This is a genomic window from Paenarthrobacter sp. 10L420 (assembly GCF_056395385.1).
Genome location: NZ_JBFTJK010000015.1, coordinates 56,894 through 167,195 on the forward strand (window position 1 = coordinate 56,894; position 110,302 = coordinate 167,195).

118 protein-coding genes and 1 pseudogene (2 of these 119 cut by a window edge) are annotated in these 110,302 nt (G+C 61.2%); 40 read left to right on the forward strand and 79 right to left on the reverse strand.

The genetic code is table 11. The features are described 5' to 3' along the window. Together AC1DD5_RS18845 and AC1DD5_RS18850 are read right to left on the reverse strand one after the other, a co-directional pair. Nucleotides 1–379, reverse strand: partial view of a sugar ABC transporter ATP-binding protein gene (locus AC1DD5_RS18845; RefSeq protein WP_477520198.1) — the 5' portion only. It extends 1,127 nt beyond the left edge of the window; only the first 379 of its 1,506 coding nucleotides appear in the window; its start codon is at nt 377–379; its stop codon lies off the left edge, out of view. 173 nt (nt 380–552) lie between these two features. After that, nucleotides 553–1,341: an IclR family transcriptional regulator gene (locus AC1DD5_RS18850; RefSeq protein WP_442018656.1), complete on the reverse strand. Its 789-nt coding sequence runs from the start codon at nt 1,339–1,341 to the stop codon at nt 553–555. A gap of 170 nt (nt 1,342–1,511) precedes the next feature. Between AC1DD5_RS18850 and AC1DD5_RS18855 the strand changes: the two genes are divergently transcribed. Beyond that, nucleotides 1,512–2,480, forward strand: a complete 969-nt coding sequence (locus tag AC1DD5_RS18855) for a cyclase family protein (RefSeq protein ID WP_477520197.1) — start codon at nt 1,512–1,514, stop codon at nt 2,478–2,480. Beyond that, nucleotides 2,480–3,511 (forward strand): NAD(P)-dependent oxidoreductase, encoded by a 1,032-nt coding sequence (locus AC1DD5_RS18860; RefSeq protein ID WP_477520196.1) that lies wholly within the window; start codon nt 2,480–2,482, stop codon nt 3,509–3,511. The genes AC1DD5_RS18855 and AC1DD5_RS18860 overlap by 1 nt, the downstream gene beginning before the upstream one ends. On the opposite strand, the gene AC1DD5_RS18865 is transcribed toward AC1DD5_RS18860, so the two are convergent. Further along, on the reverse strand, nt 3,508–3,771 hold the full coding sequence (locus tag AC1DD5_RS18865) for a hypothetical protein (RefSeq protein ID WP_477522400.1): 264 nt from the start codon (nt 3,769–3,771) through the stop codon (nt 3,508–3,510). The genes AC1DD5_RS18860 and AC1DD5_RS18865 overlap by 4 nt on opposite strands. Before the next feature lie 47 nt (nt 3,772–3,818). Here AC1DD5_RS18865 and AC1DD5_RS18870 point away from each other — a divergent pair, with 47 nt between their 5' ends. Next, the gene (locus AC1DD5_RS18870) at nt 3,819–4,307 is read left to right on the forward strand and encodes a MarR family winged helix-turn-helix transcriptional regulator (RefSeq protein WP_477522401.1); all 489 of its coding nucleotides are present in this window, start codon (nt 3,819–3,821) and stop codon (nt 4,305–4,307) included. Nucleotides 4,308–4,363: 56 nt separating this feature from the next. On the opposite strand, the gene map is transcribed toward AC1DD5_RS18870, so the two are convergent. After that, a complete protein-coding gene (gene map / locus AC1DD5_RS18875; RefSeq protein ID WP_477522402.1) occupies nt 4,364–5,134 on the reverse strand; it encodes a type I methionyl aminopeptidase in 771 nt (256 codons plus the stop codon). Between the two features lie 65 nt (nt 5,135–5,199). On the opposite strand from map, the gene AC1DD5_RS18880 reads away from it, so the two are divergent. From AC1DD5_RS18880 to AC1DD5_RS18895, 4 genes are all read left to right on the forward strand, one after another. Beyond that, nucleotides 5,200–5,466 carry a helix-turn-helix domain-containing protein gene (locus AC1DD5_RS18880; protein WP_477520194.1) on the forward strand — a complete coding sequence of 89 codons (267 nt, stop codon included), beginning with the start codon at nt 5,200–5,202 and terminating at the stop codon, nt 5,464–5,466. 22 nt (nt 5,467–5,488) lie between these two features. Next, a complete protein-coding gene (locus AC1DD5_RS18885; protein WP_477522403.1) occupies nt 5,489–6,121 on the forward strand; it encodes an SSI family serine proteinase inhibitor in 633 nt (210 codons plus the stop codon). A gap of 34 nt (nt 6,122–6,155) precedes the next feature. Then, the gene (locus AC1DD5_RS18890) at nt 6,156–7,022 is read left to right on the forward strand and encodes a 3-methyladenine DNA glycosylase (RefSeq protein WP_477522486.1); all 867 of its coding nucleotides are present in this window, start codon (nt 6,156–6,158) and stop codon (nt 7,020–7,022) included. An 80-nt stretch (nt 7,023–7,102) separates the two neighbouring features. After that, nucleotides 7,103–7,492 (forward strand): serine protease inhibitor, encoded by a 390-nt coding sequence (locus AC1DD5_RS18895; RefSeq protein ID WP_477522404.1) that lies wholly within the window; start codon nt 7,103–7,105, stop codon nt 7,490–7,492. Nucleotides 7,493–7,563: 71 nt separating this feature from the next. Here the strand turns inward: AC1DD5_RS18895 and AC1DD5_RS18900 are convergent, their stop codons facing one another. Both AC1DD5_RS18900 and AC1DD5_RS18905 read right to left on the reverse strand, forming a co-directional pair. Continuing rightward, nucleotides 7,564–10,731 (reverse strand): S8 family serine peptidase, encoded by a 3,168-nt coding sequence (locus AC1DD5_RS18900; protein ID WP_477522405.1) that lies wholly within the window; start codon nt 10,729–10,731, stop codon nt 7,564–7,566. A gap of 261 nt (nt 10,732–10,992) precedes the next feature. After that, nucleotides 10,993–14,019 carry an exo-alpha-sialidase gene (locus tag AC1DD5_RS18905; RefSeq protein WP_477522406.1) on the reverse strand — a complete coding sequence of 1,009 codons (3,027 nt, stop codon included), beginning with the start codon at nt 14,017–14,019 and terminating at the stop codon, nt 10,993–10,995. Nucleotides 14,020–14,128: 109 nt separating this feature from the next. Here AC1DD5_RS18905 and AC1DD5_RS18910 point away from each other — a divergent pair, with 109 nt between their 5' ends. Then, nucleotides 14,129–15,067, forward strand: a complete 939-nt coding sequence (locus AC1DD5_RS18910) for a phosphoglycerate dehydrogenase (RefSeq protein ID WP_477522407.1) — start codon at nt 14,129–14,131, stop codon at nt 15,065–15,067. A 103-nt stretch (nt 15,068–15,170) separates the two neighbouring features. Here the strand turns inward: AC1DD5_RS18910 and AC1DD5_RS18915 are convergent, their stop codons facing one another. Both AC1DD5_RS18915 and AC1DD5_RS18920 read right to left on the reverse strand, forming a co-directional pair. Beyond that, nucleotides 15,171–15,461, reverse strand: coding sequence for a DUF1540 domain-containing protein (locus AC1DD5_RS18915; protein WP_442018646.1), 291 nt, complete (start codon nt 15,459–15,461; stop codon nt 15,171–15,173). A 125-nt stretch (nt 15,462–15,586) separates the two neighbouring features. Further along, on the reverse strand, nt 15,587–15,772 hold the full coding sequence (locus AC1DD5_RS18920) for a hypothetical protein (protein WP_442018645.1): 186 nt from the start codon (nt 15,770–15,772) through the stop codon (nt 15,587–15,589). 256 nt (nt 15,773–16,028) lie between these two features. Between AC1DD5_RS18920 and purS the strand changes: the two genes are divergently transcribed. Genes purS through purL form a run of 3 tightly spaced genes read left to right on the forward strand, consistent with a single transcriptional unit; the run spans nt 16,029 to nt 19,361 of the window. Continuing rightward, nucleotides 16,029–16,280, forward strand: coding sequence for a phosphoribosylformylglycinamidine synthase subunit PurS (purS, locus tag AC1DD5_RS18925; RefSeq protein WP_011773385.1), 252 nt, complete (start codon nt 16,029–16,031; stop codon nt 16,278–16,280). A 1-nt stretch (nt 16,281) separates the two neighbouring features. Next, nucleotides 16,282–17,055, forward strand: coding sequence for a phosphoribosylformylglycinamidine synthase subunit PurQ (gene purQ / locus AC1DD5_RS18930; protein WP_442004208.1), 774 nt, complete (start codon nt 16,282–16,284; stop codon nt 17,053–17,055). Continuing rightward, nucleotides 17,052–19,361 carry a phosphoribosylformylglycinamidine synthase subunit PurL gene (gene purL, locus AC1DD5_RS18935; RefSeq protein ID WP_442004207.1) on the forward strand — a complete coding sequence of 770 codons (2,310 nt, stop codon included), beginning with the start codon at nt 17,052–17,054 and terminating at the stop codon, nt 19,359–19,361. The genes purQ and purL overlap by 4 nt, the downstream gene beginning before the upstream one ends. An 84-nt stretch (nt 19,362–19,445) precedes the next feature. Here purL and AC1DD5_RS18940 read toward each other — a convergent pair whose 3' ends face one another. Genes AC1DD5_RS18940 through AC1DD5_RS18955 form a run of 4 tightly spaced genes read right to left on the reverse strand, consistent with a single transcriptional unit; the run spans nt 19,446 to nt 23,074 of the window. Beyond that, the gene (locus AC1DD5_RS18940; RefSeq protein ID WP_477522408.1) at nt 19,446–20,930 is read right to left on the reverse strand and encodes a putative bifunctional diguanylate cyclase/phosphodiesterase; all 1,485 of its coding nucleotides are present in this window, start codon (nt 20,928–20,930) and stop codon (nt 19,446–19,448) included. After that, nucleotides 20,927–21,430, reverse strand: a complete 504-nt coding sequence (locus AC1DD5_RS18945) for a hypothetical protein (protein WP_477522409.1) — start codon at nt 21,428–21,430, stop codon at nt 20,927–20,929. The genes AC1DD5_RS18940 and AC1DD5_RS18945 overlap by 4 nt, the downstream gene beginning before the upstream one ends. Next, complete coding sequence (locus tag AC1DD5_RS18950; protein WP_442004204.1) at nt 21,427–22,605, reverse strand: GGDEF domain-containing protein; 1,179 nt, start codon at nt 22,603–22,605, stop codon at nt 21,427–21,429. The genes AC1DD5_RS18945 and AC1DD5_RS18950 overlap by 4 nt, the downstream gene beginning before the upstream one ends. Nucleotides 22,606–22,639: 34 nt before the next feature. Beyond that, nucleotides 22,640–23,074, reverse strand: a complete 435-nt coding sequence (locus AC1DD5_RS18955) for a SipW-dependent-type signal peptide-containing protein (protein ID WP_477522410.1) — start codon at nt 23,072–23,074, stop codon at nt 22,640–22,642. Nucleotides 23,075–23,203: 129 nt separating this feature from the next. Here AC1DD5_RS18955 and AC1DD5_RS18960 point away from each other — a divergent pair, with 129 nt between their 5' ends. Further along, nucleotides 23,204–23,497 carry a DUF503 domain-containing protein gene (locus AC1DD5_RS18960; RefSeq protein ID WP_442004202.1) on the forward strand — a complete coding sequence of 98 codons (294 nt, stop codon included), beginning with the start codon at nt 23,204–23,206 and terminating at the stop codon, nt 23,495–23,497. A 51-nt stretch (nt 23,498–23,548) separates the two neighbouring features. Here the strand turns inward: AC1DD5_RS18960 and AC1DD5_RS18965 are convergent, their stop codons facing one another. Continuing rightward, nucleotides 23,549–24,190 carry a GntR family transcriptional regulator gene (locus AC1DD5_RS18965; protein WP_477522411.1) on the reverse strand — a complete coding sequence of 214 codons (642 nt, stop codon included), beginning with the start codon at nt 24,188–24,190 and terminating at the stop codon, nt 23,549–23,551. Between the two features lie 209 nt (nt 24,191–24,399). Here AC1DD5_RS18965 and AC1DD5_RS18970 point away from each other — a divergent pair, with 209 nt between their 5' ends. From AC1DD5_RS18970 to AC1DD5_RS18995, 6 genes are all read left to right on the forward strand, one after another. Then, a complete protein-coding gene (locus AC1DD5_RS18970; protein ID WP_477522412.1) occupies nt 24,400–25,743 on the forward strand; it encodes an MFS transporter in 1,344 nt (447 codons plus the stop codon). A 90-nt stretch (nt 25,744–25,833) separates the two neighbouring features. Further along, the gene (locus AC1DD5_RS18975) at nt 25,834–26,628 is read left to right on the forward strand and encodes a carbon-nitrogen family hydrolase (protein WP_477522413.1); all 795 of its coding nucleotides are present in this window, start codon (nt 25,834–25,836) and stop codon (nt 26,626–26,628) included. 71 nt (nt 26,629–26,699) lie between these two features. Beyond that, on the forward strand, nt 26,700–27,386 hold the full coding sequence (locus AC1DD5_RS18980) for a DUF2848 family protein (protein ID WP_477522414.1): 687 nt from the start codon (nt 26,700–26,702) through the stop codon (nt 27,384–27,386). Next, nucleotides 27,383–28,870, forward strand: a complete 1,488-nt coding sequence (locus AC1DD5_RS18985) for a 4-hydroxyphenylacetate 3-hydroxylase family protein (protein WP_477522415.1) — start codon at nt 27,383–27,385, stop codon at nt 28,868–28,870. The genes AC1DD5_RS18980 and AC1DD5_RS18985 overlap by 4 nt, the downstream gene beginning before the upstream one ends. A gap of 2 nt (nt 28,871–28,872) precedes the next feature. Next, nucleotides 28,873–29,244 (forward strand): cupin domain-containing protein, encoded by a 372-nt coding sequence (locus tag AC1DD5_RS18990; protein ID WP_477522416.1) that lies wholly within the window; start codon nt 28,873–28,875, stop codon nt 29,242–29,244. A 1-nt stretch (nt 29,245) separates the two neighbouring features. Beyond that, entirely contained in the window at nt 29,246–29,770 is a 525-nt protein-coding gene (locus AC1DD5_RS18995; RefSeq protein ID WP_442004196.1) for a flavin reductase family protein, read from the forward strand. A gap of 82 nt (nt 29,771–29,852) precedes the next feature. Here AC1DD5_RS18995 and AC1DD5_RS19000 read toward each other — a convergent pair whose 3' ends face one another. The 6 genes from AC1DD5_RS19000 to AC1DD5_RS19025 form a co-directional block, all read right to left on the reverse strand. Further along, nucleotides 29,853–30,746 carry a carbohydrate ABC transporter permease gene (locus AC1DD5_RS19000; RefSeq protein ID WP_442018634.1) on the reverse strand — a complete coding sequence of 298 codons (894 nt, stop codon included), beginning with the start codon at nt 30,744–30,746 and terminating at the stop codon, nt 29,853–29,855. Next, entirely contained in the window at nt 30,746–31,771 is a 1,026-nt protein-coding gene (locus AC1DD5_RS19005) for a carbohydrate ABC transporter permease (protein WP_442004194.1), read from the reverse strand. The genes AC1DD5_RS19000 and AC1DD5_RS19005 overlap by 1 nt, the downstream gene beginning before the upstream one ends. Further along, complete coding sequence (ngcE, locus tag AC1DD5_RS19010) at nt 31,768–33,177, reverse strand: N-acetylglucosamine/diacetylchitobiose ABC transporter substrate-binding protein (RefSeq protein WP_442004193.1); 1,410 nt, start codon at nt 33,175–33,177, stop codon at nt 31,768–31,770. The genes AC1DD5_RS19005 and ngcE overlap by 4 nt, the downstream gene beginning before the upstream one ends. Before the next feature lie 177 nt (nt 33,178–33,354). Beyond that, on the reverse strand, nt 33,355–33,981 hold the full coding sequence (locus tag AC1DD5_RS19015; protein ID WP_442018631.1) for a tetratricopeptide repeat protein: 627 nt from the start codon (nt 33,979–33,981) through the stop codon (nt 33,355–33,357). 116 nt (nt 33,982–34,097) lie between these two features. Beyond that, entirely contained in the window at nt 34,098–34,508 is a 411-nt protein-coding gene (locus AC1DD5_RS19020; protein ID WP_477522417.1) for an MmcQ/YjbR family DNA-binding protein, read from the reverse strand. A 126-nt stretch (nt 34,509–34,634) separates the two neighbouring features. Then, complete coding sequence (locus tag AC1DD5_RS19025; protein ID WP_477522418.1) at nt 34,635–35,207, reverse strand: polysaccharide deacetylase family protein; 573 nt, start codon at nt 35,205–35,207, stop codon at nt 34,635–34,637. Nucleotides 35,208–35,250: 43 nt separating this feature from the next. On the opposite strand from AC1DD5_RS19025, the gene AC1DD5_RS19030 reads away from it, so the two are divergent. Next, nucleotides 35,251–35,565 (forward strand): hypothetical protein, encoded by a 315-nt coding sequence (locus tag AC1DD5_RS19030; RefSeq protein ID WP_477522419.1) that lies wholly within the window; start codon nt 35,251–35,253, stop codon nt 35,563–35,565. 44 nt (nt 35,566–35,609) lie between these two features. Here AC1DD5_RS19030 and AC1DD5_RS19035 read toward each other — a convergent pair whose 3' ends face one another. The 6 genes from AC1DD5_RS19035 to AC1DD5_RS19060 form a co-directional block, all read right to left on the reverse strand. Beyond that, a complete protein-coding gene (locus tag AC1DD5_RS19035; RefSeq protein ID WP_477519329.1) occupies nt 35,610–36,035 on the reverse strand; it encodes a CoA-binding protein in 426 nt (141 codons plus the stop codon). A 9-nt stretch (nt 36,036–36,044) separates the two neighbouring features. Then, nucleotides 36,045–36,881, reverse strand: a complete 837-nt coding sequence (locus AC1DD5_RS19040) for a hypothetical protein (protein ID WP_477522420.1) — start codon at nt 36,879–36,881, stop codon at nt 36,045–36,047. After that, on the reverse strand, nt 36,878–37,432 hold the full coding sequence (locus AC1DD5_RS19045; RefSeq protein WP_477522421.1) for an RNA polymerase sigma factor: 555 nt from the start codon (nt 37,430–37,432) through the stop codon (nt 36,878–36,880). Before AC1DD5_RS19045 ends, AC1DD5_RS19040 begins: the two co-directional genes overlap by 4 nt. 312 nt (nt 37,433–37,744) lie before the next feature. Further along, nucleotides 37,745–38,002 (reverse strand): hypothetical protein, encoded by a 258-nt coding sequence (locus AC1DD5_RS19050; RefSeq protein ID WP_477522422.1) that lies wholly within the window; start codon nt 38,000–38,002, stop codon nt 37,745–37,747. Nucleotides 38,003–38,128: 126 nt separating this feature from the next. Next, nucleotides 38,129–38,557 (reverse strand): DUF6188 family protein, encoded by a 429-nt coding sequence (locus AC1DD5_RS19055; protein ID WP_477519325.1) that lies wholly within the window; start codon nt 38,555–38,557, stop codon nt 38,129–38,131. A gap of 282 nt (nt 38,558–38,839) precedes the next feature. After that, nucleotides 38,840–39,298, reverse strand: a complete 459-nt coding sequence (locus tag AC1DD5_RS19060) for a hypothetical protein (protein WP_477522423.1) — start codon at nt 39,296–39,298, stop codon at nt 38,840–38,842. A 190-nt stretch (nt 39,299–39,488) separates the two neighbouring features. Here AC1DD5_RS19060 and AC1DD5_RS19065 point away from each other — a divergent pair, with 190 nt between their 5' ends. Further along, a complete protein-coding gene (locus AC1DD5_RS19065; RefSeq protein ID WP_477522424.1) occupies nt 39,489–40,514 on the forward strand; it encodes a DUF695 domain-containing protein in 1,026 nt (341 codons plus the stop codon). Between the two features lie 169 nt (nt 40,515–40,683). On the opposite strand, the gene AC1DD5_RS19070 is transcribed toward AC1DD5_RS19065, so the two are convergent. Both AC1DD5_RS19070 and AC1DD5_RS19075 read right to left on the reverse strand, forming a co-directional pair. Continuing rightward, entirely contained in the window at nt 40,684–41,907 is a 1,224-nt protein-coding gene (locus tag AC1DD5_RS19070) for an MFS transporter (RefSeq protein ID WP_477522425.1), read from the reverse strand. 217 nt (nt 41,908–42,124) lie between these two features. Further along, nucleotides 42,125–42,682, reverse strand: a complete 558-nt coding sequence (locus AC1DD5_RS19075) for a suppressor of fused domain protein (RefSeq protein ID WP_477522426.1) — start codon at nt 42,680–42,682, stop codon at nt 42,125–42,127. 364 nt (nt 42,683–43,046) lie between these two features. Here AC1DD5_RS19075 and AC1DD5_RS19080 point away from each other — a divergent pair, with 364 nt between their 5' ends. From AC1DD5_RS19080 to AC1DD5_RS19095, 4 genes are all read left to right on the forward strand, one after another. Further along, complete coding sequence (locus AC1DD5_RS19080; protein ID WP_477522427.1) at nt 43,047–43,589, forward strand: hypothetical protein; 543 nt, start codon at nt 43,047–43,049, stop codon at nt 43,587–43,589. 941 nt (nt 43,590–44,530) lie between these two features. Next, nucleotides 44,531–45,067, forward strand: coding sequence for a hypothetical protein (locus AC1DD5_RS19085; protein ID WP_477522428.1), 537 nt, complete (start codon nt 44,531–44,533; stop codon nt 45,065–45,067). Nucleotides 45,068–45,175: 108 nt separating this feature from the next. Continuing rightward, nucleotides 45,176–45,487, forward strand: coding sequence for a hypothetical protein (locus AC1DD5_RS19090; protein ID WP_442004432.1), 312 nt, complete (start codon nt 45,176–45,178; stop codon nt 45,485–45,487). A 235-nt stretch (nt 45,488–45,722) separates the two neighbouring features. Then, nucleotides 45,723–46,028: a hypothetical protein gene (locus AC1DD5_RS19095; protein ID WP_477522429.1), complete on the forward strand. Its 306-nt coding sequence runs from the start codon at nt 45,723–45,725 to the stop codon at nt 46,026–46,028. A gap of 144 nt (nt 46,029–46,172) precedes the next feature. Here the strand turns inward: AC1DD5_RS19095 and AC1DD5_RS19100 are convergent, their stop codons facing one another. The 10 genes from AC1DD5_RS19100 to AC1DD5_RS19145 form a co-directional block, all read right to left on the reverse strand. Continuing rightward, a complete protein-coding gene (locus AC1DD5_RS19100) occupies nt 46,173–46,736 on the reverse strand; it encodes a hypothetical protein (RefSeq protein WP_477522430.1) in 564 nt (187 codons plus the stop codon). A gap of 43 nt (nt 46,737–46,779) precedes the next feature. After that, a complete protein-coding gene (locus AC1DD5_RS19105; RefSeq protein WP_477522487.1) occupies nt 46,780–47,028 on the reverse strand; it encodes a hypothetical protein in 249 nt (82 codons plus the stop codon). A 276-nt stretch (nt 47,029–47,304) separates the two neighbouring features. Continuing rightward, nucleotides 47,305–47,742 (reverse strand): T6SS immunity protein Tdi1 domain-containing protein, encoded by a 438-nt coding sequence (locus AC1DD5_RS19110; protein ID WP_477522431.1) that lies wholly within the window; start codon nt 47,740–47,742, stop codon nt 47,305–47,307. A gap of 230 nt (nt 47,743–47,972) precedes the next feature. After that, the gene (locus tag AC1DD5_RS19115) at nt 47,973–48,455 is read right to left on the reverse strand and encodes a hypothetical protein (protein WP_477522432.1); all 483 of its coding nucleotides are present in this window, start codon (nt 48,453–48,455) and stop codon (nt 47,973–47,975) included. A 96-nt stretch (nt 48,456–48,551) separates the two neighbouring features. Next, nucleotides 48,552–49,085, reverse strand: a complete 534-nt coding sequence (locus tag AC1DD5_RS19120; RefSeq protein ID WP_477522433.1) for an ankyrin repeat domain-containing protein — start codon at nt 49,083–49,085, stop codon at nt 48,552–48,554. 179 nt (nt 49,086–49,264) lie between these two features. Beyond that, a complete protein-coding gene (locus AC1DD5_RS19125; protein WP_477519311.1) occupies nt 49,265–49,432 on the reverse strand; it encodes a hypothetical protein in 168 nt (55 codons plus the stop codon). 237 nt (nt 49,433–49,669) lie between these two features. Continuing rightward, complete coding sequence (locus AC1DD5_RS19130; protein WP_477522434.1) at nt 49,670–50,107, reverse strand: hypothetical protein; 438 nt, start codon at nt 50,105–50,107, stop codon at nt 49,670–49,672. Nucleotides 50,108–50,268: 161 nt separating this feature from the next. After that, entirely contained in the window at nt 50,269–50,622 is a 354-nt protein-coding gene (locus AC1DD5_RS19135) for an immunity protein Imm33 domain-containing protein (protein ID WP_477522435.1), read from the reverse strand. Between the two features lie 227 nt (nt 50,623–50,849). Then, complete coding sequence (locus tag AC1DD5_RS19140; protein WP_477522436.1) at nt 50,850–52,130, reverse strand: RES family NAD+ phosphorylase; 1,281 nt, start codon at nt 52,128–52,130, stop codon at nt 50,850–50,852. Between the two features lie 187 nt (nt 52,131–52,317). Further along, nucleotides 52,318–53,052, reverse strand: coding sequence for a TIGR02391 family protein (locus tag AC1DD5_RS19145; protein WP_477522437.1), 735 nt, complete (start codon nt 53,050–53,052; stop codon nt 52,318–52,320). 277 nt (nt 53,053–53,329) lie between these two features. On the opposite strand from AC1DD5_RS19145, the pseudogene AC1DD5_RS19150 reads away from it, so the two are divergent. After that, nucleotides 53,330–53,666, forward strand: a pseudogene (locus AC1DD5_RS19150) (recombinase family protein); the annotation flags it as partial. Nucleotides 53,667–53,774: 108 nt separating this feature from the next. On the opposite strand, the gene AC1DD5_RS19155 reads toward AC1DD5_RS19150, so the two are convergent. Then, nucleotides 53,775–55,220, reverse strand: coding sequence for a M20/M25/M40 family metallo-hydrolase (locus AC1DD5_RS19155; RefSeq protein ID WP_477522438.1), 1,446 nt, complete (start codon nt 55,218–55,220; stop codon nt 53,775–53,777). 89 nt (nt 55,221–55,309) lie between these two features. Here AC1DD5_RS19155 and AC1DD5_RS19160 point away from each other — a divergent pair, with 89 nt between their 5' ends. Beyond that, nucleotides 55,310–56,782 (forward strand): aminotransferase class I/II-fold pyridoxal phosphate-dependent enzyme, encoded by a 1,473-nt coding sequence (locus AC1DD5_RS19160; protein WP_477522439.1) that lies wholly within the window; start codon nt 55,310–55,312, stop codon nt 56,780–56,782. Nucleotides 56,783–57,049: 267 nt separating this feature from the next. On the opposite strand, the gene AC1DD5_RS19165 is transcribed toward AC1DD5_RS19160, so the two are convergent. The 6 genes from AC1DD5_RS19165 to AC1DD5_RS19190 form a co-directional block, all read right to left on the reverse strand. After that, nucleotides 57,050–57,511: an iron chaperone gene (locus tag AC1DD5_RS19165; protein ID WP_477522440.1), complete on the reverse strand. Its 462-nt coding sequence runs from the start codon at nt 57,509–57,511 to the stop codon at nt 57,050–57,052. Between the two features lie 93 nt (nt 57,512–57,604). Then, nucleotides 57,605–58,717, reverse strand: coding sequence for an NAD(P)/FAD-dependent oxidoreductase (locus AC1DD5_RS19170; protein WP_477522441.1), 1,113 nt, complete (start codon nt 58,715–58,717; stop codon nt 57,605–57,607). A gap of 48 nt (nt 58,718–58,765) precedes the next feature. After that, nucleotides 58,766–59,809 (reverse strand): Gfo/Idh/MocA family protein, encoded by a 1,044-nt coding sequence (locus AC1DD5_RS19175; protein WP_477522442.1) that lies wholly within the window; start codon nt 59,807–59,809, stop codon nt 58,766–58,768. Next, on the reverse strand, nt 59,809–60,594 hold the full coding sequence (locus AC1DD5_RS19180; protein WP_477522488.1) for an amino acid ABC transporter ATP-binding protein: 786 nt from the start codon (nt 60,592–60,594) through the stop codon (nt 59,809–59,811). Before AC1DD5_RS19180 ends, AC1DD5_RS19175 begins: the two co-directional genes overlap by 1 nt. Before the next feature lie 47 nt (nt 60,595–60,641). Beyond that, a complete protein-coding gene (locus tag AC1DD5_RS19185; protein ID WP_223935683.1) occupies nt 60,642–61,430 on the reverse strand; it encodes an amino acid ABC transporter permease in 789 nt (262 codons plus the stop codon). Nucleotides 61,431–61,554: 124 nt separating this feature from the next. After that, nucleotides 61,555–62,421, reverse strand: coding sequence for an ABC transporter substrate-binding protein (locus tag AC1DD5_RS19190; protein WP_477522443.1), 867 nt, complete (start codon nt 62,419–62,421; stop codon nt 61,555–61,557). 181 nt (nt 62,422–62,602) lie between these two features. On the opposite strand from AC1DD5_RS19190, the gene AC1DD5_RS19195 reads away from it, so the two are divergent. The 3 genes from AC1DD5_RS19195 to AC1DD5_RS19205 all read left to right on the forward strand — a co-directional run bounded on the left by AC1DD5_RS19195 (nt 62,603) and on the right by AC1DD5_RS19205 (nt 64,661). Next, nucleotides 62,603–63,700, forward strand: coding sequence for a LacI family DNA-binding transcriptional regulator (locus AC1DD5_RS19195; protein WP_477519296.1), 1,098 nt, complete (start codon nt 62,603–62,605; stop codon nt 63,698–63,700). A 68-nt stretch (nt 63,701–63,768) separates the two neighbouring features. Continuing rightward, nucleotides 63,769–64,233 carry an SRPBCC family protein gene (locus AC1DD5_RS19200; protein ID WP_477519295.1) on the forward strand — a complete coding sequence of 155 codons (465 nt, stop codon included), beginning with the start codon at nt 63,769–63,771 and terminating at the stop codon, nt 64,231–64,233. Further along, nucleotides 64,230–64,661, forward strand: a complete 432-nt coding sequence (locus AC1DD5_RS19205) for an SRPBCC family protein (protein WP_477519294.1) — start codon at nt 64,230–64,232, stop codon at nt 64,659–64,661. The genes AC1DD5_RS19200 and AC1DD5_RS19205 overlap by 4 nt, the downstream gene beginning before the upstream one ends. A gap of 86 nt (nt 64,662–64,747) precedes the next feature. Here the strand turns inward: AC1DD5_RS19205 and AC1DD5_RS19210 are convergent, their stop codons facing one another. The 5 genes from AC1DD5_RS19210 to AC1DD5_RS19230 all read right to left on the reverse strand — a co-directional run bounded on the left by AC1DD5_RS19210 (nt 64,748) and on the right by AC1DD5_RS19230 (nt 69,400). After that, nucleotides 64,748–65,746 carry a helix-turn-helix domain-containing protein gene (locus AC1DD5_RS19210; protein ID WP_477519293.1) on the reverse strand — a complete coding sequence of 333 codons (999 nt, stop codon included), beginning with the start codon at nt 65,744–65,746 and terminating at the stop codon, nt 64,748–64,750. 91 nt (nt 65,747–65,837) lie between these two features. Next, complete coding sequence (locus AC1DD5_RS19215; RefSeq protein ID WP_477519292.1) at nt 65,838–66,806, reverse strand: alpha/beta hydrolase; 969 nt, start codon at nt 66,804–66,806, stop codon at nt 65,838–65,840. Nucleotides 66,807–66,952: 146 nt separating this feature from the next. Next, complete coding sequence (locus AC1DD5_RS19220) at nt 66,953–68,038, reverse strand: App1 family protein (RefSeq protein WP_477519291.1); 1,086 nt, start codon at nt 68,036–68,038, stop codon at nt 66,953–66,955. Between the two features lie 30 nt (nt 68,039–68,068). Further along, a complete protein-coding gene (locus tag AC1DD5_RS19225) occupies nt 68,069–68,362 on the reverse strand; it encodes a putative quinol monooxygenase (protein ID WP_477519290.1) in 294 nt (97 codons plus the stop codon). Nucleotides 68,363–68,401: 39 nt separating this feature from the next. Next, nucleotides 68,402–69,400, reverse strand: a complete 999-nt coding sequence (locus tag AC1DD5_RS19230) for a LacI family DNA-binding transcriptional regulator (protein WP_477519289.1) — start codon at nt 69,398–69,400, stop codon at nt 68,402–68,404. Nucleotides 69,401–69,577: 177 nt separating this feature from the next. On the opposite strand from AC1DD5_RS19230, the gene AC1DD5_RS19235 reads away from it, so the two are divergent. The 5 genes from AC1DD5_RS19235 to AC1DD5_RS19255 all read left to right on the forward strand — a co-directional run bounded on the left by AC1DD5_RS19235 (nt 69,578) and on the right by AC1DD5_RS19255 (nt 75,290). After that, a complete protein-coding gene (locus tag AC1DD5_RS19235; protein ID WP_442004170.1) occupies nt 69,578–70,690 on the forward strand; it encodes a substrate-binding domain-containing protein in 1,113 nt (370 codons plus the stop codon). A gap of 18 nt (nt 70,691–70,708) precedes the next feature. After that, on the forward strand, nt 70,709–71,755 hold the full coding sequence (locus AC1DD5_RS19240) for an ABC transporter permease (RefSeq protein ID WP_477519288.1): 1,047 nt from the start codon (nt 70,709–70,711) through the stop codon (nt 71,753–71,755). Beyond that, nucleotides 71,752–72,546 (forward strand): ATP-binding cassette domain-containing protein, encoded by a 795-nt coding sequence (locus AC1DD5_RS19245; RefSeq protein WP_442004168.1) that lies wholly within the window; start codon nt 71,752–71,754, stop codon nt 72,544–72,546. The genes AC1DD5_RS19240 and AC1DD5_RS19245 overlap by 4 nt, the downstream gene beginning before the upstream one ends. 113 nt (nt 72,547–72,659) lie before the next feature. Next, nucleotides 72,660–73,619, forward strand: coding sequence for a carbohydrate kinase family protein (locus AC1DD5_RS19250; protein ID WP_477519287.1), 960 nt, complete (start codon nt 72,660–72,662; stop codon nt 73,617–73,619). Between the two features lie 321 nt (nt 73,620–73,940). Further along, nucleotides 73,941–75,290, forward strand: a complete 1,350-nt coding sequence (locus AC1DD5_RS19255) for an MFS transporter (protein WP_477519286.1) — start codon at nt 73,941–73,943, stop codon at nt 75,288–75,290. Nucleotides 75,291–75,292: 2 nt separating this feature from the next. Here AC1DD5_RS19255 and AC1DD5_RS19260 read toward each other — a convergent pair whose 3' ends face one another. Beyond that, nucleotides 75,293–76,555, reverse strand: coding sequence for an MFS transporter (locus AC1DD5_RS19260; protein ID WP_477519285.1), 1,263 nt, complete (start codon nt 76,553–76,555; stop codon nt 75,293–75,295). Then, a complete protein-coding gene (locus AC1DD5_RS19265) occupies nt 76,552–76,926 on the reverse strand; it encodes a MarR family winged helix-turn-helix transcriptional regulator (protein WP_377654668.1) in 375 nt (124 codons plus the stop codon). The genes AC1DD5_RS19260 and AC1DD5_RS19265 overlap by 4 nt, the downstream gene beginning before the upstream one ends. 252 nt (nt 76,927–77,178) lie before the next feature. Between AC1DD5_RS19265 and AC1DD5_RS19270 the strand changes: the two genes are divergently transcribed. Next, a complete protein-coding gene (locus tag AC1DD5_RS19270; RefSeq protein ID WP_442018183.1) occupies nt 77,179–77,781 on the forward strand; it encodes a type IV toxin-antitoxin system AbiEi family antitoxin domain-containing protein in 603 nt (200 codons plus the stop codon). Continuing rightward, nucleotides 77,778–78,653: a nucleotidyl transferase AbiEii/AbiGii toxin family protein gene (locus tag AC1DD5_RS19275; protein WP_477519284.1), complete on the forward strand. Its 876-nt coding sequence runs from the start codon at nt 77,778–77,780 to the stop codon at nt 78,651–78,653. The genes AC1DD5_RS19270 and AC1DD5_RS19275 overlap by 4 nt, the downstream gene beginning before the upstream one ends. A 62-nt stretch (nt 78,654–78,715) precedes the next feature. On the opposite strand, the gene AC1DD5_RS19280 is transcribed toward AC1DD5_RS19275, so the two are convergent. Continuing rightward, nucleotides 78,716–79,645 carry an NADP-dependent oxidoreductase gene (locus AC1DD5_RS19280; protein WP_477519283.1) on the reverse strand — a complete coding sequence of 310 codons (930 nt, stop codon included), beginning with the start codon at nt 79,643–79,645 and terminating at the stop codon, nt 78,716–78,718. Between the two features lie 28 nt (nt 79,646–79,673). Beyond that, the gene (locus tag AC1DD5_RS19285) at nt 79,674–80,249 is read right to left on the reverse strand and encodes a TetR/AcrR family transcriptional regulator (RefSeq protein WP_477519282.1); all 576 of its coding nucleotides are present in this window, start codon (nt 80,247–80,249) and stop codon (nt 79,674–79,676) included. Nucleotides 80,250–80,347: 98 nt separating this feature from the next. On the opposite strand from AC1DD5_RS19285, the gene AC1DD5_RS19290 reads away from it, so the two are divergent. Beyond that, nucleotides 80,348–81,598 carry an MFS transporter gene (locus tag AC1DD5_RS19290; protein WP_477519281.1) on the forward strand — a complete coding sequence of 417 codons (1,251 nt, stop codon included), beginning with the start codon at nt 80,348–80,350 and terminating at the stop codon, nt 81,596–81,598. Nucleotides 81,599–81,688: 90 nt separating this feature from the next. Here the strand turns inward: AC1DD5_RS19290 and AC1DD5_RS19295 are convergent, their stop codons facing one another. The 7 genes from AC1DD5_RS19295 to AC1DD5_RS19325 all read right to left on the reverse strand — a co-directional run bounded on the left by AC1DD5_RS19295 (nt 81,689) and on the right by AC1DD5_RS19325 (nt 86,767). Beyond that, nucleotides 81,689–82,978 carry an adenylosuccinate synthase gene (locus AC1DD5_RS19295; protein WP_442004159.1) on the reverse strand — a complete coding sequence of 430 codons (1,290 nt, stop codon included), beginning with the start codon at nt 82,976–82,978 and terminating at the stop codon, nt 81,689–81,691. Nucleotides 82,979–83,203: 225 nt separating this feature from the next. Then, entirely contained in the window at nt 83,204–83,719 is a 516-nt protein-coding gene (locus tag AC1DD5_RS19300; RefSeq protein WP_477519280.1) for a hypothetical protein, read from the reverse strand. After that, a complete protein-coding gene (locus AC1DD5_RS19305) occupies nt 83,716–84,402 on the reverse strand; it encodes a hypothetical protein (protein ID WP_477519279.1) in 687 nt (228 codons plus the stop codon). Before AC1DD5_RS19305 ends, AC1DD5_RS19300 begins: the two co-directional genes overlap by 4 nt. After that, nucleotides 84,389–84,964 (reverse strand): signal peptidase I, encoded by a 576-nt coding sequence (locus tag AC1DD5_RS19310; protein WP_477519278.1) that lies wholly within the window; start codon nt 84,962–84,964, stop codon nt 84,389–84,391. Before AC1DD5_RS19310 ends, AC1DD5_RS19305 begins: the two co-directional genes overlap by 14 nt. Next, on the reverse strand, nt 84,961–85,620 hold the full coding sequence (locus AC1DD5_RS19315) for a SipW-dependent-type signal peptide-containing protein (RefSeq protein ID WP_477519277.1): 660 nt from the start codon (nt 85,618–85,620) through the stop codon (nt 84,961–84,963). Before AC1DD5_RS19315 ends, AC1DD5_RS19310 begins: the two co-directional genes overlap by 4 nt. 3 nt (nt 85,621–85,623) lie before the next feature. Further along, nucleotides 85,624–86,238: a SipW-dependent-type signal peptide-containing protein gene (locus AC1DD5_RS19320; RefSeq protein WP_477519276.1), complete on the reverse strand. Its 615-nt coding sequence runs from the start codon at nt 86,236–86,238 to the stop codon at nt 85,624–85,626. A gap of 190 nt (nt 86,239–86,428) precedes the next feature. Continuing rightward, nucleotides 86,429–86,767: a hypothetical protein gene (locus AC1DD5_RS19325; protein ID WP_477519275.1), complete on the reverse strand. Its 339-nt coding sequence runs from the start codon at nt 86,765–86,767 to the stop codon at nt 86,429–86,431. Nucleotides 86,768–86,991: 224 nt separating this feature from the next. Here AC1DD5_RS19325 and AC1DD5_RS19330 point away from each other — a divergent pair, with 224 nt between their 5' ends. Continuing rightward, on the forward strand, nt 86,992–87,624 hold the full coding sequence (locus AC1DD5_RS19330; RefSeq protein ID WP_431117920.1) for a uracil-DNA glycosylase family protein: 633 nt from the start codon (nt 86,992–86,994) through the stop codon (nt 87,622–87,624). A gap of 95 nt (nt 87,625–87,719) precedes the next feature. On the opposite strand, the gene AC1DD5_RS19335 is transcribed toward AC1DD5_RS19330, so the two are convergent. From AC1DD5_RS19335 to AC1DD5_RS19370, 8 genes are all read right to left on the reverse strand, one after another. Further along, entirely contained in the window at nt 87,720–88,142 is a 423-nt protein-coding gene (locus AC1DD5_RS19335; protein WP_216922107.1) for a DUF3151 domain-containing protein, read from the reverse strand. Next, entirely contained in the window at nt 88,142–89,161 is a 1,020-nt protein-coding gene (gene fbaA / locus AC1DD5_RS19340) for a class II fructose-bisphosphate aldolase (protein WP_431117919.1), read from the reverse strand. The genes AC1DD5_RS19335 and fbaA overlap by 1 nt, the downstream gene beginning before the upstream one ends. 178 nt (nt 89,162–89,339) lie before the next feature. Then, nucleotides 89,340–90,272, reverse strand: a complete 933-nt coding sequence (locus tag AC1DD5_RS19345; protein WP_477522444.1) for a hypothetical protein — start codon at nt 90,270–90,272, stop codon at nt 89,340–89,342. A gap of 134 nt (nt 90,273–90,406) precedes the next feature. After that, nucleotides 90,407–91,132 carry a TrmH family RNA methyltransferase gene (locus tag AC1DD5_RS19350; protein WP_477519273.1) on the reverse strand — a complete coding sequence of 242 codons (726 nt, stop codon included), beginning with the start codon at nt 91,130–91,132 and terminating at the stop codon, nt 90,407–90,409. Between the two features lie 46 nt (nt 91,133–91,178). Continuing rightward, entirely contained in the window at nt 91,179–92,450 is a 1,272-nt protein-coding gene (locus AC1DD5_RS19355) for a hypothetical protein (protein ID WP_477519272.1), read from the reverse strand. Nucleotides 92,451–92,707: 257 nt separating this feature from the next. Then, entirely contained in the window at nt 92,708–94,927 is a 2,220-nt protein-coding gene (locus AC1DD5_RS19360; RefSeq protein ID WP_477519271.1) for an FtsX-like permease family protein, read from the reverse strand. After that, the gene (locus tag AC1DD5_RS19365; RefSeq protein ID WP_477519270.1) at nt 94,924–95,628 is read right to left on the reverse strand and encodes an ABC transporter ATP-binding protein; all 705 of its coding nucleotides are present in this window, start codon (nt 95,626–95,628) and stop codon (nt 94,924–94,926) included. The genes AC1DD5_RS19360 and AC1DD5_RS19365 overlap by 4 nt, the downstream gene beginning before the upstream one ends. Next, a complete protein-coding gene (locus tag AC1DD5_RS19370) occupies nt 95,625–96,152 on the reverse strand; it encodes a PadR family transcriptional regulator (protein WP_477519269.1) in 528 nt (175 codons plus the stop codon). Before AC1DD5_RS19370 ends, AC1DD5_RS19365 begins: the two co-directional genes overlap by 4 nt. Before the next feature lie 116 nt (nt 96,153–96,268). Between AC1DD5_RS19370 and AC1DD5_RS19375 the strand changes: the two genes are divergently transcribed. Both AC1DD5_RS19375 and AC1DD5_RS19380 read left to right on the forward strand, forming a co-directional pair. Further along, nucleotides 96,269–97,099 (forward strand): HAD-IIA family hydrolase, encoded by an 831-nt coding sequence (locus tag AC1DD5_RS19375; protein WP_223935648.1) that lies wholly within the window; start codon nt 96,269–96,271, stop codon nt 97,097–97,099. 17 nt (nt 97,100–97,116) lie between these two features. After that, complete coding sequence (locus tag AC1DD5_RS19380) at nt 97,117–97,854, forward strand: tyrosine-protein phosphatase (protein WP_477519268.1); 738 nt, start codon at nt 97,117–97,119, stop codon at nt 97,852–97,854. Nucleotides 97,855–97,894: 40 nt separating this feature from the next. Here AC1DD5_RS19380 and AC1DD5_RS19385 read toward each other — a convergent pair whose 3' ends face one another. From AC1DD5_RS19385 to AC1DD5_RS19435, 11 genes are all read right to left on the reverse strand, one after another. Beyond that, entirely contained in the window at nt 97,895–99,031 is a 1,137-nt protein-coding gene (locus tag AC1DD5_RS19385) for an alpha/beta fold hydrolase (RefSeq protein WP_477519267.1), read from the reverse strand. 60 nt (nt 99,032–99,091) lie between these two features. Beyond that, the gene (gene pyrE / locus AC1DD5_RS19390; protein WP_442018201.1) at nt 99,092–99,676 is read right to left on the reverse strand and encodes an orotate phosphoribosyltransferase; all 585 of its coding nucleotides are present in this window, start codon (nt 99,674–99,676) and stop codon (nt 99,092–99,094) included. Between the two features lie 5 nt (nt 99,677–99,681). After that, nucleotides 99,682–100,707 carry a LacI family DNA-binding transcriptional regulator gene (locus tag AC1DD5_RS19395; RefSeq protein ID WP_477519266.1) on the reverse strand — a complete coding sequence of 342 codons (1,026 nt, stop codon included), beginning with the start codon at nt 100,705–100,707 and terminating at the stop codon, nt 99,682–99,684. 158 nt (nt 100,708–100,865) lie between these two features. Further along, entirely contained in the window at nt 100,866–102,149 is a 1,284-nt protein-coding gene (gene mmsB / locus AC1DD5_RS19400; RefSeq protein WP_477519265.1) for a multiple monosaccharide ABC transporter permease, read from the reverse strand. A 5-nt stretch (nt 102,150–102,154) separates the two neighbouring features. Then, complete coding sequence (gene mmsA, locus AC1DD5_RS19405; RefSeq protein WP_431117899.1) at nt 102,155–103,684, reverse strand: multiple monosaccharide ABC transporter ATP-binding protein; 1,530 nt, start codon at nt 103,682–103,684, stop codon at nt 102,155–102,157. A 114-nt stretch (nt 103,685–103,798) separates the two neighbouring features. Further along, complete coding sequence (gene chvE / locus AC1DD5_RS19410) at nt 103,799–104,923, reverse strand: multiple monosaccharide ABC transporter substrate-binding protein (protein ID WP_431117898.1); 1,125 nt, start codon at nt 104,921–104,923, stop codon at nt 103,799–103,801. A gap of 322 nt (nt 104,924–105,245) precedes the next feature. Next, a complete protein-coding gene (locus AC1DD5_RS19415; protein WP_477519264.1) occupies nt 105,246–105,776 on the reverse strand; it encodes a gluconokinase in 531 nt (176 codons plus the stop codon). Beyond that, nucleotides 105,766–106,995: a D-mannonate dehydratase ManD gene (manD, locus tag AC1DD5_RS19420; RefSeq protein ID WP_477519263.1), complete on the reverse strand. Its 1,230-nt coding sequence runs from the start codon at nt 106,993–106,995 to the stop codon at nt 105,766–105,768. The genes AC1DD5_RS19415 and manD overlap by 11 nt, the downstream gene beginning before the upstream one ends. A 137-nt stretch (nt 106,996–107,132) precedes the next feature. Continuing rightward, the gene (locus tag AC1DD5_RS19425) at nt 107,133–108,497 is read right to left on the reverse strand and encodes a mannitol dehydrogenase family protein (protein ID WP_477519262.1); all 1,365 of its coding nucleotides are present in this window, start codon (nt 108,495–108,497) and stop codon (nt 107,133–107,135) included. After that, nucleotides 108,494–109,900, reverse strand: coding sequence for a glucuronate isomerase (uxaC, locus tag AC1DD5_RS19430; protein WP_477519261.1), 1,407 nt, complete (start codon nt 109,898–109,900; stop codon nt 108,494–108,496). Before uxaC ends, AC1DD5_RS19425 begins: the two co-directional genes overlap by 4 nt. Before the next feature lie 93 nt (nt 109,901–109,993). Beyond that, nucleotides 109,994–110,302, reverse strand: partial view of a LacI family DNA-binding transcriptional regulator gene (locus tag AC1DD5_RS19435; protein ID WP_442004138.1) — the final stretch only. The gene runs 738 nt beyond the window's last position; 309 of the gene's 1,047 nt are visible here — the last part of the coding sequence; the start codon falls outside the window, past its right edge; the stop codon is at nt 109,994–109,996.

Consider the following 110,302-nt stretch of genomic DNA (forward strand, 5'->3'; position numbering starts at 1 on the left):
CTTCCGCAGCGCTTTCACGGACTTTGTGCCAGGAGATGAGTCCTCCCGTGCGTCCAAAACCCGTACCCAGCGCTATGTTCTCGGCGATGGTCATGGAATCAACGAGTCCAAGATCCTGGTGGATGAAGGCCATGCTTGCCGCTGCTTCCGGTGTGCCCAAGGCATGGCCATTGACGGTGATCCGTCCGCTGGTGGGCGAGTACAGCCCGGAAAGAATCTTGATGATGGTCGATTTGCCTGCGCCGTTCTGGCCCAGCAGCGCGTGGATACTCCCGGCCTCAAGCGTGAGGTCTACATCCTGCAGAGCCGCGTTGACGCCGAACCGCTTTGACAATTGGTCAATCTGAATCAGCGTTTTCGAGGGAGGGTTGAGTCCCATGGTCGCTCCTTGCAGCCCCAGTGCTGCCTAAAATTCTGGGTGGTCACCAATGACCTATTGACCAACATCTTGTCTGATAGCCAACCCTTTGGTCAATAGCATTTCGTGACCGATTTTTCACCCAAGCTGCACGAGCTGCCAGTACATGCAAGCGGGAGGACTCCCACGGAGCCCTAAAGCGAGTGCGCGCTAAGGGGGTTGGCCAAAGCACGGGCAATGACCTGCAATTCCTGCACAATTTCCGCGTGGTCGAGCTCATCAGCGCGGGCTTTGATCAGTGTGGCGCTGATCGCAAACTGGGCGGGGTCGCCAGGGATGTCCACCACAGGAACGGCGAAGCACACCACGCCGACGTTGGTCTCCTCGTCATCCATGAAGTACCCGCGGTGACGCGATTTCTCAAGGTCGGAAAGCAGCTCCGAAACGCTGGACAGGGAGCGGGCGGTGAAGGGAACAAAGGTCTTTCCCCGGTACCGGTCCTCCACAACGGCATCAGGAAGAGTCGAGAGGACGGCCTTTCCGGTAGCCGTTACATGGGCTGGAAAGCGATCGCCAATGTTCGCAGTGAGCCTGATGGGATTGGTTCCCTCATAACGGGCCAAATAAAGGACATCGGTACCGTCAAGCAAAGCCAACCGCGCCGCTTCCCGGGAAATCAACGGGGACCGCCGGCACAACGCATAAAACTCCGAGAGCTGATCGGCCGAGCGGAGGTAGTCGCCGGCCAGGGAAAGGATCCTCCTGCCCAGAATGAACCGTCCGTCCGAGCGACGAAGCATGCCCTCGCCTTCAAGCGCACCGCAGATGTTTGCCGTGGAGGACTTGGCAAGGTCCATCGATTTCGCAATTTCGGGCACGCTCAAGCCCGCCTGTCCCGCCGCCGCAATCAGATCAAGAATTGCCATCGCCCGAGTGATCGCCGGCACTGCACTCTGCCCAGCCGTGGTGATCTCTGTTGTCATTTTCCACCCTCCCCAATCAAAGTATTGACTCCTGACCAGTATATTGGCCTAGTATTGCTGTGTCACCCCTCCGGGCGCCACAGAGCCAGCTTCTTCAACCTGACGCCAAGGCTTTGCGCGAATTGTCACTCGACGCCGGAAACAGGGACACCAAAATCTAGGAGTACACCGTGTGCGCTGAACACACCAGGGCAAGCTCACTCTACCCAGCCCCGCCCGGCACGGACCCCACAGTGACCGGGAAACAGTTCGAGCAGATCTTCGAGCAGGTCAAGACCTGGGGCACTTACGCTGAACCATCCGCAGGTGCTTGGCAGAAGGCAACTGCTGAGGGAGTCATTGACGCCGCCTCGTTGGTCCGCAGCGGCCGTGTCGTGTCCACCGCATTGCCGTGGAACACCACGAGCGGGCCGTCCAATGCGAACCCCGCGCTGCACTATATGACTGACCTTGGAGTGCGTGAAGCGCCGGAACCGTCCTGCAATAAGGACTTCATCGGCGTCGACTACCACGGCAAGGCCGTCAGCCACCTGGATGCGCTGAGCCATATCGCCTACAAAGGCCTGCTCTACGACGGACAGGTTTCGAAAGAAGTTGTCACGGCCACGGGCGCGGATTTCGGTTCGGTCAGCGCCCTCGGCCCCCTTGTTGCCCCTTGCGTGTTGCTGGACTTTACCGTGTTGTTCGACGTTCCCTGGCTTGAACCAGGCACGGCCATACATGCAGCGGACATCCTGGCGGCAGAAGAGCGGCTCGGGATCAGCATTCAGGAGGGCGACGCCGTCCTGGTCCGCACCGGTCATTTCCGGCGCGCACGCGAAGTAGGTATCTGGGACTCATCGGACCTGAGTGCGGGGCTTCATGTTGACTGCATGCCCGTGCTCGCCGAACGGGGGATCGTCCTTCTGGGCGGTGACGGCGACTCCGATGTTCGCCCTTCACCGACACCCGGGATCCACTCCCCCATCCACATCCTTGCGATCACAGCCATGGGCCTGCCGCTCCTGGACAATCTCGATCTTGAAGAACTTGGAACGGCCTGCGCCGAAGAGGACCGCTACCGTTTCATGTTCATGGTCGCCCCACTCAACATTCCCCGTGGCACTGGCTCGCCCGTTAACCCTTTGGCGGTTTTCTAATGACATTCACCGTAGGCATCTCCCGCGACTTCCTAGATTCCAGCGGCAAGAACGTCTGGGGCGACATCGGCTTGGACGGTCTTGACGAGGCCGGTCTGGAATGGGAATACATGGCCGACAGCGCCGAAGAACTGACACCTGAACAGTTGGAGCGCTATGACGCAATTCTCTACGCTGCACCCGCGGTTACGGCCGCCTCTTTCGAAGGCGTCGCGAATCCCCCGCTCATACTTGCGCGCTTCGGGGTGGGATTCGATGCGGTTGACCTCGCCGCCTGCAGCCGTGCCGGCACAGTCGCGACCATAACCCCCGACGGCGCCCGTGGCCCGGTGGCAACGGCCACCCTATCCATGCTCCTGTCGGTCTTCCACAACACCGTCATGAAGGACCGCCTGGTCAGGGAAGAATCCTGGGACCTGCGCGAAAGCTTCATGGGGACCGGCCTGACCGGAAAAACCATTGGCTTCCTCGGCGTCGGGAACACCGGCGGCGAGCTGATCCGCCTGCTCCAACCGTTCAAGGTCCGATGCGTGGGTCACGACCCCTTCTGCCCTCCCGAACGCGCCAGCGAACTCGGCGTGGAGTTGATGCAACTCGAAGACGTAGCAGCGGCATGCGACGCCCTGATCGTCATGGCAGTCCTGACCGAGCAGACCCATCACATCATCAACGCAACCATCCTGGAGAAGATGAAGCCAACCGCTGTTGTCATCAACATGGCACGCGGACCCATCATCAACGAACAGGACCTTATTCATGCACTTTCACAGGGAGTTATCGCCGGCGCGGGGCTGGACGTCTTTGAACACGAGCCGGTGGCCAACGAACTACTGGGAATGGAAAACGTAACGCTCTCGCCGCATTGCCTTTCTTGGACGGACGAGATGTCCCTCGGAAACGGCAGCAGTTGCGTCCGCGCCATCGTCAACGTCGCCGCAGGCCGAGTCCCGGACTTTGTGATCAACCGAGACGTTCTCGAATCGTCAGCCTTTACCGACAGGCTCACCCTCCTTGCAGCGAGCGGCCTCTAACGCAGCGACTTATCGTCCGGATTACGGGGAACCACGTACGTGCTGCCATCGGGGCGACGAAGGGTTTCCCATTGCTGGGTCTCCGCTTCGCGTTGGGCCAGGAGCCTGCGGTTGGCCTCGGTCATTTCGTGATCAATGGAGCTGCTGTGTGCGGGGCCGAAGATGACCCTCAGCTTTCCCGTAGCGCGCATGAACTTCTGGGTAAAGGATTCCTTTGCCACGCCGATCGACTCCTCTTTTAGACGGCTCAACAAGTTCATAGTACGCTAACTGTTAGTGCACTAACTAATCGTGCGGGAAGGTAGCCATGACCCAGACCAGCGAGACAATCCAGAGCAATGAAACAAGCCAGGCCAGCGAAACTGACGACCTCCTTTTGGAACGCCAGCTGTGCTTCGCGCTGACCGTTGCCTCCAGGAGCGTCGTGGGCATCTACAAGCCCATCCTCGAACAGCTCGGGCTAACCCATCCGCAGTACCTTGTGATGCTTGCACTCTGGGAGCGGAGCCCCAGGACACTTAAGGACATTAGCGACAGCCTCCTCCACGAGCCCGCCACCTTATCCCCGCTCCTGCGCCGACTTGAGGAAGCACAGCTCATCACCCGCGAGCGCGTGCCCGGCAATGAGCGAGCTCTTGCCGTCAAGCTGACGGAAAAGGGAGCCGCGCTTCGGGATCAGGCGACGGCGGTTCCTGGTGCGATCCGGGAGCGCTTGCAGCTCAGTCGCGAGGAAGTGGCCGAACTCCACCAAGCTATGACCGGCCTCATCGCGGCGACCCAGCGGACGTCAAACTAGCGGACGGCCACCCAAGCCGACGACAACCGAACGCAACGGCCACTGAGCACCAGCGCTCAGCGCGCCAAGGTGAGAATCTCAGCCCCGTCGTCGGTGATGGCTATCGTGTGCTCACTGTGGGCTGTACGGCAACCCGTCGCACTTCTCAGCGTCCACCCGTCGTCATCGGTGACGAGCTCGGCGGTGTCCGCCATAACCCAAGGCTCCAGCGCCAGCAGTAGTCCCGGGCGCAATTTGTATCCACGGCCCGGCCGACCGGTATTGGCGATGTGCGGGTCTTGGTGCATGGTGGATCCGATGCCATGACCGCCGAACTGGGTATTGATGGGGTATCCCGCTTCACTGAGGACCGAGCCGATGGCGTGGGAGATATCGCCGATGCGGGCGCCGGGTCCGGCCACGGCTATCCCTGCGCTCAGGGCCCGCTCCGTTGCGTCGATCATTGCCAGGCTGTCCGAGGGCTTTGAATCGCCCACTGTGAAGCTGATGGCAGAGTCTGCAGCGACCCCGTTCTTGGAAACTGCGAGGTCCAGGGACACCAGGTCGCCGTCAGCAAGCGTGTAGTCATGAGGCAGTCCATGGAGTACGGCGTCGTTGACGGACGTGCAGATGTAGTGCCCAAAAGGACCGCGCCCAAAGGACGGCGAATAGTCGACGTAGCAGGATTGGGCCCCGGCATCGGCGATCATGGCCTGAGCCCACTGATCGATCTCCAGGAGGTTAACCCCCACCGCACTGCGGCCTTTCATCGTCTGAAGGATGTCGGCAACCAGAGCACCAGCCTCCTTTGCCCGATGCAGTTCGGTGCGGTTCAGAATCTCGATCATGCGGCGCCTTCCCATTCAACCAATAACTATCCCGGCCATATTATCCCGGTATTAGAATTGGAGCCATGGTCAGATTGCCACTCACAGCTGAAGAGGTCGAGCGCGGACAGCGTCTCGGCGCCATGTTGCGTCGCGCCCGGGGAGCGCGCTCGATGCTGGAGATCGCACTCGAGGCCCAGGTTTCACCGGAGACACTCCGCAAGATTGAGTCCGGACGTGTGGCAACCCCGGCTTTCCAGACCATCGCGGCGATAGCCGATGTCCTCGGGCTGTCCCTCGATGAGGTGTGGGCAGGGATCAGCCAGCCCGAAAGCATTGCCGCGCCGGCATAAAATGGCAGCCCAAGGAGAACCCATGCGCTCGCGCCTCGTCCGGGCCCTTGTAGGAGTCCGGCCCCTCATAGGAGTTCGGCCCCTCATAGCCGTCCTGGCCCTCGCTGCCCTGGCCGGCTGCTCGGGCGCCCCCGCGCCGGGTGGGTCGAGCAGCACTGCCTCAGCGCCGTCGTCGTCCGTCAGTCCAAGTGACAGCCCAAGCGACAGGCCTACGCCATCCAAACCAACGCCCACCCAGGTGCCCACAACCCTCGGCCCCGAAGACACAACACCGGACCCCAGCCTGCCGGGAGCGAAGCCCACTCCAGGACAGGGAAACGCTGAACTCTCCATCACGGTGCTGGAGTCCCCCGGGGCAGCATCGCAAAATTACACGCTCGTGTGCATCAACGGCGCCCCGGCAGCCGAAAGCAAACACCCCACCGCGAGCGCAGCCTGCACGGCACTGAAGAACAATCCGTCGCTGCTGAGCCCCGCACCCATCAAGAGCGACCAAGCGTGCACGCAACAGTTTGGCGGTCCGCAAACAGCCAAGGTGACCGGCGCAGTTGACGGCATGGAAGTCTCCGCTTCCTTCAGCCGCACCGACGGTTGCCAAATCGCTTTGTGGGACGCGGCCAGCGCCATCATCGGTTCCAGTGGTGGAGCAGCTTAGGCCCCAGCACCTCCCCCAAGAGCACTGGCTCGGGATGGAGGCCGCCCATCACGCACGCGTCGCCCGGTACGCCGACCCGTATCTGGCCCGCCGGTCAGCAGGAAAGAAACACCCCGTGGAGGACTTCCTCTTCACGTACTACACCCAAAAACCTGGCCAACTGCTGCGCTGGCATCCCGGCGATGGAGTGGTGCTCAGTGGCGCGCGTGCCCTTGAACGTGCCAGCTGGAAGTTTTACCGCGTGCTCGACGACGGTGACCTCGCCGCCGTCGGACTGCCGCCAGGTGCGCCCGCCGTCATCTTTGATCGCGACAGTTTCATGGCCCAACGCGCCGAGGCCGTGAGTTTCGCCGGCATTCTCCTCAACGGCACGGCGAAGCGCCCGGCCCAGTTCGGCTGCTTCGGCCTCCATGAGTGGGCCATGGTGTACCGGCAGGAGAAATTCGAGCTTCGGCATGAGTACTTGAAACTGCGGCTTGGCGGGGACGGCACTGACACCGTGGTGGAGCAGAACCGCATCCGCTGTTCCCACTTCGATGCCTTCCGCTTCTACACTCCGGACGCCATCCCGCTCAACGAGCTCACGCCCACCCGTGAGAACCAGCGCACCATGGAACAACCGGGTTGCCTGCACGCCAACATGGACCTGTACAAGTGGGCCTACAAACTGACTCCCGCGCTGCCCAGCGAGTTGGTGATGGACTGCTTCGAACTGTCGTGGCGGATCCGGACCATGGACATGCGGGCTTCCCCTTACGACCTCGAAGAATGGGGCTACCCGCCCATCAGGATCGAGACACCGCAGGGCAAGGCCGAGTACGTTGAGTACCAGCGGGCTTTTGCGGCCGAATCCCAGACGCTGCGGGCCCGCGTGCTTCAGGCAATCGAACCGCTTCTTTAAAGGAGTCTGATCGTCCCCCGGGACTCCTGCCATAAGCACCCGCCGCCGCAAGCACCCGCCGCCACCAGCGAAAGGTAACCATGGTTTCCCCCGACAACAGCGAGTACGACGTCGACCTCACCGTTGCGCTGACAGAGGCACCTGGCGCCGCGCCCACTGAGTTCTACCTGCGGTCCGCGAAAGGCATTCTGTCTCCGGAGCCGGATTCGATCGACTCGAACCTTCCGGACGCGACCGCGGCCCTTGCCGCCGTCGAGCAGTTTGGTGAGGAAGTGTTCTTCCCGGTTCCGCGACCCGACCGGATCTGCACGCAACAGTACGGGGGCCCGCAGGTGGCCCTGGTGACAGGTTGGTTCCGCGGACGGAAGATCCACAGCAAGCTCAGCCGGACCGATGGCTGCGAGATCGCACGTTGGCGCGCCATGGCACCACTCCTGGGCGGCGCGGGAGGATCTACCGGCGCCATCTGAGCCCGGGTGCAGCTGACGCCCTCAGGAGAGAGCCTCCTCAGGGCGTCAGCTGTACAAATTTCGTGAACGAGCTAGCTTGCGTTGTTGCTTTGCGTTGGCTCGTCTCCGCGGATCTTGTTGCCCTTCTTGTCTTTCTTCGGGTTTTCGGCATCCGGAACAACCGCGGCGCCGCCAGCAGTCACCACTACCGTGACGAAGCTGGGTTCACTGGTGCCCTCGAATGTCAGGCGTCCGATGTAGGAGCCCGGCGTCAGGTTGGTCCAGTTCAGCGAGATGGTCCCCACCTTGCCGTTGGCGAGGCGGATTGGGTTGGGCGTCACCGTGGCGTTGCCCTCGTTGGCCCCCAGGACCGCGGCATCAACTGTTGCCTTGGTGGGCTGGTTGTTGGGGCTCGCGTAAAGGTTGGCGAAAACGTAGTAGTCGCCCGGCTCGGGATTGGGCACCGTGACGGATTCGCTGGCGGAGGCCGTCGCGGACGGGAGCTGCTGCCCGGTGGGAGTCAGGACGAGCATGTCGAAGTCTGCGGCTTCGTCCGAGGATATGACCGAGAACTTGGCCAAGGCGCTGTTCTCCCCCACCGTCACCTTCTTGACGAAGTTCGAGGCGTCGGTCTCACCGGTAAAGGGACCCGGAACCAGTTCAATTTCTGACGAATCCGCCTTGGACAGGCCATCGATCGTGACTCCCACCGGTGCATTGGTGCCGGAGACGATGTTGATGGCTGCTGAGCCGTTGGGGCCAGTTCCCGTGAAGGCCATGGCCTTATCAGCGATCACAGACTGCGGACGGACGGCGATGGGAGAGGTGACGGTCTTGTTTGCGCCTTGCCAGCTCAGTGATCCCGTGGCGAACTTACCCAAGGCTGCATTGTTGTTCTCGAACTGCACCTTGAACGTCTTCTTTTCACCCGCAGCGCTAAAGTTCAGCACGGACGGGGTGACCTTGACGTTGACGCCGGGAACGTTGACGGAGGCGCGATACAGACCCGGCGTCAACGCGGTAACTGTCCGCGTGACCTCGATCTTGCCGGCCAGGTTGCCCAGCGCAAACGAGGGAACGTTCATATCGCGCGGCTGCGTCGAGCCCAGTCCCGCAATGCCGAGGTCCATGCCCGTGCCCTGAACGAATTTGAGGTAGTCCTCAGTTGTGGCGTCGTAGACCAAGCCGGGGCTCAGGACCTTTGCGGGATCAACCTGTCCTGCGCCGGTGGCGAAGACATCCTGGTTGATGGCCCCGTTGGCCAGTTTCACCGGGCCGGCCGTGGTCATCATTGCCGATTTCACGGTTGCCGGTGACCACTGTGGGTTCTTGGACAGGATCAGGGCGCCGAAACCGGCCACGTGTGGGGAAGCCATGGACGTTCCTGACAGGAAGCCAAAGTTGTCTCCGCCGGTTCCGATGGGCGAAACGCCTGCCAAGATAGCGACGCCGGGTGCTGATACGTCAGGCTTCAGCAGGTCTGAATCCGTTGCCAGCAACGGCCCGCGGGAGGAGAATCCGGCGATCTGCGGCTGCGCCTCGGCGGGCAGGCCGGTGGTGTCGTGGTTCACCAGGGACACAGTGATGGTGGGGTTGGCCGTCACCTTGTCCTTGATGGCCTGCGTGGCAGGGGGGTTCACGTGGACAGTGGGAACAGCGTGCTTGTCCGTGTCAAGCGACGATTCCGTCAGGTTCACCAGGATCATTCCGACGCCACCGCCTCGAAGGACCTCCGCGCTCTTCGCGGTGCGGTCAACCACGCCACGATCACAAACAACCACCTTGCCGGAAACCTTGGCCGGATCCAGCGAGCCGGGAGCACACAGCGCTGCGTTACCTTCACCGCTTGCAGCGTTGGTGGAAAGCACGACGCCGGCCCCGCTCACCTCGTGATTCATGATGCTCGCTCCGCGGAATTTGCTGCCATCGGAGAATTCAACTGTGCCCTGCAGTTCCTGCGAGAAGGAGGTGGCAGCGACTGTGGTCAGCCAGGGTGCTCCATGGTTCACTGTGCTGGCGGTTGGTCCGGAGTTTCCAGCGGACGTTGCCACGAAGATCCCAGCCGAAGCAGCGGAAAGGAAAGCAAGCGATACGGGATCGGTGGTGGACGTGGTGGAACCGGAGATGGAGTAGTTCAGCACATCCACACCGTCCAGGATGGCCTGTTCAACGGCGTCCACGGATGCGGAGCCGTAGCAGCCGCCGGTCGTCGGATCTGTGTCTTCCCAGCAGACCTTGTAGATGGAGAGCTTGGCGGCAGGAGCGATGCCGCTGGTGATGCCGAAGCTGCGGCCGTCCACTACGGCGTCGACGTTGCCGTTGCCTGCCGCAGTGCTTGCGGTGTGGGTGCCATGGCTGTCCACGTCAACGGGCGAGATGACCTCCTCAGGGGCACGGTTTTCCGGGGGGACACTTCCCAGGAAGCCGTCCGCGAAGTAGTGGGTGCTGAGGACCTTGGAGTTGCAGGCGCTGCCATCGTAGCTGGCGCCGGTGTCCGTGCCGGGCTGGCATTCGCCGATGAAGGTATCGCCATCTGCCTTCAGCATTGCGATTTTGCCGTCGGCGGTCCGGTAAGGGACGCCCACTTGGGGGTTGCCGACCAGCGGTCCGACGGGATCGCCTGCGAAAAATGGATTGGAGGGCGTGTATCCGGTGTCGATGACGCCAACAACGGTGCCCTTGCCGGCGTTCTCCTGGCCTCCATATTGCGTTGCCCAGGTGCCGTTGGGGCCGCTGAGTTTCAGGAAATCACTGGTGGAGTAGTCCGGTGCATACTGTGTGTCCGGCGCGACCATCAGGACCTTGGGGTCCTTGGCCAGGTTGATGGCCTGCTCTGCCGTCAGCTTGGCACTGAAGCCGTTGATGGCGGTGGTGAAGTCACGTTCAATGGTGACTTTTTCCTGCTGGGCAACGTCCTGCTGCGACCGTTGCAGGTGTTCCTGGTATTTCTTTACCTCGGCGCTGCCGGAGTCGAGCTTCTTGCCCTCTTCCGGCTTGGTGGGCGCAAGACCCGGCGTGCCGCCGTCGTAGGTAGCCGCAGGCTTTTCTGCCAGGACAACCATGTAGCGGCCGTCCTTGTAGGCGCTGGGGTCAAGGTTCTTCTTGGCCACGCCCGCCTGATTTCCGGCCACGGTCTCCGGTGAGGGAGCTGCTTGGGCCGGTATCGCCACGGAAGAGAGCAGCAACGGCAAGCCCACGGCGAGAGCCGCTGCCTTTCGAAGCCCCCCGCTTCTGACGAAGCTCTTTCCTTGTGATTTCACGAGTGATAGCACCTTTCACTGAGTGAGGCCCGGGCTCCATCGCCAAGGCCTGTCAACATGTGAATGGCTGCGTTCGTGACAGTTCTTGTCAAAAATGCGCAACCAGTCGAGTCACAGAGTACAGACTGAGAGCAAAATATGACATACAGCACATTTCAGTGAATTTGTCTTGTCTCCGCACCAAATTCCCGTCACATGACGACCAAACAGCGGACCGCAGGAAACATTCTGCGGTCCGCTGTTTTTACTCGAGCGCTGTCTTCAGCCCTTCGGCGTCACCTGCAGGCGATCGAACGAGACCTGCGCACCGTCCGTATCCAGGACCACAACATCGTCACGGCCATTCTTCACGTCCGAGGGAAGAATGAATTCCACGGTGTTATCCGTGGTGGGGAAGATCCATCCGAGCCGATAACTGTCCTTGTTTAGATACAGGTAGTACCACTGCCCGTATTCCAAGCCCTTCAAGGTCACTTTCTGGCCATTGCGATACTTCTCCCCCGTGCCCAGATCAAACGGCGGCGTTTGGCCATCGAAGTCCTGGACAGTTAGCGCGGGCTCGGTCTCCGGCTTGGCGGGCTGGACTTTGAGCGCCAACGCGCCGCCTTCGGCGGTGACGGCCACTTCTCTGGCGCCGTTGTGCGCCGTCGCCTCGAAGGTTACGGCGGCAAGGCTTCCCGCCGCGACGTCGGCAGCGGTCAACACACGCTTGCGGGTTGCCGTCGCCGTTTCTCCGGCGGGCACGGAGGCCTGGGAGATCCCGGCTTGTTCAGCTTCAAGCCCGGTCAAAGACACGTTTCCGGCATTGCCCACCGTGTAGGTATAGATGACGGGATCGCCTGCACTGGCGAACCGGTCGCCGTCGGCGTCTTTCCACTCCGCCGAAACAGTGGCTTCAAGTTTCGCTTCGCGGATCTTGAGGTCCACTTCTCCGCCATCCACTTGATAGCTCTTGGCGCTCTGGCCCGCAGCGCTGACTTCCCATGTGGTCTTGGGGACGAAGAAGCCCTGGTCGGCTTCCTCGGCAGTCACGGCGTGCCGCGGCGTAGTGCACTGGTAACTCTGGCCGGCCGGCAGCGACAGGTACCTGCAGTTGCCCGGACCCTCCGGAAGGAAGGGGCTGAAGTTGCCGGTGGTCGGGACTACCTTCTCCACCAACGGGCTCGTGTTCTTCACGGTGAACGTGTAGGGGACCAGGTCACCTGCCGCATAAGGCTGGGCCGCGAGGTCACGCCCGACGTCGGCACGCGCCCCGCTGATCTCGGCTGCCACCAAACCATCGCGCAAGGCGACTGCAGCGCCGTTGAACGGGACCGTCTTGGTGAGCGACGGCGTCGAACTGGCCGTGATGGTGAAGCTCGCCTCCGGCAGGAAGTAGCCGCGGTCCAAGTCAGCGGATGTCACAACATGCTTGGCGGTGGTGCAGTTGTAGCTGGCGCCGGCTGCCAGGTTGTTGAACCGGCAGTTGGGGGCCGACGGCGGCAGGAAACCGGAGTCGAACGTGCCGGAAACAGGTACAGCGTTGGCAGTGACGTTCGACGTGCTCTTCACGTTGAATGAATAGTTCAAGACGTCGCCCACCTGATAAGGACTGGCGCTCACATCACGCGCCGGTGCCGTACCGGTGATGGTGAGCCCCACCTGCGGTGCCGCCGGGACTGTTGCCGTGAAAGTGAATTGCGAAACCCTGCCATCCGCCGTCGTAAATGCTGCATTCAGACTCTGCGGCCCACTGGCGGTCGGTGGCGCGGTCAGCGCTACGTTGACAGTAGCGGAGGCGCCGGCGGCCACGTCCGGCACCGGCACCGTTGTGGCGGACCAGCCGCTCGGGGTGTACACCGTCGCGTTGGCTCCAGTGAGTGTGGCGGCCTCCTGGTTGGTGATGGTGACTGCAACCGGCTGGGTGGCGCCGGGTGCGGTAGTGACAGAGGGGACGGAGAGCGGGGCGCAGACGTAGTTCAGCCAGACGTCATCGAACTTCGCGAACGGCATGTTATCCGTGTAGTTGCCCTCGTAGAGAACGCCGAACTTGCCGTCGTCCAAGCGGGTCACACTGGAGTAGGCGGAGAAGCCGGACCGGATGGTGCGAATGCCGGGCCAAGTGGCACCGTCATCGCAGGAAACCCGGGCGGAGACGTTTTCGCGGCCGGTCTTGGAATTGGCGTTGGTGAAGATGAGCTTTTTGGCATCGGCCGAACCCTGGGCTGCGTCGGGGAACATCCGTGCAATGGCGCCGTTGTTTGCTGGATCCGGCAACTCTGTGTCCTGGGCCACCGGACCGTAACTAGCGCCACCATCGGTGGAGATGGCTACTTTGCGGTACCCCTGGTTGGCATTGTCACGGGAGTTGAGCAGGACCCTACCGTCGGAGAGTTCAACGGTTTTGTTCTCGTCCATCCTGTCGCCCACGTTGGCGCCCTTTTGCCACGTGGCGCCGTGGTCATCGGAGTAGACGCTGTACGACTGGATCTTGTTGGTGCCATCAGCCTGGCGGACGTCACCGGCGTACTGCTGGATGAGCCTGCCCTTGTGCGGACCGTACTTGAGCTGGATGCCTTCACCGGAAGAGGCGAAGTTCGAGCGGACATCGCCGGCCACGGGGTTGGTCTTACTGGTGCCGGGCTTGGTGACATTCGTGATGAGGCGGGGCTGGCTCCAGGTAACGCCCGCATCCGAGGACTCGATGACCGCTGACGAAATCACTGTCCTATCGGCGTCGTCGCTGCCGAACTGGCTGCCGCCGAAGCCTTGATCCTTCGAGTAGACGAAGAAGGCGAAGACCTTGCCAGCTTCGGCGTCATAAATGTATGAGGGGTCGCTGTAGCCGTACTTCGGGCCGCTTGTATCGGCCACATGCCCTGCGGCGATGACTTGGACCGGTCCCCACGTCTGGCCGCCGTCCGTGCTGCGGCGCTGGACGATCGAGTTCGGATTGGGAGCGTCTGCGGCTGAGCCCGGACGCCCATCCCAGGCAGCGAGCACCACGTTATTGCCCAGGTACGTCAGTGCCGGGATCCGATAAAAGAAGTTTGCGGCCGTCCGGTCAGCGGCGATGTTTGCTTCGGTGAAACTGCCAGGGGCGGCCGTGGGGTCGTTGGGCGGGATGGGGGCTGCTGTGGCAGGGAGGCCGAGTCCGGCCATGAGGCACAGGCTCAGAGCGCCTGTAACTACGGTGCGAATGAGCGATGGGGTGGCGCTTGAGGGTCTCAAATCGGGCGTCCTTTCATTGCTGCGGAAGGGAACGTTTGACGCTTGTGCTACGTGCGACGTCGAACGTCCTACAACCATAGAGTGCTCGCCCTCACATTGCTAGGGATGAAGTTGGAGCCGCGCCTTCGCGAGGAGAAAGACTAACCTCGTGCACATACCGGCAAATCTTTTCAACGATGGAGTTGCAGTGAAGATCCTCGTCCCCCACACCATCAATCTGGACCTCGCTGACTCGGGCGAGGACGTGTTCGCTTACCAGGCGGATGAGCCGGTTCCGGACGAGCACGTTGACGCGGAGGTCCTGGTGGTCTGGCAGAACACCACGGAGAATCTGGCCGACGCAGCCAGAAGGATGAGCCAGCTCAAACTCGTACAGACCCTGGCAGCCGGACCGGATTCGGTGCTGGCAGCGGGATTTGCGGCCAACGTGTCCATCGCCTCGGGTCGCTCACTCCACGACGGTCCAGTGGCCGAGCACGCCTTGGCTCTCACGCTCGCCGCCGTGCGGAGGCTGGACCTTCTGCTCGAAGCCCAAAAGTCCGCGTCTTGGGACCACGCCTACAACGCCGCTCAGGCCAGCCCGGACACGGAACAGCTTTACACGCTCGACGGCGCGAACGTCACCATTTGGGGGTTCGGTTCCATCGCGGGACGACTCGCTCCGATGTTGGCAGCACTGGGGGCAAACGTCGCCGGCGTAGCCAGCTCACGTGGGGAGCGCTATGGCTTTCCAGTCGCCGCGGCGGAGGAACTTCCCGAACTACTGCGAACCACGGATGTGCTGATCTCAATCCTCCCCGCCACGCCCGAGACCACTGACGCTTTGAACGATGAACTCCTGCGCGCACTTCCAGAGACCGCAATTTTCGTCAACGTTGGGCGCGGGGCAACCGTTGATGAAGAGGCGCTGGTTGCCGCTCTGGACGAGGGTCGCCTGCGCGCCGCAGCCTTGGATGTCACGAGGGAAGAGCCCCTGCCGACAGACTCCAAACTCTGGTCGGCACGAAATGTCATCATCACCCCGCACGTGGCGGGCAATCGCCCCAAGGGTTCAGCCAAGCTCGTCCTTGCCAACCTGTCTGCACTCCGCGAAGGCCGTGCATTGACCAACCAGGTTTCCGGCTAGCGCAGGTTTCCGGCTAGCTCGAAGCCAAGCGGCGCGAGCCGGAAAATGACAAAAAGTAGCCCGTCCGGAAGGACGGACCCACTTTCGCGAAAGACTAAAAAAGTCAGGCGTGCTCGTACGTCAAGCAGTCCGCAGCCTCGCGGCCAGGGCCGACCTTGACGTCGTGGGCTTCGCACATGAGGTTGTTGTTGTGAACGCATTCGGACCGCTGGCAAGCACCGACGTGGGCAAGGACCTTGGGAAGGCCGCCCATTGCGTTGGTGTCGATGAACGTGGCGCAGGAAGCGTGGTCCTGCGTTCCACCAATGGTGATTCCAAAAGCAGTGCATCCGTCGTGGTTGAAGCCGCAGCTGCCAACGCTACAGGCGGATACTTCGGCAATGTGTTCGGTCATTGTTCCTCCTGGTTGGATCCAGACTTAACGCAGGGCCTGGACCCCGCGTGTAGTCCCTAAACTACGCCGCCACAGCCGGATTTAACCCGAAGGAATAGCGCATTTGTACGTACGCTAATAGGCAGCTATTTGCCCGGGGTCCGGAGCGCGTCGCTGATCTTCGCGCGCGTTTCCTTATCCAACGGGGCTGTCACGTGATGCTCCCTTGCCACCCTGTCAGCCTTGATTTTCTGGATGACCATTCGTCCCAGACCAGCAAAAACAGCTGCGGCTACGACGCCCAGCACCATCGACCTCGGTTTCTCCGCCATGCCACAATCCTAGTGACGGGCGCCACGCCCGGCGAGTGCCGCCGTCGGGCTTTCATTGCCCCGAATTTGATGGGGATCGGCGGGGGGTCCTCGCGGAATCCGGCTGAATAGGGTATGCGCTCCGGTCCCGGTAAGATAGGTGTGCAAGCTCGCGGAGCGCCCCCACGCTGTAGAAACCCAGTTGAACGGCGTGAGACGGCAACCTCCGCGGCAGCCTTATTTAAGGTTCACCCAACTCACGCACAGGAGTTACCGGATGCCCCGGATCGTCGTTGACGTCATGCCCAAGCCCGAGATTCTGGACCCCCAGGGGAAAGCCATCGTGGGTGCACTGCCCCGCCTCGGCTTCAACAGCTTCAGCGCAGTCCGTCAGGGCAAGCGTTTCGAACTGACGGTTGACGGCGAGGTGACCGACGCTATCCTGGCCCAGGCCCGTGAGGCCGCAGAGACCCTCCTGTCCAACCCGGTGATCGAGGATGTTGTCAACGTCGAGGTCGTCGAGGCCTGATATGACATCGATCCCCCTGATTGGCGAGGCCGTGGCCGTCGCCGCTGAGCCCCGCTTGGCCGGTGCCAAGATCGGCGTCGTCACCTTCCCCGGCACCCTTGACGACCGCGACGCCGCCCGTGCGGTGCGGCTTGCAGGCGCCACAGCGGTTCCGCTCTGGCATGCAGATACCGAACTGGGCGACGTTGACGCGGTCATCATCCCCGGTGGCTTCTCGTACGGTGACTACCTGCGTGCCGGCGCTATTTCGCGTTTTGCGCCGCTGATGACCAAGATCATCGACGCTGCCAACTCCGAGGCCAAGCTCCCGGTTTTGGGTATTTGCAACGGTTTCCAGATCCTGACCGAGTCGCACCTGCTGCCGGGTTCCATGATCAAGAACGACCACCTGAAGTTCATCTGCCGGGACCAGGTCCTTCGCGTGGAGAACGCCAACACTGCCTGGACCTTGGACTATCAGAACGGCCAGGAAATCACTGTGCCGCTCAAGAACCAGGACGGCCAGTACATCGCGGACGAGAAAACCCTGGACGCCCTTGAGGCTGAGGGCCGCGTGGTGTTCCGCTACGTGGGCTTCAACCCGAACGGCTCCCGCCGCGACATCGCCGGCATCTCCAATGCGGCTGGCAACGTTGTGGGCCTCATGCCCCACCCCGAGCACGCGGTTGAGGTGGGCTTCGGCCCCGAATCGCTTGACGGCATTGGCGGCTCCGACACCGACGGCCTCGGTTTCTTCACCTCCGTTTTGAACAAGATTGTGGGAGGCGACAAGTGACCACGGAAACCACCAAGAAGTTCAACATCGATACTGTTGAGCACGCTGCCAAGACCCCGGACACGGAACTCCCGTGGGCCGAGCTCGGCCTGAAGCAGAACGAGTTCGACGAAATCGTCAAGGTCCTTGGCCGTCGCCCCACCGGCGCCGAACTGGCCATGTACTCCGTTATGTGGAGCGAGCACTGCTCCTACAAGTCCTCCAAGAACCACCTCCGCCAGTTCGGCGAGAAGGTCACCGAGGAAATGAAGAAGGACATGCTGGTGGGCATCGGCGAGAACGCCGGCGTCACCAACCTTGGCGACGGCTGGGCCGTGACGTTCAAGATCGAGTCCCACAACTCGCCGTCGTTCGTTGAGCCTTACCAGGGTGCCGCTACCGGCATCGGCGGCATCGTCCGCGACATCATCTCCATGGGTGCACGCCCGGTTGCCGTGATGGACCCGTTGCGCTTCGGCGCGATCGACCACCCGGACACCGCCCGCGTCATGCACGGTGCCGTTGCCGGTATCGGTGGCTACGGCAACTGCCTCGGCTTGCCGAACATCGGTGGCGAAATGGTCTTCGACTCCGTCTACCAGGGCAACCCACTGGTGAACGCACTCGCCGTAGGCGTCATGCGCCACGAGGACATCCGCCTGGCAAACGCCTCCGGCAAGGGCAACAAGGTTGTCCTGTTCGGTGCGCGCACCGGTGGCGACGGCATCGGCGGCGCTTCGGTGCTGGCCTCGGAGTCCTTCGATGACACCAAGCCCTCCAAGCGCCCCGCCGTCCAGGTGGGCGACCCCTTCGCTGAGAAGGTCCTCATTGAGTGCTGCCTCGAGCTCTTCAAGGGCTCGCTGGTTGAAGGCATCCAGGACCTCGGCGCTGCTGGTATTTCCTGCGCCACGTCCGAGCTCGCCTCCAATGGCGACGGCGGCATGGAGGTCGAACTGACCTCCGTCCTGCTGCGCGATCCCACGCTGACCCCGGGCGAGATCCTCATGTCCGAGTCGCAGGAACGCATGATGGCCGTGGTCACCCCGGAGAACATCGAAGCTTTCGAAGCTGTGATGGACAAGTGGGCCGTGGAGTACTCCTGGTTGGGTGAGGTCACCGATACCGGTCGCCTCATCATCACCTGGGAAGGCGACGTAATCGTCGACGTCGATCCCCGCACCGTTGCGCACGACGGCCCGGTGTACGACCGCCCGTTTGCACGCCCGGAATGGCAGGACTCGGTCCAGGCGAACTCCTTCACTGGTTCCGTTGAGGACGCCGACCGTCCTTCCGCTCCGTCGGAACTGGCAGCAGCCGTTACTGAACTGGTCGCTTCGCCGAACATGTGCAGCAAGGACTGGATCACCAACCAGTACGATCGCTACGTCGGCGGCAACACTGCCATGGCCTACCCCGATGACTCCGGTGTGGTCCGCGTTGACGAGGAAACCGGCCTGGGCGTTGCCCTGGCTACCGACGCCAACGGCCGTTACACCTACCTTGAGCCGTACCAGGGTGCACAGCTTGCATTGGCCGAGGCCTACCGCAACGTTGCTACCTCTGGCGCTGTTCCGATGGCCGTCAGCGACTGCCTGAACTTCGGTTCGCCCGAGGACCCGGACGTCATGTGGCAGCTGGCCGAAGCCATCCGTGGCCTCTCGGATGCTTGCATGGAACTGGGCATTCCCGTCACCGGCGGCAACGTCTCCCTGTACAACCAGACCGGCACCACGCCGATCCACCCCTCCCCTGTGGTGGCAGTCCTGGGCAAGCTCGACGACGTCGCCCGCCGCACGCCGTCGGGCTGGCGCGAGGACGGCCAGGCGATCTACCTGCTGGGCACCACTGCAGCAGAACTGGATGGTTCGGAATGGTCCAACCTGCGTGGACACCTCGGTGGCCTGCCGCCGAAGGTCGACCTCGCAGCCGAGCGTGCATTGGGCGAAATCCTGATCAACGCTTCCCGTGACGGCATGGTTGACGCAGCACACGACCTCTCCGAAGGCGGCCTTGCAGCTGCATTGGTTGAGTCGTCACTGCGCTACGGCGTCGGTGCCCGCATCGCCCTTGAGGAACTCATGGAGCGCGACGGCGTGGACTTGTTCACCGCACTGTTCTCCGAGTCCCAGGCCCGGGCAATCGTTTCGGTCCCGCGCTCCGAGGAAGTCCGTTTCAAGGACATGTGCACCGCCCGCGGCTTCGCCCACCTCCGGATCGGAGTTGTCGATGCTGCCAGTGCGAAGCTGGAGATCAACGGCGTGGACGAACTGTCCTTGGACGCTCTCCGCGAAGCACACGAGGCCACCTTGCCGAAGTACTTCGGCTAGTCCTCCCCGCTTAAAGCAACGCGGGGTCACTTGCGGCCCATAAATCCCCTCGGGATGGGCCATAAGTGACCCCGCGTTGCTCTTTTAAGCGGGCCAAGTCTGTTGCCGGGAGAGCTGGTCCGTGAATTCCGGTCCTGGAAGAGGGCGCCCGAAGTAATAGCCCTGTCCACTGGTGCACCCGATGCTCCGCAGCGCTTCGGCTTGTTCCGCCGTTTCGATTCCCTCCCAGATGCCCTTCAGCCCACACGAGCGGATAACCTGTTGGATCGCGGCGAGGAAGCCCAGCTGCGTACTGTCCTTGCTCAGTTCCTGGACGAACTGCCGGTCCACTTTCACACAGTCCACGGGGAGTTTTCGCAGGTATCCCATGGATGAGTAGCCCGTGCCGAAGTCGTCGATCTCCAGCCCGACGCCCAAGCGGTGCAGGCTCGCCAAGGTGTAACGGTCCAGCTCGTTGTTCTGGATGATGGCACTCTCCGTGAGTTCCAGAACCAGTGATTCCGGCGGCAGTCCCGTTTTGGCCAAGGCGTCCCGCACGTCGTCCACGAACTCCAGGCTTTGCAGATCTGCAGCAGAGACATTGATTCGCATCGTGAAATCGTGTTGTGCCGTGACGGGGTTGTCCCGCCACTGGCGCAGTTGCTCCACGGCCGCCCGGAGGACCCAGCGGCCCAGCTCGGCGATCAAGCCTGTGGCCTCTGCGACGGGAATGAAGTGGTCCGGCATGATGAGCCCGCGCACAGGGTGGTTCCAGCGGACCAAGGCCTCACTGCCCTCAATCCGGCCGGTAGCCAGGTCAACGATCGGTTGGTAGAAGAGGACCAACTGATCCGAGCGGATGGCTTCCCGCAGCTCCCCCACGATCTGGCGCTGGAGTTGCCGGGCATGAAGCGTGGAGGGATCGAACAACTTGAGCTTGTTCCGGCCCTCGCTCTTGGACTCCTCCATCGCCATATCGGCCTCCTGGAGAAGGTCCTCGACGCTATGGTGCGGCTCGGCAATCCGAAGGCCCATGCTGGCACCACAGCGGACACTGCTGTTCCCGAGGTCGATGTTGGGTTCCAGCGCCGCAAGGATACGGTTTCCGACGCCGGCCGCCCGGTTTTGCGGCGTGGCGGGCAACAGCACGGCGAATTCGTCGCCGCCAAGGCGGGTAACGACGTCGTTCTCCCTCACCGCCGAGCGGATCCGCATCCCGACAATGACCAGAATCTGGTCCGCCGACGCGTAGCCGGCGGACTTCTTGAGTCCCTTGAAGCCATCCAGGGTGAGGAGGAGGAGTGCGGCTGGGAGGGCGCCGCGCGCAGCAGCCTCCTGCGCTTCAATGAAGGCATCCACCAAAGCCAGTCGGTTGCCGAGCCCGGTGAGCGGATCTGTGAAGGCTTCCCGACGCTGCTCGTGGCGTGCGTGGTGCAGCTCCTCCATCAACGCCCTGATGTGCCGCTCCAGTTTTCCGATCCGAGCGTCAATGTCAGAGGGAAAGGCGCGGCTGGGCTGGATTCGGCTGGGCTGTGTCCGGCTGGATGGTGTCCCGCTGGGTGGTGTTCCGCTGGGCTGGGCCCCGCTCACGACGCTTCCATGCGCCGCAGGCTACTGTCCGCTACCGCACTAGGTTTGGCGACAGGATTGCGGCGTTCGTCGAGGAAAAGGCGGTACGAGGCGACATCGAGCCTGCCGTCTCCTTCAATCGGAGTCCCGGCGCGGTAGACGTGGGTAATCCAGGACCCGCCCAGGATGGCTTCGATCCATGCATCACATTCAGCCAAGGGAAGGGGTACACGTGTTCCGGTGTTCCGCCGATGCCCGGCGATGGAGACCGTAATGCAACTGCCCAGGAGTCCCTTATCGGCGGTGAACCATGCAAGGCCCTCGACATCAGCCACAATGGTCAGGTTTGCGCTGTCATCACCTACGGACTGGACGGGTTGCATGCGCACGGAACGCCGGGCCACATTCAAGGCTGACGGTGTTCCAGCCTGGTACGGGGCACTGGTGATGTCATGCCGGAAGGCGCTCACTTCCTGGTTGTGCTGGATCTGGATGCGGGTGGTGAGTTCATTGATTGTCATGATCGTGCCTCGTCAGCGATAGTGGCCGCCTGGAGGCGGTCGGCTCCTACAATCCGGTTTCTTCCCTGTGCTTTGGCGCTGTACAGGGCTGCGTCTGCCACCTCGATCATCGAAATGAGGTCTGGGACAGCGTGGGTGCTTGCCGTAACTCCGTAACTGATGGTGGGGAAGGAGACGCCCTCTGGAACCTCAGTGGAAGCCATGCGGCGGCTGATCTCGGTGGCGATGCTTTGGGCCCGCTCCTGCGTGGCTCCGGGCAGGAAGAGAACAAATTCTTCCCCACCGTACCTGCCAATGAGATCTGTAGACCTGACCGAAGACGTGCAGGCTTCGGCGAAAGCCTTCAAAGCGACGTCCCCTGCGCGGTGTCCATGGGCGTCGTTGACCAGCTTGAAGTGGTCCAAATCAGCCAGGACAACTGCAGCACCGGACTCGTCGGCCCGCAGTCGTTTGAGTTCCGTGGATGCCAGGTCCAGGAAAGCTCCCCGGTTGAGGAGACCCGTCAGATGGTCCCTGGTGGCCCGTTCCTTCAGGCCCTTGATCAGTTGATCGCTGCTTAAGGTGGTCATGCTGAAGGACACCGTCACCAGCAGCACCAAGGACACCAGGCCCGAAGGCGCGGGACCAAAATACGCCCGGAATGTTGCGCCGCCGGGGCCTTCCAATGCGTAAACTACCCAACGGCCCAGGTAGTAGATCGCCAGGAGTCCGGCAGCCAGGGAAAGGGCTTTGTGCACTTGCGAGTGGGTCGCCTTGATGAACCACAAGTCACGGGCCGCCAATGCGATGCCAAGGGTCATCATGGCCAGGTACACGAAGCCGCCGGACCACACATTGGAGCCGGGACTTTCCAGGACGGAGGCGACCGCCGTGATGACAGGAGCAACGGCGAGCTGCCATGGTGCCGCTTTAAGGTCCCGCAGAGTACGGGCGCCGGCCCAAACGCTGAACGCTCCGGCCACCACCAGGACGTTGCCGAAAGGGTTGGCCCAGTGCTGCGCGGGTGTGCCGTTCAGGAGGAACGCCGTGTTTCCCAGCATGAACTGCAGCAACGCCAGGCTCCACCAGCCCGCGTACGGTGACCTCGTGCGGCGGTAAGAGGCGAGGAACAGCGCAAAGAGCGTCAACGTGACCACTCCGAGGGCAATCCTCACCGAAAACGAGTCGAGCACCATTGTTCGCTCCTGCCGATTGGTCCCACGCCAATTTCTAACATGTCAGGGTTCCTGTCAAAGCGGAGCCTCTCCACATGTTGGCCGTGCCGGGAACCTTGTAATACCCGCGGATCTCGTAGGTCCAGGTACCCACGGGCTGATTTCCTGACTTGTAGGACTTTCCGGCATTTTTGCCCAGGTCGCCGGTGAATGCCAACGTGCCGGACGGGTTGTATAAGTCGATCTCGTGATAGTTCGCGCCGGAAACTTCCGAGAAGGAATTCACATCCACGGCAACCTTGGCACCATTCGCCGAACACGTCATGATCACGTCGGCACTCGCAGGGGCAAGGAGACGCATGGCCGAGTACTGCGGGGTGGCATTCCCGGTGTCAGAGAAAGCGGCAAGTGCGGCGGCCGGTCCGGCCATCATGGAAACAGCGACGGCGGTTACGCCCGCGAGTGCGCGCCAGGTATGGTTCTTGCTCATGCCGCCCGCCCCCTTAGCTGCTTCTGGCCTTGCTGTGGTTCCAGTCTGACTGTGCTGGATCAACCCCGGTGCGACATTTCCTCAAGATTGGCTCAGGATTGGGGGCCGGAGACATGCTCATAATGAACCATGTGGATCGGTTGGATTGAATTCGATGTGCTCCTGGGCGATGTCCATAGCCTGAAGGAGAAACGCTCGCTCGTGCGGCCCGTCATTGCCGAACTCAAACGCCGCTTCGAGGTGTCCGCAGCCGAGACCGGAATGCAGGACCAATATCGCCGGACCTTGTTGGGTGCGGCACTGGTGGCGCCTGACCGCGCGCACCTCAAGGAAGTGCTCGACGCCGTTGAACGGTTCGTTGCCGCCCGGCCCGAGCTTGAGCTTCTGAGCGCAAGGCAACGCGAGCTGCACAGTGAAGATTAAGTACAGCGAAGATTAGGCACAGCGAAGACTAGGCGTACTCCAGCCCGAGGGTTAGTAGCCGATGACCGCCAGCCGCGTTGAGTCCAGGTGGGCATCGATCGCTTGGTGCGCAGCGTCCAGGCTCCGGCTTCGAAGGGCATCGACAATCAGCTGATGCTCGCGGAGCACGTCCCCGGCACGGTCTGTCCCCTGAGTGACAGCGCGGACACCAATCCTGAGTTGCCGCTGCCGAAGGGAAGCGTAGAAATCGGCCAGGATTGGATTTCCTCCCGCACGGACCATGAGCGTGTGGAATTCGGTGTCCAGCTCAATGAACCGGGCGGCGTCGTCCTTGGCTTCGTGCTGCTGGTCGATGATGCGCTGGAACGCGTCAATCTGTCCATCCGGCATGCTGTCCAGTGCTGAGACGGCCCACTTCTCCACCACAGAGCGGGCCTGCAGTATGGCTCGGACATCGGGGTCCGAGATTGGCGGAACGTAAGCGCCTTTGTGTGGGATCCGTTTGACGAAACCCTCGGCTTCGAGGCGCAGCAGTGCCTCACGGACTGGTGTGCGCGAGGTACCGGTGGACTTGGCGAGGACCGCCTCGTTGAGGAAGGTCTCCTCGTCCCGCGGCAGGGCAGCGATATAGCTTTTCATCCACTGATAGGCCACTTCGGGCTGGGATTGAGCAGTGGGAGTCATCTGGATCATGAAGAGCCTTTCTCGCGAAGCCCAGTATACGAGTTGCATTCAGGACGGACCCGGACACGCACGAAAAACTTCTTCGCTGGATGTAGACGGGTTGTATACAACTAGTCTACAGTGTTGTTCAGTGACTCCGCTCACGCATTTGGAACCCCTCAATTTCCTGGGACCGCCTCGCTTCACCGAAGCCTCCCAACCGCAAAAGGATCCCCACCATGACCGATTTGAAGAAAGCAGAACTGAGGCAGCAGAAGCATTCCAGCCTGCCCGTTGTCGCTGCATCGAGCCTTGCCGGCACGGCCGTCGAATGGTACGACTTCTTTCTCTACGGCACCGCTGCCGCATTGGTTTTCAACAAGCTCTTTTTCCCAACCTCTGACCCGCTTGTGGGCACCATGCTGGCCCTCGGAACATTTGCCGCCGGCTTCCTTGCCCGTCCTCTGGGCGCCATCGTTCTGGGGCACCTCGGCGATAAGCACGGCCGTCGCGCCACACTGGTGGCCAGCCTCATGCTCATGGGCGTAGCCACCACGCTTATTGCATTCATCCCTTCCTATGCAGCCATCGGCATTGCAGCACCTTTGCTGCTCTTGCTGCTGCGCCTGATCCAGGGATTCGCACTGGGTGGCGAATGGGGCGGGGCCGTTCTCCTCGTCTCGGAGCACAGCAATGACAGTGCACGGCGGGCGTTCTGGGCATCCTGGCCCAACATCGGTCCGCCGCTGGGCAACCTCATGGCCGCAGGTGTGCTGGCAATCCTCGCCGCGACCATGCCCGAAAGTGAATTCCTTGCCTGGGGCTGGCGCGTCGCCTTCGGGCTGTCCGCCCTCCTGGTGATCATCGGCCTCGTCCTGCGTCTCTACGTTCAGGAGACTCCGCTGTTCAAGGAAGCACAGCTGAAGCGCGAGGCAGAAGCCATCAAGGAACGGAAATTGCCCCTGGCCATTCTGTTCCGCCGCAACTGGCGCCAACTGCTCATCGCCACCGGCAGCCGCATGGGTGAGAACGCAGGCTTCTACATCTACTCGCTGTTCATCATCACCTACGTCACCCAGATCATGGGCTTGCAGCGGCAGACCGGCCTCACCGCCGTCATGATCGGCCAGGGCGTCGCCGTCGTCGCTATCCCGATCCTGGCGCTCTATGCGGACAAAGTGGGCCGAAAGCCGATCATGATCGGCGCTTCGATTGCCACCGTCATCTGGGCGTTCGCGTTCTTCGCCCTGCTGAACACTGGCGAAGTGTGGGGCATCATTGCTGCCGCCGTCGGTGGCCTGTTGATCTTCGCCGCCTACAGCTCCGTGATCGGTGCGTTCTTCTCCGAGCTCTTCCCCACGGATGTCCGGTACAGCGGCACCTCGGTTGCGTACAACCTCGCCTCGCTGATCGCCGGCTCGCTATCGCCCATCATCGCCCTGGCTCTCTACAGCGCCTTCGGCACTGGCTACGCGATCGGCATCTACCTTGCAGCGATGGGCCTGATCTCCATGGTCTCGGTCATGTTCGCCAAGGAGACCAAAGGCCTGCGGCTCAGCGACCTGGACGAACCCGCAAAGTAAGCACCCGCGAGATGGCACTTCACACCCATATTTGCCCCAAACATGGGCGCGAAGTGCCATCTCGGAACCACTGAAAGTAAGGAAACAGCCATGAAAGTCGCACTCGTCCAGGTGGCCAGCCCGGATTCGGAAACCCGTGAGGAGCGGATAGATCGCGTTGAAGCGATTCTTCGCGGCATCGAGGGTGCCGAGCTGATCGTGCTCCCCGAACTGTGGAGTGCCGGATACTTCCACTTTGATGAGTACCAGGCCCTGGCCGAGACCCTCACTGGCCCCACAGTGTCCATGTGCTCACGCGTGGCGGCAGAGCTTGGTGTGTACCTTCACGTCGGAAGCATCATCGAGGCCGGCGAGGATGGACGCCTCAGCAACACGTCCATCCTGCTGGGACCGGACGGGAAAATCCTGCACACGTACCGGAAGATCCACGTCTTTGGTTACAAGTCCAAGGAAGCCAGCCTCCTCAAGGCGGGATCCTCACTGCCGGTGGTGGAGTTGCCGTTCGGAGCAACGGCCGGGATCACCTGCTATGACCTCCGGTTCCCGGGATTGTGGATGGAGCTGAGCACCAGGGGCGCGGAAATCGTCATCGTCCCGGCAGCTTGGCCCGCAGCGCGTTGCGAACACTGGCGACTCCTCACAACCGCCAGGGCGCTGGAGCACCAAATCTTCGTGATTGCCTGCAACGCCGCAGGCAGCCAGGAAGGCGTGGAACTTGGGGGACACAGCCGGGTGGTGGACCCGGCCGGCAACGTACTCGCCGAAGCCGGTGCCGGGGAATCGGTGCTCATGGTGGACATCGATCCCGACCAGGTCAATGCAGTGCGTACCGAATTCCCCGTCATTGGCGATCGGCTCGCGGACTACGACGCACTTGCCGTTTGAGGAATCCGGCCGTCTGACCAGTTTGGCCAGACTGACCCGCCACGATTTAGACAGCATTCAAGGAGACGTACATGGAAACAACAAGGCAAGTCCCACTCACCTTCAGGGTGGCGGGCACCGACAAGACCATTGTGGTCTCGGACTTCCACGCAGTAGTGGCCGGCTATACGGGCCGGGACCCGAAGGCCGTGCAGCACCACATCGATGAGCTGGCAGCCATTGGCGTAGCTCCACCGCCGGAAGTGCCCATGTTCTACCGGATGGACTCGCAACTGTTCGATACATCAGGCGAACACGACACCAGCAACAACCTGACCTCCGGCGAGATTGAGCCTCTCTATATTCGCCACAACGGCAAGTTTTACCTCGGCATCGGTTCCGACCACACGGACAGGGACATCGAGGCCCAGGATATTGGCGATTCCAAGAGAGCATGCCCCAAGCCCGTCGCAACCGAGGTCATTGAAGTCGAATCACTTGAGGACCTGGACCTTGACCAGTGCACCGCCCGCTCGTGGGTGGACGGCGAACTGTACCAAGAGGGTTCGTTGGCGGGCCTGCGCAAGCCGGCAGACGTCGTCGAAAAGCTCCTGGCGCGGACGGACATCGGTGACGCCGACTTCATGTGCCTGGGTGGCACTCTGCCACTCCTCAAGGGGAATTTCGTTGACGGAACTTCCTGGAAAGTAGAGCTCTCGTTCCCCGATGGGACGAGAATCGAACACAACTACAAAATCAAGAAAGGCTCACTTCGATGAGAACCGGAAAGCAATACCTGAAGTCCCTGAACGATGGCCGGACGGTGATCCTCGATGGCGAGGTAGTTGGCAACGTGCTGGAACACCCGGCGTTCGCGAAGGTCGCCCGGACCATGGCTGAGCTGTTCGACATCGCAGCCGATCCCAGCAACGGCATGCATTTCCATTCAGAAGAGATTGATGGGCCCGCGAACCGCACCTTCGCTGCACCGCGCACGCAGGAAGAGCTCGTCCTCCGGCGCCACGCCATTGAAAAGTGGGCCAAGCACACCCATGGCTGGGTTGGCCGCAGCCCCGACCACGTGGGTACCTTCTTCGCCGCCTTCGGCTCCCACGCGGACGTGTTCAAGAATGACGAGCGCGACTTCGCCGGCAACGTGGAGCGGTACTACAAGAAGATCCTTTCCGAGAACCTGTACCTTTCCTACGCGATCATTCCGCCGCAGGTCTCCCGCGCAACCACGGCGTCAGGTTGGGAAGGCGAATACCTGCAGGTCGGCGTCGTGCGTGAAACCGAGGAAGGCATCATTGTCCGCGGTTCGCAGATGCTTGCCACCGGCGCAGCGATCGCGGACGAAGTGTTCGTCACCTGCATCAAGCCGCTGGGCCCGGATGACGTGGACTTTGCCGTCAGCTTCGCCGTTCCCGTGGCGACTGACGGGTTGAAGCTGTACTGCCGCCGTCCGTTCGCGCCGGCAGCCACCAGCGACTTCGACTACCCGCTGACCAGCCACTACGACGAGCCCGACGCGTTGGTAGTTTTCGATGACGTGCTCATCCCCTGGGACCGCGTTTTCATCAACCGGAACATCGATACCCTCCGCCGTCAGTTCTTCGATACCGGTGCCCACGCGTTGGGAAACTGGCAGGCCCAGATCCGGTTCTCCACCAAGCTGAAGTTCATTGCTTCCGTTGCCCGCAAGGTCACCCAGGTAAACGGCACGGACAAGATCCCCGGAGTCCAGGAGAAGCTTGGCGAGCTCGCCGCGATCGTCCAGTCCGTTGAATCGGCGGTTCTTGCGGCCGAATACACAGCAACGGTTGACGACGCCGGCATGGTGGTTCCCGGGAAGAGCGCCCTTTACGGGGCCATGGGTCTTCAGTCCGAGACGTACCCGCGGGTGATTTCGATCCTTCGCGACCTGGTGGGTGGTGGCGTGCTTCAGCTGCCCTCCAGCGTTGCCGACATGACCAGCAGTGTGACCCGTCCGGACATGGAACGCTACGTGCAGTCCCCCGGTGTTGCCAGCGAAGAGCGCGTGAAGCTGTTCAAGTTGGCTTGGGACATCATCGGCTCCGAATTCGCCGGCCGCCACCAGCAGTACGAAATGTTCTACGCCGGCGCCCCGTTCGTGGTCCGTGGGGCGTACACCTACCGGAACTACGGCTACGACGCCCTGGTTGCTGAGCTGGACAAGTACCTTGGTTCCTACAGCATCAACGGCCCAGTCGACGGCAGCGTCAACGGCATGGAAGGAGAATAGCCATGGCAAAGCCCGAATTCGAGTTCACCCCCACCTCATCGGTGGACTTCGCACCATGCAACCCGCACATTGAGGGCCTGTCCGAGGCCATCCTTGCCCGGGATTCAGACAATGACAGTGTCACGCGCATTCTCAAGTTCGAGCCCGGCACGGACACCTCGCCCAACGGCGTCCTGACCCACGATTTCTGGGAAGAGGTCTTCATCTTCGAGGGCTCGTTCGTGGACCAGCGCCTGGGCAAGACCTTCCAAGCCGGCGACTGGGCAACCCGTCCGCCGGGCATGGAACACGGTCCATGGGTTTCCGAAACCGGAGCCAAAATGTTCGAGGTCCGGTACTACGCCGATCCAGTACAAGCCGAACGGAGCAACTGACATGAGCCTCGCACCGCTCTTCACTGTTCCCGATGCCATGGGAATGCGCCGCGCCATGGGCCGCTTCCTCACGGGTGTCGCCGTGGTCACCACCAAGCACGAGGATGAACTGTACGGGATGACCATCAGCTCGCTGACCTCCATCAGCCTGGAACCGCCCATCCTTATGATCTCGCTGAACTTCGGAACGCGGACGGGTGAGGCATTGATCGAGAGCGGCAAGTTCGCCGTGTCGATCCTTGGCGCCAAGCAGGAGTCGATGGCGCGGCGCTTTGCGGTGCGAGGCGGTGACCGTTTCGGCGACGGCGAATTCGACATGACCGAGAATGGACTTCCCGTCATCAAGGGAGCCCTCGCCCAGGCGGATTGCACCGTTGTGCAGCAGTACGACGTCGGAGATCACCAGGTCTTCTTCGGCCAGGTCACCACGTGCCGCGACCGGGACGGCGAGGTGCTCGCGTTCAAGGCAGGCCGCTTCGGTTCCTTCTCCGACTTCGGTCACGCGGAGATCCCTTGGAGGTTCTAACCCCCGCCTTTTAAAGCAACGCGGGGTCACCTACGGCCCATAAATCCCCTTGGGATGGGCCGTAGGTGACCCCGCGTTGCGTTTACTTGGAGGTGCCCTGCGAGACGGAACCCTGCAGCTGGCGCTGGAAGATGACGTACACGATCAGGACCGGAACCACCGTGACAGTGACTGCCGCGAAGAGTGCCCCGAAGTCCACGGCGTACCCCATCTGGCCAGCGAAAGCGGCCAGGCCCTGCGAGAGAACGCGCGGCCCGGCAGCGTTGATGGATACCGGGATGAGGAACTGGTTCCACAGGCCCAGGAAGTTGAAGATGGCAACCGAGGCTAGGCCCGGCTTGGCCATCGGCAGCATCACCTGGAAGAACGTGCGCCACTCCCCTGCGCCGTCCAGAGCTGCTGCTTCGGTGATTTCGTGCGGCAGCGACTTGAAGAAGGAGAACAGGAAGAACACTGTGAACGGCAGCGCGAACCCCACGTATACGATGATCAAGCCCGGCAGGGTGTTCAGCAGTCCGATGTTCTTCAGCACGAAGAACAGCGGGACCATCGCGAGGAAGATCGGGAACGTCAGGCCGGCCAGCATGAGGTAGTAGATAGCCCGGCTACCCGGGAATGTGTACCTCGCCAGGACATAGGCGCACATTGCACCGAGCACCATGACGATCACCAGTGCCGAACCCACCACAATCACCGAGTTCAGGAAGTAGCTCCCGATCCCGGCCTCACTCCAGGCCTTCACATAGTTGTCGAACCGCCACACGGAAGGCAAAGCGAACGGCGAGGCAAAGATCTCGCTGGACGTCTTGAAGGACGACATGAACGTCCACAACAACGGCAGGATCACGATGAGTGACCAAATGGTCAGTGCCGTGTGGGAAACAGCCCCCACCAGTTTGTCCCCGGGCGTAGTGGCGGGTTTGCGCGGCTGGAAATGCAGCGACTTCATTTCAGGGGTTGAGACTTTTGTTGTCATTAGATGCTCACGTCCTTGTCGCCACCAGTGAGCCGGTTAATCACGAACACCAGGCCGGAGAAGATCAGCGTGGCCACAGCCAGGACAACGCCCATGGCGCTGGCCAGGCCGAATTGGCCCTTGCTGAACGCTGTGAAGAACAACTGCTGTGCCATCACAAGCGTTGAGTTGTCCGGACCACCGCCGGAGTTCAGTGCCGCCATGTAAACGAACGCATCGAGCGCCAGGATACCCATGTAGATGTAAGCGGTCTGGATGTTGTCCCTGATGAGCGGGATGGTAATGGAGACGGCGGTACGGAGCCTTCCGGCGCCGTCGATCCTTGCGGCCTCGAACAGCTCAGCAGGAATGCCCTTGATACCGGCCACGAAAAGGACCATGTAGAAGCCAACGAAGCCCCACACAATCACGAACATGGTGGCGGTCATGGCCGTGTTCTTATCGCCCAGCCACGCGAAGCTCTTGAACTGGTCAAGGCCCAGGCTCGTGAGGATCCCGTTGAGCAAGCCCCCTGAAGGATCGTAGATCTGGCCCCACATGATGCCGATGGCGATGGCGGGGATCGTGTAAGGGAAGAACGACACAACGCGGTAGAAGCTGGAATTGCGCAGGCCCTTGATCTGGCCCTTGCTGCTCCCGCCAACGGTCACCATGGTGGCGAGCACCAGGCTCAGGATGATGGTGACGATGGGCAGCACGATGACCAGGAGAATGTTGTTCCCCATGGCCTTCATGAAGATGTCGTCCGAGAAGATCCTGGCGTAGTTCTCAAAGCCGATGAAGTTCTGTGTGGGCGAAAAACCCGACCAGTCCGTCAAGGAATACCCAAAGGCCTGGATGAACGGCCAGATCACGAACAAGAGATAGATCGCCAGCGGCAGGCCAAGGAACACCGCGAAGAAGCTGACTTTGTCCCACGTCAGCGGCTTGCGCCGGCGCCTCACCACAACCGGTGGGGCCATGGCCGGAACGACGGCGGCCAGGCCGTCGTCGTTCCGGCTCTGCTTGGTTTTCACTACGGTCACTTCACTTCAATCTTCTTGACCGAGCTGTCGTTGCGGACCTTGTCGGTGATGTTCTGCAGGGCCGAGGTCAGCGTCGCGACATCCGACTTGCCGTCGAGGAAGGTGTTCCAGACGACGAGCTGGTCCTTGTTGGTGCCGTAAAGGTCGATGAAGTTCCAGGTGTAGATGTTCTCGCCTGCATCGCTGAGCAGCTTTGTCTGCGAGACCAAGGCCGTGGAACCGAAGCCATCGGCCGGGACGGTGTCCTTGACGATGGTGGGAGCAAGCTTGGTCTTGGCGAAGTTGGTAGCAGCTTCCTTGGAGAGCATGACGCGGAGCAACTCCTTGCCGCCGGCAACGTTCTTGCCCTGGGAGGGAACCACGTAAGGCTCGCCCGCTGCACTGTGCAGCGACGCGTACGGCTTCTTGGGGCTGGCGCTCACTGAAGGCACCGGCGCGCCCGTCATTTTGAAGTCCGCCTTCGTCTGGTCCTTCATCTCGTTTTCGATCCACGAACCGGACGGGTAGAACACCGCTTCCTGGGCGTTGCTCCACTGGGCCTGGGCTGCGGTGAACTGCGTTCCGGAACCGCCGGGTTTGAAGTACCCCGCCTTGACGATCTTGTCCAAAGCTGTGAAGACGGACTGTATGGCCGGGTGCGACCAGCAGTCTGCCTTGAGGTTCTCCAAGGCCAGCCGAACGTCGTCGCCACCTTCCTTGATGGCGGAAGCGATCGCCATTTCCTGGTAATACGTTGCAGCTTCCTTGCCCCAGAGGAACAGGTACTTGCCCTTGGCCTTGGCCTGCTCGCCCAGCGCGTACATTTCGTCCCAGGTCTTGGGAACGGTCCAGCCATTTGCCTTGAGCAGGGAGTCCGAGTACCACATGGCGTAGACGGTGAGCACGTAGTTCAGGGCGGCGAGCTTGCCCTCGAATGTCCCGGGAGCGAGCACGCCCGTGTACAAGGTGTCCTTGATGACCTTGCCCTCGAGGTTCTTGGCCTCCACCACGCTGGTGAGGTCCTCGAGCTGGGCCAGAATGGTGCTGAAGCCAATGGCCTTCGCGCCGGAGTTGTCGATCAGATCCGGTGGGTTGCCACCGACGAAGCGCGGCTGGAGCTCCTGCGCGATATCCGTGGACGGAGCAATCTTGGCGGTGGAACCGGAGTGGGCCTTTTCGAAGGCCTTGCCTGCGAAATCGACGTAGTCGATGCCGTAGCCACCCTTGAAGATCACGGCATCAACGGTGGACTTGTCCGCCATGCCAAAGGGGTTGGTGTCGGAGACGGCGCCCGTGGGGCCGGCAGTGGTACCGCCACCGCCTGCTGCACAGGACGCAATGGTTCCCCCCATGGGGACGAGCACCGCAGCTGCGAGTGCCCCGCGGAGGAATCCGCGGCGGCCAAGGGACTGGTGCTGAACGTTCATTTTCGTAACCCTCCAGTGACTCGTAATGTCGACTGTTGCGGCAGGCGGCCGGAAAGTCGGACAGTCTGGGTTGGCCACTCTGCAGCGCCAACCTTCGTGTGACATACTTCACCACGAATGATCGAAAATCAATATTTCTCGGCACTTTCGATCAACATTTGTCAAAGCGTGATCTTTCTAAGGACCCTCCGCAAGGGCTTTTCCACAGTCGGTAATCGCTTCCCGTGCGAGCAGCTTTTGCCGCTCAGTTCCCAGTCGTTCCGCCCATTGTTCGGCCAACTGGAACTCCACCAAGGCCTCGGTTAAGCGCCCGTTACCGTGCAGAAACCACCCGAGACTTCCGTGCAAAGCAATCATCCATCGCTTGGTTCGCTCATGGCGGGCCGTGGAGGCATATTCGATGCCGCTGCGCATCCAGGATTCGGCGTGGGCGACGTCCGCGATGGAGAGCAAGTGCAGTGCGTCCACGGCCAGGAATTCCTCACCAAGGTGGTCAGCCAACTCCGCAGCCTGCTCGAGGAGCGGCACTGCCATCTCAGGGTGCCCTCCGGCGTTCAAAACCCGGCCGCGCTCCAGGAGCACGCGCACGCCAACGGTGGGTTCATCGCCGTCGATTCCGTCCAGGAGGGCATCGGCTTCCTCCAACCGGCCCTGCAAACCGATGGCCCGTCCAAGCTGGGTTGCCAGCTCGGCCCGCTCATCGGCGTCGTAGATTTCCTCCAGCATTGCTGCACGAAACCTGGCTTCGGACGCTGCCGGATCGCCAAAGTTCCATAAGTGGTCCAAAGTTCCCTGATCCAGCATCAACCCGCTCCTGACCAGCCATTAGCTGCGCCCGTTGGCTTGCACTATCAATGTAGCCCCATGTCAGCGGCGTGGGGAGAGGGTGCGGTGCCGTGTCAGAGCCGGGCGGGTCGGCTTCAGAGGCCAGTGCGGTTGACGAGCCGCGCCCAGCCGAGCTGTTCCTGCTGCTTCCGGCTTAGCGAAGCCACCACCAGATCATAGGAGTCCTCCACCATGTCCCGGATCATGTCATCGGGAAGGGCTCCATCCAGACGGACGCCGTTCCAATGTGTCTTGTTCATGTGCCAGGCACCAGTGATCTCTGGATGCGCTGCTCGGAGTTGCTCGGCCAGGGCGGGCTCGCACTTCAGGCTCACGGACCAGTTGTCAGGATCCATGGCGGAAAGCGCGAACAACTTGGCCTCGTGCCGTGCTCCACCCGCGACGGCGGCACGCACCTTGAACACCGACGTTTCAGGTCCGAACGGGAAGTCTTCAAAGGCCCCGGGAAAGCCCAGGCAGATCTGGCGGAGCTGGGAAACATCCATGGAGGTGAGCTTACCCGGCCCTCTATTTCGACGCCGCGTTCGTCCCCGTTTCGATGCCCCGCTGCGCACTCGATGGTAGGAGTCGTCTAACGCGCAGCGACTCGTCTAAATGGGGCCACGGCAGGCCTACGCTACCCCCAAGAAGTCCTCCAGCAGCACGACTTCCAGGCCCGCGGCCAACTGTGCAGCACGGAAGGCAGCGAGGTCCGCGGCGAACTCTGCGCGGAAATGCATCAGCACGATGTCACCGGGACGCAGTGAGTTACCAACCTGATAGTCCATCTTCCCGGCGTTCGCCTTGGCCTCCCACGTGATGATCGCCTTCATCCCAGCAGCGGCAACCGCCTGGCGCATGACGTTGGAGTAGGCTCCGCCGGGTGGCCGGAACAGCGTGGGGCGCCGGCCGTAATGCTGAAACGCGTACTCCTGCATGCCCATGATGTCGTTCAGCTGCTGCTGGTATCCCCACTGCTGCACCATATTGATGTTGTGCGTGACTGTGTGATTCTCCACGAGGCTGCCCTGCGCTTGGAAGGCGTTAAAGAAGGCGGGGTTGTCCGCAATGGTGTTCTTGGTCAGGAACAGGGTAGCCGGATAGTCGTAGTCAGTCATGAGCTTGACCGATTCCGGGGTTTTGATGTTGCCATCGTCGATCGTCAGGAACACCACCGGGTGCTTGGTCTGGATCTTGGTGATCACTGGGGCCAGGCCGCCAACGATCGGCGGCAGCTGGTAGTCCGGGATGAACGTACGCCGTATCCGTTTCGATGCGGTGGGCGTGGGCGTTGGTGTTGAAGTGTACGACGGCGGCACCTCACCCCCGGCCGACAGCCCACCGTTCGGGCCCGGCACCTCCGGTGACGCAGCGGCGGAACCAGGCGGCAGCTCCGACGTCGTGCTTTTAGGCGCTGTGCTTTCAGGTGCAGCACAGGCACTCAAACCGGCAACGAGCGAAGCTCCAAATACGCCTAAGACGGCCCGCCGGGCTGGCGTGGAAGCTGGCATGGCAATGGGCACCGCTGAATGGTCGCCACACATGGCCGTCCCCTATGGCTAAAAGAATGAGTCAGCTGCAGATTAGCAAAGGAATCGACCTGGTGATTACAGGCCGTAATGCCAGCCTTCGCGCGCCGGGCAGGAATTGACCACGACGTCCAAACCTGCATCCCTGGCCCGCTGGACGGCGTCGTCGTCAAAGACGCCCAGCTGCAGCCACACAGCCTTGGCGCCGATGGCGATTGCCTGATCAATAACAGCGCCCACTCGTTGGGAGTTAACGAAGCAGTCGACCACGTCGATGGGGTGTTTCTCCGCAGGAATATCCATCAGGGACTTGTATCCCTTTTCGCCATGGACGTCCTCGCCCTTGAGGTTTATGGGGATAATCTCCATACCCATGCGGTCGCGAACGTACAGGGAGACGTCGTATGCGGAGCGCCACTCATTGTTGCTGAGGCCAACGATTGCCCAGCATCCTTTTGTTCGCATCAATCGTTCCACCACGGCCGGATCGTTGACATGCATCATGAAGCAAGCTTAGTGTCCCGCGCCCCTCAACCATTGCTTCAGCTTGTCCATGAAGGACTGGAAAGGTTCGTGAGCCGGCTTCTCGTTCAGCAGTGGGAGTGCTTGGCTTGGCTTATTTCCGTTGGCGGGGGCGGGTTTGGCCGTTGTAGTCGGTTCTGCGGTTGGTTTAACAACGTCGGGGAGCGTTGGCTCAAGTCCGGACTGTCCAAGTTTTGCCTCAAGCTTTGCCTCCTTAGGCTCGGCAGGCTTCGCCTGGTCGGTACGGGGAGGCTCGCCGACCGCGCCTGAAGCCGGGACGTTTCCGACGTCGGCCGCCTCAGGCTCTGACTGGTGCGCCGGTGCCTTGACATGCGGCATGGCAGTGCCAGAAGCCTCATCGTCTTGCCCGCCCTGCGCCGCAGGGGATTCGGTAACCAGCGGTACTGCTGCGGGATCCACTGAGGGCGCTGGTTCGGTGCTGACCTTCGGAGCATCGGGCGTGGGCAGCGCGGGCGCTGCGGATGAAGGTTGCGGAGCGAAATTTCCCAGCAGTTCATCGACGAACGTGGGCGTACGGGTGAAACCGGAACTGGCAGCGGCCACACCAGTGACGCCGAGTCCCATGGCCGCAACCACGGCAACGCTCACCACAGCCGTACGGTGCTTGTGTCGCCAACGACGCTTGCTGAGTTCATCGTGAGGTCCAGCGAACATCGCGGCCAGCGCCTCGCTCGGAGCAGGTGCCGGGCGGTCCGCGAAGGAACGCAGGGAGAGCAGTGCCTGCCGAAGGCCGGGCGCGTCAGTGGGCCCGGCGTCGAGCAGGAGCTCGTCGACGATATCTTCGCGTTCCATATCCCTGTATGTCATGAGGACACGTATTCCTTTACTGCCGAATGCTCACGGAGCGTCATCAAAGCCCTGCGCTGCAGTTGCTTTACTGCGCCGGCGGATTTCCCCATGATGTCGGCTGCCTGCTCCACGGTCAGGCCTGCCACGATCCGGAGTGCCAGGACCTCCCGTTGATCGTCCCTGAGGTAGTCCAGGAGCTTCATGACCTCGTGGGGAGCCAGCAGGCCCATTGCCTCTGATTCTGCAGAACCTGATTCGCGGGGATCGCGCTCGGGCTCGAACTCGTGGTGTTCCGGGGCCCTGCTTTGTTTCCGGTGCTCATCTACCATGCGGGCGTGGGCCACGGAAAAAACAAAGGTCCGTAGTCCGCCTGCTCCTCCCTGGATGTCATCCAATCGGGGCAGGACAGCAAGGAACACGTCCTGTGTAATGGCCTCGGGATCTGATACGCCTTTAGCCGTCAGGTAGCCGAGAACCGGTCCAGCGTATGCCTGGTAGACGGCGCTGAACAGTTCCGCGTTATTGCCCTTGAGTGCATGAAGCGCTTCGTCGGTCAATGCGTCGGTCACAGTTAAGAGACTTTCGATCGGCGGCAGGTCCGGGCTTGGAGCCAGGTCGTCCGCCTTTGCTCGACGGGCAACCCACCAAGGGTATCTGCTCAACCGGGCGGCCCCAAGGAAGGCCCATCATGTCCCTCAAAATCTCTTCAGGAAAGAGAAGAACCGAGCTGGAACATGATGGGGGACAAATTCCAGCTCGGCCCTTTCAAAGACGTAATCGTCGGGGTACGCCAAAGGGTTACGCCGGTTACGAACTTTTTTGAAAGTTTTTTCGGGAGCCGGTTTCAGGGTGATCCGAGGCGTTACTGTCATCTTCCGAAGCTATCCAAGGGCTACGTCAACACGTACGACTGGACCCAGAACGCGTGTGCGCGCGATGCGGGTACCGTCACCCTCGGCGATCTGCGCTCTATCGGGCAGCATGAGAGAGACGCAGTGATGAGTGCCGACGTTGTCCCAATCCTGCTTCCAGGCGGGAAGGGCACACATGTTGAGCTTGGCATCGCGATTGCTCAAGGCAGAAGGACAATCCTGCATTCGCAGGACGAAGTCATCAACAACGTTGATGACTACCAGCACGTTCTACCACCTACCGGAGTTGGAGAAGTGCCACGGAAGTCTAGACGACCTTTTAGCTATGATCGTCGGCCAAGAAGTGACCGGTGCCGCTGTCTGACTCGACTCGTATCGCAGTGAGGGATCCTTTTACGGGCTGCCCCAAAGGGCTAGCTCGCCTCCGGGCATGGACACGATCCTTAGTCCGTCTGGCCCCGTGAGGTTCCACGATTCGTACGCCGACTCGGGATCCGGCACCACAGTCAGCCGGCAGCCATCCTGCATGACGACTTCAAGACGTCCGTCGTCGAACGCTCTTCCCTCAGCAACAATCTTGGAGCGTGAGAGCGGAAGAACGGGGGCGAGCTGGTCGAAATCGCCGCCGGGTTCGACTACATGTGTAGTGCCATCGGGGTGCTCGAGAACGAAGCTCTCTTCGATGGTGATTCTGAAGTGTTCGAGAACCAGAGTTACTTGGAAATCCAAGACGAGTTGCAGGATGAGTTGGGCGCTCACATCGAGAAGCCAGTAACCCTCGAATCTCTGAGCTCCGCTCAGGGATGCCGGAACATCTACCACGGCCCACCTTCCTCCTGCGTTCAACCCTAGACGTGCCCCAATGGCCATTGCCCGCAGAACGGACCTCTAGCCATACATCTGCCGGTCGCCGCTCAACTGGGTCACGCCAGCACACTGCCGCCGCTGGGGATTACGATTCCGTTCAGAACCGTGCCATTAGGGGATCCTTTACCGAACGGCGTCTTGTTATTGCTTCCCCTCAGTCTCGGGGCCGAAGTCAGTCATCTTACATGTCGAAGATTGTCACGGAGTAGGCATCGACTGCTTGGGATTCGGTCGAAGTTAGATTTCGTTGCCCATCAGGTTCCGCGCGAAGGCACGAAGCTCCGCGGTAGTTTGCTCGCGGCGCTGGGGCATTTCGTCCCAGAGGTCCAGGAGGTATACGAGCTCATTCAGCTCCGCCGGCTGCCTCAGTGGGAACCAGCCGACCCGGTTCATGAGCCTCGACCCGGCGAGGATGTCGATCCGTCCTTCGACAGTCTCCTGAGCCCAGTACTTGAGGAGAAACCTCGCCGCTTCCTCTTCGCCTTCGTGCCGGACGCTGAGTTCATCGCGGACTGCATTCCACATATCTGCCGAGTCGGCCCGGTCACCTGTCGGGAGGCCTGCCAGTTCACGAAGTGAAGGGGTGTCATAGCCCAGGACGAGAAGTTCAGTGGCGAATTCAGGCAGCTCGTGGGGCGGAATCAGCCCCGTCTGCTCGCAAAGGAAGATTGCTCGCGCCCTTTCGTTACTATTCACGAGGGAAATATATCCCGGCGGGCCGCACCTTGTTCCGTGTCCCGGTGAGCCATCCCCATACGGGCGCTTGAACGCCCGTACCGGCTTACGGGCGGCCGTAGACACGAGTGTGACCTTATGGGGAGTTCCGTCAGAACTTTCCGGTAGATTCTGCATTGCGGCTTATCGTGCCGCCCAAGCAGAGGTAGACATGGGAATTTTTCGGCGCAAGGTCACTCCGGCCCCAGTACATCCGATTAGCGCTTTCTGGGAATGGTGGACCGCTGAGGGAAAAGACCGCATCGGCACCGCAGTGCAGACCGGAGAGTGGGACGACCTTCCCAGCGTCATGACCCAGCAACTCGCCAAGGTGCATCCTGACTTGGCGTGGGACACCGGTCGCGGTCATCGCTCGGACCATCTTCTGGTCGTCAGTGCTGAGGGTGATGCTGCGTTACGCAGAGTCGCAGAACAATGGCTGCGCGCAGCCCCTTCCGCTGACGAGGTTTGGGACTTCGCCTCGGCCCGTCAGCCGGTGCCCGGCGTTATCGAGAACGTCCTCGACGTCGACGGCACTAAGTTCCCACTCCGGGACATCCGGTTCGGCCTCAGCGTGGATGACCAGCGTGAAAGTATCGACGTCGAGGTTTACCACCCTCTGTTCGGTCAAATGCCCGGGAATGAACCTCTTCGGGTCTCCTTCTTGTTTCTTGACTGGCTTCTGGGCGAAGACGGCGTCGAACGGTGGGTGGGAGCTATCAACACAACCACCAGCGCCGATGTAGCCACAGCTTCAGCAACTGATCTCATCGAAGCCATCAACAGGATGACTACTCATACGCAACCGGACCAGTGGGCCTTTCTCCAAGGCACGACACCGGCTGGCGAGCGGATGGTTGTCCTGGCCCGTAGGCCGCTACGGTGGATCGATTACCCGGTCTTCGATCTCCATACTGAGGTGAGCCTCGCGTATGCAGACCAACGGGACGATGGTTTGCCAACCGAAACCGCTTTGAACCGTCTCCGCCAAATCGAGGACAACATCACTGCGGCACTCGGGCCGCGAGGGATCCTAGTGGCCCATGAAACAGCGGCTGGAACCAGAGTGCTCCACTATTACACTGATTCCGACGACCAGAACGGACATGCGTCTATCGAAGCAGCTGCCCGCTTAGTTGACGCTGCCACTACACAAGTACCCGATCCTGGATGGACGGATCTGCGCCAATTCTCATAGGAGCCAGGGTGCTCCGTCCGACAGACCCAGCCCTGCACTTCCTTTGCCGCAGAGCGCTCGCAAAGTACAGGTTTTCGGCGGGGTCTCCAGATTCCCACTGGGTCAAAGCCAACTCCATAATCCGGTGGACCTGCGTCCGTAAGCCGATCCTCTACCGGGCGCTGCGCTTTCAGGTTCCCTCTGCGGTGAGTGTTCGGGCTTTTCCGTTGAGGGAAAGGATTGTGCCGGCGATGAGTACTGGTGCAGCGGCTGCGAGGAATCCCCATTGCAGTGAACCGGCGAGGACCAGGCCGAGCAAGGCTATGGATACGGGTTCCAGAATGACTCTGGGCAGTTCAAGGACGGAGCTTACCCGCCCTAGTAGGTGGCTTGGGGTGCGGGTCTGAATGAACGTTGGGAGGGCCACATCTGTGCTGTAGGCGACGCCTACCCCGACCAGGGCAAGGATGATGGCTGCTACCCATGGTTCAGTGATCTGACCTAGGAGGGCAAAGGCGATGCCTTCCACGAGTGTCATGGAGATAATGAGTAGCCCCCAACGCCGGGGCAGGCCGGTCACGGCCGCCGCCACGGTTCCGAGCAGCTGCCCCGCGCCCCAACCGGAGACGAGGATGCTAAGGGCCATCGGTGAGCCACCAAGGGAGGTGGCCAACAGCGGCAGCCCGATGGCGAAGAGCCCGCTGTAGCTCAGCGTGGCAGCACTGATAACCAGAAGGACGATGCGGGTCTCGTGGGACCGTGCCGCGTGCTGAAGACCCAGGCCAATCTCGCGGATGACTTCAGTGGCGTTGCCTGATCCACTCCCGATGGGTCCACGGGGGATGTTCAGTGATGTGAAGGCTGCAACCGTTAGCGTTAGGGCGTTGACGGCAATGGCCAGTCCGGCGCCGCCCAAGCCGGTTAGGACGCCCCCAGCCATGGGGCCGGCGATGAAAGCAGCCTGTGCGACGGCTCCTTGAACTGCGTTTCCTTGCGGTAGGTCCTTTCCAGGGAGCAGGCGTGGGAGCACAGCTTCACTGGCAGGGGCAAAGAACGCCGAAGCAGTTCCCGTGATAGCGGCCAGGACGTACAGTTGCCACAGTTGCACCGTGCCGGTGAAGCTAAGGGTCGACACTAATGCCATCGCACCGGCACGCACCAGGTGACACACGAGCATGACGCGGCCCGGCGAGAACCGGTCCGTCAGCGCACCACCCAGTAGTAGCAGCGCTCCTCGGGGTATCGCTTGTGCCAGCAGCACACCAGCAAGGGCAACAATCGACCCGGTTTCACTAATCACCAGCCAAGCCAGTGCAATGGAGAACGCAGCTTCGCCTGCCATGGCCAAGCCCTCACCGAACAGTACACGACGGAACTTTGGGTACTGGTTCAAAAGGGTAAGAGGGCTGCGCACGTCACTCCTGTCGGTCGAAGGCCGGGGTCACAAGAGCCACTAGCCCCGGCCCTGGGTCCCCAGCCCATTCACGGTTGCAACCCGTCACATAACCCGACGATTGCTGTCCGCAGCGCTGCCAAGCTACCACGAGCTGAAGAGAACCGCCCGAATGTCCCACTCAGGGCAGAGGCACCTGTTGGCCGTAAGTCGATCCTTCAACGCAACGCTCCTGAAATCAGAAGATCGGAGTGTCAGGCCCGCGCTCTGAATCCCAGAAAGGCACAAGGCGCTCTTTCCAGTTGGCCATCAGGGCGTCCATCCCGTGACGACGCTTATATAGCAGTTCGGATTCGTGCAGTGGCATAGCTTGGAGGAAGTGGACGTACGACCCATCGGATAGTTGGACAGTTGGAATTATCGCTTCCTGTTCACGGATCAGGAACGCCATCATTTCTGTGCCAGGCCAGAGTGGACCGTCCGACGGGACGGTGTGTCCGTCCGCTACTGTGACTCGGTTCCGTCCGCCGTAGAGCGCCAAAGCCGCGAATGAGCGAGCCACTGCGTCCTGCCCCGGCCGCAAACCCAACAGGAATTCTGCGCGATGCTCTACTGTGCCTGGATCGCCCACAGGTCCACTTGCAGCTCCGACAGTCGCATATATATCGACACCTTCTCCCGTGACCGCAGCACCCCATTTCCATACTTGGATGGAGAATCCTTCGCCTTCGAAATTGGCCTTCCTCGTAGGATCGCCCCATCGGGAGAGCAGGTACTCTTCGACTGAATCATGCATTATTTATGGACCTCCACATGATCACCATATGTCCCTTGGCCTTGGGCTCTGGCCTTCGATACAACTCCGCCGAGCGCTACTCTCAATGGCTAAGCAGCCAGGCATACGAGTCCGCCATTGCTTAGCCGTTGCCGTAATCCACGACCCAGGGCCGCGTCCGTAAGACGGTAGCTCTCCTAACGCTTCAAAGTGCCCGTTCAGGGATCGGTTTACGGGCGGGTGATTCATGAAGTTGGCTGTAGTTCACCACAAGGCGCACTTGGTTCGGACTTCGTTGCCGGCCCGGCTTAGTCACCTACGGGATTATCAGCGGGAAGTTGACGCCGTGGCGTCCGGCGTCCTCACGTAGTGGAGAATGTCGATTATGGGCGTTCTTTTTGACTACTTCTCTGCTGCCTCCGATGAGGAAGCAGCCTCGGTGATCGATCGTGTTGGCGGTCCCGGATCCCAAGCGACGATCGCTCCGCCGGCCGAGCCCCGGCGAGGCATCTTCGGCCGTAAACGCCAACCGGCGGCACCGGCGACCGTGACTTTCCAGGAGGCGGCAGTTTTTGACACGGTGTCCGGCAACGGTATTGATCCCGTCGTGCAGCTGGGAACACTAGAAGAGCTGCTCACCGGACGGTCCTTTGACGATGTCATGGATGATCCACGGAGCGGGCAAGCCCTCGCGGATCGGGATGGTGGGGAGCGTCTTGTGCTGACCCTAACGGAGCCCCTTTCCACAGCGTTGGCCACCGCTTCCGACGAAGCCCTTGAGCAGGTGGCGATCCCATGGTCGGAGACTGAGGAGTTCTGGAACGCAGCTGATCCGGCGCTTCTTGGCGGTTTCCTAAAGGATTTGGCCGGTCTGGCCCGACGATCCAAAGCTTCCGGGCAAGGGCTCTACTGCTGGGTGTGCGTGTAGGCAGCGCGGACTCGCATTTTTCTCCGGGCAGTAACGGAAACTACAGACAACTCCCGTTCGTGTTGGCCAGGAAAGCTTGGCGACCGGTAAAGGATCCACTTGCGTACACGGTTATCAGAGCGCGAGCGGAATCCAACCGTCACCCCTAGTGTGGGTTGATAGAGGCGACTTAGCGGGATTGAAGGGCTCGGATGCAGAAGGAATTCAGGGGAGGGCTTGCTCTCCCGGGAAAGTTCCGGGCCGGTACCCCGTGGATCCTTCTCGTCCCGACAAAGGAGCGGCTGGAGTTCCGGGCACGCGGCATGGATTGGGCAGGTTTTTCGGCCCATGGAGGCTGGAACGGATTGAGGTCAGGCTCGTATACCGGACGATGAGGGGCCTCGATACATCTCACGGTTTAGGCTTCCTCCGCACGGACGGAACCTGGTGGACATTCTGGACTTACCATCCCAATCCAGGTACTTGATTTCCTTGAGGAGCTTGGCTACCCATTGATCCCAAAACGCGTCACGGGCAAGGTCGATTTGTTGCCCGTTAAGTCACCGACACTGGACCCATAAGGGGATCGGCTTACGGGCGGGTGCTAGGGGTAGGGGCCTTGAGGGGCGACGCATGCAGGCCCGCGGTTTGGCCAGTTTCGCGGCCGGCTCAACGGTGGCGGGGGTGGTGCAGCGGGGGTTAGAGGACAATGTTTTGATACCTTGGGTTCGCCGCGACGTTGCTGGCCCCAGAGTGGACCAGGGGCGGGAGCTGGCCAGCCTCGGTTGCCACCGGCGTTCGTCGGCGATAGCGCTTGGTGCTGCCCCTTTCCGACGTATCCTGTTCCACCCCGTAGTGGGCGCGTCCGAAAGACGAGTACAGGCAAGTGTTGCCCGCGGGTGCGGCTGCATGCGAGCGTAAATGCACCAAAACAAGGCCACATTTTAGATTGGGGGCAGCTCGTGGAGGAGCAGCACAGCGGGCAGCAAATGAGCGACTACACCCCGGGGCCGAAGGCCCCTTGGCAGCCTCCGTTGCCGCCCTACCCGCCCGCACCCATAGATGAGGCCCCGGCCATGCCGCGGACCCAGCGCAAGCCACGACGGACCCTTGCGATAGTGCTGGCATTTCTCGCGCTGGTCGCCCTGGGAACGGCTGCTGGGACGACCGTTGGTTACAACAACGGGTACGGCACCGCCTCCTCCGAGGCGTCGGCCAGGCCGATTCCGACCGTAACGGCGACCGAGACCGTCACCCAGACCAAGACGGTGGCCCAGACTCCCTACCCATGTACTCAGGCCCTCCAGTATGCCGACCAAATCATGGACTTGGCTATCCAGACCATCAACGCGCTCTCCGATACCAGCAAGGCGCTGAGCACCGGGGACACTGCAGGCATTGTGACCGCCACTGCCCGCATGCAGTCTCTCCAGACTAAGCTCAACGGGCTGGAGGGGCTCCAAACCAGCTATCTGTTAGCCAAGGCCCAGTGCCACTGACGATCCCTTATCGGGGGCATAGGGGGCGCCGGTATTAGAGACTTCTGCGCACCCAGGTAGTAACTTTTGGTGAAACCACTCAGCCAACTCGGGGGATGATGCAGGCCTATGAAGCCTTATCGCATAAATGTCGGCATCGAGTACCGGACAATCCGCGCCACGACGCCGCTCGTCGAACTAACCGCAACGGAGGAGGATCTCAACTTTCGCTTTCGGTTCGGTCTTGGGCGCATCTTCGGGCCATGGCCCTTCCGCAGGGAACAGGTAATCGAGGTCTTCACTACTCGTGGATTGTTCTCTAAGCGGATCCACATCCGCGGCGGCGGCTTTGAACTCTTCGTCTTTGCGGTTCCTCCCGAACCACTGCTTCTAACTCTCGAGGAACTCGGCTACCCCGTGGACTGGATCTTGCGACGATGACCGGGGCGAAGTCTGCATGGGGTCGGCTGCCCGCAAGGGCATCCCTCGTCGGGCGTCCGGCATCGCCCAGGACCACCTACGGGCGTGGCACGATGAGAGCTGGAGACTGCTTGGGCGAATATGGAGCTGCGACTTGGTAAACACGGGATCTCGTAGTGGTTTGATCACTGGCAGAACTGCTTTTCAAGTGACACGGTGGCGCCACCGCGCCACGGCCGTCTTAGTAGTTGTTAGTTTGTCGATTGCTTATCCAAGCGCTGCTGGTGTCCCCCAGTCTTTGTTTACTGATCTGCTGATAGGTCTGGTGCTCGTCTCAGGATTTGTCTTGGTCGTTCTTATCAACTGGGCGGGATTCAGGGAGGATGCTGAGAAAAGGGCTGGCTACACAACCATCCGCCTTGGCAACAAGAAACTAATGCAACGAGATCCTTATACGGGCCGCATCATCCGACTAGCCCACGCGGACTATCTCGAGCGCCGGCACTTCGCCGAGATCTTGGAACGAACTAAAGCCGAAGCGGAGAAGCAGCAGGCACCTTAGAACAACGTCCGTAAGGCGGTGGTCCACCGGGAGCCTCACTGGCCCGAATGGGGATCCCTCATCGGACGGCCAGTTCGAAAGGACTCTCGTGTTGCCAGATGGCTCGGTGCAGCTCGCGGGCTCAGCATGGAGCCCTGGGCTCACTCAGACCTGGTCCAGCGTTATTTCCAGGGACTTGGGCTGCTCGTTTGTACCAAGCGCCCATTCCCATCCGGGTAGCAGGGCAGCGTTCCTGAAGAAGTCTTCGAGAGCAAAGTCGAAGGACCACAGGCTGCCGCTGCCCATTGCAAGGGTCTCAGGCGTCGGATCCCAGTAGAACGTGCATGACAGCTGCCACGTCAGAGCATCGTCGTCGCCGGCTTCAATGAACTGACGTGTGAGATCCACGTTGAATTCTTGGATGCCCCGCGCCCCATAAGTCCCGAACTGGGCAAGAACGCCATCGCCATCTTCGTCCATCGGGGCGCAGTCGTTGGCCGGCATAGCCGCGAAACGCTCGAAGACGTTCATCACGGCACCGGGATTCCGAGCCCCGATGCGTTCGTCGGCCCCTATCACCGCAAGCATCTGCTCCAATTGGGCCTTGGACTCTCGAATCAGCATGCCCTGATTATCCAGCAGGAAACCGTCATGGCTGGAAACGGCACCCAGCACCACGTCACCCGACACAGCCGCCACGAATCGCTGAAAGTCACAGTTGAGGCTCAATCCGATCCTGTGTCCCGGTGAAGGATCCCTCACCGGACATCGCTCACTCGTCCTTCTCAGCCTCCGCATGACTCTTAAGTGAGGGGGTCGGCCCGCCCGTCTGCTCCGGCACGTCGCTTCGGGCTTGACCGTTCTGAACGAAAGTAATCCTAATTTGGCTCCCCCGCTCAAGGACCTGCCCGGCGGACGGATCTTGGGAGGTCACCCAGAACAGCCCTGGCCACGTACGCGAACGGAGCCCCGGCCCGTCAGGGTCCCCGGCGGCGAGACCAAACCCAATGTTCGCCGCCATCTCTTGGGCAATGTGCACAGGCTGCCCAACCAGATCGGGAACAGCTTCTGACGTTCATCCATCTCTGCAACTCCTTTGAGCCTGACCAGCTAGAACGGTGAAACCAACCTTCTTCCGTCACCAAAATACCGCCGGTTGGTCAGCCGGGCCTGGCCAACCCGATTTCTTGGTTCCAAAAGCACGCTTTAGTTAGGCCAGCTGGGTGCCCTTTGGAGGATCCCGAACCGGACGCGTGTCTGCAATTGCTCTCGGCTTAACGGAGCCCCTGCTGAAGCGTCATTCACCGATTTCGATCCCGCTTATCCGCGTGCCAGGAGCGAGATTCATCGTAGCGAGACGGAGCTCACCCATCACTGACCAGTAGACTTCCATGTCGCTGACCTCAAGGTTGTGGACGTAGTCTTCGCCGCCTAGAAAAAGAGGTACTTTGTAGCCGACGCACTGATCGAAAGCCAAGTCTGCAGGGTTCTCAGACTTCCATTCATTGAAGAAGCTCACGCAGAGGCTTGGTTCCGGATCCCGTACTAACTCGTCGTCGTGATAGGTCGAGAACTTCCTTGGGATCTCTAGCGCCTCACCCGTTCCCGGTTCCAGGAGAAGGATCTCGGGATCAACGTCACCACTTCGCAGGTCAAGGACAAACTGACGGCCCAACCAATCGAACCCGAAAGGAATTAGTGGAAAGCCGAACTCGGGATAGGCCTCGGCCACCATTGTCGACGCTTTGCGAAATGTTCCGTTGAATGCACCCGGTACAGGCCGCCATTGAAGGTGCAGCCGCCATAGCGGCTGAATAAGTAGGCGACGTTGTTCCCCACGCTCTCAGGAGATCCGGGGATTCCATGGGTGACGTCGAACCTCTTACCGAAGATCTCAAGCATGGCAACATCATGCCTCACAAATTCCGTGAACGGTCCTGCCCCGGGCCCATTAGGACAACGTCCCTAAGGCGATCCCCTTCCGTGCGGGCTGAAGTCTGCTCTATAACTTATTGAAAACAGGTCTGTTGCAGTGGAGTAGCGAATGACTGGGGCGCCGCTCGAACCTTCGTCTCTAAGCTCGACATCTCGACGAAGCGTTGTTCCGAGCTTTCGCATCAAATGGGCTAGGCCGTCCATTGCGGCTTGGTTGACGAGCTGCCTTAAGTCGACGTCGAAAAATACGCCATGCGGTCCAGGGAAGAAGTTGACGTGTACTCCGTCGACGGGCCAAACGGCGAAGGTCTCAAATTCGGCAAGACCGTGTCTATCGGGCGGGAGCGGCAAATCGCCATCACTGGTTGTCAGTTTCCAGCCGTTGTGGTGCAGCATCGCAAACAGCGCATCCCAGTCGTGTTCTGCGCTCCCGGCCACCTCGCCATCAGGAAGCACGCCGGGGTCCTCCCCGAAAGCCTCATGGAAGCGCGCCCAATCAAGATCCGATGTCATGGGCATAATCATGGCGCAGATTATTTACGGGCAGTTAGTCTCTGCATTGAGACGCTCAATAGCCGCGCGCGAATAGCCAGCGGCTAGGGGCGCCGGCTAGGTGGACTCAAGCAGAAGATTCACGGCAGCGAGTTCCTCAGATGTGAACGCATCCTTGTTCTCAGGAAGTAAGTCGGCGGGTGTGCGTCCCGTACGGTCTCGAGCGGCCCAATTGGCGCCGCCGTGGCAGAGAGCTTCAATGGCTGAGACATTCCCGCGGACGATCGCTTCGTGTAGCGGTGTGGCCCCGTCGTCAGCAGCGGCGTTCACGTCCGCACCGGCCGCGAGAAGAACCTCGACCGCCATAACACCAGCCCCGACGGCATAGTGCAAAGCCGTGCGTCCGGTGTTGTCGCGCCTCCCTACGTCAGCGCCCGCCGACAGGAGAAGCTGCGTCACAAGGAGTCTGGAATCGTCATAGAACGGCTCAAGCTCGTCGACTGACTCCATCAAGGGCGTGATGTCGGCTGCGGTGTCGGATCCGTAATGGTCAACAGGGGCGCCGGCGTCCAGTAGTTCGCGGACAAGGGCGACGTTGTCGCTCCATACAGCGAATCCCAAGGTGCATGGGGTGCTCGGCTTAGGGGGCATGTTCTAAGCATCCACCAAGAGTCACGGCTCGTTCGGAGGTGCGCCCCCAATCCGGCAAATAGATCTTGTTCAGATCGTCGGGGAGTTCCGGAAAGGATCCTCCACTGGGCATTCCGCGTCTGTGGCTTCAAAACTCAAACGTAATATGGTGGTCGTCACAGTCTGTCGCACACCCACAACTAGCCGCCCCACGAAGTCCAGAAAATCAACAGGCCCAACCCCAGGATCGATATGACGCCAAAGACGACGGCAAAGGTGAGACCGCGACGTTTACGACGGAAGTTTTGATCAATGCGGTAGTTGTTTATGTCTCTGCCGCCGTCGCGGTACTTCGGCAAGCCGGTCATTCATCGCACCACGTTGTGACTTGGAGATCCGAGATTAGGTGCGAAATGTCAGTAGCTGTCATGACTGGATCCTAAGGTGCTTTGACCGGCTTCCTGGTCCTTGGGCCAACTCCGTAATCCGGTGGACCTGCGTCCGTAAGCCGATCCCTGACCGGACACTTGGAGCGTCCGCTGGACTGCGGCAAACGGGCGTTGGTTCGCGGAAGACGGAGAGGCGAGCCTTCACGCCATCAGCGGTTAAACGCTGGGAATAAGGTCGATGCGTAGCTCGTCTGGCGAACTACCACGAACAGCGGCATCGGACGCGACCGTCACAACGAGCTCGTTCCAACCGCGGTGAGCCGGAGTTTCGACGTCACTGTCGGCGTCACCGACTGTGATTCTGCCATTGGCTGACTTTAGCCTTCCACGGAATACTTCGCTTCTGTCCACGCTGGGGAGGTCCGCTTCGGTTAGAAGCCGGACTACCACTTCAGTTTCAGCCCAGTCGAATTCGTCCTCAAATGAGTCGATGTCCTGGGCATGACGGACCAACGCAATAATGCCGTGTTCATTGGACGAGACAGCCTTGTCAGCTTCCACTTCCGGAATTTTGCCGCCAGACTCAGCATCGGCGACGATGACGATTCCCCAGTGAAATGGCCGTCGGATGGACGTGGTCAAGAGTGGCTGCATAGCCAGAATGCTACCGCCAGAATTCCTGAGTCCGTCGATGATTGCAGCTAGCGGTGACAAGTTGGGCGCGGCCGTGTCTCTAAAGGTACGGGTGCCCCGCTGGAGGATCCTTCACCGGACGGCGAACCGGAACGGAGCTTGAGCCCCGTCATCAGCTTTCCTCAGGGATTCAACAACGTCTCGTCGAACCAGACATCTTCGTAGCCGGGTGCTAAGAGGAATCGCCACCCCGGAGGCAAAGCGAGATAGGGAAGGACTTCTGGACACCAGGTCGTCAGATGCTCGACGTGCAAGGGAACGAAGAAGTCGGGCGCGGTTCCGAGCTCTTCGCCGCGCCAAATGAACCAGCCACTGGTGCCAGTTGCGGCGGGATGCCTTAGACCATTGAGGGGAAGAAGATGCGACGACCGTACGTTTTCGGAAACTCCTACTTTCATTCCTTTCAAGGGTGGTGCCGGAACAGCCCCGAACCTGGTGGTCATCTGCATTTGGGCGGAAAGGATCGAATCGTGCATACAAGGAATCTTCGCCTATAAATGCAAACTACCTGCCCCTAAGCCGATCGTCTACCGCGCATCACGCCCCTAGTGGGCTGTGAAAACGCCGTCATTTACGACTCAAAGTCACGGCTGTTATCGAACGGCCACGCCACGTGCCGCTCCAAGTTTTCATTACATCAACTGGCCTGCCTCCGCTCCAATAAAGCCTTGAGTGTTGAAGGAGTCCGCAGATGGCCAGATGACTACTCAACAACGGTGGCCGTGATTTTCCGCTCTATTTTGTAGGTCTTTACATCGCTAGAGTCCAACGTCAGCACAGGCGGCATCGGATCTACAGCAAACCAGTTGGGTGAACGCGACGTCGAAGGTGATACTGCTCCGCCCGCAACGGGGGCGTCCTCCACACTTTGTGCATCGATGAACAGGACAAAGGTGTCCTGTCCGTTCTGTGCGCTACTTAGCTTTATGCCGTCGATTGGCGTCTTGGGAACCCACCTAAAGAACTCTGTGATCACCTGGGTGGGAACGTAAGTCAGGTTCGGATTGTCTTCAGGCCCCATGGGCGCCGTGACGTTAGCGGCAAACCTTCGGAAAAACTGGAGTATGCCGATTTGTTCGAGGGTGTCCGGAGCGAACAAGGACGGCATGTTCAGGTCGGACGTTAGATCGAGGACCCTAAGATCCTTTTGGCTCTTGAAACCCCCGATACGCGCAAAGTTCCTAGTTCCGTGAGAAGCAATTTCTTCGACGGCAGTCTCCGGCGTCGCGGAGCCGTAGAACATGGGTATTCCTTCGGGACTCATTCGATTCACAGTGGCCAGTTTCGCGGGAGCTGGACCGAGTTCAGAAGCCGATGCCAGTTTGCTGAACTCACTGCTGACCAAACGCCCCCTGTAAAAGAAGGTGCCAGCCGGCACCATGGAGATGAGACTCAGCTCTTCTTTTTCGGCATAGGGTAGAAGGCTTTGCAGGAAGCTTTCACTTCTCTGACCAGGCGCAGCAACAGAAGAATCGGTGTTACTAGAAGGAAATATAAAGCGAGACTGTGTTCGTACGTCTTCCTCGAACTGGTCCCAGCCCCAGTAGGCTGCATCCAGTGATGTGGGATGTCTGTTTTCTGTCCAGTCCGTCTCCAGGACGGCCCTTTGCAGCAACTCAATGAGCGACTCGAAGACTTGGTCTTCGATAGCTTTTTCGCAGACCTGATACAGGATCTCGCCGGGATCGGAGATATCGGCGCCGTGCCACCCGTCATCCCAAGGAACACCAGCATCTACGGCCGGCTCATAAAGGGACGTGAACACATCCATGACGTGCCGCTGAACCTCTGCTAGAGGGGCAAGGTCAGCGATCGCCGAATTTGCGGGGCACAGCACGCACATGCTCTCGTCGTCATCGACCACCGCAACAGACAACTTTTCTCGTAGGTGGGTATCGGTAATGTGGGTACGGCATAGAACGCCATCCACTTCCTCGTAACCGCGGTCATTGTCTGCGAGCCAGCGCTCGGATGCTCCACTCATGAGGACGAGTGTCGCATGTACGCGGTGCGGCTCTGGGTTACGATCGCGATCATTACGCGGAACACCCTAAGATCTGTCCCCAGCACGATGCATCAACGAACATCTTCCTGTCCGATTGAGGTTCTCTCTGGGCACTTCTGATGTACCAGATGCTAGTGCGTGACTTTTTGCAGTGCCCTGCCTGCCGTCACGGCATATCGACTTGGGCTTGGTCTACCCAACGTGCCAAAAGGCTGAAAGCGGCTAGTTGTTCCAGGGCAAGCTGCTCTTCACCTCCTTCGCTTTCTTGGGGTTGGTGCATGCCTGGATTGCGGATTGCAGTGTAGAGACCGTCTGCAAAGGATCGAGCCCCTCTATGAAGGTTCTGATATGTCCGTCCGCCGTCGTCCTCCATCAGCCTGAGCCGCGGCGCCCCTGCTTTTGGCCCGTCCAGTGAGAACGCTTCGTTGAAAAGCGTCGTCTCCGATACATCCATGCGTCCCAGTTTTGCCTGAGTCTCAGCATTGATACGGATCGCAGCCTGCATTACGGCCTGGTGATAGTGACCGGTGTTCCAATAGGACCTGCCATTTTCCCATGCCCAAGGGTGGAGATTGGCGGCGTCCATGTCTGGCGCGTTATCGCCCAGGTTTTCAGCGAGTTCAGCTGCCCGCTGCAACGAGGCTTTGGCTCTTGACGCCTGGTCCCGAAGCCAAGCATAAGATCCATCTTTTCCTGGTCTGTCTTGTCTCCAACCCGGTAGAACGCGATCAAGAATCTGCTCCACTACGTGTGCGCGCTGAGACGCTTCAGTCTCTGATCCACGCATGTGCGTTCCAAGAACTATGACTCCGCCGCCCCTGTTGTCGTATCCGATCTGGTCGGTTACATGAAGGAACTGGTCAATCTCATTGATCGCCCATTCAGGATTCAGCTTGCTCATGCAATCATCCTGCCTTGTCGTGCCCATATCCCTTAGGAAGGACTCGAGGTCTGAGTGATGAACATCAATGGCAGGCCAGACACGGTAAGCACAGGCATTGTCGTCGATTGTTCCTTGACCCCCGCAGCCTCTCGATGAGGAGCAGTCCCAACCGCCCGCAAGCCGGTCCCACACCGGGCAGATGTAACGGGCATCGAGGCCCCCGCCGTTCAAGGGCTACTGGATTCCCTTAAGACCCGCCCGCAAAAATGCCCGGTGAAGGTGCCCTAAACGCTACATTCGGCGTCATGCTTATCGGGGCTACGCCAGTGTCTCCACCAACACTCAAGACCTAGCCGCCCAACGCGACGCTCTCGCGCCCGCCGGTGTGGATCCCAACGCTATCTACATCGATCACGGATTCACCGGCACCCAACGCGAAAGGCCCGGCCTTGGCAAGGCCCTCGCCGCCTGCCAGAACGAGAACACCCTCGTTGTGACCAAGCTCGATCGCTCCCCCGCCCACTGCCAGACGCCAGGAACATCCCGGATGAGCTCACCCGCAAAGGCATCGCTTTGAAGTTGGGTGGCAGCATCCACGACCCCCACGCCCCGTGGGAAAACTGCTGTTCAACCAGAGTGACCCTTTGTGCAGAGGACTTCGGACACAGTCTGTCCACACGCGGCTGCACTAATCCCGCAACCGCAGAGATCTCAATGCAGTCAGCTTCTGACAACGACAGTCACCCACGGCCCTCCAACGATCTTGTCCTGCGTGGGGCACCGCCTTGAAGTGCCGCAAGGAACAGCGCCTCGGCCAGGATCGCGTTCCTCAGTTCCCCAAGATGAACGGACTCATTGGCCCCGTGAGCCCGGGAGTCCGGATCCTCCGCTCCGGTAATGATGATGGGACACTGCGGTTGGGCAGCAGCGAGTGCGGCAACGAAGGGGATGGAACCACCAACACCCATGGACACTGGCTGCGCTCCCCATCCCTTCTCCAAGGACCAGACTGCCGCCTGAACCATCGGGTGGTTGGAGTCAGCCATGAATGGCATGCTTTTGGACCCTGGGGTGAAGGTGACCTCCGCCCCGAAAGGAACATTTTTCAGTGCATGGCGCCGCACAGCTTCCATTGCCTGATCGGGATGGTTCCCCGGCGGCAAGCGAAGGCTGAACTTCACCGTGGCCTCGGGCAGCAACACGTTCCCGGCTGTCCCGATGGGTTGGGAGTCCAGCCCCACGAAGGAGAGTGCGGGCTTGGTCCATAAGCGTGAAGTGAGCGATCCGGTTCCAGCCAGCTGCACGCCTTCCGGCACACCCGCGTCCCGCCGGAATGTCTCCTCGTCCATATCAAGGCCCTCAGCAGGGCCCTCAACCAGCCCCTCCACAGCAACCGAGCCGTCAGCATTGTGGAAGGTTGCCATCAACCGGGCCAGGATTGTTAATGCATCAAGGACCGGACCTCCATACGTCCCCGAATGCAGCGCATGATCAAGGACGCGAACACGGACTGTCCCATCCACCAGGCCGCGGAGGCTGGTAGTCAGGCCCGGGATCCCGACCTTCCAACTGCCTGAATCAGCAACAATGGCAGCGTCGGCAAGGAGTTCGTGTCCGTAATCCTTCATGAAGCCCTGAAGGCTGGGTGAGCCGGCTTCTTCCTCTCCCTCAACGAACACAGTGAGGCCCAGTCCGTGGTCCGGCCCAAGAACCGAATCGACGGCGTGGATGGCAGCGAGGTGCATGACAATACCGGCTTTGTCATCGGCAACACCACGACCCCATAGACGTCCGTCCTTCTCCATTGCGGAGAAGGGCTCCGAATCCCAGGCCTCCAGCGGTCCTGCTGGCTGAACATCGTGATGAGCGTAGAGCAGGACAGTGGGAAGGCCCTGCGCGGCAGGCCGCCTCGCCAACACTGCCGGTGCGCCGTCTACCCCGCTTTGATCCGCGGCCCGGATGATTGATACTTCGGCGAAGCCGCGTGCCAGGAACAGGTCGTGCACCCGTCGGACACTGAGGTCCAATGCATGGGCATCAAATCCGGCCCAGGCGACGCCGGGAACGCTGACCAAGTCGGCCAGGACGGTCACGTAGTGCGCCATGTTTGCATCCACCGCGGCGGCGAGTGCCTCAAGGGTGGCCGGTGGAGGGTGGGCTTGTGGAAGAGGCTCATTGAACTTCACGCGTGATTCACCTTGCGCCTTGACGGGTACATGGAAGACGAGATCGATGTATGGAATTGTAAGTTTACTTACCCATCAAGGAGAGCCTCGTGGATCAAAATGAAGCACCTTTGCTCGATGCGTTGGCCGAGTACCACCGACTGAACCGCTACGGGTACACGCCTCCCGGCCATCGCCAAGGCAGGGGTGCCGATCCGCGAACCCTTGAGGTTCTGGGTACTGATACGTTTCGCTCGGATGTGCTTTCCACGGCAGGACTCGATGACAGAAAGTCCTCAGGCGGTTTTCTCAGCAAGGCCGAGGAGCTCATGGCCGAAGCCGTTGGAGCTGACAAGGCATTCTTTTCGACCTGCGGCAGCTCGCTCTCCGTCAAGGCCTCCATCCTTGCCGTCACCCGAGGAAGTGGTGATTTGCTCATTGGCCGGGATGCCCACAAATCTGTCGTTGCCGGCGTCATCCTGTCCGGACTCCAGCCCCGGTGGATCAGTCCGCAGTGGGATCGGGACCTGCACATTGCCCACCCGCCGAGCCCTGAAGAAGTGGAAAAGATGTGGCAAAGGTACCCCGATGCCGCTGCGGCACTGATCACGAGCCCAACGCCCTATGGAACCTGTGCGGACATTGGGAAAATCGCCGAGATCTGCCACAAGAGGGGCAAGCCGCTGATCATCGACGAAGCGTGGGGCGCGCATCTGCCGTTCAATAAGCGGTTGCCTACGTGGGCCATGGATGCAGGTGCAGACATTTGCGTGGTTAGTGTCCACAAAATGGGAATGGGATTCGAGCAAGGGTCCATATACCATCTCCAGGGCAGTCTGGTGGATCCGGTGCGGCTAAGCCAGTGCGCCGATCTGCTCTCCACCACCAGCGCCAACGTCATGATCTATGCGGCGATCGACGGCTGGCGGCGAAACATGGTCCAGGATGGCGAGGTGCTGCTGGAAAAGACCTTGAACCTGGCCGAGAGCGTCCGCAGCGATATCGATTCCATGGCCGGACTCCACGTCCTGGGGCCGGAGCTGGTCCATGCCGAGGCCTCCCACGATTTGGACCCCCTCCACGTGCTGATCGACGTCGCGGGTTTGGGCATCAGCGGCTACCAGGCGGCGGACTGGTTGCGGGCCAACTGTCACCTTGACGTTGGGCTCAATGATCACCGGAGGATAGAAGCCACGTTGTCCCAATCGGACGATGAGGAAACAACCGAGCGCTTGCTGACAAGCCTGCAGCAGCTGATCGAAGCCGCACCACAGATGCCGGAACCGACGCCTGTTCAGCTCCCGGATCCGGAGGACCTGGAAATGCCAACGGTGATGCTACCGCGGGATGCCTTCTTCGGACCCGTGGAAAACGTCCCGGCAGAAGAAGCCGCAGGTCGGGTCGCAGCCGAGCAGATCACGCCGTATCCGCCCGGCATCCCGGCAATCCTTCCGGGCGAACGGATCAACCAGGCCGTCGTCGATTATCTTCGCACCGGAGTAGCCGCCGGAATGGTTTTGCCGGACCCTGCCGACGCTTCGATGAAAACCATCAGGGTAGTGGCACATCAGCGCGACCAGTAAGCTCTGGACTCTCCCCACATAATCACTAGGCTGAAAAAGACCAACACCGAGTTCCAAAGGAGAGATGATGACGCTTCCTCCAACTCACGAACCTGAGCCGTTCCCGCCGGAACCGGGACCGGTCCAGCCACCACCGGATCCCACTACCCCATTCCCACCCAGCCCTATTCCATCTCCAAATCCGACGCCCGGCCCGCTTCCGGTTCCGGATCCTGGTCCCGTTCCACCACATCCAGACCCGACGCATCAGCCGGATCAGCCGCCAAGTTAGGCTGGTTTGGACTTAAACGAGTACGACGGCGGCGCACACCAAAAAAGGTGACTGTCTTCAAGCTCCGGGGTGAGCTCAGTCAAGGCATACGATGTTGGCCACATGCTGCCGTCGTCGAGCATCGCATTCTCTTCGAAACCGAGGGTGGCATACCTGCTCTTGAACTTGTCGGCACTCTTGAAGAACACGATGTTCTTCCCGTCCTTGGCATACGCGGGCATTCCGTACCAGGTCTTGGGGGAAAGCTCCGGCGCATGCTCCCGGATCAGCGCGTGGAGTCGCTGCGCAATCGCCTTATCTGCCGGCGGCATCTCTGCGATCTTCGCCAGGACATCGCTCTCACCGTCGGCTTGGGAAGCCTTCTTGGTCCTTTTGAGCTCCTGCGAACGCTCCTTCATGGCGGCGCGTTCGTCCTCGGTGAATCCCTCGTAGGACTTGGTAGCTCCGGTCTCAGTCATGGCAGGCCCCTCTCGCTGCTGGAAATCTTTCGGATGTTTCAACGATAGATCCGGGCCGATCGCCGAGCTTCTTCAATACTGCTCAATCAGCAGCTAGGAGAAACGTCCGGGCCGGAACGTTGCCAGCATGGGGTGCTTCTTGCCTGTCAGGATCTCTCCGGACAGCAGTTCACCTGCAATGAGTCCCAACGTGGCACCCGAGTGCGTGAACGCTACGAAACAGCCGGGCACTTGGCCCAGTTCGCCGAAGACGGGTTCACCATCGCCGGGGATGGGCTTGTAGCCGATCTTCCAGGAGGCCGGCTTGAGTTCAGGGTTGCCTGCAATCAGCTTGGAGGATTCATCGGCCAGTTCCTGGACAACGTCATCAGGAATGCTGAAGGAACCATCTGGGTGTTCGGTAATCCGGTCCTCATACCAGTCGTGGTCCAGCGCGAAAGTGTTACCCGGGTTGGGACGAACGGCGGCACGCGGCGTGTTCATCACTGCCTTCACCTGGTGCTCCACAGGCTTGGTGACCACCAGCATGGAGACCGGGGAACCATTGGGGATTTCCACCCCGAGCGGCTTCACGACGGCGGGCGTCGCCGCGCCGCAAGCGACGAGGACGGCGTCGGCTGAATAGGTCTCGCCGGAGGCAGTCTCGACGCCGTTGGCCCGGCCGCCGTCGAGCGTCACTTGGACTTTGCCCGCGTTGAGGACGAGCTGACCGCCGAGGGCGTGGAACTCCTCCATGAGGAAGTTGACCAGGTCCGGCAGGCTGACCCAGCCCTCGCCGGGGTTGAAGATGGCGTTCTCGGGAACAGCGCTGGCGTCGATGCCGGGCGTCACCGATGCGATCTCCTCAGGGGCGAGAAGCTTGGAGTCGTAGCCAATCGACTTCTCGTAAGCGTGGCGGGCTTCGGTCACCTCGCGCTGGCCGGCAGCGTTCCACATGAGGCCTCCGTCGAACCGCAGCCATTCGCGGTTGGGATCCGCCGCGAACAGTGTCCGGTACCGATCGACGCCAGCCAGCCGCAGCTGGTGGTAAGGGGTGGACCGTTCGCCGGCTGAGTTAAGCCAGGACAGTGAACGGCCCGTGGCCTCGCTGGCCAGGCCCCGCTCGGTCAGGAGCGTCACGGAAGCTCCCCCGCGGAGCAGGTGAACGGCGGTGGAAACGCCCAGGATGCCGCCCCCGATGACGGCGACGTGCTTGGTGGAGGACATAGCTCTCCCTTTCTTTCGTGTTTGTGGATGCTTGGGACGCTCTTGCGCTTACGCGAAGGCGTGGATGCTTTCGATGATTTTGAGGGTTTCAAGCGCCTCGGCCGGAGCTACAGGAAGGCGTCCTTGGCCACGGAGGCAGGCTGCCAGTTCTGCGTAGAACTGCGGGTAGGCGCCCTTTTCCGCAGGTACGGGTGTTGCTGAACCGTCGGCTCCCAGAAGCCCCCAAGACTCCTGGGTTTCCATGCCATAAAAAGCGTCCGACGGCGTGACACCGGCTGCGAGCGCGGGTTCCTGACCGTCGAGTCCCCATTTGGTGTACCCGGCTTTTGATCCGAGGACGTGGAACCGCGGGCCAACCTGCGCCGCCATGCCGTTCATCCACAGCCGGGACCGTACGCCTGACTCGTGGAGCAGGGACACGAAGGCCTCCGTGTCTGCCGCGTCGGCATGGGGGCCATGGTTTGCGGTTTCGCCGTAGCTCTCCTCCACAGGTCCGAACAGCTGGATGGCCTGGTCGATCAGGTGGGCGCCCAGGTCGTGAAGGATGCCACCGCCTTCAGCGAGCGTGGATGTGTCGCGCCAGTTCCCGAAGCCTTCGGGCCGCCACCATTCAAAACGTGACTCAAACGTCCTTACTTCGCCGAGCGCCCCTTCCTGCAGCAGTTTGCGCAACGTCAGGAAGTCGGCGTCCCACCGTCGGTTCTGGAAGACCGTGAGCTGCACACCGGCGTCGGACGCGCGTGCGGCCAGCTCCTCACCGTGGGCGACGCTGGTGACGAAAGGTTTGTCCGCCACAACGTTCAGGCCGCAGGCGATTGCCGTGGCACCGAGCTCGAGGTGCGTGAGCGGCGGAGTTCCCAACACCACAAGATCGAGGTCGCTGGCAAGGGCAAACATGTGTTCCGGAGTGGGCACTATCCGCGCTTGTGGATAGAGCCGCGCGGCCTCGCGGGCGCGCTCCGGGTCCGACGTCACGATGACGTCCAGCGAATAGTTCGGATCTGCTGCGATCAGCGGGGCATGGAAGACCTTGCCTGAGACGCCAAACCCGACGACGGCGGTCCGGATGGGTGCCGCTGTTACCTGACCCATTACAGGACCTCCGAAAGGAAGCGCTGCAGGCGTTCGCTGCGCGGGTTGTCGAAGAGCTCGGCAGGGGTGCCGACCTCCACCACTTCGCCTTCATCCATGAAGACCACTTGATCAGCAACTTTGCGGGCAAAACCCATCTCGTGCGTGACCACCAGCATGGTCATGCCTCGGCGTCCGAGGCCTGCCATGAGGTTCAGGACACCCTTGACGAGTTCCGGGTCCAGCGCGCTGGTGGCTTCGTCGAAGAGCATGACTTCCGGTTCCATGGCGAGCGCCCGGGCTATGGCGACGCGCTGCTGCTGACCGCCGGAGAGGTCGCGGGGCCGGTGGTCGGCGCGTTCGGCGAGGCCCACTTCGGCCAGCCGGCGCTGGGCGCGTTCCCGTGCCTCCTTCTTGGACATTCCCTTGACGCTCCACAGAGCGAGGGCCACGTTCTCCAAGGCTGTGTGGTCCGGGAAGAGGTTGAAGTGCTGGAACACCATGCCGATGCGGGCGCGGAGGATGTCCGGCTTGACCTTGAGGGCGCTTTCGCCCGCCAGAAGCACGTCGCCGCTCTTGGGTTCGTGCAGGCGGTTGACGCCGCGCAGGAGCGTGGACTTGCCGGAACCGGACGGGCCAATGATGCACGTGGTGGTCCCCGGAGCCACGCTGAGGCCGACGTTGCGGAGTACCTCGACGTCACCATAGGCCATGGTCAGGTTCCGCAGTTCCAGGCTGGAGCCGTGGAACGTCTGGACGTCGGCTGCGGCTGGCTTGTCCTTGGCGGTTGACTTGGCCGTTGACATGTTGGTGCCGGTGCTGCTGCTGGCAGTGTTGCTGCTGCTTGTGAGGTTCACGTGTTGCTCCCGGTGATGAGCGGCGATGCCGCGTCGAGTTCCTTGACTTCCTTCAGCCCACTGGTTGGGGCAGTGGGACGGCGGCGACCGGTGCGGAACTTGTTGTCGAAGTAATTGACCAGGTGGGTCAGTGGCACGGTGATGACCAGGTAGAAGATGCCTGCCATGACCAGCGGTGAGAGGTTGCCTGAGAGCACTGCAGCGTCCTGGCCCACACGGAACAGTTCACGCTCGCTGACCAACAGGCCCAGGAAGTAGACCAATGAAGAGTCTTTGACGATTGCAATGAACTGGTTCACCAGGGCTGGCAGCACCCGGCGTACGCCTTGCGGTACCACTACCAGTGCCATGGACTTTGAGTAGCTCATGCCCAGGGCGCGGCAGGCCTCGCCTTGGCCCTTGTCCACGCTCTGGATGCCGGCCCGGAAGATTTCTCCGATGTAGGCGCTGGCGATCAGGCTCAGCGCGATGATTCCCAGCGGGTAGGGCGAGGGTCCAAACACTGACTGGCTGAACCGGGCGAAGCCCTGGCCGATCAGCAGGATGGTCAGGATTGCGGGCAGGCCACGGAAAAGGTCCGTGTAGATCCGCGCCGGGATTCGCAGCCACTTGGACCGCGAGATCCCCATGACGGCCACCACCATGCCCATCACTACGCCGAGGATGGTTGCTGCGATGGAGATGATCAGGGTGTTGAGGAGTCCAACTCCCAAGAGTTGGGGCAGTACTTCGATCATCGAATCGACATCGAAGAACGTGCGGCTGATGGTATTGAGCCAATCCATTGGGTGCTCTCAGACGTTTGTTGGTTTTTTCGGGATGGCCGGGCGGGCTGCGGGTGTGGCCCGCCCGGCGGTGTTGTTGAGTAGGCGGTGTTGTTGAGTAGGCGGTTGCGCTACTTGGCAGCCGCTACTTGGCAGCCGTTGGCGACGGGCTGGAGGTCTGCTCCGCCTTGGGCAGATACTGCTCGGGCATCGGCGAGCCCGGGAACCACTTCTGGTAGAGCTTCTTCCAGGTGCCGTCTTCCATGGCCGCGGCAAGGCCCTTGTTCAAGGCTTCCTTGAAGGCGGGCTTGTTCTTGGCAATGGCAAAGCCTGCCGGGGCGTCGAAGGACGGGATGTCAGCTGCACTGACCAGTCCGAACTGCTCCTGGTACGCCTTGGCTGCCTCGTAGTCCAGGAAGTGGGCGTCCACTGCGCCGCTGTTGACGGCGGAGATTGCGGTGTTGTTGTCCGGGAAGCGGACCAGCTGGGCGGAGGTGAAGTTCTTGACCGCGTAGGCTTCCTGGAGGGTGCCCTGGACAACGCCCAGGCGCTTACCAGAGAGGCCGTTGACGTCCTTGATGCCTGAGGTCTTGGTGGTGATGACCGTCAGGTAGCCGGCCAGGTAGCCGTCGGAGAAGTCAACGGTTTCCTTGCGCTTGTCCGTGATGCCAATGGCCGCGACACCGACGTCGAACTGGCCATTGGCCACGGCTGCAAGCAGGCCGGAGAAGTCCTGTCCGGTGAAGACAACCTTGTCCACGCCGGCGCGGTGGGCCACGTCCTTGAAGAGCTCCACATCGAAGCCGGTGAAGTTACCCGAGCCGTCCGTGAAGGTGTACGGCTTCGAGTCGCCAAGACTGGCGACGCGGATGGTGCCGGGTTCGATCAGGCCGTAAGGATTCTCAGCCGAGTTCGAGGTCCCGGCAGAGGATCCGCCACAGCCGGAGAGGGCGAGGATAGCCGCCAAGGCTGCTGCTGCGAGCGCTGCCGGGCGGAAGTTCAGTTTGATCACAGCGTTGTCCAATCGTGGGGAGGGCCAGCGGTGCTGTCTGGGCCGCTTTTGGGGTCTTACTCGATGCGGGGTCTTGTTGAGTCCGGTCTCAGCCCCTAGGATTGAGACCGGACTCACATCGATTGATTGAAAATGTAGCGGAAGTCACAAGCCGCGTCAACACCACTTCTGAAAGGTGAACATGAGTACTGATGGATCCCGACGGCGGGACGTGACAGTTGCCGACGTCGCCAAAGCCGCGCAAGTCTCCAAGGCCCAAGCCGCCCGCGCCCTGGGCAACTATGGCGCAGTCAGCGACGACGTCCGGGAGCGGGTTCTCGCCGCTGCCGAAGGGCTGGGCTACCGCCCCAACGAGCTTGCGCGCAGCATGAACACGGGCAAATCAAACACCATCGGCGTGGTGGTGGGCGATATCGAAAACCCGCACTTCGGCTTGGCCACCAGGGGCATCACAGACACCGCCAAGAAGAGCGGCTACAACGTCATCCTGATCAACACGGATGAAGAACGGGCCGCCGAGGTGGACGCCGTCCAGGTGCTTCTGGACAAGCGCGTTGACGGACTGATCGTGGCTCCAGCCTCATCCGTGGAAACCTCACACTTGAAGGAGGTCCGCGACTCTGGCCGGCCCCTGGTCCTGCTGGACCGCGCCGCCGAAGGACTCGACGTCGAGACCTTCGCCGTGGACATGGGAACCATCTCCTACGAGTCCACCAAGTACCTCATCCAAGCAGGCCATCGACGCATCGCGTTCGTCTCCACCGTTCGGACAGACGGGCCCTACGTTGCGGGGATGACACTGGATTCCTCGCAAATCTCGGACCGCCTGGAGGGAATCCGCCGCGCCTTCGAAGAGGAAGGCCTCAGCCAGCCGATCGACCTGGTGCGTCTCAATGCCGGTGACGCCGATTCCATTATGCGAATCACCCGTGACCTGCTGAAGGGGCCGGATGCTGCTACGGCCATCATTGCCTCTGACGGCCTCATCGCCTTGAGCGTTGTGGAGGCCATCCAGGAATCGGGGCTCTCCATCCCCTCGGACGTATCCCTCCTCATGTACGACGATTTCGCCTGGACCCGTCTCACCACTCCCCCGCTCACCGTCATTGCGCAGCCTGTCTACGAGATGGGAATGGCCGCCGCCACCGCGTTGATCCGGCTGATTGAGGGCAGGAAATCTTCCGCACCAGCTGGCCCGCCGTTGGAGGCGCGACTCGTGCTCCGCGGCTCAATCGGATCGCCGAAGGACGTCGGCGTGCTCAGCCAGGCGGGCGGTTAACCCCTGCCAAACCCCTTGCACGCCCAACAGAAACGGCCACACTGGAAGCATCAGGTGAGGAAGCTGACATGCCAAAAGTGGAAATGGATCTGGATTCCGTCGTCCCACCGGCGAAAGTACGGGAGGCCTTGCTGGACTTTAGCCCGCGTCGGCCGGAGATCTGGCCAGGCATCTACCCACCCATGTACGAGGTTTACCAGGTGGGCGACACCTTCGCGGACATCAGAGAAGGAAGCAAAGCTCCCGGTGGCGTGATCTGGGCCAAGGAACACTACGACTGGGCAAACCCCGACGAAGTGAAGTGGACTGTCCAGGAGAGTAATTTCTGCGCGCCGGGAAGCTACGTGAATGCGCGAATCACACCCAACGAGTCTGGCGGTTCACGCATTCACGTTACCTGGAACCGTAAGCCCACAAGTTTCATGGGTCGCCTGGCCGCCTTCATGATCGTCGTGACCCGGGGCGCGCCGGTGGCAAGCTCACTGCGAATGGGCCTGAAAAAGTTGGAAGCGAAAGGCGCCACGGAGCCATGATCAAATCTGCAGAGAGCGTTGTCATCGCCCGGACACCGGAAGAGGTCTTCCAGTACGTGGCGGACCTTCGCAACGAACCGAACTGGCACGTTGACATTGCCAGCGTGCCTGACCAAACCGACCCTGTCCCAATCGTCGGCAAGACCTACCCGCTGAACTTCAAACCCTTCATGGGCAAGACCGACGGCACATTCACAGCCGTGGATGTCAGGCCCGGCTCGCGCTTGCAATATCGAGCCGACTTCGCAGGACTGCAGCCACGCATCACTTACACGGTGGAGCCAGCCGGGGAAGGCGCCCGCTTCACTCGAGGCGTGGAGATGCAACCAAGCGGGCTCAAGGTTCTCATGACCCCGATGATGGCGTACATGGTTCCCCGGCGAAACAAGGTCTTTGTCCAGAACCTGAAGCGCGTGCTGGAATCCTGACGGCTGCTTTCGCGGTCCGCTTCGTAAAACCACGACGTCGGCTAGTCACCCACCCGGGGCTGCCATCGCCGTCGTGGTTCATTGCCCTAATCGAATCTGTTGGTGGAAAGCAGGAACAGAGTAAGCGCCAGCGTAAGCCGCACGCGGCCTGACGGTATTCGAATGTCGAAGCCGAGGGCGGACGTGAACTCGCTTGCGCGGTTCTGGACACTCGAGTGATGCAGATTGAGCTGACCGGCCACAGCGCGCAGGCTGCCTGCTTCAGCAATGGCTTCCTCTATCCGCCACGCCTTGGGCTGTTCTGCGATCAGCCGTTTCAAAGCCGTAACGTCAGCCGGTTCGTGGGTGGCCTCGTTTGCCCTTTCAGCAAGCACGATGAGGCTGCCAAGATCGTCCGCGGTGTGAATCGGGCGGTGTGGGCTGGTAAGTCTGAGGGCCAGGAGTGCTGTCTGCCAAGATCTGTCCAGCTCCTGGGGGACGGTGGCCAAGCCGATTCCTGCCCTCGTATCCTGTGGCGCAGTCGCCATGGACGGGCGAATGAATGCCCGGATTGCACCGAATTCCGTGTGAACTACCGCTGACGATCCGGGCATTGGCATCACCGCAGGGATTGTATGAACCCTGTATGAGCCAGTGCGCTCCAAGTGCAGAAGGGCTGCCGCCTCCATGCGTCTTTCCAATGAAGACTCGCTGCTGATGATCGTCTCAATTGCGCGTCGCGTGGCTGCTACGGGACTCGTTCGATCCCAAAAGATGCCCAGTGCAATCGCGAGCCGTTCCAGGATCAATTCATCATTGACGAACCCGGGGCTGGCGCGCTCAATCCATGCCCGCCCGTCGGCACCAAACTCTTTGGAAGGCCACTCACCTTGTTGTTCCGGCATCCTCCGTCCAGATGCATCAACGCACATGGAACGGCCATCCATGGCAAAGCCAACTGAACAGTCACACAGTACCGCCGCCCCGCGGATGAGCATTTCTGCATTCGCCCGGCTGTTGACCAGCGCGTCGAAATACGTGATGACCTTGAGGCTTTCCGAGGCCTGGGGATCGAGCGCTTTGAGGCGCCACACGAGTCCTTGCATAACTATCGCCCGCCACCTTTGGTCTTCGAGAAGTTAATGGTGGCCCAGTCCGGCTGCTGCGGCAATGCATGACGGGCAGCCGGACGTGGGTTCAGGCATCCAGAATGCGTCGAAGCCACTGGGTGCGGGCCTCCCGTGCCATGACGGAGAGCGCTGCTTGGGGAAAGAAAATATCAAACCCGTGGAAACCGCCGGGCCACACGTGAAGCTCCGCGTCACCCCCGCAGGCCCAAATGGTGGAAGCGTAGGCAATGTCTTCGTCGCGGAAAACCTCTGCGGAGGCCACATCGATGAAAGTGGGAGGAAGGTTTGAAAGATCCTCAGCCCGGGCCGGCGCCGCGTAGATGGAAACGTCCTCTGTCTTCCGACGGCCGCCGAGGAGCGCGTCCCAGCCGGTATCGTTGCTCGTCCTGTCCCACACGCCGATGCCATCAATTTGGCGACTCGAGATAGTGTCATTGCGGTCATCGAGCATTGGATAGATCAGGAGCTGACCGGCCAGTTCAGGGCCACCCCTATCGCGTGACAGCAGGGCAACACCGGCAGCAAGCCCTCCACCTGCGCTCGCACCGGCAACAATGAGGCGATCAGGATCAATGCCCAGCTCTGCAGCATTCGCGGCCACCCATTCCAGGCCCGCGTAGCAGTCTTCCACGGGCGCCGGGTCCGGGTTTTCAGGGGCAAGACGATATTCGACAGAGACAGCCACGGCATCCAAAAGCTCGACCCACTCAATGAGCCAATCCGCGCCAAGAAACCGATCGCCCATGACCATTCCGCCGCCGTGAATGTGGAAGATTCCGGGTCCGCCAGGCTCGTGGTCTATCCGCCGAAAAATGGACACGATGAGATCTGGAGCCCCTACGGGGCCTGGAATGGTCCGTTCAAAGTGTTCTACTGGGCGACCGGCCAAGAGATCCTCGATAGGAGTCGCCACGAAGGACTGCCGCATGCCTTCGATCATGTCAGGCGTCAGCGTGGGAGTGATCAGATCACCCAATGCCACAAGTGTCGCCCCAAGCTCCGGATCAAAAGGTGGCGCTTTATGTACCGATTTCATCTTGACCTCCATTAATTCGGCCACTTCGTCGTGACCTGAAGCAAGCCTAGGTGCGCCCGACCACGAAGCTAACCGCCAAAAGCCCTCAAAAGGAACGGCGAGGACCGCCATGTGGCGGTCCTCAGCGACGTGTTTTCACAGCTACCTCAGTCGCCTTGCTCTGGTTCGTCCGCTGAGCGCACACTGCTCTGGATGATGCCGAGTTCCTCGAGCTGCGCTGACATCCCGGCACCGTCCGGAGCATAGATCCAAGGGATTCCCGGCGTCGGTTGTCCCCCGGACTTTGACCTACCGCCGGCGAGCACCGCTTCACCGACGGAGAGCTGCCGGATGGCGATCGCCCTGACGTTCTCCGGGTGGCGATGTGCGAATTCGGAATAGATGGCTTCGTCGTGCTGTCCGTCGTCGCCTACGAGCAGCCACTTGATGCGGGGGAACTCCTCTGCCAGGCGCTCCAGCGAAGTGCGCTTGTGCTCCCTGCCGCTACGGAACCATCGGTCCGGCGTGGGTCCCCAGTCGGTCAACAGCTTGGGCCCTGCGGGGTACAGATTGCGGGACAGGAACCGTGACAGTGTGGGCGCCACATTCCAGGCCCCGGTAGACAGGTAGAGCACCGGCGCCGTGGGTGCCGTCCTGGCGATCCGCTCGTAGAGGACGGCCATGCCTGGAGTCGGCGTCCTCGCATGCTCATTGAGCACAAAGGTGTTCCAGGCAGCCAGGAACGGTCGGGGAAGGGCTGTCACCATGACGGTGTCGTCAATATCGGAAACCACACCGAAGTCTGCGTCGTCCGCCACGACTTCCACGGGAGCCTCGACGATTCTGGAACTCCCGGATTGCAGGGTGATCGTGTGCCAGCCGGGATCCAGGGCTGCCTCAATGCGGACATCGACGACGCCCCCACGGTCGGCTTCGACGTCATGGACGGTGCCTGCAATGGTCACCCGTACGGCTGCATGAGCGACGGGCGCACTAATGAAGTTCCGCCAGCCGCGCATGCTCTCCTGCAAGGGGTTGGCATGGCCGGCGGCATCGCGGGGGTCGCTGCGAACAACTCTGGCCAGCACCCGGACCCAGGAAGTAGTGCCGTATCCGGTGTACGGGATGACCGTTTCCACTCGACCCCTCCGGATGGCGAGGCGCGTCTGGAACCTCAGCCACGCGTCGTCGAGCCTGACAGCCAGATGGTCGCTCTTGGACAAAGTGCGCGGTTTCTCAGGACGGGGAAACATGCGTCCAGTCTGGCATGGCCGGGCGGAAGGCTACCATACGGGCGTGAGCCAGGTGAGGACGGACCCGTCGCCTTCGATGTGATCAGCCAACTCCGCGTTGAACTTTCGGCCGTATTCTGCGCCGATGTGCTCCTGGAAGGCTTGCTCGTCGCGGTAGACCTCGAACACGAAATATTCCCGCGGATTGGTTTCCCGCGTGTAGGGCAGGAACGTGACGTTGCCTGGTTCCTGGCGCACGTGCCCTGCGAGTTCTGTCATCATTTCAGCGACCCTGGTTTCGCTGCCTTCCTTGACGGTGAATTCTGCGTACAAAGTTTTGGTCATGTCCGGTCCTTTGATCGATTGAATCGGGATTGCTTCTGGTTAGTTCTGGGGCAGTATCTCGCCGGAGCCCCTGGGGATGAGTTCCGTCGGGACGATATACGTCTGTGGTGAGCGATTGTCGCCGTCGATCCTTGCAAGGATCCGTTCTGCAGCGAGCTTTCCGATGCGTTCAGGGTGCTGGGCAACCACGGTTACTCCCGGCTCCATCATGTCGGCCAGGGTGAAGTCGTCAAATCCGACCAAAGCAACTTTGTGCTGCTCACCGACGGATTTCAGCGCCCGCATGGCACCGAAAGTTACCAGGTTCTGACTGGAGAATATCGCGGTTGGCGGGTTCTCCGATGTGAGCAATTCGTGCGCAGCCTTGAGGGCCGTTTCCTCGTCGTGAAGATTCTCCCGGACCGCAACGGTGGAGGTCGCGATCCCGGACCTGCCGACCTCGTCCAGGAAACCTGCGCGGCGTTTCACGGCGGTCTGGATATCGGTCCGGTCCCCGAGGTAAGCCAATTTGGTGTGGCCATGCTTGATGAGATGCGCGGCTGCCGCCGCGGCGCCCACCTCATTGTCCGTAACTACCGCATCCGCCTCGATACCCACGGGCTCGCGGTCGATGAACACCAACGGCAGATCACGGGAGTGTTCGGGGATCATGTAGGCCTGGCTCTTCGCGATCGTGGTCAGCACAAGACCATCCACGCGACGCCCCAGGAAAGCCGAAATCAACTTCCTTTCCCGGTCCGGGTCGTCATCCAGGCTCGAGGCGAAGACAGCAATTCCCCGCTCACCGAGGGCATCCTCCATCGCGCGGTGAATCTCACCGCTGAAGGGGTTGGACACGCTCGGAAGCAACAGTCCGATGGATTGGGTCTTGCGGCCGGACCGCTTCAGACTGCCGGCTGTGATGTCCAGGTGGTACTGAAGTTGCTCCGTTGCCCGCAGGACCCGCTGACGGGTTTCCTCCGAAACGCCTGGTTCGTCGTTCACCACCCTTGAGACCGTCTTGATGCCAACCCCGGCAAGATCAGCGACGTTTTTCATCGTGGGGGGCTTGCGCGCAGGGTCGGCTTGGTAACGATTAGACATCGTTGTCAACGAAATGCTCCTCAACTTCAATTAACACTTGACTGCACTGTGTGAGCTTGGTTACATGTTACCTGACAACGTTGTCATGGGGGAATCACTCGCCATGAGCAGCCACAAAAAACAGGAGTTTCAATGTTGAGTTCCAAAGCCTCGAGGTCGGCAAAGACCCGTCTTCTTGCCGCCGGCGCAGTCCTGACGCTGGGCGCACTAAGCCTGACTGCCTGCGGCGGCGGCTCCTCGCCGTCGTCCAGCGCGAGCAGTGACGAAAAGATCGGCGTTTCGTTGATCGTAAAGACCACCTCCAACCCGTTCTTTGTGTCGATGCAGGATGGCGCCAAGAAGGCTGCCGCGGCGGACGGCGTTGATCTCAAGCTTGCCGCAGGCAAGGCCGACGGCGACGAGGACACCCAGATCCAGGCCATTGAAAACGCGATCTCCAAGGGCGACAAGGGAATTCTCATCACCCCCAACGGCCCGTCCGTAGTGGATGCCCTGAAGAAGGCCAAGGACGCTGGCCTGTTCGTTATTGCCCTTGACACCCCGCCGGACCCGGCCGATGCCGCTGACATCACGTTTGCCACGGACAACTTTGCCGCCGGCGAGCTGATCGGCAAGTGGACTGCCCAGCAGTTGGCGGGCAAGAAAGCTGTGATCGCACTTGTGGACCTCTTCGATGACAAGGTGGTGTCCGTTGACTATAACCGTGACCAAGGCTTCCTGACCGGCCTGGGCATCGACACCGCCGATAAGAAGAAGAACGGCGACGAAGCCAAGACGGGCAAGTACACCGGCGGCAAGGGTGGCGAGTACGAAATCGTCGGCAGCCAGGCTTCCCAGGGCGCTGAAGATGGCGGACGTACCGCCATGGAGACCCTGCTGGCCAAGAACCCGAACATCAACGTCGTTTACACGATCAACGAGCCTGCTGCTGCCGGCGCGTTCGAAGCACTGAAATCCGCGGGCAAGGAAAAAGACGCCCTGATCGTCTCCGTTGACGGTGGCTGCTCAGGCGTAAACAACGTCAAGTCCGGTGTGATCGGTGCCACGGCACAGCAGTACCCGGTCAAGATGGCCGAGCTTGGTGTCAAGGCCATTGTTGACCTCGCAAAGACCGGCAAGAAGCCTGCCAACTCCGAGGGCCTGGACTTCTTCAACACCGGAGTGGAGCTCGTCACGGACAAGCCCGTAGACGGCGTGAAGAGCATCACCACCACCGACGCTTCCCAGATCTGCTGGGGCAAGTAAGTTCAGGAGCAACCTAAAGTGACCCAGCAACAGACCGCCGGCCCCCCGAGCGCCGGGCACGCTGACCTGGCCGAGGAATTCCTCGACCGCCAAACACCCCTCAGCAGAATCCGCAACATCCTCCACCGCTACCCCGCCCTCAGCCCGGCCATTGTCCTGCTGATCGCCGTGGTGGTCTTCGGACTCCTCAACGACCGCTTCCTTCGGGTAGAGAACCTTTCCCTGATTACCCAGCAGGTCGCCGTCGTCGGAACCCTGGCCATCGCGCAGACGCTCATCATCCTGACCGCCGGAATCGACCTTTCCGTCGGCGCAGTCATGATCCTGTCCTCGATGGTGATCGCGCAGATGGCTGTCGGCAGTGGCGTCCCAGGTCCATTGGCACTCATCGCAGGTTTGATCGTGGGACTTGCGTCAGGTGCACTGAACGGTTTCCTCGTGACACGTTTCCGGCTCCCGCCGTTCATCGTCACGCTGGGAACCCTGAACATCTTCATCGCCCTGACCCTGCTCTACTCCGGTGGCAGCACCGTCCGCGGATCCGCCATGCCTGGCGTGCTCACCTGGCTGGGAAGCACCTTCCCGATCGGGCCCGTCCGGATCTCCACCGGTGTCGTCATGATGCTCCTGCTCTACATCGTCGTCGCCTTCATCCTGGGCAAAACCGCTTGGGGACGGCACCTCTACGCCGTGGGCGATGACAAGGAAGCGGCCCGCCTGGCGGGCATTCCCGTCAACCGCGTCCTGATGAGTGTCTACCTGGCCGCAGGAGCCGTCCTTGCCGTCGGCGCCTGGATCCAGATCGGCCGTACCAACGCCGCAAGCCCCAACGCCGGCGTCGATCTGAACCTGGACTCCATCACCGCCGTCGTGATTGGCGGAACCAGCCTGTTCGGTGGCCGCGGCTCCATCTGGGGTTCCTTGCTCGGAGCGCTGATCGTCGGTGTCTTCCGCAACGGCCTCTCCCTCGCTGGCCTGGACGTGCTCTACCAGACCCTCGCGGTGGGCATCCTGATCATCATCGCCGTGTCCGTCGATCAGTGGATCCGAAAGGTCAAGTCATGACCATGACTGAATTTACAGCCTCACACACCGAAACCCGCGAGCCCATCCTCAAAGCCAGGAACCTCGTGAAGACCTTCGGCCGCGTGGTTGGCCTCGACGGCGTCAACCTGGATCTCTATCCCGGCGAAGTCCTGGCCATCATCGGCGATAACGGTGCCGGTAAGTCCACGCTCATCAAGTGCCTCACCGGCGCCGAAGTTCCGGACACAGGAGAAATCTTCGTGTCCGGACAGCAGGTCCACTTCAAGCGGCCACAGGACGCCCGCGTCCACGGCATCGAAACGGTCTACCAAAACCTGGCGGTCTCGCCGGCCCTCGATGTCGCTTCGAATCTGTTCCTCGGCCGTGAAGAGCGTCTTCCCGGCCCCCTGGGGAGCATCTTCCGGATGCTCGATACCAAGGGCATGCGCAAAAAGGCCAAGGAAGAGCTGACCCGGTTGGGCATTTCCACCCTGCAGGACGTCACTGTGCCCGTGGAAAACCTTTCCGGCGGCCAGCGCCAGGCAGTCGCCGTCGCCCGTGCGGCGGCCTTCGGATCCAAGGTGGTTGTTCTTGACGAACCGACGGCGGCACTGGGCGTTCGTGAATCCAACCAGGTACTGCAGTTGGTCCGCGACCTTCGCGACCGCGGCCTGCCTGTCATCCTGATCAGCCACAACATGCCCCACGTGTTTGACGTGGCCGACCGGATTCACATCCAGCGCCTGGGCAAATGCGCGGCCACCATCACCCCGCAATCCCACACCATGACCGACGCCGTCGCCATCATGACAGGTGCTGCCAAAGCCTGACAGGCCGCACCTTCCGTGCCAACGGAACCCCCTTCTCCGTCCGCGGACCTGCCCACAGGTCCGCGGACGGATCCACACCCGGCCGTCCAGCCGGTACCGACGAAAGAACCGAGATGCAAAAGCCTCCCCCCGGCACCTCCGCCCATGACCAGCTGGATGTTGTTGTTATCGGCGAAGCCCTTATCGACATCGTTCACACGCCCGAAGGAACCATCAGCTATCCAGGAGGATCCCCGGCGAACGTGGCCTATGGCCTGGGCCGGCTCGGCGTATCCACGGGGCTGCTCACAGCAATCGGCGACGACGAACACGGTACCGCTATCGCCAACCACCTCCAGAGCGCAGGTGTCCGGCTTCTTCCGGGTTCAACATCCCTTGAACGCACGGCCACCGCTACTGCCACCTTGGCGGCAGACGGCTCGGCCAGCTACGAGTTCGACATCGCCTGGGAACTGCCTCCGGTAGCGCCTGCCATGATCCCGAAAGTCCTGCACACCGGATCCATCGCCACATTCCTGGCCCCGGGAGCCTCCACTGTTCGTTCCCTTCTTGAGCAAGGCCACAAGTCGTGCCTGGTCACTTATGACCCCAATATCCGCCCGGCCCTGCTTGGCAGCCATGCTGAAGCAAAGAGTCTCTTCGAGGACCTTCTCCCGCTCACGGACGTCGTTAAACTCAGCGACGAAGATGCCCACTGGCTCTACCCGACGGCGTCTCCGGACGAGGTCACGTCCCGCCTGCTCGCGCTGGGGGCACGCCTGGCCGTCATCACCATGGGCGCTGACGGCACCCTCCTCGCCACGCAAAGTGCGAAGTTCAGCATCCCCTCCGTGAAAACCGAGGTTGCCGACACCATCGGCGCCGGCGATTCCTATATGTCAGCCCTCATCTTCGGCCTTTTGGCAGAGGGCGAAGAAGGATTTGCGCCGGGAGCACTCGAAACCATCGGAAAAACTGCCTCCATGGCCGCGGCCATCACGGTCAGCCGCTCCGGCGCCAACCCGCCCACCGTTTCAGAACTGCAGGCACGGCTGGGCATGTCCCTCAGCGCGAATCTTGCTGTTGCGCCTTAACCAGGGCCTTTCTCCTAATGGCCTGACTTCCTGATCAAATCACGACGGCGGCAGCTCGCCTTTCGGTTCCGACGAACCAACGGTTCTTTGGGTACCGGGGCGATCTGCCGCCGTCGTGCGTTTTTCCGTTGCGTCTCCCTGAACAACTCTTCCGACAACGATCCTTTGACGTATCGCAGGTCACATCGTATGATTAATGAATCGATTCAAGAGTGGGATCACCACAGGTAACCTTCCTCATGCTGAATGAGTACCGCATTGTTCAGTCCTGGATGGGAAGAGTTTTTGTTCCTTGCCAACGGCGACAAAGGAGTTCGGCGAATGACCGTCACGCACCGGAGAGATACCCCTTCAACCCAGGACGACACCATCGGCCGGAAGGACCCGAAGAAAGCCGCAATGAGCGGCTGGATCGGAAGCGCGCTGGAGTACTACGACTTCGCGCTCTATTCACTGGCCGCGACGTTGCTTTTCCCCACTATCTTCTTCCCCACGGAGAACCCCACCGTAGGCATCATCGCTTCCCTGGCCACCTATGCCGTGGGATACGTTTCCCGCCCGCTCGGCGCAGTGGTCCTGGGTGCTTACGGTGACAGGCATGGACGCAAGAAGGTCCTCGTTTTCGCAATGCTGCTCATGGGGTTCGCTACTTTCGCAGTAGGACTCCTGCCAACCTACGGGCAGGTGGGGCTTCTTGCGCCCGTCCTTCTGGTGATTCTCCGTTTGATCCAGGGCTTCGCGGTCGCTGGCGAACTCGGTGGTGCCAGCGCGATGATCGTAGAGCACTCCCCCGATGCAAGGCGCGGCTTCTTCGCTAGCTTCAGCCTTCAAGGCACGCAGGTGGGTTCGATCCTCGCCACTGCTGTCCTCATTCCGCTCGCCGCCCTCCTGCCTGATGATCAGTTCCATTCCTGGGGCTGGCGGGTGCCGTTCCTCCTCAGCGCCGTCGTGATTTTGGCCGGCTACATCATTCGCCGCCGCGTGCAGGAGCCCCCCGCCTACCTGGCGCAGTCGGAAGAGCCAAGCACCAAACGCCGCTTCCCCCTTGCAGACCTCCTGCGCACCCACCCGTGGGTCCTGGTCCGATGCGTTGCGATGACGTTCACGAACGTCATCGGCATGGCCACCCTGATCTTCGGCGTGTCCTTCGCTACCCAGAAGAGCTACGGCAACGGCTTCTCAAGCAGTGAATTCCTCTGGGTGACCATGGCAGCAAACGTAGCCGCAGTGGTAACTATCCCGTTGTTCGGGGCATTGTCAGACCGGATTGGCCGGCGGACACTCATGGTTGCAGGCGGCATAGCTGGCGGCTTGCTGACCATGGTGTACCTGTGGGCGATCGAACAGGGCAGCCTGCCGCTGATCTTCGTCTGCGTTGTCATCGTCCAGGGCATCCTGTTCCAGATGTGGAACGCCACTTTCGCCACGTTCTTCCAGGAGCAGTTCCCTATGCGGATGCGGGTGACGGGCTTCGCAGTTTCACAAAACATCGGCCTCATGATCGCCTCGTTCTTCCCGAGCTTGTTCACGGCCGTCGCTCCCCCAGGATCTGCGAACATCCCCATGGTCATCGGCCTGACCACTCTGGGCATCTGCCTTGTCTCGGCGCTGGCCACCCTTTTGTCTTCGGATACCAAGGGAAAGACGCTGGAGGAGCTTGAGGTCCGCTAGCCTCAAGACACTTGGGTTGCCCGTCTCCGCAGCCATGCACTGCGCACATGTTCACGGAGCGTCTTCTGGCTTCGGCGGCTGACCAGGATCACGCAAGCGACGGCGGTCACCAAGACCACCACCCCGCCTGATGCGACAGCCCAGCGGGCCCCGAATTCCGTGCCGATCCAACCCATGAGGGGTGCTCCAACTGCCGTGCCGCCCTGCAGGATAGCCAGGTACAGGGCGAGGACGCGTCCACGGAATTGGGGCTCAACGGACAACTGGATGGTGGTGTTGCAGCTGTTCAGGAACGTGATGGACGCCAGCCCTACTGGAACAAGGACTGCCGCATAAATCCAGAACGACGGCGAGATGCTCGCCAGGACGGTAAAGGCGCCGAGGCTCAGCGCGCCGCCCAGCATGAAACGGAGCCTCGGGCCGGACCTGCGGGCGGCAAGCAACGCACCCGCGAGCGTTCCCACGGCCATGATGGATCCCAGGAGGCCAAACGCCTCCGGCCCCATGCCAAACTCCGCCGTGGACATCAACGAATTCGTTACCTGGAAGTTCATGCCAAAGGCGCCCAGGAGGCCCACCATCAGCAAAATGAGGACCAGGTCCGGGCGCTGACGCACGTACCGGAGGCCTTCGGCTAATTGGTGCTTGCCGCGGGCCACTGGCGTTGCTGGCTCCAGCTCCGAGGCTTTAACCCGGCACAGGGAAATAATGACGGCCGCAAAGCTCGCTGCGTTGAGAAGGAAGACTGGGCCTGTGCCGATCCATGCAATGAGCACGCCGGCGATGGCAGGCCCGGTCAGCCTGGCGCTGTTGAAGGACGCCGAGTTCAGTGCCACTGCATTGGAAAGCTTGTCCGGACCAACAAGTTCTGACACGAACGCTTGACGGGCCGGACCGTCAATGGCCGCAGCCAACCCCAAGGCGAGGGCGGCGAGATAGACGTGCCACAACTGGGCCACACCCGTTACCACCAGCAGGCCGACGATCAACCCGCAGATTCCCATGGCCGTTTGGGTCCAGAGGAGGATCACGCGCTTTCGGTAGCGATCAGCCAGAACCCCCGCATACGGCCCAAGCAGGAGCATGGGCAGGAATTGCAACGCCGTGGTAATGCCCACTGCCGTTCCGGAGTGATTTGTGAGGACCGTCAGGACCAGCCAGTCCTGGGCCACCCTCTGCATCCAAGTGCCGACGTTGGACACCAGTGCACCACCAGCCCAGAGCCGGTAATTGGGACTCTCGAGGGCACGGAACATGGCACTCACTTGGCGCTCATCTCCTGCATGATGTGTGCGGCCCGGCTGAGTGTCAGCCGATCCTCCTCGCTGAGTCCTGCTACCCGCTGGGCCAGCCAGGCAGTCCGTTGGCTGCGGGCCTCGGCCAGAACTTCCTGGCCAGCGGCAGTGATGCTGATGTGGACCTGCCTGCCGTCTTCGGGGTGGGCCTGCCGTGACACGAAGCCTTGCCCGGACAAGGCGTTTACGATCCGGGTCATCGACGGTGCCTGGACGTGCTCCAGCTCGGCCAATTCCCGCAGCGTCTGCGAACCGGAATTAAGGTGGGCGAGCACCGTGTACTGCCCGGGAGTAATAACCTCGCCAGTGGCTTCGATGCGCAGCCTGCGGGATGTCCGCATCACCGCGGTTCGAAGATCAATGGCAAGAACGTCAGCTTGAATCTCCGCCGGTCCGTCGTTAATAGCTGCGGTCACTGGGAGGCGCCTCCTGAGGTTGGCATAATAGTTAGCAGTGCTAATTAGCTCCGCTAACTATTATGCTCCTCGTCCGGCAGGCTGTCCACGGAATGGTGCAGCACAGCAGGAACGCTCGCTTAAGCTGCAATGGATCTTTTCTACGAGACATAAACTTATCTGTCGTACAATTTATCCATGGTCTATCGCAGTCCGCTCATCGACAAGCTCCCCAAGGGCTCTCCCTTCACCGTCAATGAGGCCTCTAGATTGGGGGTACCAAAGGCGAGCTTGTATCGGCTCCGCGACTCGGGCGTTATCGATCAACTAGGACCAGGGCTGTACTTTTTGAGCCGGAGTCTCGATGCCGACTTGGATCTGCTTGAGGCTGCATATAAGGCGCCGTTAGCTACCATCTGCCTCAGCAGCGCACTTGCGAGGCACGGCCTCATCGACGAGATCCCTTCCACAATTGACTTGGCCCTACCGCGCGGTAAGACGCCTCCGAAAATCGCGGGACCAATCACTTGGCATCAGTTCGACAAAGCAACGTTCGATCTCGACCGCACCCTGGTCCCGATTGAAGGCGTGGAAGATGCCCACATAGGCATCTATTCGGCCGAACGATCCATAGTTGACGCCTTCCGCCTTCGAGCCAGCGCCGGATATGAAACGGGCATCGAAGCCTTGAGAAATTGGCTCAAGCGCCCTGGATCACAACCGGCACGACTCATGGAGCTTTCCACGGCTATTCCTCGATCCAAAGGACCCCTTCGCGTGGCCATGGAGGTCCTTCTATGAGCTCCAGCGAGATCTACCGGCAACTGCAAGCCGTTGCGCGCAAAAGGGGTCGGCCATCGGAGGAGATTTTCGTCTTATACGCACTGGAGCGATTTCTTGCGCGGCTCAGCGACACCCGTCATGCTGGTGATTTCTGCCTCAAGGGCGGGGTCCTGCTCTCAGCTCATGCTCTTCGCCGACCCACGCGCGACATCGATATGCAGGCCCTCGACTTCCAGCTCGACGTAACTCGTATCACCGAAGTGGTCAAAACGGTTTCCGACGTCGTCGTCGACGACGGCCTGGTTTTCAACACCGACGATCTGACGACCGAGCAGATTCGGGACGAGGATGAATACAGCGGTCTACGGGTGGCCCTACCTGCGACGTTGTATCGCGCAAATATCGTCATCAAACTCGACATCAGCACAGGCGACCCCATCTGGCCCGCGCCGGAGCTCATCAAAATTCCGTCACTGCTTTCCGGGTTCGTGAAGATGCAGGGCCATCCTCTCCTCACCGTAATTGCTGAGAAAACAGTGACGATGCTCCAGCGCGGAACGGCCAGCACCCGCTGGCGCGATCTACTCGATGTCGCACTCCTCTCTGAGCGATTCGAGTTCAAGGCCCGGGAGGTAAGGCAAGCGGCAATTCAAGTTGCTCAACATCGAGGCGTCGATCTCGCCCCACTCCGCGGCCTGCTCGGTGGCTACGGCCAGGATGGCAGGCAGGCAAAATGGGCGGCGTGGCGCCGGAAACTGAAGCTTGAGGAGATGTGCCAGCGCGACCTGGAGGCCCATGTCGAACTTGTGCTGACGTTTATCGAGCCAGTCCTCAACGGCACGGCGGCCGATCACCACAGCTGGAACCCTGGCACGCGATCATGGTCCTAGGGGTCTGTCGCCCGTCAATCCACCGAAGTGGCGCGCCGCCGTCGTGCGTGCAGCCAGACTGATCAAGCCCCGCCGCCCACGGTGAGCACAATCTTTCCGCGAGTATGCCCCTCCATATTGAGCCGGAACGCATCCGCTGCTTTGGCCAAGGGAAGTGCCTCCGCTACCTCAACCCGGATCTTGTGCTCGTCCACCAGGTCAGCGAGCTGCTGCAGTTCGGCACCAACAGGATTCACCCACATCCAGGTTCCACCGTGCGCCTCCACCTCACTGTCCGCAATGGATGCATGCCGACCTCCCTCGGACAGGACCTTCAGGGTCGCCTCGAGGTTTCCACCCGCAAAATCGGCCACGACATCCACTCCAGCAGGACTCAACGCACGCACACGGTCGGAGAGCCCCTCACCATATGCCACAGCTTCGGCTCCGAGGGACTTGAGGAATTCGTGGTTCCTTTCCGACGCGGTCGCGATGACGCGGGCACCGAGCGCCACTGCGATCTGAACTCCGAGGGATCCGACACCGCCAGAACCGCCATGGATCAAGACCGTCTCGCCTGCCTTGAGCCCGAGACGATTGAGCACCTGGAAAGCCGTGAGCCCGGCCAAAGGAAGCCCGGCCGACTGGTTCCAATCCAGGGAACCCGGCTTCCTGGCAAGAAGCCGCTCCGGGAGGGCAATGTATTCAGCAAAACTTCCGCCGTGAACGTAGTCCTTGCGGCCATAGGAGATAACTTCGTCGCCGGGCTTGAAATGCGGGGCGTCGATTCCCACAGAGTCCACCACTCCCGCCACATCCCACCCCGGAATGGCCGGGAACTGCAGATCCATGAAGGAGTCCAGGTAACCGGCCATAATCTTCCAGTCGACAGGATTTACCGACGCCGCCTTTACCTTCACCAGGACCATGCCCGGGCCAACTTTAGGCATTGGCTGCTCGGTCAGCTCAAGGACGTCCGGGTTTCCATACTCGCTATAGGTAATTGCCTTCATGCTTGCGACAACTGCCCTCCCCGCGAGGCTATTCCGACGCGCGAGGTGAGTCGTGCAGAACTTTCGCGGCAAGCTCTTTAGCCCAGCCCACAGCTTCTGGTTGCGCATCGAGATTTGAATTCGATACAGCTCCGTCGTAGAGCAGCCGGAGCCGGGCGGCCACGCCTGCCGGTTCGAGAAAGCCTGCTTCTTCACAGAGGGAAAGGAACGCGTTGGAAAGCCAATCCCGGAAGGCCCGGAGCGCCTCGGCCTCCACACTTCCGGGAAGTGCCTCTGCGTTGGCATTGGCGAAGGGGCATCCCCTCCATCCGGGAGAGGATACCGTTTCCTGCAGGGCATCAAAGATGGCCAAGACCTTGTCGATAGGATCGTCCAGGCCCTGCTGGAACCTGGCTATGCGATCGCGCCGTTGACGGTCGCGGCCCTCCAGGTAGGCGGCAACGAGATCGTCCTTGCCGGAAAAGTTGTAAAAGAGCGAGCCCTTGGCTACGCCTGCCTCTTCGATAAGGCGGTCAATGCCAACAGTGTGGACACCCTCGGCATAAAACAACTTGTCTGCAGCATCCAGGAGACGCTGACGAGCCGGAAGTTTGGTGGAGGCCATGCAACAAGCATATCAGACAGATCTGTCTAAAATTTCTTGACTTTATTGGACAGAGCTGTCTAACTGGGATTAGACCGTTCTGTCTAAGGAGTCTTCACTTGTCCCGTACATTGTCACCATCCCGCGCTTCGCGCCCGCCCCGAACTTTCCCGGCCAAGGCGGCTTTTCCCGGGCTGGCGTTGGTCTTCGCCGCATTCTTTTTCGCGGCAGGGGCACCCACGCCTTTGCTCTCCCTCCGACAGCAGGAGTGGGGCTTTTCGGCCGCCACCCTTAGCTTCGCCTTCGCCATCTACGCAATAGGCCTGTTGGCAGCCCTGCTGGTGGGAGGCTCACTTTCGGATCACCTGGGCAGGCGCCCCGTCATGCTGCTTGCTCTCTACACCGAGCTGATTTCCATGGTCACGTTCATGGTTGCATCCACCATTACCTGGGTGATCATCGCGCGGGCCCTGCAAGGAATCGCCACTGGCATTGCGACCAGCGCTTTCAATGCAGCTATCGCCGAGCAAGCACCGTCACACCTTAAAAAACTCGCTGGCGGCATTGCCGGCGCGTCGGTTGCTGGTGGTCTGGGCATCGGAGCCCTCGTGACTGGCGCTGCGGTTCAGTTCACAGCTGACGCCAACATGCTCATTTTCGCCATTCTCACGGGCGTCATGCTCCTGGCCATCGTTTTTGTCAGCTTCACAGCCGAAACAACTCCAAAACGCCCCGGGGCAGCCCGATCCCTCACACCCCGACTCAGTCTCCCAGCTGGCATCCGCCGGGAATTTGCTGCAGGTATCCCGGTTCACATTGGGGGATGGATGTTCACGGCCTTATTCCTTGGGCTCTTCCCCACCATTCTCCGGCTGCACTTTGCCTTGGACGGTGGCCTGGTGGCAGGTTTCACCACGTTCCTAGGTCCATTCACCGCGGCGGCTGCAGGATTTGTGTTCGCCCGGCACCCTGCCAGACGTGGCTCGCTCATTGGCGTGTCGCTCATCCTGGTGGGGATAGTGGCGGTCCTCCTGGGGGTCAATGAAAAATGGCTTGCCGTCGTCTGGATCGGCGCAGTGCTTGGAGGTATCGGATTCGGCGGCTCTTTTGGAGGGCAGCTTCGACTGATCGCTCCCCATGTTCAGCCCCATCAACGCGCGGGTGTCTTCTCCGCCATCTATACGGCGACGTATCTGGCGTTCAGCGTGCCGGTCATCATCGCCGGCCTAGTCGCGCCCATTTGGGGGCTCGTGCCCACTCTGCAGGCCTATGGAGTGGCAATCATGGTTTCTGCCGCAGTTGGCATCACCGTCCAGGCCGCGAGGTTGAGGGCGGATGCTACGGAAAAGGCGGTCGCTGTCAACCCGTGACCAAAACGGCGTAACCACAAACGGCGGGCCACCCGCCGGTTCAACATGGAACCGAGGGCGACCCGCCGTCGTCGTAAATTGCAGTAAAACTTAGTCGTTGATCAGATCGTGAACCACGATCGTCTGGTCCCGGTCAGGGCCGACGCCGATGGCCGAGAAGCGCGTGCCGGAGAGTTTTTCCAGGGCCAGCACATAGTTGCGGGCGTTCTCCGGGAGGTCCTCCAGGGTGCGGGCCGCGGTGATGTCCTCGGTCCAGCCGTCAAAGTACTCGAAGATCGGCACTGCGTGGTGGAACTCGGTCTGCGTCATGGGCATTTCGTCGTGACGGACGCCGTCGACGTCATAGGCTACGCAGACCGGGATCTGCTCGATGCCCGTGAGGACGTCCAGCTTGGTCACGAAGTAGTCCGTGAAACCGTTGACGCGGGAAGCATGGCGCGCCAGCACGGCGTCGTACCAACCGCAACGGCGGGGACGGCCGGTGTTTACACCGAACTCGCCACCGGTCTTCTGCAGGTACATACCCATTTCGTCGAACAGTTCAGTGGGGAACGGACCAGCGCCAACACGTGTGGTGTAAGCCTTGATGATGCCGATGGAACGGGAAATACGCGTGGGACCAATACCCGAGCCGACGGACGCGCCGCCCGCCGTCGGGTTGGATGAGGTGACGAACGGGTACGTGCCGTGGTCAACGTCCAGGAACGTTGCCTGGCCGCCCTCCATGAGCACAACCTTGCCCTCGTCCAACGCGTTGTTCAGCTCCAGCGTGCTGTCGATGACCAGCGGCCGCAGTCGCTCAGCGAAGGAGAGGAAGTAGTCCACGATCTCGTCCACCACGATGTCGCGGCGGTTGTAGACCTTGACCAGGAGTTCATTCTTCTGGCGCAGCGAACCCTCCACCTTCTGGCGGAGGATCGATTCATCGAAGACGTCCTGGACGCGGATGCCCAGGCGGGCCACCTTGTCCATGTACGCCGGGCCAATGCCGCGGCCGGTGGTGCCGATGGCGCGGCTGCCGAGGAAGCGCTCCGTGACCTTATCCAGGACCTGGTGGTACGGGGCGACGAGGTGCGCATTGGCCGATACGCGCAGGCGGGAGGTGTCCGCGCCACGGGCCTCAAGGCCGTCGATTTCCTGGAAGAGTGCCTCGAGGTTCACAACGCAGCCGTTGCCAATAATGGGAATTGCGTTGGGGCTCAGAATGCCCGCGGGAAGGAGCTTCAGCTCATACTTCTCACCGCCAACCACCACGGTGTGCCCGGCGTTGTTGCCGCCATTGGGCTTAACCACGTAGTCAACACGGCCACCGAGCAGATCGGTAGCTTTGCCTTTGCCTTCGTCGCCCCACTGGGCTCCGACGATCACGATAGCGGGCATGGGATCCTCCCCCATTCTTTCGGGCGAGACCAAGCCGGATGGCCAGGACTCGACGCCGTACATGAGAATGCCCCGACTTACCGGTGCAGCCTGCCGCGGACGGCAGCGTACGCAAGAGTTCGGGGCTCTTACCAGCCAAGTTTAGCCGATGGGGCCTGAAACTCTGGTGTCAAGGAGCCTTCCAAGGACGTTTTGCCCAACTTTTGGAGCATGCGGGATGACGACTCAGAGATTGGTGCAGGATCCTCCGACGCCCGCGATCAAGCCCGCGTTGGCCCTGGCCGACACGGGCGTGGACGTCCAGCCGGCCGAGGTGATGTAGATATCCACTTGAAACTGTGTGTTGAATCCAAGAATTCCGCCCAGAAGGGTGGCCGGAATGTCCGTGGTGTAGCCGGCGGATGATGACCCCGTGGTATTCGCAGTTCCCGGATATCCCTGGAGTGTGGTCACCACAGATCCTGCCGTGAGCAGGTGAACATCAATCACTGCGTCAGTCAGGTCTGGGTAGCTGGCCGGCGGCTTCCAAAAGACCGTGATGTGAGCGCCTGTGCCGCCGATAGACGTGTACTTGCAGGCGCCATTGAGGGTTGCAGGCGGAATCGTGATCGTCCCGAAGCTACCCGCGCCGAATTCGCTCCGCTGCCAGGAAGCCTCGGTCACCTCTGGCGGGCTTGAGGCGGAGATGAGCAGGGCGAATGCCATCGCTACGCAGCCCAACCAGCCGATCCGCTTCTTCATGCCTGCGCACCCCGCCAACGGGCAAGAGCGAACCCTGCGGCGACCGCCAGCACGCCCAGCATCGCGACGCCACCAAGCCTGGCGCCGGTATCCGCCAAGCCAATCGACGACGGCGGCCCGCCCGGACGTGCGGTGACGGCACCGGGGCTGGGACCTCCAGCCGCGTCCCCCGAACCATGGACACCGAGCACAATTTGCGTGCGGCTCCCTTGGAACTCTGCGGGAACGTCCTCCGCGAGCGCCGCGCTCACAAGGACGTACGATCCGTTGGACCAGGTGCTGCCGTCTTTCATGAGGTCAATCCTCAAGCCCTCGGCAAGGTTTAGGTCCGTGGGCTCAAGCAAGCTCCGCTCACCGCTCGCGCACGTGGTGCCATTCCATGGCTGTTCACAGGAGCGTAATTGCACGCTGAGGAAGTCCCGCAGGCCCCTGGATTCACTATCCGGACCTGCAGTTTCGGTCGGCTGGATCCACACTTCCAGCAAACCGGCACCCTCGCCCCGTGCCTGCACGTCCACCGCCCAATCCGCCCTCCCACCAGGGGTGAGACGATGAACTTCCCCGGCCGGGCCGGCGTCGAGCTCCAACCAACCGGAAGGTCCTTCTTCGGCGTGCGCCGGAATGGCAGCCACCAAAAAGAGAGCAAGCAGCCCGGCCAAGGCCCCCAACCTAGGCAGCAGCATGTTGCCCTCTTTTGCGACGCTGGCGGCGCCCGGATCCGTTTCCGGCTCCGTTTCGGGATCCATTTCGTGGCCAGAGCACCCAGCTCACCAACGCCGCTACGCACACAGTAGTTGCCCCCAACACCACCGGGTTTGCGGCAGCGGCCAAGGGATACGCGAGTCCGGGGACGGACCAGAGGACGATCCGGACCCGCTCCACGACGTAGGGCGCCGGATCAGCCTCGGCGTTGGCGTCTCCTTTCATCGTGATGGTCCGGGCAGTCCCCTCCGCGGGTCCAATGCTCTGGATCCTGTGCGTGATGGGCAGCTTTCCTGGTCGGTCCACGGTGACGACATCGCCTACCTTCATGTCCGCCGCCGGAATCTCGCGAACCACGGCCAGCGAACCTGCCGGGATGGTGGGCGACATGGAGCCGGTTTTGAACAGGATCAAGGTGATGTTGAATGCGACCGCAAGAATGACGGCGATGAGGCAGACAGCGCCGCCCGCGGCAGCAATGTTCAGCAGCGTCTCCCGCAGGCGGCGCTGAAACTGGCCACTCCGTATCCTGGGCGTGCTCATGAGCTTGAGGTGGCAGTGAACTGCCAGGTCGCGGTTGCCGTCTGACCCTGCAACGCATTGTTTGCCCCCGCCGGAAGCGACACTTCAAAGCAGAATTGCGTTGGTGCCCCCGGCAGGGTCGCCGTGGCCGCCGCCAGCGGATTTACGACGCCGACGGCCTGGCCCACGGTCAAGGGCTTAACACCATCGCTTCCCACAACAAAATTCGGGCTCCCCGCGAACGACGACATCTGGCATGTAGCCGATCGGACTACCCGATACCGCAGGGCAGCACCAAGATCTGAGACCCCGGTTCCGCTGCTGGTCACCACTGGAATCCCGAGCACCACCTCGCCGGCAACGGATGTTGCCTTGGTCCTGATGGCAAACGGCGCATAGAAAACGGTGCCCGGGCTCATCGCGCTAGCATCGAACACCAACGTGGCGCCGGGTGAAACGTCGTTGGTGCTCCATGTACCCGAGGCGTCATATGGCTTGGTCACATTGGATTCAGTTTGGAAAACGCTGGCTCCGAATGAACCGCTGGCGAAGTCGCTGTCAGTCCAGGAAGCGAGGGTGACGGAGCCGCCGAGCCCCAATGCCAATGCCCCTGCGAGGAGCGCACGGATCCGAAGGAAAACTACACCGCGCTTGGTTTTTGCTCGTCGATGACCCATGGATCACTGCGACTGTGCGGCGAATTCCCACGTGGTCGACCCGGTTTGGGCTTGGACAACTGCCCCGGCGGTCACCCTGAAGCAGAGGTATACGGGCGCTCCGGGGTCAGTGCCGGCTCCTTGAGTCAAGGGAAAGGTGATGCTTGTCGGCGTCGTCCCCAGCGTTTGCCCGGCCGCCACCAACGTGTCCGTGACAGATTCGGTGCAACCAAAAGCATCAGTCTGTGTGAGCTCGTATGTCAGGCCTGCGACCGACCCCGTGGATCCTTGCGTGGAGATGGTCACCGTGGCGTCGTAGCTTGACGCCGCATCCAACCTGACAGCGAACGGAGCTGCTACGACGTCGCCCGGCGAAAGGTTTGTGGGGTTGGTAGTGAATGCCAACGTGGCTGGCGAGCCCACCGGGTTCTCAGTGAACGCGGTTCCGTTGATGCTGCCCTGGAGATTGAAGGAGCCTGCTGTGAAGGTGCCTTGTGCAAACTCGGAACTGTTCCATGCGGCCAAGGTGATCGCCGCACCCACTCCGAGGACCAAACCACCCGCCAGGATCGCGCGGACTTTTGGAGCCTTGCCGGGACGCTGCCCTGATTCTGGTGACGCTTCTGTTGATGCAACCACGTTTACCCCCGAGGTAGATGATGCGAACGATGCTGTCTAAGACCGGTGCCTGGATTCGGGGGTTCCAGAACAGGTTCCCCCAAAACCAATAGCCCAATTCATCACCTGCGCAAATCAAAGTCAACGGCTTTGACCTGCACAAATGGGTTAATGTTCAGGCTCGACGCCGGCGCGAAGCACGGAAGGTGCTTTACTTGCCTGCGGCGGATTGCAGCGCCGCTTCGGCGAAGGTAGGCCACTGTGACTGTGAGGACAACGGGAGCTCCACCCAGTCTTTGAACGGGCGGTTCATTCCCGAGGGATCGAACAGTTCAGCGCCAGGGAGGGCCAGGGCTCGCGCATGTTCCGGTGTGTCCTTACCCAATTTGAAGGCAACCTTGTCCCCGTTCAGGCAGGCCAGAGCCTTCTTGTTCAGCAACAGTGAGCTGGCACCGAACATCTTGCCCATCACCACACCAGCCGCGGCCAGATCGGCCCCGAGCCCTTCGAAAGCGGAAATAGCGGCAGCGGATGATTCTCGTCTCTCCATAGCCCGAATCATGCCGGAATTCGCGCCCCACGGTCGAGACGTCCGCCACGATGCCGGGCAACACGCCGCGTCTCATTTGGGGGCGCGCCGAAACAGGGTGCTGCAGCGCCCATAGTCCGGTAAGGTTAGTTAGCCCCCAACAGCACCCTTTGAGGTTCGGCAGCGGCATGCCCGCGGCCCCTTGGAAAGGTGCGCGCAGTAACACCTAGGAGACCAAACCCCTGATGCAAGAACTGGCGACTGAATCACCCGAAGAAATCCTCTGGAACCGCCGCTACGAACCGCACATCGCCGAGGTCAACGAGCTGTGCGACTCCATCAAGGAGCAGAAGCCGGGCAGCGAGGTCCTCTACATCGACCCCGCCCACAGCATGGATGACTGCCGCATCGTCAGCCTTTTCTCCAATCAGCGCACCAACTCCGGCGAAGGTTTCATCAACCCGGGTGACGAAGAAGCAGCCACGCGCATGCTCGGCATGCAGTGGCAGCTGGGTCTCCGCCCGGAGCTCATGATGCCGTGGAACGCGTACCCGTGGATCGAGCCCAACGAGGAACCGGGCAAGCTGACGCCGGCCAACATCACCGAAGGCCTGAAGCCGCTCCTGCGCTTGCTCGCGATCCTGCCGCGCACGTCCGCCCTTGTGGCGCACGGCAATGAGGCACACCGCCTCGCCGACCAATTGATGAAGGCCGCCCCTGCCAGCATCGCCCGCCGCGGCTTCAAGACCTTCAAAGTCCGCTCCCTTGGTGGCCGCTCCTTCGCAGGCACACCCGCGCGCCAGCAGGAATACCTGGACGCCATCCACGGCGCCTATGCCGAGGCAATGGCGCGCACGGGCATCCCGCGCAAGGCTTAGTCTCCCCCTTCGTTGCAGTCCGCAACGAGCAAACGACGGCGGCCCTCACCTTTTGGTGAGGGCCGCCGTCGTCGTTCGCTTTAGCAGCGCAGGCCTTAGCTGGCCTCGATCGCTGCCTTGGCCTTCGGGTCTGAGTCGTTCAGGAACTTCTCGATCCGCTCGGGCTCTTCGGGCTCGCCGATTGCAGCGGCGGCACGACCCAGTGCGTAGAGCGCGCGCAGGAAGCCCTGGTTGGGCTCGTGCTCCCACGGGATCGGTCCCACACCGCGCCAGCCGTTGCGGCGCAGCGAGTCCAGTCCCCGGTGGTAGCCCACGCGGGCGTAAGCGTAAGAGTCGATGGTTCGGCCCTCGGCCCAGGCTTCCTCGGCAAGGATTGCCCACAGAAGGGACGACGTGGGGTTTTTCTCCACGAGGTCCAGCGCTTCCTTGCCGAGAGCCAGGTGCTGGTAGATCTCGGTTTCGGCGGGCAGGAGCGTGGGCTCCGGCCCCATCAGGTTCTTCCGGAATTCGTCGGACATTAGAAAGTCTTGCCGACCGATCCGAGCTGCTGTGCGGCTTCGACGATGCGCGCGGCCATGCCGGCTTCGGCGGAAGCGCCCCAGACGCGGGGGTCATAGGTCTTCTTGTTGCCCATTTCGCCGTCGACCTTCAGGACGCCGTCGTAGTTGGAGAACATGTGGCCGGCAACCGGGCGGGTGAACGCGTACTGGGTGTCGGTGTCGATGTTCATCTTGATGACACCGTAGGAAACGGCGTCAGCGATTTCCTGCTCGGAGGAGCCAGAACCGCCGTGGAACACGAGGTCGAACGGGTTATCCTTGCCGATCTTGGCGCCAACCTCGGACTGGATCTGCTTGAGCAGTTCCGGGCGGAGCTTGACGTTGCCCGGCTTGTACACGCCGTGCACGTTGCCGAAGGTCAGGGCGGTGAGGTAACGGCCGTTTTCGCCGGCACCCAGGGCCTCGATGGTTGCGAGAGCGTCTTCGGTGGTGGTGTAGAGCTTCTCGTTGATTTCGTTCTCAACGCCGTCTTCTTCGCCACCGACGGTGCCGATTTCGACCTCGAGGATGATCTTCGCTGCAGCTGCGCGCTCAAGCAGTTCGCGGCCGATGCGCAGGTTCTCGGAGAGGGTCTCGTGCGAGCCGTCCCACATGTGCGAGTTGAAGATCGGGTCCTTGCCGGCCTTTACAGCTTCCTCGGAAGCAGAGAGCAGCGGAAGAACGAAGTCTGCAAGCTTGTCCTGCGGGCAGTGATCCGTGTGCAGGGCGATGTTGACGTTGTAGTTCTTGGCAACTTCGCGGGCGAACGCGGCGAAACCGAGCGAACCGGCAACCATGTCTTTGACCGAAGCGCCGGACCAGTAGGCTGCGCCACCGGTGGAAACCTGGATGATGCCATCGGATTCGGCCTCGGCGAAACCGCGGATCGCAGCGTTCAGAGTCTGCGACGACGTCACGTTGACCGCGGGGAAGGCAAATCCGCCAGCCTTTGCGCGGTCGATCATCTCGGAGTAAATCTCTGGGGTTGCAATGGGCATGGTGACTCCTATGCTGAATTCGTCTGTGGGTTGGTAACCCTGGAGTAGACCGCTTACGGCTAGCTCCCATCCTAGCGATATCCGCCGGGACGCCGTGTTTCGGGTCACTGGGGCTCTTAACACTTCGGCCGGGTTGGCATTTGAACCCCACATTGCGGCACAACATCGGTTTCAAATGTCACCTCGGCGTCCACCCCCGGCTTTGGAGCGCACGACGGACTTTATGTACGACGCCGGGCCGCTCGCCTTGGAGGTCGTGCTTGGAAATCCGGACTTCCAGCCAGCCCAGGGCAAGGGACTTCTCTTGCCGCTCGATGTCCCGCAGGTGCTGTTGACCGTCGCCATGGTGCCGGCCGTCGTACTGCAGGGAAACCTTCCAGTCCTCGTATCCTGCGTCGGGCCATAGGGCAGGGCGTCCCAAAGGATCTGGGACGACGAGGTTGAGCGCGGGTTCTGGCAGGTTGGCGTTGACCAGGGCCAGTCGCATATACGTTTCCGGAGCGGAATCGGCACCAACACGAATCAGGTCCAGGGCAGCCCGGGCAGTCCTCACACCACGCATTCCAGGGTGGCGATCGGTAATCTCCCTCAACTCGTCAATGGTGCATAGGGCTTCTTTCGGAACTGGAAACCGAGGATCGTGGGAACACACAAGGGCGTCGCCTGCTGCAACGAGGTCTTCCATGGCGATCATCGACGCCAAGTCCAACCACGTTCGTGCGGGCGAGGTGACCCTCACGCCGTCGTACTCAATCGTCTCCTCCGGAAGGAAAGTAAGGAGGTGTCCGGACACGTTTACTCTCCGGGGAAAGCTGAACCCCCGCCGCCGCGCCAAGTGAATACGCCAATCTCCGCTACGGCTGGACGGCAACGGCACACCCCAAATCCGTGCGGCCGAGAACGAGACGAGGATGGAGGAATCATCCAAATCCGCATAAGCGCGCAATGCCGAAGCGCCGGAGGCGTCAGACGCGACCGGCACCCTAATTCCACGGGAGACTGTGACCAAGTCCTTTGCGGCTGCCCGCTTTCTGGGCACTCCGGCTTTGTCCGATGCGCGCAAGGAAAACGAACCCGTGGTCAGATACTCCGGAAGACTTGTCCTGCGCATTCCCCATTCTGACCTGTTCACCGGACCGCCTTGGGAGTTATCCACAGGGCCTCCCGTTGGAGCATGCGCGAGTTGGCATTTAAACCCGATGTTGCAGACAAACATGGGGTTTAAATGCCACCTCGGCGGAGAGACTAGGCGACCGGCTGCTGGAACACGTGCCGGCGAACCCATGCGTGCATCGCGATCGCCGCAGCGGAGGCAGCATTCATGGAACGCGTGGAGCCGAACTGCTCAATGGACAACGTAGCAACAGCGGCTTCGTGCACCTCGGGCGTCAGGCCGGGGCCTTCCTGCCCGAAGACCAGGACGCACTTTTCCGGGAGGTCGTAGGTCTCCAGCGGCACGGAATCCGGGAAGATATCGATGCCGATCACGGCTAGCCCCTCCCCCTCCGCCCATTGGACGAATTCCTCAACAGTAGGGTGGTGGCGGACGTGCTGATAGCGGTCGGTGACCATCGCCCCGCGACGGTTCCACCGCCGTCGACCAATGATGTGGACCTCTTTGGCGAGAAAGGCATTCGCGGTACGCACAACCGTGCCGATGTTGAGGTCGTGCTGCCAGTTCTCGATCGCGATATGGAATTCGTGCCGCTTGGAATCCAGGTCCTCGACGATCGCCTCGTGCTTCCAATACCTGTACTGGTCCACCACATTGCGGCGGTCGCCGTCCCTCAGCAGGTCCGGGTCCCAGTGCTCGCCTACCGGCCATTCGCCTTCCCAAGGCCCGACCCCGACCTCCGGCTTCGCTTCAGTCCAGCCTTCTGCCGCGGCTCCGTTAACTTCCACGGTTCCGTCAGCTTCTGCTGCGGTGTGGGCAGGCGTGGGCAGGGCCGTGTTGGGGGGAAGGTCAGTCACCCCTCAACTTTAGCCCTGCCCGGACTTTGCCTCTTTGCCCCAGCGCTTAGACCATCTTCCACTTATTGATGCGGTACGAGTTGGCCAGCTGCTCCATCAGGCCGGGGTGGGCATCCCAGTAGGTCTTGTGCCCGCTAACGCCGAGCATCTGCGGCGTTCCCCACGGGGTCACCGAGAACAGGTTGACTGCCTGGATTTCTTCGCCCCGCGCGTTGGTGCAAGTGAAGCCAATGACCACGGCAGCACCACGGCGGAATTCGCGGATCTCGGGCATCGAGGTCTTGAAGTCCGAGGTGCACTTGTGGCCCACCAGGTTCTGGGGCAGTTCCGTGGCGGTCATCCCCTTGTACCGGGCCTCGATGTCCTCGATGGCGGCCTTGATCTCTTTCGGGTCCTTGCCGAACTTGCCTTCGTCGGACTCGGCGAAGAACGCATACGCGAGGGCAATGCCGTCGCCGTCCGCCTCCACGGTGCCTTGGGCCTTCTTCTGGATTTCTTCACCGGTGGTGGGGTCCTTGGTGATCCCGAAGGATTCGTCGTGCGTCCACTCGGCCAGGTACTGGAAGGAAGATTCGCCCGTGACCCACTTGCTGAACAGTGGATCGCCGTCGGCCGGAACATTCGTCGGGCCGGCAAATTCTTCCCACACGCTGGGCAGCGGGATAGCACCCTCCGGAATCTCCGAGGAAGCGGTTGCCTCGCCAGACGGCTCTGCGGACGGTTCGGACGCTGCGTCGGAGGCTTCGTCCGAGGCACTGGCCGAAGACACCGGACTCGCTACGGCCACGGGTTTGGTCACCGAAGGAATCAACCATGCGAACACGACGACCAGCGCAATAACCACGACGACGGCGATCCCGCCGAGGATCAGGAACAGCGCCTTTTTGTTGTGGTCACCCGGGCCTTGGCTGGGTCCGCCGGGCTGACCAGGGTAACCAGGTTGACCGGGGTAACCAGGCTGGCCGGGGTAGCCGCTGCCCGGTGAGGTGAAACCGGGCTGACCCTGGTGCGTCTGTGGGTAGCGGTGGACCGTTTCGGCGAACTCGCCGTCAGGGTAACCCTGCTGGGTCGGCAATTGTTGCGCGGGGAAAGCCTGGGTCACTTCCGGCTGTGTGGGGAGAGCCTGAGTTTGGCCCTCCTGCCCCTGTGCTTCCGGATGGTACTGCCCTTCCGGCTGGTACTGCGCTTCCGGCTGATACATAGGCTGGGTCTGGCCCGGCTGATACTGCCGATACTGCTCCTGGCCGGTGTCGTAGCGCGGCTGCGGCACGCCGTCGGGATTGTACGGAGGCTGCGGCGCTCCATTGTTGTTGCTCATGACAGGCCCTTTCAAACGTGTTGAGTACCGGCGTATCTGGGGATATCCGGTTGTCGATCCAGTGCTGGGGACCTGCTGAAGTGCGGCGACACAAAAAATCCACCATGTCGTTCCCCCGACCCACGGTGGTGGCACGCCTGCGCCGGGACAAGCGTAGTCGAGGCTGAGCCGCCCGACGCAAGTCAAAGCCGAATATCCGCATGGGCAGAACTACCCACGCAGGCACACCATGGGATGTCTCCCTTCGAACCGCGATTTTATTCGAAGCGTGTAGCCGTCACGGAAGTAGTTCGCCGGATCAGGCCAAAGGTGGCGATGACAGCGCTGAGCGCCAGGAGCAGGCTCAGCGCCAAGGCAATGAAATATCCGGGCTCCGGCCACGTGAGTTGGTATGCGTCGTTGATTGCCGTGGCCATGAGCCAGGCCGTGAGGAACCCGAGGCCTATGGAAAGCAGCAGCACGCTCAGGAGGGGAACTGCAGCTTCCCGGGCAATGATTCGACGCAGAATTGACGCTGGCATCCCCATAAGGCGCATAAGCCCAAGAACCCTTTGCCGGTCCAGGATTGCCGAGGCCGTCCCAACAGCGAGGGAAAGCCCGGCGATGGCGACGGCAACGAACATTCCGAGGTACGCAAGCATGGCAAGGCCCTGGATCAGGCGTTTGGATGATTGCAAGTGAAAGTCAGATGGGGAGGACGCAGGGGTGGCCGTGACTCCCGAGCGGCTCAACGCAGTCCGAGCGCGGTCCATGGCCTCAGGAGTGCCGTCGGTGTCCACCACTATGACAACCGGAACAAGACCCGCGAGTGTCCCATCGGGAGCCGCTGTCAAGGCCAGCGGCTGAGCTGTCCAGAAGTAGAGGAAGGCGCTGTCCACAGCAACCGTTTCTGCTGCTGGAATGTCCTCGAACCCCAAGGCCCGAGCTTCTGAGGCCCGGAAGTAAAGCTCGGGTCCGGCGCCCCGGTCCGAAAGCACAGCCGAGCCATAGCCAATGGTGGCGCTGAGAATTCCGGGCAATTCCTTCGCACCTAAAGCCGCTTTCCCTACCCGGACCTGTGTTTCTCCAGACCCCACAGTTGCGTGGAGGCTGGTGGGCTGCATCAACCCGGGGCGCGGCTGTGGACTCTCGGTGGATTCCAGGATGCTGGATGCGCCGGCGAAAACCGAGACAACAAACACTGCAATCACAAGCCCCGATACGGACCGGAAAGTAGCCGCCGGAGTCTTTTGAATACGGCTTGCGGCAACGATTGCGGCCGCGCTTCGTGCCTGTCGCTGGCCCATCCGGCTCACCATTCGAGTCAGCCACGGGCCGATCACAACGATGCCTGCAAGAACCATCATGAATCCGACCACCAAGAGCGGGGACTCAAGCCATGGCAGCCGAAAATTCAAAACACGGATGAGAACAACCGCCAAAGTCATGAAGGCGAGCCCCATAACCAGCGGCACTGTTCGCCAAATTGTTGGCTTCTTCTCGTGAACCACCCTCGTCACCCCTAGAGGCCCAACGTCTGCGCGTGCGGTCCGAAGGGCGGCGACAAGTGCAGACGCCACCACAACTACAGCCACCACCGCCACATTGGCCGCCAATCCAGTGTGGAGATCAGCAGTAAACATTCTGGTGCCGTTGATCGGTATCTGGGCAGTGGCAGGCTTCAACATCACCGCCAGGGCAAGGCCTATCGCGGCACCGATCAGGCTGGGGATGGCAATTTCCACGGCGGCAATCCGGGAGACTGTGCCGGGTGAGGCCCCAATGAGTCGCAGGGTAGCAAACCGTTCGCGTCGCTGCGCTGCTCCTAAATCTGTGACGATGCTGATCAACAGCAATACGGGAAAGAACACTGCTATCGCTCCGACAAGGAGCACCGTGGTGTAGGAGGCGGCGCTGCCTCCGTACGGGTTGCTGGTGAAGTCCGAAACCAACGAGGCGTTTCCGCTCTTTCGAAGCTCTGCCTCCGAGGCCCCCGTGATGACCACCAGGGAATCGGGCCCCGGCAGGGCAGCGTCGTTGATCACGCCGGCAAACTCCCCAAACCGGTCTCCGAGCTGATCCCGGGGCGTCGATTCGATCAGGCGTTGTAGCGCTGGCGAGGCGTAATAGCTCCCGAATTCCGGCGGGCTACCAATTCCCGGGATGCTCACGGTCGTCGAGGGAAGTGCAGCGAAATCGCGGCGCTCAATGAGTTGGTCCCGGAAGATCTCCAGCCCATTGCTCCGCATGAGCACTGTTTCCTGAGTCAAGGGGATAGGAGCTGCAACGCCCGAAGCATCGATCGAATCCGATACGGACGGATGCCCCGTTTCGCGCAGCCAGGCGCCACGGTCGTCCCGGGCTTGCAATCCGTTGACACCACCCCAGAGCAACGACAAAAGACAGACCCCGACGGCGACTCCTCCAGCGATTCCAGTCAACCTGCCATAGGCGGAGCGGCTGCCGGCCACAGCCAGGCGGAAAAGTCCCCAGTTCACGTGGACACCCGGTATCCGGCGCCCAGAGCACCATCGCGCACAATGACTTCCCGATCTGCATAGGCAGCGGTTCGGGCATCGTGGGTGATCATCACCACGGTCGTGTCGGCTTCGCGGACAAGATCGAGCATCAAGGTCAGTACGTTTTCCGAGGCGAGGGAGTCCAACGAGCCAGTGGGTTCATCTGCGAACAACACCGCAGGGGACGTCACCAAGGCACGGCCAACAGCGACACGTTGGGCTTGGCCGCCAGACAATTCGCCAGGCAGCTTTTCGCCCAGTCCGTCCAAGCCAAGACGTTGCAGCATGTCTCTGGATCGCTCCAGCGCTTCAGGTCGTTTGATCCCCTTAAGCAGCAACGGGATGCTGACGTTATCCACCGCGCTGAGTTCCGGCAGCAACTGCCCGAATTGAAAGACGAATCCAAAGTCCGTCAGCCGCAGCCGGGCCCGCTTGGTCTCCTTGAGTTCGTTGAGGTGCAAGGGCACTTCATCAATGGGGTTGTACGTCACCGTCCCGCTGTCGGGCACGAGGACCCCGGCCAGGCAGTGCAGCAGCGTGGACTTCCCGGATCCGGATGGACCCATGACGGCCAATACTTCCCCGGCATGGACATCCAGGTCTATTCCCCGGAGCGCCTCCGTCGGGCCAAAGGAGTGGTGCAACCCGCGGGCACTGAGGATGGGTGTTTGGATGCTCATGCGCTCTGAAGCTCCTTTTTGAGTTGGGACAGGCGGGCGGCCGTGAGGTCGATCCATCTCAAGTCCGCTTCGATGTGGAACAGACCGTGGTCACACATCAGTACCTGCAGCAGGCCTGCTTCCTTCTTCGCGCGCGTCAGTTCCCGCATCCGGGCCATGTGCTGGCTGCGCTGCACGTCAAGCAACCGCTCGGCATCGTCATCCAGCAGCAGTGCGATGACGGTTTTCGCAAAGAGGTTGCTCTGCAGGGATTCCGAGGGAATGTCGGGAGTGAAGAGCCACTCGCGCACTGTGGCTTCTCCGGCGTCGGTAATCGCATACTTTTTTCGATCAGGACCTCCCCCGGTCTCTTCGCCCAAAGCCCGGATCAACTCATCACGGACCATCCGCGCCAGTGTGGAATACACCTGCCCATAGGCCAGCGCCTTGCCTGCTCCGAAGTATCGGTCGTAAGAGTGCTTGAGGTCGTAGCCGTAGCTGGGCTCGCGATTCAAAAGGCCCAGAAGGGTGAGTGAGTTGTTCACAGCTCCATCTATACACTGAGTATATAGTTAACGCCATCGAGACCACGGGATGTCACCCCGGCCGAATAATGAAAGACTGGGAGGCAGTGCATGACCAATCCCAGCCGGAGGCAAATATGGCAGAAGAATCCACGCCCCACACGTCCGCATCCGTTTACCGGAACGGCCACGAAATCGAATGCTGGCTCACGGACATGGACGGCGTGCTGGTTCATGAAAACCAGGCGATCCCCGGTGCCGCCGAGCTCATCCAGCGCTGGGTGGATACGTCCAAGCGCTTCCTTGTCCTGACCAACAATTCCATCTTCACCCCACGCGACCTCGCTGCCCGCCTCCGGGCCTCCGGTCTTGAAGTTCCGGAAGAGAACATCTGGACGTCCGCGCTGGCCACGGCCCAGTTCCTCAAGGACCAGGTCCAGTCCTCTGATTCCGGCAACCGCGCCTACACCATCGGCGAGGCCGGCCTCACCACTGCATTGCACGAAGCCGGCTTCATCCTCACGGACACGGAACCTGACTTCGTGGTGCTCGGCGAGACCCGCACTTACTCTTTCGAAGCGATCACCATGGCCGTTCGCCACATCCTTGCCGGCGCCCGTTTCATCGCAACAAACCCTGATGCCACTGGCCCTTCCAAGGACGGCCCCATGCCGGCAACGGGCGCAATCGCGGCAATGATCACCAAGGCCACTGGCCGCGAGCCGTACATCGTGGGCAAGCCGAACCCCATGATGTTCCGCTCGGCCATGAACCAGATCGACGCCCACTCGGAGACCACGGCCATGATTGGCGACCGCATGGACACGGACATCGTGGCAGGTATGGAAGCCGGCCTTCACACGGTTCTGGTGCTCAGCGGCATCACCCAGCGCGAGGAAATCGTGTCCTTCCCGTTCCGCCCCAACCAGATCTTGAGCTCCGTGGCCGACCTCAAGAGCCAGATCTAAGCCAAAGGAGTCCCGTCATGGCTGTGCTCAACCTCCGTCCTCTGGCCGGTGGCCGGATACTGAGGGGGAGCCAGCCGTTTGGTCTGGATGCTGCCGCGACATCGGGGTTCCTGGCGGAGCATGGCATCCAGGCCATCATGGACCTGCGCAACGAGCTCGAGCGGTCTTTGGTTCCGTGGCTGGTTCCGGGCGGCCCCTCTCCTTCGAACGCGTCCAAGCCCGACGGCGGTGGCGGGAGTACCGCCCTCGCTGCACCCGCCGTCGAGCTCATCCATAATCCGCTGGATCCCAACGTGGTGGCGGGGTCGCTGCAGGCAGTGGAGACTCCGGAAGATCTGGGAGATCTGTATTTGGGCTGGATCCGCGTCAGACCCGATTGGGTAGCCGATGCCCTGCGTCCTGTCGCGGAAGGCAAACGCACACTGGTTCATTGTTCGCTGGGCAAGGACAGGACCGGAGTGGTGTCAGCGATCGCGCTCATGGCCGCCGGTGAATCGGACGAGGCCGTGGTGAAGGATTACACGGCCACCACCCGCAACCTTCCGAACCTGCTTCAGGTCATGGCCGAGACATGGCGGCTCCACGTCCCGTCCACGCCCGCGCAATATTTCAGCCCTGACCTCATGATCCTGCAGAGCCCTGAAGCCGCGATCCGGCATTTCCTGGTGGGCTTCGCACGGGAATTCGGGGATGCTCGCAGCTTCCTGCGCGAGGCCGGTCTAACCGCCGTCGAGGTTCAAGCGCTGCGGGGCTGAACCGTTGCGGGGTGATGCAGCGGAAGCCCAGCAACAAAACCTACGCCGGCCGGATAACCCGTCCATTCGGCTCCTGATACGACGGCTCCTCGGGTGCAGGCGGCAGCGGTTCCAGCTCATTCTGGACGCGCTCCAACAGGGGCCGATAAATGTCGGCACTCCACTGCGGGCTGGCATGGGCGGGCCGGGCACCCTCCGTACTCAGCACCGGGAGCTTCATGTTCGCCGCGAAGACCTTGCTCCACGCCGCCCGAGCAGACTCGTAGTTGACGGTCTTGTCCTCGGAGTTGCCCAGGAACGCCATTTTGGCCGAGCCGATTTTGCCGGCGAGACGCAGGCCATCGAAGTGGTAAATGTATGCAGACTCCGTCTGGATCAGCACGCTGGAGGGGGCAATCGGCGAGAGCTGCTCCAGGCTTTGGTCCAGGATTTGCCGCCAGGTGCGTTCGTCCTTGTGCGCCACCCGCTCCCCCAGTTCATAGCCGCCACGCAGGACTGAAGGGATGCGGAAGCCGTTCTCATAAAGGAACACCACGCCGTCGAACCAGCTCTGATCCAGCACATCAGCGCGGCTGAAGGGACTGGAATCCAGGACGATCAGCTGGGTCTCCACACCATGCAGCTCCAGCAGACGGGCGGCAACTTGCGTGGCGAGCATCCCACCGAAGCTGTGGCCGTAGAAATACAGCTTCTCCAGCCCCAGTTCGCGAACGTGAAGAACTAGTTCGCGGACCACCTCATCAACGTCCAGGCCAAGGTTGGAATACCCGACGGCGGCAAGGCGGCCGCGCTGGTGCAGGGCGGGGCGCAGCGAGTTCAGGATCCACTGTGCCTCTTCCCAACTGGTTTTATACCCGGGAAACAGGATCCAGCTGGCCTTGGGAAAGTAGAGATCCGAGTAGGAGTCCGGGACGCGGAGGATCTTGGTGGCCCGCCGTTCCGCCTGCACGTGCCGGGTAAACAGCATGTCTCCGGCCAGTGCCACGGAAACCCCCGCAGTGATAAGGAAGTCGCGGCGCGATATCCGCTTTATCCGGGAAACCTGGGGCAGGATCCTCGCCCAGTCTGCCGGATCGGCAGCATCCCGTGATCCGGATACGGGCAAGGCGGAGCCCCGGCCCGGGAGGTTTTCGTTCACCTCCGGCGGAGCCTGGAGCTTCCCTACTTGAACGTCCACGCAGCTAGCATAGGCTTCGCGGGCACTGCCTTACAGCCCCGTAGTTTGCCTACAAACTCCCTAGTTGAGGCCCAGCTCATCCTTGCCGAAGGCAAAGAGGTAGGGCACGCCGGTTTCGGCTTCGATCTTCTCTTTGGCGCCGGTGTCGCGGTCCACGATGACGGCGACGGCAACCACATTGCCGCCGGCCTTGCGGACACCCTCGACGGCGGTCAGTGCGGACCCGCCGGTGGTGGACGTGTCCTCGAGGACAACCACATTGCGGCCCTCAACCGAGGGACCTTCCACCTGGCGGCCCATGCCGTACGACTTCTGGGCCTTGCGGACGACGAAGGCGTCCACGGCGCGGCCGGCATCCACAGCGGCGTGCATGACAGCGGTACCTACGGGGTCGGCGCCCATGGTGAGTCCGCCAGCGCACTCAACCGGGATCCCGGCGTCGTCGATCATTGCCAACATGACCTGGCCTACCAGCTTGGAGGCCTCGTGATGCAGGGTGATGCGGCGGAGGTCGATGTAGTAGTCAGCTTCCTTGCCGCTGGAGAGGATCACCTTTCCGCGGACCACCGCCAACTCTTTGATGAGCTCGAGAAGGCGGGCACGGGCAGTTGCAGTGTCTGCTGCGGGGGTACTGGTGGAAGTCATGGCTTCTAGTTTAGTGGGGACGGAGCCGGGCGAAGCGCAGGTGCCGCGGTGGTGGAACGGACAACCAACTTGGGATTGACGATCTGTTCCTCACTGCCTGGCTCGTTTTCCAACTGATGGAGTACCGCGGACATGCAACGGCGGCCGAGTTCTTCAAAGTCCTGTTTGATGGTGGTCAGCGGCGGCAGGAAGAACGCAGCTTCAGGCTGATCGTCGTATCCCACCACGCTGATGTCTTCCGGAACTCGCAACCCAGCTTCCTGCAGGGCGCGAAGGACTCCCACCGCCAATTGGTCGTTCGCGACGAAGACGGCGGTGACAGTGGGCTGATCGTCTAGTTTGCGCTGGTCAATGAGCGCCAGGCCTGCTTCGTATCCCGAGGCGGCGTCCCATCCCCCTTGGAGAAGAACGTCGGCCTCCAAGCCGGCGTTGCCGAGCGCCTCCTGCCATCCCTTGATGCGCTCAGCCGCGTCGATCCAGTGGGGCGGACCGGAAATGTGTCCGATGTGGCGGTGTCCGAGCCCGATGAGATGTTCCACCGCCAACCGCGCTCCCAGACGCTGGTTTAGTGAAGCACCCGTCAGCTGGTTCCCGGTTCCGGCACCCACGGCCACCATGGGAAACGGGACGGCGACGTCACGGAGGGCGGCCAGGACATCCGGATGCGGTACCAGAATGACCACCCCCTCCACAGCCTGGTTGCGAAAATGCGTGATGGCGTCGTTGATGCTGTCGCCGGTCACTTCGCGGAGGTTGGCGATGCTGACGAAATAGCCTGCTTCCCGGCCCGCCTGCTCCACGCCCAGCAAGGTATTCGCGGGTCCGTACTGGCCGGTTTCGCAGGCCAGCACGCCTATGGTCCGGGAGCGCCGCGTCACCAGGCTGCGGGCTGCGGTGTTACGCCGGTAGCCAAGGCTGGCGATGGCCGATTCCACGCGCTCCTTCGTCTTCCCGCTAACGTTGGGGTGGTTGTTCAAGACACGGGAAACGGTCTGGTGCGAGACCCCGGCCAACTTGGCTACATCCCCCATAACGGGTGGTCTGCTTGATGGTGCACCGGGAGACATCGCACCTCACTTTATGGATTCGTATGGCGGGCTTGGGCAGGATTGGCCCGCATCCGGCTCTTCACACCGAGCAGGTCAGCTCAGCTGGGAGCAGGATGCAGGCCAATCCCAAGGGTTATTTGCTACTTGGCGTCGACCCGCACAGGTTCAGTCTTGGCAGGTGGCGCAGATTCGGTTGCCGGAGGCGTTGTCTTCCACTTGAAGCGGCGGCTGATTGAGGACCCTCCACCAGCACCGGTCCGGTTCTTGTTGAAGATGTCGAAGCCGACTGCAAGGAGCAGAACCAGGCCCTTGATGAGCTGCTGGTAGTCAGTTCCCAAGCCAAGGATGGACATACCGTTGTTCAGGACACCCATGATGAGGCCACCGATCATTGCTCCCGCAACGGTACCGATACCACCTTGGACGGCCGCGCCACCGATGAATGCGGCAGCGATGGAGTCCAGTTCAAAGCCGGTACCGCCAGCAGGCTGGGCAGAGTTCAGTCGTGCCGTGAACACCAGGCCGGCCAACGCGGCGAGGACGCCCATGTTGACGAACAGCCGGAAGGTTACTTTCTTGGTCTTGATGCCGGAGAGCTCTGCTGCATGCAGGTTGCCACCAATGGCGTAGGTGTGGCGCCCAAAAATGCTGTTGTTCATCAATGCCGAGTACAGGATCACGAGGACTGCCAGGACGATCAGCACAATCGGCGTTCCACGGTAGCTGGCCAGCAGGAACGTGATGATGAGCATCAGTACGGCAATGAAGCCGTTCTTGACGGCAAACCATGCCATCGGCTCATTCTCAAGGTTGAACTTGCGGCGGACCCGGCGTTCCTTGATGGCTTGGAAGAGGATTGCTGCGGTGCCGCCAACGCCCAGGATGACGGTCAACCATTCAAGTACGGATGTGCCGCCGGAGATATCGGGGAGGAAGCCTCCACCGAGGGCCCGCAACTCGTTGGGGAACGGGGTGATCTGCTGGTTCTTCAGGGTGATGAGCGTCAGGCCGCGGAAGATGAGCATGCCGGCCAGGGTGACGATGAAGGCGGGAATGCCCACATAGGCAATCCAGTAACCCTGCCAGGCACCCACCAAGGCACCTACCAGGAGGCAAGCCGGGATGGCCAGCCACCATGCCCAGCCCCAGTGCACGATCATCACGCCGGCAACAGCACCGATGAACCCGGCGATTGATCCGACGGAGAGGTCGATGTGGCCGGCGATGATGACCATCACCATGCCTATGGCAAGGATCAGGATGTAGCTGTTCTGGACCACCAGGTTACTGACGTTCTGCGGTTCAAGCAGGATGCCGTTGGTCAGGACCTGGAACAGGATGACGATAAGGATCAGGGCGACGAAGATGCCAACCTGGCGGAGGCGGCTTGTGAGGAAGCCAAGGGATTCTCGTAGGGCGGACATGTTGGCTATTCCTTCTCTTGAGTCATGAAGTGCATGAGGGTTTCCTGGGTGGCCTCGGCGATGGGGACCTCGCCGGTGATGTGCCCTGCGGACAGCGTGTAGATCCTGTCGCAAATGCCCAGGAGCTCAGGCAGCTCCGAGGAGATCACGATCACGGCTTTCCCGGCGGCCGCGAGTTCATTGATGATCGTGTAGATCTCGAACTTTGCGCCGACGTCGATACCGCGGGTTGGTTCGTCCAGGATCAGCACGTCCGGATCCGAGAACATCCACTTGCTCAGCACCACCTTCTGCTGATTACCACCGGAGAGCTTGCCGGTGATGGCTGCCACGGACGGCGCCTTGATGTTCATGCTCTTCCGGTAGTGGTTGGCAACGGTGGTTTCTTTGTTGCCATCAACCCATCCGCGTTTGGCCAGCTTGTTCAGCGCCGCCATGGAGATGTTCCGCTTGATGTCCTCGATCAGGTTCAGGCCATAGTGCTTGCGGTCCTCGGTGGCGTAGGCAATGCCGTGATCGATCGCGTCCGAAACGGTGGAAGTGTTGATCTCTTCGCCGTACTTGTAGACCTTGCCCGAAACGGCGCGTCCGTACGTCCGGCCGAAAACGCTCATGGCCAACTCGGTGCGGCCCGCGCCCATAAGGCCCGCCAAGCCCACTACTTCGCCCTTGCGGACATTCATGTTGGCATTGTGCACCACGGTGCGGCTGTGGTCCTGGGGATGCTGAACGGTCCAGTCTTCAATGCGGAGGACTTCCTCGCCGATGTTCGGAGTCCGGTCCGGATAGAGGCTTTCAAGGTCACGTCCCACCATTCCGCGGATGATGCGTTCCTGGGTGATCTGGCCCTGGTCCAGCCGCAGGGTCTCGATGGACTTGCCATCGCGGATGATGGTGACGGCATCGGCCACCTTGCGGATCTCGTTGAGTTTGTGGCTGATGATGATGCTGGTGACGCCCTGGCCCTTGAGGTGCAGGATGAGGTCCAGCAGGTGGTCCGAGTCTTCATCGTTCAGCGCAGCAGTTGGCTCGTCCAGGATGAGGAGCTTCACCTCTTTGGAGAGCGCCTTGGCAATCTCCACCAGCTGCTGCTTGCCAACACTGATGTGCTGGATGGGTGTGACGGGGTTTTCGCTCAGACCTACGCGGGCAAGCAGCTTGGCGGCTTCGAGGTTGGTTTTCCGCCAGTCCACCCAGCCGTTGTTTGCCAGTTCGTTGCCGAGGTAAATGTTCTCTGCGATGGAAAGGTACGGGCTAAGGGCCAGTTCCTGGTGGATGATCACGATCCCGCGCTTCTCGCTGTCCGAGATGCTGTTGAATTCGCAGGGTTCGTTCTCAAAAAGAATGTCGCCGTCAAAGGAGTTGTGCGGGTACACCCCGGACAACACCTTCATCAGGGTGGATTTCCCGGCGCCGTTCTCTCCACAGATAGCGTGGACTTCGCCGCGGTTTACATCCAGGGTGACGTCCTGAAGGGCCTTGACCCCGGGGAAGGTCTTGGTTATTCCTCGCATTTGAAGAATGGGTACGTTCATCGTCAATTCCCACTGACTGGTTGGAAACTTTGCCTGGCCGGGGATTCGGCCGGCTCATGGTGGGTTGTGGCCCCGCCCCGCTTCAGAAGCGGGACCACAACCCGAAGGAAATGCTTACTTGACGTCGGATTCCTTGTAGTAGCCCGAGTCGATGAGTTCCTTCTTGTAGTTGTCCTTGGTGATGATGACGGACTTCAGGAGGAAGGCCGGAACAACCTTGACCTTGTTGTTGTAGGTCTTGGTGTCGTTGGTTTCCGGTTCCGTACCCTTGAGCACGGCGTCAACCATCTTCACGGCCTGCGCGCCGAGCTGGCGGGTGTCTTTGAAGATCGTGGAGTACTGCTCGCCGGCGATGATGGACTTCACGGAGCCCTTTTCGGCGTCCTGGCCGGTAACTACCGGCAGCTTTCCGGTGGAGTAGCCACCGGTGCTGGTCAGGGCCGAGATGATGCCGATGGAAAGGCCGTCATACGGGGAGAGCACGCCGTCCAGCTTGGTGCCGGAGCTGTAAGCCGAGGTCAGGATGTCTTCCATGCGCTTCTGGGCAACGGGTGCCTGCCAGCGCAGGATGGCTGCCTGCTCGAACTTGGTCTGGCCGCTGGGAACCTTCAAGGTGCCTGCATCCAGGTAGGGCTTGAGGGTGTCCATGGCGCCAGTCCAGAAGAAGTTGGCGTTGTTGTCATCCGGGCTTCCGGCGAAGAGCTCCACGTTGAACGGGCCCTTGCCATCAACCTTCTTGCCACTTGCGTCCACGAGGCCAAGGCCGGTGAGCAGTGACGTAGCTTGCTGGACACCCACGGTGTAGTTGTCGAAGGTGGTGTAGTAATCGACGTTCGGTGTTCCGTTGATGAGGCGGTCGTAGGCGATGACCTTAACGTTCTGTTCCTTGGCCTTGGCCAGGACGTCGGTCAGCGTGGTGCCATCAATTGCTGCGATGATCAGGGCCTTGGCGCCCTTGGTCAGCATGTTCTCAATCTGGGAGACCTGCGTAGGGATGTCATCGTTGGCGAACTGCAGGTCAGTCTTGTAACCAAGGTCCTTCAAGGACTTCTCAACGTTGGCGCCATCGGCAATCCAACGCTCGGACGTCTGCGTCGGCATCGAAATGCCGACCAGCGAATCGCTGGGCTTGGCGGTGCTGCTGGATTCTGCAGCTCCTCCACGGCTACCGCAGCCCGTGGCTCCCACGGTCAAGGTAAGGACAACCGCTACGGCGCCCAGGAGTTTCTTTAATCTCACGATGCTCTCCTTCCGCGGCAGCTTTGCCGCGAACTCTGATGCAGCCGGAGCATCTGCGCGTCCGGCACGGTGAAGCTGGGTTGGCCTGTGCGCTGGGGGCGGCACAGGCTACTTCAAGGTGATACGACTGCCATTGTGAACGCTAACAATACCGTCGGTCAAGTGGATTGGATCACAAAATGATTGCAGGTGGGAACCTCGTCCGGAAGTCTTGATTTACAACGTTGTTAGCGTTCACACTTTCCCATTTCATGCTTTCGGCACCAAAAAGAAGAGCCCGGCACCGCCTTGTGGGCAGTGCCGGGCGTTCCAGTGCAGCGAGCTAGGACAGTGCTCCTTCGAGTGCTGAGAACGCGTCGTCCACGATCTTCTCCACGGGCTGATCGATGTCCACTACCAAGCCGGCTTCATCGGATTGCAACGGCTCAAGCGTTGCGAGTTGCGAATCCAGCAAGGACGCGGGCATGAAGTGGCCGGGCCGGGCGTTCATGCGCTCACTCAGCAACTCACGCGCGCCCTGCAGGTGCACGAACACCACGGACGGATCGCCACTGCGGATGATGTCGCGATAGGCGCGCTTGAGCGCGCTGCACGCTATGACAAGAGCAGAGTTCGACGCCGCGAATCGCCTCCCGATCTCGGCCAACCAGGGTGCGCGGTCCTCGTCATTGAGAGGAGTACCCGAGGCCATCTTGTCGATGTTCCGCTGAGGGTGCAGCGAATCGCCGTCGAGGAATTCGGCTCCGAGCCGCTCAGCGACGGCTGCGCCCACGGTGCTTTTGCCGCAACCGGCCACGCCCATCACCACAATGTGCGGATGGGCGTTGGCCGCAAAACCGGAATCACCAGTCATGAACGGTTCCGTCCACGAGACGGTTGAACGGCAGGTAAGCCTGCTGGTACGGGAAGGCGGCTGCTGCTTCCTCGTTGAACTCGACGCCGATGCCGGGCTCGTCCCCCGGGTGCAGGTAGCCGTCCTTGAACGTCATGGACTGCTGGAAGACCTCGTTGGTCTTGTCCGAGTGCTGCATGTATTCCTGGATGCCGTAGTTGTGGATGGCCAGGCCAACGTGCAACTGGGCGGCGAAGCCCACCGGGGAGATGTCCGTGGGACCATGGAAGCCTGACTTGATCTGGTACTGGGCCGCGAAGTCCATGACCTTCTTCAAAGGCGAGATCCCACCGAAGTGCGTGGAGGCCGCGCGGACGTAGTCGATCAATTGTTCCTTGATGAGGGTCTGGTAGTCCCACACGGTGTTGAAGATTTCGCCGATGGCTAGGGGCGTGGTGGTGTGCTGGCGGACCAGGCGCAGGCCTTCCTGGTTCTCCGCCGGGGTGCAGTCCTCCAACCAGAACAGGTCATAGGGCTCCAGTGCCTTGCCAAGCTTGGCTGCCTGAATGGGCGTCATGCGGTGGTGGCCATCGTGAAGCAAAGGAATTTCCGGGCCGAACTCATTGCGCACGGCCTCGAAAACCGTGGGCAAATGCCGCAGGTAGGCGCGGGTGTCCCAGTCTTCTTCCAGCGGGAAGTTGCCGCGGCCGGCAGGCTCATAGTCGTAGCGTTCGCCGGATGCCTGGGCCTGCGCGGCAACACCATAGACAGCTTTGATGCCCGGGACCGCGGTCTGGATCCGGATGGACTTGTAGCCCAGTTCCAGGTGCTCACGCACCGAGTCGAACAGCGAGGGAATGTCCGAACCCGAAGCGTGCCCGTAGGCACGCAGCCCGTTCCGGGATGCACCACCGAGCAGCTGATAGACGGGCATGCCGGCAACTTTGCCTTTGATGTCCCACAGCGCCATGTCCACGGCGGCAATCGCGGCCATGGTCACCGGCCCACGGCGCCAGTACGAGCTGCGGTACAGGAACTGCCACGTGTCTTCGATGCGGTGCGGATCCTTCCCGATCAACAGCTGCGCCACATGCTCCTTAAGGTACGCGGCCACGGCGAGTTCCCGGCCGTTGAGCGTCGCGTCACCAATGCCAGTCACCCCGTCTTCGGTGGTGATGCGCAGGGTGACGAAGTTCCGGGAGGGGCTGGTCACGAAGACTTCAGCGGCAATGATTTTCACAGCTTTTCCTTTCGGGATTGGGCTGGGTTGAAAGGGTTCCTATTCGCCTCGATGCGATGTTCACCACAGGTACTGAAATTGATTCTAGAATTGTTTGCAATTTTTGGCAATCGGTTGCCATTGCGGATTGGAAAACCCTACGCTGCAGTTCCTGTCCCGGCACGGGCAGAGGCCCACTCCGAGCTCAGCTCCTGCACCAGCTCTGCCACTCCTGGCTCGTTGGCAAGGTTCCGATCCAAAAACCCCAGCAAAGCTGCGACCCGCGCACTCCCAGAGAGCCCGTTGGCAGCTGCAATGGCTGAAGCCTTGGGATCCTGCAGCTCAGGATTGACGGCGGCGTAGGCGGACCACACCGCGATCATTCTCGCCGCGGCAGTGCCGCTTCGCCCTGCGGCCCGCTCCGCACGAAGCACCGGCAGTGCACGCATTCGGAGCTTAGTGCTGCCGTCCACGGCGATCTGGGCCAGATGGTGTGCGATCCGGGAGTTCCCAAAGCGATCAAGCAAGGCAGTCCGGTATTCGGGGATGCGGAGTTCCTCGCCGGAAAGGTGCCTGGCAGCTTCGTCCCAGAATTCCTCAACAGCTTCACGGCATACGGCGTCACCCAAGGCCTGCGCCACTGTGGTGTGGCCGCGCAACTGCCCGGCATAAGCCAGGATGGAATGCGCGCCATTAAGGAGCCAAAGTTTGCGGTTTTCGTAAGGTTCGATGTCATCCACAAAAACCGCTCCGGCGTCTTCCCAACGTGGACGCCCTGAGGGGAATTGTCCGCTCAGCACCCAGTTGTGGAACGGCTCAGTGACCACGGGCGCTTCGTCCCGGTACCCGCACTGTTCACTGACCAGAGCAACATCGTCAGCTGTAGTGCGGGGCGTAATGCGGTCCACCGACGTGCTGACAAAGCTGACGTTATGGTCGATCCAGGCGGCAAGTCCGGCGTCGAAGCCCAGGGCGATTTCCGCTACGCCCGCACGGGCCACGTTTCCGTTGTCCGAGAGGTTGTCGCAGGAAACCACGGCGAGGGGTCCGGCGTCGGCGTCCCTGCGGGCGGCGAGGCCAAGGACCAAGCGTCCCAACGGCGTCGTGGGTTGCTGCCCCGCCACCAGCCGCGGCAGGTCATCCGCGCCGTGCGCATATGCTGCTTCCGTGATGGTCAGAGTTATCACCGCTGTTTGCGGTGCTGCGACGAGTTCGGTCAATCGTCCAACGTTGGCGCCATCGATGGCTTCTACAACGCTGCCTACAACCTCGAAGGAATCCCCTGCATCGGATCGTTCCACCACGGTAAAAAGGCCGTCCTGTTCCGCCAGAACTGCTGCGGCATCCGGACGACGCCCCGTGAAGGAGGCGATGCCCCAATCCCCTGCGTCGCCAGCATGCTGCGTGTACCAGGCCTGGTGCGAACGGTGAAAGGCCCCGAGTCCGAGGTGCACAATGCGCACGGGAGCCTTTTCCACCGCTTTGACCTCACGGTTCAATCTAGGGAGCCCATCCCCGCTCATAGTTTGAACACCTTGCGTGGCGAGGAATCAACGACGTCGAGAATCAGCTCCTGCGCGCGGGCTTCAGTCACGCGGTGCTCGGCTACGAGACGCGCGAGGAAGGACGCTTCGATCCTGCGGGAGGCATCGTGCCGTGCGGGAATGGAGCAGAACGCGCGGGTGTCATCGATGAAGCCGGAGGACCGCGAGAAACCGGCGGTTTCTGTAACTGCAGAACGGAAGCGCAACATGGCATCCGGTGCATCGAGGAACCACCACGGCGCACCGATGAAGACGGACGGGTAGAAACCAGCCAGCGGCGCCAGTTCACGGGAGAAAACGGTCTCGTCGAGCGTGAAGAGCACCAGGTGGAAATCCTTGGCCGTGCCGAAGTCCTGCAACAACGGGCGGATGGCCTCGGTGTAGTTCACCGCGAACGGAATATCGTGACCGGTGTCGGTGCCAAACTGAGTGAACGTAGGTTCGTGGTGATTGCGGTACGAGCCCGGGTGGATGGTCATGACCAATCCGTCGTCCACCGACATGCGCGCCATTTGGTACATCATGTGGGCCTCGAACGCATCCCGATCCTGCGCGGTAGCCTTGCCGGCACGAGCAAGTTCAAAGAGCGCTTCAGCTTCTGCGGCATCCAGTTTGAGCGTGGCAGGTGCGCGCACGCCGTGGTCGGCGGATACTGCGCCATGCTCCAAAAAGTACCGACGGCGGTTTTCCAGGGCGGCGATGTATCCGGCGTAGCCGGTTGCGCCGTCGCCGGCAGTTTCGATCAAACGGTCAACGTTGGTGCTCCAGCTGGGATGCGCCACATTCAGATAAGCATCCGGTCGGAACGTGGGAAGCACCCGGCCGTTGAAGCTGGGGTCATTGGTGAGGGCCTTGTGGCTGGCGAGGTTGTCCAGGGGATCGTCCGTGGTGGCCAAGACCTCAATGTTGAAATCCTTGAAAAGCTGCCGGGGACGGAAGTCCGGCTCCACCAACTTCGCGGCGATCGCGTCGTAGCTGGCATCGGCCGGCATGTCGCCGAGGTCTGCGCCGAGTTTGAAGACATCGTTGAACTGGGTGCGCAGCCAGTACCCGGAGGCTGTGCCCTCGAACAGCGGCCAGGCCTGAACGAACCGCCTCCAGATCTCCCGTGATTCGGGGGCGGACGCCGTACTTGTCAGCAACTGATCCATCGGAACACCATTGGCGTGGATCAGGCGGGTGACGTAGTGGTCCGGGCTGACGAGGAGCGCTGCAGGATCAGGGAACGGCGTGTTCTGTTCAATAACAGCGGCGTCAACGTGGCCGTGCGGAGAAATGATGGGCAGGTCCTGGACGCGCTCCAGCAAGGATCGCGCGATGCTGCGCGTGCCGGGATCTGCGGGCAGGAGCCTGTCAGGGTGTGCTGCGATGGACTGTGACATAGGTCAATCTTGCGGTTCAGCTTGCCATTTTGTCAACCGGTTGCCAAAAATTGCCAATTCAGTGCAACAGCCAATTTGCCTGAACACCGAGGACTAGCTCAGCAGCCTTCCGCTGGACCCGCGCACCACGAGCTCGGTCTCCACGCTCACGGCTTCGCTGGGGGCATCGTGGCCTTGCAGCATGTCCAACAGAATGGTGACTGCACGGGTTCCGCACTCCCCAAGGGGTGAGCGCACTGTGGTTAAGGCTGGAGTAGTGAAGTCCGCGCCGAAGATATCGTCAAAGCCCACGATGCTGATCTGGTCTGGAACCCGCATCCCACCGGCCTGGAGTTCCTGCATCAAGCCGATGGCAAGGAGGTCGTTGTACGTGATGACCGCGGTCGCTCCGCTTTCCAGGAC

What these genes read in the sequence shown, in the direction of transcription:
- AC1DD5_RS18850 (WP_442018656.1), bottom strand. Translation starts at nt 1,341, where the DNA reads ATGACAACAGAGATCACCACGGCTGGGCAGAGTGCAGTGCCGGCGATC.
- AC1DD5_RS18860 (WP_477520196.1), top strand. Translation starts at nt 2,480, where the DNA reads ATGACATTCACCGTAGGCATCTCCCGCGACTTCCTAGATTCCAGCGGC.
- AC1DD5_RS18865 (WP_477522400.1), bottom strand. Translation starts at nt 3,771, where the DNA reads ATGAACTTGTTGAGCCGTCTAAAAGAGGAGTCGATCGGCGTGGCAAAG.
- AC1DD5_RS18870 (WP_477522401.1), top strand. Translation starts at nt 3,819, where the DNA reads ATGACCCAGACCAGCGAGACAATCCAGAGCAATGAAACAAGCCAGGCC.
- map (WP_477522402.1), bottom strand. Translation starts at nt 5,134, where the DNA reads ATGATCGAGATTCTGAACCGCACCGAACTGCATCGGGCAAAGGAGGCT.
- AC1DD5_RS18880 (WP_477520194.1), top strand. Translation starts at nt 5,200, where the DNA reads ATGGTCAGATTGCCACTCACAGCTGAAGAGGTCGAGCGCGGACAGCGT.
- AC1DD5_RS18885 (WP_477522403.1), top strand. Translation starts at nt 5,489, where the DNA reads ATGCGCTCGCGCCTCGTCCGGGCCCTTGTAGGAGTCCGGCCCCTCATA.
- AC1DD5_RS18890 (WP_477522486.1), top strand. Translation starts at nt 6,156, where the DNA reads ATGGAGGCCGCCCATCACGCACGCGTCGCCCGGTACGCCGACCCGTAT.
- AC1DD5_RS18895 (WP_477522404.1), top strand. Translation starts at nt 7,103, where the DNA reads ATGGTTTCCCCCGACAACAGCGAGTACGACGTCGACCTCACCGTTGCG.
- AC1DD5_RS18905 (WP_477522406.1), bottom strand. Translation starts at nt 14,019, where the DNA reads ATGGTTGTAGGACGTTCGACGTCGCACGTAGCACAAGCGTCAAACGTT.
- AC1DD5_RS18915 (WP_442018646.1), bottom strand. Translation starts at nt 15,461, where the DNA reads ATGACCGAACACATTGCCGAAGTATCCGCCTGTAGCGTTGGCAGCTGC.
- AC1DD5_RS18920 (WP_442018645.1), bottom strand. Translation starts at nt 15,772, where the DNA reads ATGGCGGAGAAACCGAGGTCGATGGTGCTGGGCGTCGTAGCCGCAGCT.
- purS (WP_011773385.1), top strand. Translation starts at nt 16,029, where the DNA reads ATGCCCCGGATCGTCGTTGACGTCATGCCCAAGCCCGAGATTCTGGAC.
- purQ (WP_442004208.1), top strand. Translation starts at nt 16,282, where the DNA reads ATGACATCGATCCCCCTGATTGGCGAGGCCGTGGCCGTCGCCGCTGAG.
- AC1DD5_RS18945 (WP_477522409.1), bottom strand. Translation starts at nt 21,430, where the DNA reads ATGACAATCAATGAACTCACCACCCGCATCCAGATCCAGCACAACCAG.
- AC1DD5_RS18950 (WP_442004204.1), bottom strand. Translation starts at nt 22,605, where the DNA reads ATGGTGCTCGACTCGTTTTCGGTGAGGATTGCCCTCGGAGTGGTCACG.
- AC1DD5_RS18955 (WP_477522410.1), bottom strand. Translation starts at nt 23,074, where the DNA reads ATGAGCAAGAACCATACCTGGCGCGCACTCGCGGGCGTAACCGCCGTC.
- AC1DD5_RS18960 (WP_442004202.1), top strand. Translation starts at nt 23,204, where the DNA reads ATGTGGATCGGTTGGATTGAATTCGATGTGCTCCTGGGCGATGTCCAT.
- AC1DD5_RS18965 (WP_477522411.1), bottom strand. Translation starts at nt 24,190, where the DNA reads ATGATCCAGATGACTCCCACTGCTCAATCCCAGCCCGAAGTGGCCTAT.
- AC1DD5_RS18970 (WP_477522412.1), top strand. Translation starts at nt 24,400, where the DNA reads ATGACCGATTTGAAGAAAGCAGAACTGAGGCAGCAGAAGCATTCCAGC.
- AC1DD5_RS18975 (WP_477522413.1), top strand. Translation starts at nt 25,834, where the DNA reads ATGAAAGTCGCACTCGTCCAGGTGGCCAGCCCGGATTCGGAAACCCGT.
- AC1DD5_RS18980 (WP_477522414.1), top strand. Translation starts at nt 26,700, where the DNA reads ATGGAAACAACAAGGCAAGTCCCACTCACCTTCAGGGTGGCGGGCACC.
- AC1DD5_RS18985 (WP_477522415.1), top strand. Translation starts at nt 27,383, where the DNA reads ATGAGAACCGGAAAGCAATACCTGAAGTCCCTGAACGATGGCCGGACG.
- AC1DD5_RS18990 (WP_477522416.1), top strand. Translation starts at nt 28,873, where the DNA reads ATGGCAAAGCCCGAATTCGAGTTCACCCCCACCTCATCGGTGGACTTC.
- AC1DD5_RS18995 (WP_442004196.1), top strand. Translation starts at nt 29,246, where the DNA reads ATGAGCCTCGCACCGCTCTTCACTGTTCCCGATGCCATGGGAATGCGC.
- AC1DD5_RS19000 (WP_442018634.1), bottom strand. Translation starts at nt 30,746, where the DNA reads ATGACAACAAAAGTCTCAACCCCTGAAATGAAGTCGCTGCATTTCCAG.
- ngcE (WP_442004193.1), bottom strand. Translation starts at nt 33,177, where the DNA reads ATGAACGTTCAGCACCAGTCCCTTGGCCGCCGCGGATTCCTCCGCGGG.
- AC1DD5_RS19015 (WP_442018631.1), bottom strand. Translation starts at nt 33,981, where the DNA reads ATGCTGGATCAGGGAACTTTGGACCACTTATGGAACTTTGGCGATCCG.
- AC1DD5_RS19020 (WP_477522417.1), bottom strand. Translation starts at nt 34,508, where the DNA reads ATGGATGTTTCCCAGCTCCGCCAGATCTGCCTGGGCTTTCCCGGGGCC.
- AC1DD5_RS19030 (WP_477522419.1), top strand. Translation starts at nt 35,251, where the DNA reads ATGAACGTACGCCGTATCCGTTTCGATGCGGTGGGCGTGGGCGTTGGT.
- AC1DD5_RS19035 (WP_477519329.1), bottom strand. Translation starts at nt 36,035, where the DNA reads ATGATGCATGTCAACGATCCGGCCGTGGTGGAACGATTGATGCGAACA.
- AC1DD5_RS19040 (WP_477522420.1), bottom strand. Translation starts at nt 36,881, where the DNA reads ATGACATACAGGGATATGGAACGCGAAGATATCGTCGACGAGCTCCTG.
- AC1DD5_RS19065 (WP_477522424.1), top strand. Translation starts at nt 39,489, where the DNA reads ATGGGAATTTTTCGGCGCAAGGTCACTCCGGCCCCAGTACATCCGATT.
- AC1DD5_RS19075 (WP_477522426.1), bottom strand. Translation starts at nt 42,682, where the DNA reads ATGCATGATTCAGTCGAAGAGTACCTGCTCTCCCGATGGGGCGATCCT.
- AC1DD5_RS19080 (WP_477522427.1), top strand. Translation starts at nt 43,047, where the DNA reads ATGGGCGTTCTTTTTGACTACTTCTCTGCTGCCTCCGATGAGGAAGCA.
- AC1DD5_RS19090 (WP_442004432.1), top strand. Translation starts at nt 45,176, where the DNA reads ATGAAGCCTTATCGCATAAATGTCGGCATCGAGTACCGGACAATCCGC.
- AC1DD5_RS19105 (WP_477522487.1), bottom strand. Translation starts at nt 47,028, where the DNA reads ATGGCGGCGAACATTGGGTTTGGTCTCGCCGCCGGGGACCCTGACGGG.
- AC1DD5_RS19110 (WP_477522431.1), bottom strand. Translation starts at nt 47,742, where the DNA reads ATGGTGGCCGAGGCCTATCCCGAGTTCGGCTTTCCACTAATTCCTTTC.
- AC1DD5_RS19115 (WP_477522432.1), bottom strand. Translation starts at nt 48,455, where the DNA reads ATGACATCGGATCTTGATTGGGCGCGCTTCCATGAGGCTTTCGGGGAG.
- AC1DD5_RS19120 (WP_477522433.1), bottom strand. Translation starts at nt 49,085, where the DNA reads ATGCCCCCTAAGCCGAGCACCCCATGCACCTTGGGATTCGCTGTATGG.
- AC1DD5_RS19125 (WP_477519311.1), bottom strand. Translation starts at nt 49,432, where the DNA reads ATGACCGGCTTGCCGAAGTACCGCGACGGCGGCAGAGACATAAACAAC.
- AC1DD5_RS19130 (WP_477522434.1), bottom strand. Translation starts at nt 50,107, where the DNA reads ATGCAGCCACTCTTGACCACGTCCATCCGACGGCCATTTCACTGGGGA.
- AC1DD5_RS19135 (WP_477522435.1), bottom strand. Translation starts at nt 50,622, where the DNA reads ATGCACGATTCGATCCTTTCCGCCCAAATGCAGATGACCACCAGGTTC.
- AC1DD5_RS19140 (WP_477522436.1), bottom strand. Translation starts at nt 52,130, where the DNA reads ATGAGTGGAGCATCCGAGCGCTGGCTCGCAGACAATGACCGCGGTTAC.
- AC1DD5_RS19145 (WP_477522437.1), bottom strand. Translation starts at nt 53,052, where the DNA reads ATGAGCAAGCTGAATCCTGAATGGGCGATCAATGAGATTGACCAGTTC.
- AC1DD5_RS19165 (WP_477522440.1), bottom strand. Translation starts at nt 57,511, where the DNA reads ATGACTGAGACCGGAGCTACCAAGTCCTACGAGGGATTCACCGAGGAC.
- AC1DD5_RS19170 (WP_477522441.1), bottom strand. Translation starts at nt 58,717, where the DNA reads ATGTCCTCCACCAAGCACGTCGCCGTCATCGGGGGCGGCATCCTGGGC.
- AC1DD5_RS19175 (WP_477522442.1), bottom strand. Translation starts at nt 59,809, where the DNA reads ATGGGTCAGGTAACAGCGGCACCCATCCGGACCGCCGTCGTCGGGTTT.
- AC1DD5_RS19180 (WP_477522488.1), bottom strand. Translation starts at nt 60,594, where the DNA reads ATGTCAACGGCCAAGTCAACCGCCAAGGACAAGCCAGCCGCAGCCGAC.
- AC1DD5_RS19185 (WP_223935683.1), bottom strand. Translation starts at nt 61,430, where the DNA reads ATGGATTGGCTCAATACCATCAGCCGCACGTTCTTCGATGTCGATTCG.
- AC1DD5_RS19195 (WP_477519296.1), top strand. Translation starts at nt 62,603, where the DNA reads ATGAGTACTGATGGATCCCGACGGCGGGACGTGACAGTTGCCGACGTC.
- AC1DD5_RS19200 (WP_477519295.1), top strand. Translation starts at nt 63,769, where the DNA reads ATGCCAAAAGTGGAAATGGATCTGGATTCCGTCGTCCCACCGGCGAAA.
- AC1DD5_RS19205 (WP_477519294.1), top strand. Translation starts at nt 64,230, where the DNA reads ATGATCAAATCTGCAGAGAGCGTTGTCATCGCCCGGACACCGGAAGAG.
- AC1DD5_RS19210 (WP_477519293.1), bottom strand. Translation starts at nt 65,746, where the DNA reads ATGCAAGGACTCGTGTGGCGCCTCAAAGCGCTCGATCCCCAGGCCTCG.
- AC1DD5_RS19215 (WP_477519292.1), bottom strand. Translation starts at nt 66,806, where the DNA reads ATGAAATCGGTACATAAAGCGCCACCTTTTGATCCGGAGCTTGGGGCG.
- AC1DD5_RS19220 (WP_477519291.1), bottom strand. Translation starts at nt 68,038, where the DNA reads ATGTTTCCCCGTCCTGAGAAACCGCGCACTTTGTCCAAGAGCGACCAT.
- AC1DD5_RS19225 (WP_477519290.1), bottom strand. Translation starts at nt 68,362, where the DNA reads ATGACCAAAACTTTGTACGCAGAATTCACCGTCAAGGAAGGCAGCGAA.
- AC1DD5_RS19230 (WP_477519289.1), bottom strand. Translation starts at nt 69,400, where the DNA reads ATGAAAAACGTCGCTGATCTTGCCGGGGTTGGCATCAAGACGGTCTCA.
- AC1DD5_RS19235 (WP_442004170.1), top strand. Translation starts at nt 69,578, where the DNA reads ATGTTGAGTTCCAAAGCCTCGAGGTCGGCAAAGACCCGTCTTCTTGCC.
- AC1DD5_RS19245 (WP_442004168.1), top strand. Translation starts at nt 71,752, where the DNA reads ATGACCATGACTGAATTTACAGCCTCACACACCGAAACCCGCGAGCCC.
- AC1DD5_RS19250 (WP_477519287.1), top strand. Translation starts at nt 72,660, where the DNA reads ATGCAAAAGCCTCCCCCCGGCACCTCCGCCCATGACCAGCTGGATGTT.
- AC1DD5_RS19255 (WP_477519286.1), top strand. Translation starts at nt 73,941, where the DNA reads ATGACCGTCACGCACCGGAGAGATACCCCTTCAACCCAGGACGACACC.
- AC1DD5_RS19265 (WP_377654668.1), bottom strand. Translation starts at nt 76,926, where the DNA reads ATGCGGACATCCCGCAGGCTGCGCATCGAAGCCACTGGCGAGGTTATT.
- AC1DD5_RS19270 (WP_442018183.1), top strand. Translation starts at nt 77,179, where the DNA reads ATGGTCTATCGCAGTCCGCTCATCGACAAGCTCCCCAAGGGCTCTCCC.
- AC1DD5_RS19275 (WP_477519284.1), top strand. Translation starts at nt 77,778, where the DNA reads ATGAGCTCCAGCGAGATCTACCGGCAACTGCAAGCCGTTGCGCGCAAA.
- AC1DD5_RS19280 (WP_477519283.1), bottom strand. Translation starts at nt 79,645, where the DNA reads ATGAAGGCAATTACCTATAGCGAGTATGGAAACCCGGACGTCCTTGAG.
- AC1DD5_RS19285 (WP_477519282.1), bottom strand. Translation starts at nt 80,249, where the DNA reads ATGGCCTCCACCAAACTTCCGGCTCGTCAGCGTCTCCTGGATGCTGCA.
- AC1DD5_RS19295 (WP_442004159.1), bottom strand. Translation starts at nt 82,978, where the DNA reads ATGCCCGCTATCGTGATCGTCGGAGCCCAGTGGGGCGACGAAGGCAAA.
- AC1DD5_RS19300 (WP_477519280.1), bottom strand. Translation starts at nt 83,719, where the DNA reads ATGAAGAAGCGGATCGGCTGGTTGGGCTGCGTAGCGATGGCATTCGCC.
- AC1DD5_RS19305 (WP_477519279.1), bottom strand. Translation starts at nt 84,402, where the DNA reads ATGCTGCTGCCTAGGTTGGGGGCCTTGGCCGGGCTGCTTGCTCTCTTT.
- AC1DD5_RS19310 (WP_477519278.1), bottom strand. Translation starts at nt 84,964, where the DNA reads ATGAGCACGCCCAGGATACGGAGTGGCCAGTTTCAGCGCCGCCTGCGG.
- AC1DD5_RS19315 (WP_477519277.1), bottom strand. Translation starts at nt 85,620, where the DNA reads ATGGGTCATCGACGAGCAAAAACCAAGCGCGGTGTAGTTTTCCTTCGG.
- AC1DD5_RS19325 (WP_477519275.1), bottom strand. Translation starts at nt 86,767, where the DNA reads ATGGAGAGACGAGAATCATCCGCTGCCGCTATTTCCGCTTTCGAAGGG.
- AC1DD5_RS19330 (WP_431117920.1), top strand. Translation starts at nt 86,992, where the DNA reads ATGCAAGAACTGGCGACTGAATCACCCGAAGAAATCCTCTGGAACCGC.
- AC1DD5_RS19335 (WP_216922107.1), bottom strand. Translation starts at nt 88,142, where the DNA reads ATGTCCGACGAATTCCGGAAGAACCTGATGGGGCCGGAGCCCACGCTC.
- fbaA (WP_431117919.1), bottom strand. Translation starts at nt 89,161, where the DNA reads ATGCCCATTGCAACCCCAGAGATTTACTCCGAGATGATCGACCGCGCA.
- AC1DD5_RS19345 (WP_477522444.1), bottom strand. Translation starts at nt 90,272, where the DNA reads ATGCGCAGGACAAGTCTTCCGGAGTATCTGACCACGGGTTCGTTTTCC.
- AC1DD5_RS19355 (WP_477519272.1), bottom strand. Translation starts at nt 92,450, where the DNA reads ATGAGCAACAACAATGGAGCGCCGCAGCCTCCGTACAATCCCGACGGC.
- AC1DD5_RS19365 (WP_477519270.1), bottom strand. Translation starts at nt 95,628, where the DNA reads ATGAGCATCCAAACACCCATCCTCAGTGCCCGCGGGTTGCACCACTCC.
- AC1DD5_RS19375 (WP_223935648.1), top strand. Translation starts at nt 96,269, where the DNA reads ATGGCAGAAGAATCCACGCCCCACACGTCCGCATCCGTTTACCGGAAC.
- AC1DD5_RS19380 (WP_477519268.1), top strand. Translation starts at nt 97,117, where the DNA reads ATGGCTGTGCTCAACCTCCGTCCTCTGGCCGGTGGCCGGATACTGAGG.
- pyrE (WP_442018201.1), bottom strand. Translation starts at nt 99,676, where the DNA reads ATGACTTCCACCAGTACCCCCGCAGCAGACACTGCAACTGCCCGTGCC.
- AC1DD5_RS19395 (WP_477519266.1), bottom strand. Translation starts at nt 100,707, where the DNA reads ATGGGGGATGTAGCCAAGTTGGCCGGGGTCTCGCACCAGACCGTTTCC.
- mmsB (WP_477519265.1), bottom strand. Translation starts at nt 102,149, where the DNA reads ATGTCCGCCCTACGAGAATCCCTTGGCTTCCTCACAAGCCGCCTCCGC.
- mmsA (WP_431117899.1), bottom strand. Translation starts at nt 103,684, where the DNA reads ATGAACGTACCCATTCTTCAAATGCGAGGAATAACCAAGACCTTCCCC.
- AC1DD5_RS19415 (WP_477519264.1), bottom strand. Translation starts at nt 105,776, where the DNA reads ATGACTGGTGATTCCGGTTTTGCGGCCAACGCCCATCCGCACATTGTG.
- AC1DD5_RS19425 (WP_477519262.1), bottom strand. Translation starts at nt 108,497, where the DNA reads ATGAGCGGGGATGGGCTCCCTAGATTGAACCGTGAGGTCAAAGCGGTG.
- uxaC (WP_477519261.1), bottom strand. Translation starts at nt 109,900, where the DNA reads ATGTCACAGTCCATCGCAGCACACCCTGACAGGCTCCTGCCCGCAGAT.